This window comes from Ruegeria sp. Ofav3-42 (genome assembly GCF_022347725.1).
Classification (GTDB): domain Bacteria; phylum Pseudomonadota; class Alphaproteobacteria; order Rhodobacterales; family Rhodobacteraceae; genus Ruegeria.
This window is the reverse complement of sequence record NZ_JAKRGB010000006.1, coordinates 1-112820: the sequence shown is the minus strand read 5'-3', so window position 1 is coordinate 112820 and position 112820 is coordinate 1. Positions and strand designations below refer to the sequence as shown.

The window sequence follows — 112820 nt, the reverse complement described above, 5'->3', positions numbered from 1 at the left end:
GAACAGGGTCTGCTCATCGACGGCCACGGTATCTTCGCGAATGGAATACAGTCCTTCGTCTTCGCGAATGCGAACCACGGCGTCTGCAAAGTCCTGTGCCCCGCGAATATTCATCGCTGCGCCAACGGATCGAATAGCCCGTTCGATGGAAATCCGATAGCGTAGGTCTTCGGTATCCGACAGGATTTCATTCAAAGGCGCGCTGGTCGCAACCGCGTAGAAACTGGGGGCCAAGTCGACCAGAACACTGTCTGTATTGACCCAGATCCCAAGTTTACGCTCTTTTCGCCTGACGGTAATTGGGCTGGACGGACCAGCCACTGCCACGATCACCTCAAGAGGTGGCCCCGGCGGAATGGGCGACTCGCGTTTGACGGCGCCAAAGACCAGAATTTCAGAACCGTCGAAATTGGCCGTAATCGCCACGCGATCCTGGCTGAGGCCAAGCACGACTTCTTCATCTACGGCGAGTGCCGGGCTGGCGCAAAAGGCAAGCAGAACAAGCAAGCGTTTTAGCATGATCAGTGCCCTCCGCCGGTGCCAAGCGAGTAGAGCTCGGACGGTTCAAGCAAAAGATCCAAAGCCAGTTTGCCGCACACGGCCAGAACGAGCGCAGCCAGCAATACGCGCAACTGTTCGGCAGGCATGCGCGCACCGATCACCGTGCCGATCTGTGCGCCGATAACGCCGCCAACAAGAAGCAAAACGGCAAGAACCACGTCGACCGTGTAGTTGGTGGTCGCGTGCAGCATGGTGGTGAAGCCGGTGACAAAGATGATCTGGAACAGGGACGTGCCAACAACGACCTTGGTCGGCATACCCAGCAGGTAGATCATCGCGGGTACCATGATGAACCCGCCGCCAACACCCATTATCGCCGACAAAACGCCAACGAACAGGCCAACCAGCGCCGGTGGAATGACCGAGATATACAGGCCTGATGTCCGGAACCGCATCTTGAACGGCATTGCGTGCACCCAGCCGCGCTGACGACGTTTAGGGGGGGCGGAAACGCCTTTCTTGGATTTGCGCAGCGCATTCAGGCTTTCGATGAACATCAGGCCGCCGACAACACCAAGGAATACGACGTAGCACAGCGTCACAAGCAGGTCGACCTGCCCCAGGCTTTTGAGATAGTTGAATATCACCACCCCAAGCGCAGCCCCGGTTAAGCCCCCTATCAATAGGACCGTCCCCATTTTCAGGTCCACCGTCTTTCGTCGGAAGTGGGCCAGAACCCCTGAGAACGAAGACGCAACGATCTGGTTGGCTTCGGTTGCGACCGCGACGGCTGGTGGAATGCCGATGAAGAACAGCAGGGGGGTCATCAGGAACCCTCCGCCGACACCGAACATGCCCGAGAGAATGCCGACCATCCCCCCAAGCCCCAAAAGCAGGAAGGCGTTGACTGAGACTTCGGCGATAGGAAGGTAAATTTGCATATCGAGCTACTGTATGAGGGTCGGCCCATCACGACGTGTGGTGTGGTCCGCCTCAAGGCAAAGTGGTGTAGATGTAATGCGACACGCGGCGGCGATGCCCCGAGGCCACATGGCGAATATCGGTGCGCTGGGCGCAATGCCAGCTACTTGATAAGGCTGGAAAACCCGGATTGCCCCACTTTTGAGGCGCATATGCGTTCTTCTCAGCCCGGTTAGGGCTGGGTCCGAGTCGTGGGTTATAAAGGGAGGCACATGCATACCCCTTTAGAACGGTTGCGGCATGCAAAATCAACTCTGCATGCCGCTCTGCAGCGAACAGGACTGAACTGAGTCCGAAACTGGACTTATCAGCGTTCCTTCACATAGGGCTCGCCACCGGCGCGTGGCGGGATGGCTTTGCCAACAAACCCGGCCAGAATGACGACCGTCAGGATGTAGGGCAGGGCGTCCATGACCTGTACCGGGATGACCACGCCACCCAGATCGATGTTCTGGAACCGCAGTGCAATCGCCTGCAGCAGCCCGAACAGCAGGCAGGCACCCATGGCATGCCACGGCCGCCACTTGGCAAAGATCAGCGCGGCCAGAGCGATGAAGCCACGACCAGCGGTCATGTCCTTGACGAACCCGGCTTGCAACGCGGTAGCCAGGTAGGCACCGGCAATACCGCACAACACGCCACAGATAGCGACAGCGGCATAGCGCAGACCAACGACCGAGACACCGGCTGTGTCGACGGCGGCCGGGTTTTCACCCACGGCGCGCAAACGCAGGCCAAAGCGGGTCCGGAACAAGATCCACCAGGTCGCTGGGACCATCAGGAATGCGATATAGACCAGAATCGAATGCCCCGAGAGCAGTTCAGAGTAAATAGGTCCGAAGATCGGCACGCCGCTGAGGGATTCGGCAAAGGGAAATTCGATTGGAACGAAGCGCCCACCTCCGAACAGGGATGGCGTGCGGCCACCCTGCTGGAACCAGCTTTGAGCGACCAGGACCGTCATGCCTGCTGCGAGGAAGTTGATCGCGACCCCCGAAATCAGCTGGTTGCCCCGGAAGGTGATCGAGGCCAGCCCATGAATTCCGGAAAGGACAAGGGATGATGCGATACCTGCCAGCAGGCCCAGCCAGACCGAGCCGGTCACGGCTGCGACGGCGGCCGAGAAGAAGGCGGCCATCAACATCTTGCCCTCAAGCCCGATGTCGAAAATTCCTGCGCGTTCCGAATAGAGACCTGCCAGACAGGCCAGCAGCAGAGGCGTTGCCAGACGGACGGTCGAGTCGAGGACCTGGATAAGCGTTATGAAGAACTCCATCACTCGGCTCCCTTCCGCAGACCCAGAAACAGCTTTTCGAGCGGCATCCGGACCATGTTGTCCAGCGCTCCGGTAAACAGGATCACCAGCGCCTGAATAACAACGATCAGTTCGCGTGGGATCGACGTCCATAGCGCGAGTTCCGCGCCGCCCTGATAGAGGAACCCGAACAGGATCGCGGCCAGGAACACACCGAACGGATGCGAGCGGCCCATCAGAGCCACAGCAATCCCGATGAAACCCGCCCCTTCGGTCGAGTTGAGAACCAGTCGTTCCGCCTCACCCATAACGTTGTTGATGGCCATCAGGCCAGCCAGTGCGCCCGAGATCAGCATTGCGATGATGGTGATACGCACGGGCGAAATCCCGGCATAGACCGCGCCAGTTTCCGAATGCCCATAGGCCCGGATTTCATAACCCAGCCGGGTCCGCCAGATCAGCGCCCAAACGACGACGCACGCAAGCAGCGCCACAAAGAACGAGATATTCGCCGGTGCCCCACGGAAAACCACATTCTCGGCAGTCGAGAACATCGACTGGAATGTCGGCAGGTGCACCGTTTCCGAAAAGCGGGCGGTTGCCGGATCTTGCGAGCCTTGCGGGCGCATCACGTTGACCAGCATGTAGTTCAGGAAGGCGGCAGCGATGAAGTTGAACATGATCGTGGTGATCACGATATGGCTGCCGCGTTTGGCCTGCAGATAGGCCGGGATCGCGGCCCATGCGGCCCCGAACAGCATGGAGGCCGCACAAGCAGCCAGCAGGGCAATGCTCCAGTGCGGCCAGGGCACGTAGAGGCAAACCATGGCAACACCAAGCCCCCCCAACATCGCCTGACCTTCACCACCGATGTTGAAAAGGCGAGCGTGGAAGGCAACGGCAACGGCCAATCCAGTGAACATGAAGTTGGTGGCGTAGTAGAGCGTATAGCCCCAGCCATAGGTCGACCCCAGCGCGCCGGTGACCATCAGGTTCACGGCCTCGACCGGGTTTTCGCCAATGGCGAGGATGACCAGCGCCGAAAGAATTGCGGCCAGTATCAGACTGATCAGCGGGATCAGAACGACATCGGCCCATTTGGGCATTTTATCCATGTTACGCGGCCTCTCCCGCAACACCGGCCATCAAGAGGCCCAGTTCTTTTTCATCTGTTTCGTGGGGCAGACGCTCACCCATGATATGTCCGTCAAACATCACCGCAATCCGGTCCGACAGAGAGAAGATCTCTTCCAGCTCGACCGAGACCAAAAGGATCGCCTTGCCCTGATCACGCAAAGCGACGATCTGCTTGTGAATGAATTCGATCGCACCGATATCCACACCGCGTGTGGGCTGTCCGACCAGCAAAAGGTCCGGATTACGCTCAATCTCGCGGGCGACCACGATCTTCTGTTGGTTCCCGCCCGAAAAGTTCTTGGCGGCCAGCCAGCCATCTGGAGGGCGGACGTCGAATTTCTCGATCTTGCGTTCGGTGTCGGCGCGCAGAGCGGCGTTATCCATGAAGATACCGCGCTTGTAGGCCGGGTCCCGGTGATAACCAAAGGCCACGTTTTCCCAGGCATGGAAATCCATGATCAGACCTTCACGCTGCCGATCTTCGGGCACGTGTGCGATATGCTGAGCACGTCGCGCCTGACCGTCAGAGCCATGACCACTGAGAGCCAGTGGCTCACCGTTCAGTTTGATCGAGCCGAGACCGGGACGCATCCCACCCAGAACCTCTAGCAATTCGGACTGGCCGTTACCGGCCACGCCCGCGATGCCAACGATTTCCCCTGCGCGAACGGTCAGGTCGATGCCTTTAACACGCTCGACACCGGCTTCGTCGACGACACGCAGGTTTTCGATTTCCAGAATTGGTTTGCCAGGCTGCGCAGGGACTTTGTCCACCTGCAGCAGAACCTTACGACCGACCATCAACTCGGCCAGTTCCTGCGGGTTGGTTTCTGCCGTCTTGACGGTCGCTGTCATCTGACCGCGCCGCATCACCGAAACAGTGTCGGTGTATTCCATGATCTCGCGCAGCTTATGCGTGATCAGGATAATCGTCTTTCCTTCGCTGCGCAGACGGTCGAGAATTCGGAACAGCTGATCCGCCTCGGCCGGCGTCAGAACCCCGGTGGGTTCGTCCAGAATCAGGATCTCGGCCCGCCGATACAGCGCCTTGAGGATTTCGACACGCTGCTGCATGCCGACGCCGATTTCATCGATGCGCTTGTCCGGGTCTACGAATAACTCGTATTCTTCTTCCAGCGCCTTCAGTTCCTTGCGAGCCTTCGCCAGAGACGGGGCCAGCAGCCCGCCATCCTCGGCGCCCAGAACGATGTTTTCCAAAACAGTGAAATTCTCGACCAGTTTGAAATGCTGGAAAACCATCCCGATGCCTGCGGCGATCGCCGCCTGACTGTCCGGGATGTCGGTCTTTGTACCGTTGATCCAAATTTCACCTTTGTCGGCTTTGTAAAAGCCGTAGAGAATGCTCATCAGCGTGGACTTGCCCGCACCGTTTTCTCCGATGATCCCATGGATCGTACCGGGGGCGACGCTGATGGAAATGTCTTTGTTGGCCTGAACCGGCCCAAAGGCTTTGGAAATCCCTTTGAGCTCAATGGCGGGGACGGTCATATCTTGCCCTCAATTGCCGAAGGGCCGCCGGCGCAGTATTTGCGCCTCATGCGGCAGAGTGGAAGTGGGATGGAGGCCGCCCCCCATCCCACGCGATATCAGAACTGCAGTGCCGGGCAGCTGTCGTTCTCGTAGTAGCTGACGACAGAGATGTCCCCATCGATGATGCCACGGCGGGCAGCTTCAACAGCGTCAGCCATTTGGGGGTCAACCAGTTCGCGGTTGTTGTCGTCGACTGCAACGCCAACTCCCTCTTCTGCCAGACCCATGGCGAATACGCCGGTTTCAAGGCCTTCACCTGCTTTCATCGCATCATAAACTGCGACGTCCACACGCTTGAGCATCGAGGTCAGGACCTTACCCGGGTGCAGGTGGTTCTGGTTGCTGTCCACGCCGATCGACAGGATGCCTTCGTCAGCTGCGGTTTGCAGCACGCCAACACCGGTGCCGCCAGCGGCCGCATAGATTACGTCAGCACCCTGGCTGATCTGGGCTTTGGTCAGTTCCGAACCTTTAACCGGGTCGTTCCAGGCCGCCGGAGTAGTACCGGTCATGTTGGCAACAACATTGATGTCCGGGTTCACGGCCTTCGCGCCCTGCGCATAGCCGCAGCCAAAGTGACGGATCAGTGGGATGTCCATACCACCGATGAAACCAACAGTGCCGGACTCGGACGCCATCGCGGCCATCATGCCGACCAGATACGAGCCTTCATGCTCGGCAAAGCTGACCTGACGGATGTTTGGCGCGTCCAGCCAGTTCACGTCAACCGCGACGAACTTGGTGTCCGGATAGTCGCCTGCAACTGCAGACAGCGGATCGGCCATTGCGAAACCCATGGTGATGATCGGGTTGGCGCCAGCCTCGGCAAAGCGGCGCAGGGCCTGCTCGCGCTGTGCTTCGGACTGAAGCTCGATCTCACGGTAGGTGCCGCCGGTTTCATCGGCCCAACGTTGCGCGCCGTTATGCGCGGCTTCGTTGAACGACTTGTCGAACTTGCCACCAAGGTCAAAGATCAGGGCCGGTTCGGCCAAGGCTGCACCTGCGGTCAGTGCGACAGCGGCGGCGGCGCCCATCAAAGATTTCATCAGGGTCATTTCATACTCCCGTTTGTTATTGTCGGTCGGGGCCAAGATAGCCCCGTTCACCCACTGTGAGCGAGCATAACTGTTGTGATGGCGGGAATTAAGGCCGTTTGCAACCGCCGTGGTCAACAGAATTTTGACCAACTGGTCGAAAAAATGCGCGACGGAAGGTCACTCCAGCGGGAAATCCATCAAAATTGCATCGATTTTCTGATTGTTTTCGCGAAGATAATAGCCCTTTCGCGATCCACAGGGCCGGTATCCAAAGTGGGTGTACAAGGCGATCGCGGGCAGGTTGTCTGCCGCAACGTCCAGAAAGGCGCGGGTTGCGCCAAGGACCTTCGCTTTCGAATGCCACTCCTGCATACGCTTGCGGGCCTGTCCCTGCCGCTGAGAGTCCGGATGCGTGGCGATCGTTAGCAATTCCGCCTCATCGGCAATAACCTGAAACAGCGCGAAAGATTTAGCGTTGCCAACGACATGCGTAAATTTGTTGCTTAGAAGATCAGCGAACTCTTCTGCGGTCCATGGCCGCGATTGGGTGAACGCCGCTGCGTGGGTATCGGCGAGGTCGTGAGGTGTCATCCGTCCAGCAAAACAGGGGGGGTGTCTTTGGACGGCGCGGCATCAGCCGGACGGACATAGAGCGGCGCAGGCCGCTCGGGCGATGTTTGCCACCTCTGCGCGGCGATCCGAGCTATGGCTCGTACCTGCGCATCCGGATCATCGTTCAGGATCAGGGTGCCGAGTGATTCTGCCTCGGCTTGCGGTATCAGGGCGGGTCCTTGGTCCGGAAACGTGACGTAAACCTGTTCGCGCGGAGCGCGGATTGCAGGCATCGCATCCTCTGTATCTTGAGCCAAAGCGTCGAATCCGGACACGCCCACAGTTGGAATTCCCAGACCCAGAGCCAGACCGCGTGCTGCGGAAACAGATATACGGATGCCGGTAAAGTTGCCCGGTCCGACGCCAACACCGACTGCAGACAAGTCGCCCCAAGTACATTCTGCTTCGGCCAGTACCTCTTCCAACAACGGCATCAGGCGCTCGGCCTGACCGCGCGACATGGATTCGACATGGGACGTGATAATCTGGTCGCCGCGTAACAAAGCGGCCGCGCAATGCGCGGCCGATGTGTCAAACGCCAGAATGATCGGTTCAGACGGCAACGGGGCGAACCTCGGTCACTTCGGGAATGTAGTGACGCAGCAGATTTTCGATGCCCATCTTGAGCGTCAGGGTAGAAGACGGGCAACCCGCGCAGGCCCCCTGCATGTGCAGGTAGACGACGCCGCGATCAAATCCGTGGAATGTGATGTCACCACCATCCTGCGCGACGGCCGGGCGAACGCGGCTGTCAAGCAAGTCTTTGATTTGGTTAACAACTTCGGCATCTTCGCCCGTGTGTTCAGCATGGCCAGACGCAGCGGTCGCGTCAGCGCCGATGACAGGTTGACCTGACTGATAATGCTCCATCACGGCGCCAAGGATCGCGGGTTTGATGTGATCCCACTGTACGTCGTCCGATTTGGTAACGGTTACGAAGTCATTGCCAAGGAAAACACCGGTTACCCCGCCCACCGCAAAAATCCGTTTGGCCAGCGGTGATTTCTCACCGGCCTCAGCCGATGGGAAATCCGCAGTACCTGCTTCCAGCACGGGCTGGCCGGGCAGGAATTTCAGTGTCGCGGGGTTCGGCGTGGATTCGGTCTGGATGAACATGTCACGGCTCCGTTTCAGTTGTACCTGATATGCGGGTCCGGGCCTGATAAGTCAAGATTTGGAACGGTTCTAAATTGCTGCTGCCAGATTTATTGCATCATCCAGCCGGTCGTCACCCCAAAACAGCTCATCCTCGACCAGAAAACTGGGCGCTCCGAACAGGTCCTTGGCCTGAGCGGTTTTGGTCTGCTCAATCAGAGCGGACTTGATCTCGGGGTCTTTGATTTTGCCCATCAGGCTTTCTGGCAAACCGGCGGTGCCCAGACATTCACGCAGGACTGAGTCGTCCGAAATATCCTGACCACTCGCGAACTCGACTGAGTAGACTGCGCGAACGAAACGGCCTTTTTGCTCCTGTTCTTCAATGGCCAGCGTCAGCCGAGCAGCTTTCAGGCCGTTTTGCGGGAATCGTTCGGGTCGGCGGAATGCCAGACCGCGCTGGGCTGTCAGACGCTCCATATCGCGCCACATATAGCGACCTTTGGCAGGGTAGATGTTGAACGGGGAATTGTCCCAACCCTGCGCTGCGAAAATGGGCCCCAGAAGAAAGGGGTGCCATTCCACGGCAACGTTCCGTCGTGCAGCGGCCTCCTCAATACGCATGGCGCTGAGATAGGAGTACGTCGACGCGAATTCGAACCAGAACTGGATGCGGCGCGGCATGATCAAGCCTCAGGTGATGGCTTCCAGCTTTTCCTTGCTTAGGTCACCGGGCACGATTGTGATCGGGATAGGCAAGCTGCCCGAGTTTTTGGTCAGCTGCGTCACAAGAGGGCCAGGACCTTTCTTTTCGATACCCGCACCCAGAACAAGAACGCCGATATCCGGGTCAGACTGAACATGTTCGATGATCTGCGGAACGGGCTCACCCTCACGAATGGACAGTTCCGGATCGACGTTCTGCTTATCGCGCATCCATTTGGCGAAAACTTCGTAATGGGCATGGATGCGCTCGCGCGCCTCTTCGCGCATGGTTTCGGCGACACCGATCCAGTGATTGAATTCATCCGGGGGGATGACGGACAGGATTGTCACTCCACCACCGGTATGGGCTGCACGCATTGCCGCGAAACGCATCGCGTTCAGGCATTCGCGGCTGTCATCCAGAATGACTAGAAACTTACGCATGGGTGTCCTCGTGTATTTAGGGGGATCATGCCCGACCAGATGCGGGCTGGCAACACGGTGCGTGGCTACCGTGTGCTTGCAGCCCAGTCCCAATAGAGCTCGCGCGCACGGCGAGCAACCGGTCCGACCTGATATTGTGTGTCTTCAAGGGCAACGACCGGAGTTATTTTGTTCATGTTGCCGGTCATAAACACCTCGTCAGCCTTATGAAAATCTTCGAAGCTGAGGACAGATTCGTGAACCTTCACGCCGTCGGCACTGAGGTTGTTGATGTGGCGTGCGCGGGTGATTCCAGCCAGAAACGTGCCGTTTGGAGTGGGGGTAAAAACCTCTCCGTCGCGGACCATGAAGATGTTTGCCGTTGCGGTTTCGGCCACATGGCCAAGGGCGTCTGCCACCAGCGCATTCGAGAACCCTTTGGAGCGGGCTTCCTGCAACATGCGTGCGTTGTTGGGATAAAGACATCCGGCTTTGGCGTTCACGACGGCTGATTCCAGAACCGGGCGGCGGAATCGGGTAGTGGTCAGCGTGACCGATGCCGTTTCAGGGGCCATCGGAATTTCTTCCAAACAGATGGCAAAGCCCGTGCTGTCCTGCTGCGGAACAATGGCCGTGGCGTCCCCATCGATGCCCCAATACATGGGCCGGATATAGACAGCGGAACCTTTGGCATAGCTTTCCAGTCCTTCGCGGACGATCTCGACCATCTGCTCGGTTGTGACAGTCGGGGTCAGCATGAGCGCTTCGGCTGATCGGTTCACGCGATCGCAATGGGCCTCCAGATCAGGGGCCAACCCGTCGAAGAAGCGCGCACCGTCAAAGACCGAGGACCCCAGCCACGCGCCGTGGTCCGCCGCGCGCATGATCGGGGCGTCCCCGTTGTGCCACTGACCATCAAAATAGGTGCGGATATTTTTGCCGACTGCCATGACGCCCTCCTTTGCCCTTGGGGCAACCTAGGAAGGCGTCACGGGAAGGTCCAGCGCAATTACCTTTGTTTTGCGCCAACCATGCCCACGATTTCGTAGGTCTGTTGCAGGATCGGAGCGGCAATCGCGCGTGCTTTTTCTGCGCCCTGCGCAAGTATCCGGTCAATCTCGGCTTCTTCGCCCACTAAACGGGCCATCTCGGTCGAAATCGGTGACAGTTTGGCCACCGCCAGTTCGGCCAGCATCGGTTTGAACTCGCCGAACTGCTTGCCGCCGACTTCGGTCAGTACCTGTTCCGCTGTCTGATCGCTGAGCGCTGCATAGATGTTGACCAGATTGCGCGCCTCGGGTCGTTCGGACAGACCCTCAACCTCAGAGGGTAGGGCGTCCGGATCGGTTTTGGCCTTGCGGATCTTCTTGGCGATTGCATCGGCATCGTCGGTCATATTGATCCGGGTCATGTCGGATGGATCCGAAGACGACATTTTTCGCGATCCATCGCGCAGGTTCATCACACGCGGCGCAGGGCCGCCGATGACGGGTTCGGTCACAGGGAAGAAATCCACGCCATAGTCATGGTTGAACTTGATCGCGATGTCGCGGGTCAGTTCCAAATGCTGTTTCTGATCCTCGCCCACTGGCACATGCGTCGCGTGATAGGTGAGAATATCCGCCGCCATCAACGCCGGATAAGCAAACAGACCCAGCGAGGCGTTCTGCGCGTTCTTGCCCGCCTTGTCCTTGAACTGCGTCATCCGCTGCATCCAGCCCATGCGGGCGACGCAGTTGAAAATCCACGCCAGCTGCGTGTGCTCGGCCACCTGGCTTTGGTTGAACAGGATGGATTTTTCAGGGTCCAGACCAGCGGCGATGAAGCCGGCGCAAACCTCACGGGTTTTTTCACGCAGACGGCCTGGGTCTTGCCAGACGGTGATCGCGTGCAGGTCGACCATGCAATAAATGGTCTCGTAATCCTCGCCCTGCATATCCACAAAACGCTTGAGCGCACCAAGGTAGTTGCCAAGGTGCAGGTTTCCCGAAGGCTGGATGCCGGAAAACACGCGCGGCGTGAATTGAGTTTCGGTCATCGAAGGGAACTCCCGTCTGGAAAAATCAGCCCCCGTCGCTTACCCATGAGGTCAAGGGACGTCAACAGCCGCGAAAGGCCACCCCAATGAGCAGTGAGCATTATACACCGGCCGTGAACCCTCTGCCGCCCGTGGTGGTGGCGTTGGTGTTGTTCATCATGGGGATCGAATTGGCGTTTACGCTGGGTGCACGCGGTCTTATGGGCGGGCCATCAGCGGTTGGGTGGCGGCTGGATGCTTTGCAGCACTACGCCTTTTCCCCGGATATCTTCAACTGGATGATCGAGAACGGGCGTTGGCCGTTCGAGCACGTGATCCGTTTTGTGACCTACCCCTTCGTTTCGGGCAGCTTTACCCAGGCGGTGTTCGTCAGCGTCTTTGTTCTGGCCATGGGGAAAATGGTGGCCGAGGTTTTCGGCGGCTTTCAGATGCTGATCATTTTCGTTTTGTCCGGCGTCGGCGGGGCCTTGGTCTACGCCCTGCTTCTGAGCCCGCAATACCCGTTGGTCGGAGGGTTTCCACCAGTCTACGGGTTGATCGGTGCGTTCACATGGCTGCTATGGCGCAAACTGTCTCTGGTCGGCGAAAACCAGTCTCGCGCCTTTAGCCTGATCGCGGTTCTGATGGGTATTCAGCTGGTGTTCGGCCTGTTGTTCGGCGGCACCTCCGACTGGGTGGCAGACTTGGGCGGTTTTGCCACCGGGTTCGGCCTGTCCTTCTTTCTGGCGCCGGGCGGATGGGCGCGGATCGTCGGACGTATCCGCCGCGACTGATTAGGACCGTCGCAGCGCTTTTTTGAATTCGGACACCTGGAAAGCTCTGAGAAGGTGGCCCAGCATGAAATAGGATGCAGCAGCCACGATGATCAGGGTCAGCAGTGCAACATAGCGCCATCCGGGCAGCTGGAAGGTCCAGCCAAAGAAGTAAACGATTGCGTAGAGAACAAAGCCCATGCCAGCCGAGGCAGCTACGATACGCCATGCGCGTCGCTTGAACCGATCGTCAAATCGCGCCTCATCCCCAAAACGGCGCGCTCCGATTGCCAGCAGGACAACCATGGCCCAGCCCGCAGCCGAAGCCGCAATCGCTGGGGCGATCCATCCGACCAACGGAAAAAGGCCAAAGGCCAGTACGGCATTCACGATCATCGCAACCAAAGCGTAGCGAAACGGGGATCGCGTATCTTCGCGTGCAAAGAACAGCGGTTGTAACAGCTTCTGAAGCATGAAAGCAGGCAAGCCGACTCCGTAAACGGCGACTGCCAAAGCCGTGGCCGCCGTATCTCCGGCGGTGAATTGGCCCCGTTCAAAGAGGACCGAAACCAGCGGAATCGGAATGATCAGAAACGCCACGGTCGAAGGGAGCGTCAGCAGCAACGTGAACTCTCCGGCCCGGGAAAAAGCGTTGCGGGCACCGTCCTTGTCGCCCGCCCGCAGTCGGCGCGACAGATCGGGCAGCAGGACTATCCCTACCGCGATACCGACCACGCCTAAGGGCAGTTGATACAACCGGTCTGCCGTATAGAGCCAACTCGACGCTTTCACGGTTTGCGATGCAACCAATTGCCCAACAACAAGATTGACCTGGGTCACACCCATGGCCAGCGCAGCAGGGATCGCAATGCGCACCATGTGGCCCATTTCCGGGTTGAATTTGGGCCTGCCCGGCCGAATTCGAATCCCCGCCCGTTCGGTTGCGACCCAAACCAGCGCCAACTGGGCGACACCCGCCGCAGGGATAACGGCAATCAGCCAGTGAATGACCTCACCGCCGAAATGCGCTCCTAAAATTAGGGCGGCACATGCGAAAACGTTCAACAGAACCGGGGCGGCTGCGGCGGCGGCGAAGCGACCGGTCGCATTCAGAACGCCAGAGAACAGCGCGGCCAGCGACATGAACAGGATATAAGGGAACACCACATACCCGTAGCCCACGGCCAGGTCAAAGCGTTCATCGCCGTAAGCGCCTTTAGCGGTGAGCCAGATCAGCGCGGGCATGAAAACCATCCCCAGCCCGACAAGCGCCAAAACGGCTGCAGCCAACAAGTTGAAAGCGTCTTGCGCAAATCCTTGGGCGTTTTCACCACCCTCCAGCCGCTTTGAAAACATCGGCACAAAGGCGGCGTTGAAGGCCCCTTCGGCAAAGAAGCGGCGGAACATGTTGGGCAGGCGGAATGCAAAAATAAACGCGTCCATAACCGGCCCCGGCCCGATATATGCATTCAGCAGGATTTCCCGCAGGAATCCCAGAATCCGGCTGGCCAGCGTCCAGAATCCGACCGTAAACAGGCCTGAAATCAACCTGATCTGTTTCATGAGATCGCGCGCTCCGCCCCTTCGGTGATGGCTTTGCGCAGCTTGGCCTCAAGTCCACGTTGCTTGCTTTCAGAATGGTATTTCAGGCCGAACATGTCTTTGACATAAAAGGTATCGACCACCTGTTCGCCATAGGTCGCAATCACGGCGTTGGCGATATAGACATTGGCTGCCGCCAGCGTTCTGGTCAGGTCATACAGCAGGCCCGGACGATCGCGCGTATCGACCTCGATGATGGTGTAGATCTCTGATCCGTCATTGTCGAAGATGATATGGGTCGGCACGTTGAAGGCGCGTTCCCGCTTCTTGATCTTGTCGCGCGATTTCAGCGCATCACGCGCCACGACTTCACCTTTGAGCGTCTTGTGGATCATCTGAGTCAGGCGCGGCAGGCGGCTGGCCTCGAACGGGTGGCCTTCGGCGTCCTGTATCCAGAACGCATCGGTCACGTAACCATCCTTGGTCGTATAACTGCGCGCATCGACCACATTGGCCCCGACCAGTGCCAGCGCGCCGGCAATGCGCGCGAAAATACCCGGGTGGTCTGCCATGGCAAAACAGGCGCGCGTCGCATCACGGTCTTCGTCCGGGTGCAGGCGGATTTCCATCGCGCCGGGGTCGCCGCTGTGTTCCAGCGCCCGCAGCATTTCCGCGAACTCAATATGTGTCGACAGGTTCAGACCCTGCCAGTAGGGCGCATAGTGCCGTCCTGTCTCGGCCTTCAGATCTACCTTGGACCATTCGGCCAGTGCCGAGCGAAGAGCCTTTTTGGCTTCCGCGCCACGGTTGGCCCGGTTGAGGTCCTCCATACCGGTTTCCAGTGCGCGCTTGGTTTCGGCGTGCAGGGCGCGCAGCAGGGTGGCTTTCCAGTTGTTCCATGTGTTCGGGCCGACACCGCGAATGTCGCACACCGTCAGAACCGTCAGCAGATCCAGCCGTTTGACCGTCTTCACCGCCTTGGCAAAGTCGCGCACCGTGCGCGGGTCCGAGATGTCGCGTTTCTGCGCCATGTCCGACATCAAAAGGTGATACCGCACCAGCCATTCCACGGTTTCCGAGTCCGATTTGTTCAGACCCAGTCGCGGCGCGACCTTGCGTGCGATCTGAGCACCCAGAATGGAATGATCTTCCGGCCGGCCCTTGGCGATGTCGTGCAGCAACAACGCCACGTAGAGTACCTTGCGATTGATCCCACGTTCCAGGATCGATGAGGCCAACGGCAGGGATTCGACCAATTCACCGCGTTCGATCTGGGCCAGATTTACGATGGTCTGGATCGTGTGCTCGTCCACCGTATAGCTGTGATACATGTTGAACTGCATCATCGCCACGATATGCTCGAACTCCGGCAGAAACGCCGACAATACACCCAGTTCGTTCATTCGACGCAGGGCGCGCTCCGGGTTGCCGTGCTTCAGCATCAGGTCCAGAAAAATGCGTTGCGCCTCTTTGTCGTGGCGCATGTCATCGTCGATCAGATCCAGATTGGCGGTGACCAGCCGCATTGCATCCGGATGGATCAGCATCCCGGTCCGTAGCCCTTCATCGAATAGGCGCAACAGGTTTAACTTGTCGGCAAGGAACTTCTTCGGGTCCGCCACATCCAGACGGCCGTGAACGACCCTGTAACCTGCTTTGACGCGCGGCCTGCGCCGGAAGATACGTTCCAACAGGGCTTCGCCCTTCACATGGGCCGCCTCTAGCTTGGTCAGGAATATTCGGGTCAGTTCTCCGACCTGTGTGGCCTCGCGGAAATAGCGCTGCATAAACACTTCGACTGCGCGGCGTCCAGCCCGATCCTCATATCCCATCCGGTCGGCCACCTCGACCTGCAGGTCAAAGGTCAGTTGTTCTGTCGCGCGCCCGGTCACCAGATGAAGATGTGATCGGACGGCCCACAGGAATTCCTCGGCCTCGACAAAGGTGTTGAACTCGTCAGGTGTGAAAAGACCCAGCGGAACCAATTCGGCCACGTCCTGAACGCCGTAGATATACTTCGCGATCCAATAGAGAGACTGCAGATCGCGCAATCCGCCTTTACCTTCTTTTACATTGGGCTCGACCATATAGCGCTCGCCCTGTTTGTGGTGGCGCTCGTCACGTTCCTGCAGTTTGGCCTCAATGAACTGGCGTTCGCTGCCTTTGAACAGGTCGATCTTCAGGCGGTTATCCAGCTCTTCGGCAAGGGCGGCGTCCCCGGCCAGGTATCGCTGCTCAAGCATAGCGGTGCGGATGGTGAAATCATCGGCCCCCAAACGCAGGCAATCCTTAATGGTTCGGGACGAATGGCCGACCTTCAGGCGCAAGTCCCAAAGGATGTAGAGCATGGATTCGATGACACTCTCGGCCCAGGCGGTGATTTTGTAAGGCGTCAGAAACAGCAGATCGACGTCTGAGGCCGGGGCCATCTCACCGCGCCCATACCCGCCTACGGCCAGAACGGCGATCTTTTCGCCCTGCGTCGGTGTGGCCAGGGGATGAAGGTGCACGCTGGCCACCTGCATGGCGGTGCAAACAAGCCCATCTGTCAGATAGGTGTACGACCGGGTCAGGGGCCTTGCGTCAAAGGGGCGCTTGGCGAACGCATCCGCAATAGCCTTGCGCCCTGCCTTTTGGGCGTCACGAAGAATGCGCACGGTTTCATTTCGCCGCGCGCCATTGTCCTGTGTGTTTTCAAAGGCTTCCGACAGCTGTGCCATGACGGCGTTACTGTCGAAAATTTCATCGGCCGGGCAGATCAGCTCACCCTTGGGGGTGAGCGTCAGCACCGGCTGATCAGAAACCGGCGCCGGAGAAGCTTTGAGGGGCGGAGTCAATCACTACTACCTGTTTGTTCTGGATCGTGGCAACGGCCAGACCGCGTTCGTTCGTGCCGTCAGACCGCAGGCGGAAAATACCGCCGACGCCCTGGAACCCGGCGTTCTGTGTCAGGGCCGACGCGGTCAGTGCATCGGATTTTCCCTGGCTGACCAAAGCCGCAATCGCTGCAATGCCGTCATAGGCCAGCCCACTGATCGGGTGCGGGGCCTCGCCATAGGTGTTGTTGTATCGCTGACGATAGGCCTGCGCTTTGGCCGGGTCGGGCAGGGCGAACCAGCCGCCCTGTACACCGGGCAGTTCCAGGGTTTGCGCCGGAATGTCCCAACGTGTCAGGCCGACGAACTGGGTTGTTGCCGGCGAAACACCGGCCTCGGGCAGCAATTGGGTGTACAGTGGCAGCGCGCCAGCTGTCGTGGCCGTCAAAAACAGCGAATCCGCGCCAGAAGAATCCACGGTCGCCTTGATTGTCGGGACAGAATTGATGACGCCCTGCTGCGAACGGTCATAGCCGACCGTCCCTGCATTGTTCACGCGGCTGCTGCTAAGTGCGTTTGCGATCGCCGACTGGCCAAGCTGACCGGCGGCATCGTTACTGTGGACGATGACCATACCGGTCTTGCCCTGCGATCCGGCAAAATTGACCAGACGGTTAGCCGTGTTCTGAAAGGTCGGGCCCAACACGAAGACGTTGCCGCCCGCGATGCTGGTATTGTTCGAGAAGGAAAGAACGTTGACGTTGTTGTTGAGGACAGACAGACCGGCAGAGTTCGCCGCCTGCGCGTAGACCGGGCCAAGTATAATCTTCGCACCGTCGGCAACCGCCTGCTGTGCAACCGTCGCAGCGGTGTTCGAGCTGCCCTTCGTGTCATAAACGCGAAGGTCGATCTGTACGTTTTGCAGGTCAGCCATCGCCAGGCGGGCCGCGTTTTCAAGGCTCCGCGCCAATGCTGCGTCACCGGAATTTCCCGATCCCGTCGGCACCAACAGGGCGACCGGAACGGGTTTGGACGTGTTGATTGACGGTCCTCCACCCAGGCCACCGGGCTCACATGCGGCCAGCAATGCGGCGGTTGCCAGGATCGCGGCGGACTTCGCCAGCTTGCGAACGGGCTTGCAAACGGTAAACATCTAAATGAAAACTCCCTGTCCCGGCGACCGGGGATGCCGCCAATCTGTTAGGTCGCGATAATAAACGTCACGCTGTGAGGGTCCAGCTTTGAATTTCCAAAAAGTAAGATTGGGCGCTGGCCTGTATTTTATTGCCACTCCGATTGGAACGGCGCGCGATATCACGCTCAGGGCGCTGGATGTGCTGGCGTCAGCAGACGTGATCGCCGCCGAAGACACGCGCAGCTTGCGTCGATTGATGGAGATACATGGCGTGCCCTTGGATGGCCGCCGAATCTTGGCCTATCACGACCACAGTGGTGCGGGTGCACGAGGGAAAATCCTTGATGCGCTGCAGGATGGAAAGTCTGTGGCTTATGCGTCCGAGGCCGGAATGCCTCTGATCGCTGATCCCGGATATGATCTGGGTAAGCAAGCAGCCGAGGCGGGTCATATGGTGACTTGTGCGCCGGGGCCTTCCGCGGCGGTGATGGCGCTGACGCTGGCGGGGTTGCCGACTGACGCGTTCTTTTTTGCCGGGTTCCTGCCAAACGCCTCGGGCGCACGCAGGTCCCGGATCGAAGCGTTGCGGGATGTGCCGGGCACTCTGGTCTTTTACGAGTCGCCCAAGCGCGTCGCGGCGTGTTTGTCCGATCTGGCCGAGGTGCTGGGCGGAAACCGCCAAGCTGCGATGTGCCGCGAACTTACGAAGAAGTTCGAAGAGGTCCGGCGTGGGTCATTGGAGGAATTGGCTGCAGAGTTGCAGGGGCAGACCGTCAAGGGCGAAATCGTTTTGCTGGTGGACCGGGGGCATTCGGAAACTGTTAACGAATCCGACATAGAAGAGGCTTTGAAACGAGCCTTGGAGACCCATTCGGTTCGGGATGCGGCTGATCTGGTGTCAGAGATGTACAAACTGCCGCGCCGTCCGATTTATCAGAAGGCTCTGAAACTGGGAAAGGGATGACATGTCTGCGCGATCCGTTCGAAGCTCGGTTTCTTATCACGCCGGGCAGGCGGCGGAGCGACAGGTCGCGGCAGAGTACGAACGCCGTGGATTTTCCATAGCTCACCAACGCTGGCGCGGCGTGGGCGGAGAGATCGACCTGATTGCGCGCGACGCGGAGGGTGTCGTTTTTATTGAGGTGAAGAAAAGCAGCAGTTTTGATGCGGCAGCAAGCCGGATCAACAGGCGACAAATGGACAGGATTTGCGCCTCTGCCGCCCATTTCCTTGAGACTGAGCCAAACGGCCAGCTGACGAATGTGCGATTTGATGCGGCTTTGGTCGATACCTCAGGTGCCGTTCAAATCATCGAAAACGCGTTCGATCTGGGTTGATCCCCATTGAACCGCCAGCCCTGCTGGGCCATGTATCTGGCGTGAAACTGAGGGACACGCCATGAAAATCGCCTTTCAGATGGACCCGATCGGGGCCGTGGATATCAATGCCGACAGCTCATTCCGGCTGGCCGAAGAGGCGCAGGCGCGTGGGCACACGCTGTTTTTCTACAGCCCGGACCAGCTGGCGTATCAAGAAGGGCGGATCACTGCGCGCGGTCAGGACATGAAGGTTCGGCGGGTAGCGGGCAATCCGGCGGAACTAGGCCCCGAGCGCGAAGTGGACCTTTCTGAATTTGATGTGATCTGGCTGCGTCAGGACCCGCCTTTCGATATGCACTACATCACGTCGACCCACCTGTTGGACCGGCTCAAGGGGCAGGTTCTGGTGGTCAACGATCCATTCTGGGTACGCAACTACCCCGAAAAACTGCTGGTCCTGGATTTTCCGGACCTGACCCCGCCGACAACGATTGCGCGCGACCTGCAGACGATCAAAGCGTTCAAGGAAAAGCACGGCGACGTCATTCTCAAGCCGCTCTATGGCAATGGCGGCGCGGGAGTTTTTCGGCTGGATGCAAATGACCGCAACCTGACCTCGTTACATGAGCTGTTCACCGGGTTCTCGCGCGAGCCTCTGATCGTTCAGAAGTTCCTGCCGGATGTCAGCAACGGCGACAAACGTGTCATTCTGGTCGACGGCGAGGCCGTAGGCGCGATCAACCGCGTGCCAGCCGCTGGTGAGACCCGTTCGAACATGCATGTAGGCGGCCGTCCTGAGAAAATTGGTTTGACGGATCGCGACATGGAAATCTGTGCGGCGATTGGTCCATTGCTGAAGGAGAAAGGCCAGATCTTCGTAGGGATCGACGTGATTGGGGATTACCTGACCGAGATCAACGTGACCTCACCAACCGGTATTCAGGAGTTGGAACGGTTCAACGGCGTGAATGTCGCAGAAAAAATCTGGCAAGCGATCGAAGCCAAACTCTAAAGTGCTGCCTTGGCGCTGATGCGAAAACTCAGCGCCTCGGCCACATGGGGGCGCCGGACATCCGGCACACCGTCCAAGTCGGCTATCGTACGAGCGACCCGTAGGATGCGGTGAAAGGCCCGCGCCGACAGGCCAAAGCGCTCGGCGGCCCTCAGCAACAGTTCTTTGCCTTCGGCATCTGGGGCAGCAATTTCTTCCAGCAGTTTGCCTTCCACATCGGCGTTTTGGCGCGTCGACGGGGTTTCGCGAAAGCGCTCGGCCTGAATTGCGCGGGCTTGTTCAACGCGTGCAGCCACCGTGGCCGAACTGTCGCCCGATGGCGGTAAATCCAGATCGGTAAATCCGACCGGCGGCACCTCGATCCGCAAGTCAAACCGGTCCATTAAAGGCCCCGATATACGACCCAGATAGTCCTCTCCGCATACCGGCGCGCGGGAACAAGCGCGTCCAGGGTCGGTCAGGTACCCGCATTTGCAGGGGTTGGCGGCCGCCACCAGCATGAACCGGCAGGGGTACTTCACATGCGCATTTGCGCGCGCAACCATGACTTCTCCGGTTTCGATGGGTTGGCGCAGGGTTTCCAGAACCGTGCGGGGAAATTCGGGGAATTCGTCCATGAACAGGACGCCGTTATGGGCCAATGATATCTCGCCCGGCTTGGCGCCACGGCCACCACCAACAATAGCGGCCATGGATGCCGTGTGGTGCGGTTCGCGAAATGGGCGGCTGCGACTGATGCCACCCTCGTCCAAAAGGCCGCAAAGGGATTGGATCATCGAGGTTTCAAGCGCCTCGGTCGGTGTCAGAGGCGGAAGAATTCCGGGCAGGCGCGCAGCCAGCATGGATTTGCCCGATCCGGGCGTGCCGGTCATGATCAGGTGGTGTCGGCCCGCCGCCGCGATTTCCAAAGCTCGCTTGGCGCGCTCCTGCCCTTTTACGTCGCGCAGATCACGCGCGCTGGGCGCGAGGCTGACTTCGCCCGGTTGCGCAGCGGGCAGCGGGGACTGTCCAGAGAAATGCCGTACGACGTCGCCCAATGACCCAGCCCCGATGACTTGTGTCGCGTCGACCCATGCGGCCTCGGCGCTGGACGCGCGGGGGCAAAGTAATGCCCGGTCCTCAGCTGCAGCGGTCATGGCGGCGGGCAGAGCACCAACGACCGGTACTAACGAGCCATCCAGAGACAACTCGCCCAGCGATACCGAACCTTCAGCGGCGTCTGCAGGGATGATCTCTAATGCCGACAACAGCGCAACGGCGATGGGAAGGTCGAAATGGCTGCCTTCCTTGGGCAAGTCCGCCGGAGACAGGTTTATCGTGATCCGTTTTGACGGCAAGGCGATCGCCATCGAACTCAGCGCGCTGCGGACGCGATCCCGTGCCTCGGAAACAGCTTTGTCGGGCAGGCCAACGATGGAAAAGGCGGGCAGGCCCGGCGAGACGGCGCATTGCACCTCGACCGGGCGGGCATCGACCCCTTGAAAAGCGACTGTGTGGGAGCGGGCGACCATGAACGACCTTTTTGGTTAACAGGTCGTTGCTGCCATGGCCTCGGTTTAAGAATCGTTAACGGCGCGGATCATATCAGTGAATTTTGGCCAGGCATCCGGATCGGCAACGGTTTTGTCGCGACAGAACTGGTTGCAGAACCCCCAATGTTGACCACCCAGATCAAGAACAGCGGTAACTGCTTTGCCCGAGTATGGGCAGGCGTCATTGATTGATGCCGTGTCTTCAACAGGTGTTGCCCGAGATACCCCGCCGACTGGCCAGGGGGTCGACGGCAGGTCCAACGCGTATGGGAACGGGTCGTAGCGGACGGTCAGCCCCATCGCGCGCCACTGGCGGACCGGGGTATCCGACAGCAATTCAAGACAGTATTCGCGGTTGGCGTCGGAGACTGGCAATCCGTAGCCAATAATCCGTGCCGCGACTGGTGTATAAAACACGTCCGCCAACGAATATGTGCCGAACAGGGGACCGGATATCGCGCCCGAGACGTTCCGGGCATGGGCCCACAGGGATTCAATCCGTTGCAGATCGGCGCTTGTTTCGGGCGATGCTTCGAACCCTTGCCAGCAGTGTTTAAGCTGCATCGGGCATTGTCCCCGCAAAGCGGTGAACCCAGCCGCCATTTCGCTGCAAAGCCACCGTGCCGTCGCCCTTGCAGCAGGGTCTGAGGGCCACATGCCTGCTTCTGGATGCAATTCGGCCAAAGTTTCCGCCATCGCCAGGCTTTCACCGACGACCGTACCGTCAGGCAATCGCAACGCCGGAACCAGGCGGGCAGGGGCAAGGGGTTTCATATCCTCGGCCATGGTGCCGGAATACAAACCGATCATGTGGGACCGATAGGGCAGGCCGAATTTCTCCAGCATCAGCCACCCGCGCATTGACCAGCTGGAAAACAGGCGGTCTCCGATAAACAAATCATAAGTCATGACGGAACGATGGCGTGGCTGCGCCATTCAGTAAATCAGTGATTTGTGCGGGGTTGCATCACGGAAGGTGATTGATCCGCCCGACTGACCAGCGATTTCCGTGATGGGTAACTTCGGTGACCGAGAGATTGTCGATGCGGTGGCTTAGCGCTTCGTTTGCGTCGACGTCGAGCGCCCGTTGGACTTGCGTGAGAATCACGCCAAAATGGGCAACAACCACGAGATCACACCCGGTGTACTCTGCGATCAACTGGTCAATGGCGGCGTCTACACGTGCCCGGACATCGTTCCAGCTTTCTCCGTTCGGGGGGCGCACATCGCCGGGGTTGTCCCAGTAGGCGAAAGCAAGTTCGGGGTCTTCAGCCTCAATTTCCTTGAAACCACGCAACTCCCACGTGCCGAAGTTGATCTCGCGCAGGTCGGGCAAATGCGGAAGGCGCTGACGTGCGCCCTGAATGGCCGTGGCGGTATCGGCGGCACGGCATAGGTCAGAGGATACGACAACGGCATTGGCAGGCAAGTGATCATGCAATCGGGCAACGGCGGCGCGATCGCTCAGGTCGGCGGGCAGATCTGACCAGCCAACCATGGTTTTGGCGTGGGTCGGGCCGTGGCGTACAAGATGCAAACGTGTCAATCCAATCGCCCCTTCAAAACCAATGGAAGGCCAGCAGTCACTTGAACAACCAAATCGGCCTCAGCGGCCAAAGCGATGTTCAACCGCCCCTGCGCCTCGCGAAACTGACGGGACAAGGCGTTATCCGGGACGATGCCGTGCCCCACTTCGTTCGAGACGATGACGACCTGCGCGCGACAGAGGCGCAGTGATTGCAAAAGCGCACCTTGCGCCTGTTGCAGATCGTTTTCAGCCAGCAAGTGATTTGTCAGCCACATGGTAGCACAGTCGATCAGGCAGACGTCGTCGGGGGTCAGATTAGCCAGTGTCGGGCCAATGTCATAGGGGGCTTCGATGGTTTCCCATCCTTCGCCGCGTTGGGTTATGTGGCGCTGAACCTTCTGTTTCATCTCGTTATCAAACACTTGTGATGTTGCGAGATAAGTCTTCTTTTTACCTGACGAAACAACAAGTTGTTCGGCAAAAGCCGACTTGCCCGAGGCTGCGCCACCCAGCACAATGGTTAAATCCGGACCCACGATAATTACCTTCCAAGTGATCCACCCGGTTTTGTTCTGCGTATCGACCATATGTCGGCAAAGCAAGCCCGGCTCGCGCCTGTGAAAAGGGGAGATTTCCATGGCACTGGACAACGCAAACGATTTTTCGATGTCCCGGAAGGCAATGAAAGCCGAACTGTTGGACGCGGAAACCGAATTGCAACTGGCTTATGCATGGCGGGACGACCGCGACGAACAAGCCCTGCACCGACTGATTACAGCCTATATGCGGTTGGCGATTTCGATGGCGGCCAAGTTCAAGCGTTACGGCGCACCAATGAACGATCTCATTCAAGAGGCCGGCCTGGGTTTGATGAAAGCGGCGGACAAGTTCGATCCTGATCGCGGCGTGCGATTTTCTACGTATGCCGTCTGGTGGATCAAGGCGAGCATTCAGGACTATGTGATGCGCAACTGGTCGATGGTCCGGACCGGATCGACTTCTTCGCAGAAATCTCTGTTCTTCAACATGCGGCGTGTGCAGGCGCGGCTAGAGCGTGAGGCCGCAACAGAGGGTATGGAACTGGACCGTCATCAGCTTCATCAGATGATCGCAGCGGAAATCGGAGTTCCACTTCGTGATGTGGAAATGATGGAGGGTCGCCTCTCCGGCTCGGATTTCTCATTGAACGCGGTCCAGTCGACGGATGAGGATGGACGCGAATGGATCGATGCCCTTGAGGATGAACGCGAACAGGCAGCCGAAACTGTCGAAAACAGCCATGATACCCAGCAATTGCGCGAATGGCTGCTGACCGCAATACAGGCGCTGAACGACCGGGAGCGATTTATTGTCCGCGAACGCAAACTGCGCGAACCCGCCCGGACATTGGAGAGCCTTGGACAGGAACTTGGCCTGTCGAAGGAACGGGTGCGCCAGCTTGAGGCTGCGGCCTTTGTGAAAATGCGGAAGAACCTTGAAGCTCAATCGCGTGAGGTGCAACACTTCATCGCATGAGACAGCTTGCGATTCTGCTTTGTACACTTGTGGTTATGGCCAACCCCGGCCGTGCCGATGATTTGGTTCCCGACGAAGTGTTGGCCGCGATGACTGCGGCGGACGTTGTCATATTGGGCGAAATCCACGACAACCCCCAGCACCATGGTATCCAGGCCGAAGCGCTGAAGGCGATCGGGCCGACAGCCGTGGTGTGGGAAATGGTGACCGAAGAGGGAGCTCAGCGACTTTCGGATAAAGCCATTTCGGACCCGGAAGAACTTTCCAGAATTCTCAAATGGCTCGAATCCGGGTGGCCTCCGCTAAGCATGTATTACCCTGTGTTCCAGGCCTCGGACGCGCCCGTATACGGAGCGATGGTTCCGCGCGCAGCAGCTCGGGCGGCAATGGAACGCGGCGCTGCCACCGCCTTGGGCGCGGATGCGGCCCGGTATGGTCTGACGGTTCCGTTGCCGAAAGAGGAACAGGCCGCGCGAGAGGCCGATCAGATGGCGGCGCATTGTAATGCGTTACCAGAGAGTGCCCTGCCGCAACTGGTCGCGATTCAAAGGTTGCGGGACGCAGTGCTGACACGGGCGATATTGCGTGCCACGGAGGAAACCGGCGGCCCTGTTGCGGTGATCACAGGCAATGGCCATGCCAGAAAAGACAGGGGCATCCCGACCTTTCTGTCCCGTATGAGCCCAGGTTTGAATGTCTTTGTGCTGGGCCAGTCCGAAGACGGGATCGTTGAAGGTGAGTTCGACGCCGTGATTGACAGCCCAGGCGTGGAACGTGAAGACCCGTGTCTGGCGTTTGAGACGCAGAATTAACCGCTGGAACTGTCCGTTGGCCTTGCCTAATGTCAGGCCGACCGGGACGGGAAGGGCAAAACATGCTGGCATCGAAACGCATTCTCTTGATCATCGGCGGAGGGATCGCGGCCTACAAGTCTCTGGACCTGATCCGGCGGCTGAAAGAGCGCGGCGCGACTGTGACGCCGGTTCTGACGCGTGCGGCCGAGGAATTTGTGACACCCCTTTCGGTTTCGGCATTGGCCGGTGAAAAAGTCTATCGCGACCTGTTCGACCTGACGGATGAAGCTGAGATGGGGCATATTCAGCTGTCGCGTTCGGCCGACTTGATCGTTGTTGCCCCAGCGACGGCGGACATGATGGGCAAGATGGCCGGGGGGCTCGCCAACGATCTGGCTTCGACCCTGCTCATGGCGACGGATACACCAGTTATGTGCGCACCTGCCATGAATGTTCGTATGTGGGATCACCCCGCAACACAGCGCAATCTGAAGCAGTTGCAAGCGGATGGCATCCGCTTTGTTGGGCCAAACGAAGGTGACATGGCCTGTGGCGAGTACGGCCCCGGTCGGATGTCAGAACCGCTTGAAATCGTGGCCGCAGTCGAGGCACAGCTTGGCGACGGGCCGCTGAAGGGCAAGCGTATTTTGGTCACGTCCGGTCCGACCCATGAACCGATCGACCCCGTCCGGTACATCGCCAATCGGTCATCCGGCGCACAAGGCACAGCAGTGGCAAGGGCGTTGTCTGCGCTGGGCGCCGATGTGGTTTTTGTTACCGGGCCTGCCGAAGTTCCCCCGCCCGAGGGTGTTCAGGTGGTCCGCGTGGAAACCGCGCAACAGATGTCTGACGCAGTGGATACAGCTCTGCCCGTCGACGCCGGTGTCTTTGCCGCTGCAGTCGCAGACTGGCGCATGGCGACCGCCTCGGACAAGAAACTGAAGAAAAGCCGCGATGGCCTTCCGACGCTGGAGTTTGCCGAGAACCCGGACATTCTCAAACGGGTGGCAAGGCTGGAGGAAGGACGGCCATCGCTTGTTGTTGGCTTTGCCGCCGAAACCGACAATGTGATCGAGCATGCAACCGCGAAACGCGCCCGAAAGGGTTGTGACTGGATCGTGGCAAATGACGTCAGCCCGGCGACGGGCATCATGGGCGGGTCCGAAAACGCAGTCATCCTGATCTCGGACGATGGGGCCGAAGACTGGCCGCGGATGGGTAAAGATACCGTTGCCAAACGTCTGGCGCAGAAAATCGCCGACGCTCTGACAAGCTGAACAAGAGGAACAGTGATGGTAGCAATTCGTGTGATCCGCGAAGATGGGGCCGATCCGGCCGTGGCTTTGCCGTCTTATGAGTCCACGGGAGCGGCCGGTGCGGACGTCCGCGCGAACCTGCCGGGTGGGGATTCGATTGTCTTGGAGCCGGGGCAACGCGCTTTGGTTCCAACAGGCCTCAGAATCGAAATTCCCAACGGGTATGAGGTGCAGGTGCGCCCCCGCTCGGGTCTGGCCCTGAAACACGGGATTACCTTGCCCAACACACCCGGCACAATCGACAGCGACTATCGTGGGCCGTTGGGTGTGATCCTGTTGAATACGGGCCAGGAGGCGTTCGAGATTGCCCATGGTGAGCGCATCGCGCAGCTGGTTGTTGCGCCGGTTGTTCAGGCAACTTTCGAACCGGCTGAAGCGCTGAGTGACACGGATCGCGGTGCGGGTGGTTTCGGCTCGACCGGACGCGGCTGATGTTTCTTGTATTGATCCTCGCCGCCGCTCTGTGGGGCATCGGATATCTGGCGGGAGTTTCCCGGACGGCTCGTTCCGTTTCGGTCGGCGTTTTGCTGGTCGGCGTGTTGATTATTCAACTGACGTTGCCGGATGGGCACCCGCTGCGCGAGGCAACCGGCGGGTCTGCGGCCCTGTGGCTGATCCTGGGTGGCGTCGCGGTTCTGGTTCTGATCTATGGCAGGGTGCTCAAGGCGCTGCGTAACCGCGCCGCGCCAACGCCAGCCGAGGAACCCGCCATGCCGTCCGACAAGTTCTCTGAGACCGAACTGGAGCGCTACGCCCGTCATATCGTCCTGCGTGAGTTGGGCGGTCCGGGGCAGAAAAAGATGAAACAGGCCCGTGTTTTGGTGATTGGTGCCGGCGGGCTTGGCGCGCCTGCGCTACAGTATCTGGCGGCGGCGGGCGTCGGTACAATCGGCGTGATTGATGACGATGTAGTAGAAAACGCCAACCTGCAAAGGCAAGTGATCCACCGTGACGCCGATATCGGCATGCCCAAGGTGTTTTCGGCCCAACAAGCCATGGAGGCCCAGAATCCCAATGTGGTTGTCTTGCCGTATCACCGACGGCTGACAGATGAGATTGCGGCAGACTTATTTGCCGATTTCGATCTAATCTTAGACGGCACCGACAATTTCGATACTCGCTATTTGGCCAATCGCACCGCAGTTACACTGGGCAAACCGCTGATCTCGGGCGCGCTGTCGCAGTGGGAAGGTCAGCTCAGCGTTTTTGACCCTGCTAATGGCGCGCCCTGTTACCAGTGTATCTTCCCCGAAGCTCTGGCCCCCGGTCTGGCCCCGTCTTGTGCCGAAGCGGGGGTCGTTGGTCCTCTGCCTGGCGTGGTGGGTTCTATGATGGCCGTTGAAGCGATCAAGGTCATTACGGGGGCAGGTCAACCCCTACGGGGCGAGATGTTGATCTACGACGCCCTTTATGGCGAGAGTCGCAAAATCTCACTGTTACGGCGCGCGGATTGCCCGATATGCGGGACAGTGGGGGGATAAGCGCAACCGCCGCGCGCATTTTGCGCGCGGCTTGGCCCAACCCTCCCAAGACGCATCTTTGATGCGCGCTGCAGGGGCGGGAGCGCTTACCCTAACGCGCCATCCAGATCAGCAATCAAGTCTTCGGCATCTTCAAGCCCGACAGACAACCGGAAGATCCCATCCCCTGCATAGCGACGATAATCTTCCAATTGCGTGCCCTGCAGTTTGAACGAGGTCTCCATCAGGCCTTCTGTCCCCATCCAAAAGATCAGGCTGCGATGATGACCCAGCGACACCGCGTAGTGGATGACTTCCAGTCGCTCAATCATTTGCTGGGCTATGCGCTCACCGTCCGCTGCGCTGCCGACCTGAAAGGAGACCATCCCGGACATGTTCGACATTTGTCGTTGCGCCAGCTCGGCTTGCGGATGCGAAACGAGACCGGGGTAAATGACCCGGGACACGCGTGGGTCAGCCTCCAACCATTCCGCGACGGCCATAGCCCCGGCTTCGTGTGCTTTCATGCGCAGCGGTAGGGTCGACGCGCCGCGCGCTATCAGCCAGGCATTGAACGGTGACAGAATTCCGCCGTGATGAATGGCGGCCTCGGCGCGCATTTTGGCCACCAGTTCGGCAGACCCAGCCACAGCACCGCCAATGGCATCTCCGTGGCCACCGATATATTTGGTGATTGAGTGCATTGTCAGGTCGACGCCCAGCCCGACTGTGTCCATCCCCAAAGGCGAGGCAAAAGTTGCATCGCAACTGAGCAGCGCACCTGCTTGCCGCGCCAGTTTTGAGATCTCAGCCAAATCGGTCAGGCGGTTGATCGGATTGACTGGGGTCTCGGTGTGGATCAATCGGGTGTTGGGTCGGACTGCGGCGGCAACTGCCTCAATGTCGGACATGTTCACGGCCGACACTTCAATGCCCATCCGTGGCAGAGTTTCGCGCGCCAGTTCGGCCACGCCGGCATAGGACACGTCCGACACGACCAGATGATCCCCGGCGGACAGAAACGTGAAAAAGATCGCTGATGCGGCCGCCATGCCAGAGGCAGTGGCAAGGCAGGCTTCCGTGCCCTGCAAAGCGGCGATCTTCGCCTCCAGACCTGCGACGGTTGGGTTGGCCCAGCGAGAATAGACATAGGGGCTGTCTGGTGTCAGGTCATGGGCCGAAAATCCCGCCAGATCCTCGGTGACGTAGGTTGAACTCATATGGATCGGCGGTGCAGATGCATTGGTCGAGGCATCCGGCGGATCGCCCGCGTGGATTGCCGTGGTCATGATCCCTGCGGCTCGGTTTGGTTTGCTCATGTCCTGTTTCCTCCTCGTCGCGACCCTGCGCGCGGCAGTCGGTTTGCGCAAGAGAAAGTGGACGCATCAGGGCGCCACCTCTGGACCATTCCACCCGCCCTCCCTAGCTTGACCAGCAAAGGAGATCCGCATGACCAACCCGATCCTGTCCGATTGGACTACTCCGTTTGAAATCGCACCGTTTGCCGAGATTTCGGACGATGATTTCTCGCCCGCGCTGCAGCAGGCGATGCAAGCCCACAATGCCCAGATCGACGCGATTGCAGACAACGCCGAGCCGCCCAGTTTCGCCAACACGATCGAGGCGCTTGAGGCCGCCGGAGAGCAGATGGACAAGGTGTTGTCGGTCTTCTTCACGGTCGCAGGGGCGGACAGCAACCCGAAGCGTGAAGAATTGCAGCGTGAGTTCTCTCCCCGACTGTCGGCGCATTTCTCGGGGATTTCGTCAAACAAGGCGCTGTTCCGCCGTGTCGCGGATCTGTGGGCGCGTAAGGATGAACTGAGCCTGACCGACGAACAAGCGCGTGTTTTGATGCTGACCCATCGAGGGTTCGTCCGCGCCGGTGCCGCGTTAGAGGGGGATGAGGATTCCCGCATGCAGGAGATCAAGGCGCGGTTGGCCTCGCTGGGAACATCCTTCACCCAGAACCTGTTGGCTGATGAACGCGATTGGTTCATGGACCTGTCCGAAGATGATCTGGAGGGCCTACCGGATTTCGTAGTGAGTGCGGCTCGTGCTGCCGGGGAAGAAAAGGGCGTAGATGGTCCTGTGGTGACCTTGTCCCGTTCGCTGATCGTGCCATTCCTGCAATTCTCGCCCCGCCGCGATCTGCGCGAGACAGCGTACCGGGCCTGGACTGCGCGGGGTGCCAATGGCGGGGAAGCGGACAACCGAGAGATCGCCGCTGAAATTCTCGAGCTGCGTGAGGAACGCGCGAAGCTATTAGGGTATTCCAGTTTCGCCGACTACAAGCTGGAAACCGAAATGGCCCGAACGCCGAACCGTGTTCGTGATCTGCTGATGCAGGTCTGGGAGCCTGCAAAGACACGGGCTGACACGGATGCGGAAGTCTTGACCGCGATGATGCGGGAGGATGGCGTCAACGGTCCGCTGGAGGCTTGGGATTGGCGTTACTACGCCGAAAAGCGCCGCAAGGCCGAACATGATCTGGATGAAGCTGCGCTGAAACCCTACCTGCAACTGGACCGCATGATCGAGGCGTCATTTGCCTGCGCCAACCGGCTGTTTGGATTGGAATTCGCGCCGCTGGATGTGCCGCTTTATCATCCGGATTGCCGTGCTTGGGAAGTATCACGCAACGGGCAGCATATTGCGGTGTTCATCGGGGACTACTTCGCACGTGGTTCGAAACGGTCGGGTGCGTGGTGCAGCGCGATGCGGTCTCAGGCGAAATTCCCCAAGGTTCAGGCACCCATTGTGATCAATGTCTGCAACTTCGCCAAGGGCGATCCGGCGTTGCTGTCCTATGACGATGCGCGCACCCTGTTCCACGAGTTCGGTCACGCATTGCATCAGATGTTGTCCAACGTGACCTATGAGAGCATTTCCGGCACCAGCGTTGCGCGTGATTTTGTGGAACTGCCCAGCCAGCTTTACGAGCATTGGCTTGAAGTGCCCGAAGTGCTGGCCGAATTCGCCACGCATGCCGAGACCAGTGAGCCGATGCCGCAAGAGATGCTGGAGAAGGTTCTGAAGGCCGCCAATTTCGATCAGGGGTTCCAGACGGTGGAATATGTGGCTTCGGCTCTGGTCGATTTGGCGTTCCACGAGGGTGCAGCGCCTGCCGATCCGATGACAAAGCAAGCAGAGGTTCTGGCCGAGATCGGGATGCCCCAAGCCATCGGTATGCGTCACGCCACCCCGCATTTCGCTCATGTGTTTGCAGGCGACGGGTACAGTTCGGGCTATTACAGCTACATGTGGTCTGAGGTCATGGATGCCGACGCCTTCGCCGCCTTCGAAGAGGCTGGCGGAGCATTCGACCCCGAACGCGCCAAAGCGCTGGAAGAGAATATCCTGTCCACCGGCGGTTCGCGCGAGGCCGAAGATCTCTATCTGGCGTTCCGTGGCCGTTTGCCGGGCGTGGAGGCGCTGTTGAAAGGCCGTGGTTTGATCGCGGCCTAGCTAGTCAGTAGCCCAGATTTCGATCAACGAGGTGCAGGAAGGGTTTGCCCTCCTCACCTCGGATGATGTTCTGACAAATAACCTGCGCGGCGGTCACCGGTCGAGTTTCGGACGCGATATGCGGCGTGACAGTCACGTTGGGATGCGCCCAATACGGGTCTTCCGGTGGCAGCGGTTCCACGCGGAACACATCCAACGTAGCATGGCCAATCTGGCCCGAATCCAAGGCTGCTAGCAGCGCATCGTCGTCGATTAGCGGTCCGCGTCCGGGGTTGATGATCCGCGCCCCTCTGGGAAGCAAGGCAAGCGTGTTCGCATTCAGCGCGTTTATGGTCGCCGGAGTATCTGGCAGCAGCAGAACAACGATCTCGGCGTTGGACAAAGCGGCACGCAAGCCGTCCGCTCCGTGCAGGCAGGTCACTCCGGGGATGTCTTTTGCGGTTCGGCTCCAACCTGTGACCTGAAAGTTGAGGGCAGCAAGGGCACGCACCGCTGCTTCTCCCAACGCGCCCAGACCCAGTACACAAACATTTCGCTCGGTTGCCAAAGGCGGGGCGTCGGGGGTCCAGACGCCATCCTGAACCGTGATGTATTGATCCATACCCAGATGATACCGCAACACCTGGCCGACCACCCATTCGGTCATGCCCTGCATTAGCCCGTGATCCACCATCCGCGCCAATGGGACAGTCAGCGTTTCGTTTCCGGCAATCTTCTCGACACCGGCCCAGAGACTCAGAACTGCCTTCAGGCGCGTGTAGGGTGAGAAATCCAGCAAACCGCTGGTCGGAGCGTAAACGACATAATCGACCTGATCCGGCTCGAACTCGGTTGCCAGACGGAAATCCAGCCCTGCTTCGGACAGACCTTTAGACAGCAGGGGTTCGTACACGGGCCATTGTTCAGGGCGCGCGGAAAACAGGACGTTAACGGGCATGTTGGGCCTTTCAGTTTAACGGGGGCGGTGGATATGTGCGCTTTGAACGATACCAAAGGCAGCCATGAGAACCAGCATGGCAGACCCGCCATAACTGACCATCGGCAGCGGAACCCCCACAACCGGGGCGAGGCCCATGACCATCGACATGTTGACGGCAAAGAACAGGAAAAAGTTCAGCGCAATGCCCAATGTGACCAGAGACGAAAACCGGTCCTTGGTCGACAGGGCGGTGACCAGACAGAAAATCAGGATCAGGCCATACAGCGTCAGAAGGGTAATGCCGCCGACAAAACCGAACTCCTCAGCCAGCGTGGTAAAAATGAAGTCGGTGTGCTTCTCGGGCAGGAAGTTGAGTCGCGACTGCGTCCCCTGCATGAACCCACGCCCGTTCCAGCCGCCCGATCCCAGAGCGATCTTGGATTGTGTGATGTGATAGCCAGCCCCCAGCGGATCGGTGGATGGATCAAGGAAGGTGTCGATGCGGCGGAACTGGTAATCCTTGAGCAATTGCCATTCGGTCCCGCGACTGTTGAAAACAGTCGCAATCAAGCCGACCACGGCGGCGATGACGGCTGCGAAATAGGCCCAGTGGACACCGGCCAGAAACATCAGCCCTCCGCCCGCAGCCAGCAACAGGATCGAGGTGCCAAGGTCGGGTTGCTTCAGGACCATGGCCGTTGGGATCAGTATCAGGACAACCGGGATCAAAACCCATAGCGGGCGCGAGGTCTTGTGCGAAGGCAGCCAGTCGTAATAGGCGGCCAGAACCATGACCAATGCGACCTTCATGACTTCGGACGGCTGCAGCCTCATGAAGCCAAGGTCGATCCATCGCTGCGCGCCCATGCCGATTGTGCCAAACAGTTCCACAAACACCAGAAGAACGATCGAGCCGAGATAGGCCAGGACGGACATGTTGCGCCAAAACCAGATCGGCACCAGCGCAATGATGAACATGACGGTCAGTCCCAGCCCGAAACGCTCAATCTGCGGCTCTGCCCAGGGCATCCATGAGCCACCCGCGACCGAGTACAGCATCAGGAACCCGGCGCTGGCCACACTGATCAGCAACAGCGTCAGCGGCCAGTTCATATACAGGAACTTGCGAAATCCCGTTGGCGTGGATTTGACGGCGTATTCAAGATAGCTCATGCGCGTTCCTTTTCGGTCGGACGCGCTTTGGGGCGGCGGTCGCCCTCGAGCCGTTTCTGCTGTTCCCTGATGCGTTCGCGATCGCCAACCGGATAGGCCTCAAGCGGGGGTGTGCCGTCGTAAAGCGCCTGTAGCATGATATCCCGCGCAACCGGGGCCGCAGCCTTGGAGCCGCCGCCGCCGTGTTCTACCACCACCGCCACAGCGTATTTCGGGTTGTCATAAGGCGCGAAGCTGACGAACAGCGCATGGTCGCGGCGTTCCCACGGTAGGTCTTCGTTGCGGATCACGCCGGCGGCGCGTTCGGCCTTGGTGATGTTGCGCACCTGACTGGTGCCGGTTTTGCCCGCCATTCGCAGGTCGTCCGCGATAATGCGGCTGCGATAGGCGGTGCCGCCCCGATCATTGGAAACCGAGAACATGGCTTTACGGATGTGCTCCAGATTGGCCGGATTGACGGCCAGCGGTTCACCTGCGCCCGAAAGTTGCTCAACCCCGTTCACGGACCGCACCAAACGCGGCTTGACCGCGCGCCCCGTTGCGATCCGCGCTGTCATGACCGCAAGTTGCAAGGGCGAGGCCAGCATGAAGCCTTGGCCGATAGAGGCATTCGCCGTGTCACCGACCAGCCAGCTTTCACCGTGAACACGTTCCTTCCATTCCTGGTTCGGAGCCAAACCGGCGGCGACAGCCGACATCGGGATATCGTGTTTCACACCCAGCCCGAATGTACGGGCCATCTCGGAAATATTGTCGATTCCGGTGCGCAGAGCCACGTCGTAGTAGTAGACATCGCAGCTGCGTTTCAGCGACAGATTAAGATCCACAGTCCCGTGTCCGCCACGTTTCCAGCAGTGGAACCGGCGGCTCCCGACTTTCAGATGACCCGGGCAATACACTGTGCTACCGGGTGCGACCACACCAGCCTCAAGCGCGGCCATTGCCGTGATCATTTTGAACGTTGAACCCGGTGGGTAGGTGCCCTGTACAGTCTTGTTGGCCAGCGGGCGATAATTGTCCTGCGTTAGCGTTCGGTAATCGGCAACCGATATCCCGCGTACGAACAGGTTCGGGTCAAAGCTGGGGGCAGAGCTAATGGCCCGGATATCGCCGGTTTCGCAATCGATTACAACGGCTGCGGCACTTTCCCCGGCCAGCCGGGCCTGCGCGTATTGTTGCAGATCGGCGTCGACCGACAATTGCAGATCGGCCCCGGCCTCGCCCTCTTGTCGGTCAAGTTCACGCATTACCCGCCCTGTTGCGTTGACCTCAACCCGTTTAGCGCCCGCTTTGCCGCGCAGTGTTATTTCCTGCTTGGCCTCAAGCCCAACCTTGCCGATCTGGAAGCGAGGAATGCGCAGTACCGGCTCAGGGTCTTCGATCTGACTGAGGTCATAGTCACTGACCGGGCCGACATAGCCGACCACATGGGCGAAATCCTCGTAGCGGGGGTACAGACGGGCCGTGCCCACTTCGGGCGTGACACCCGGCAGGGCCGGGGCATTGACTGCGACTTTCGAGATATCTTCCCACGTGACCTGATCGGCCAGAGTGACCGGAAGGAACGGGGCGGACCGACGCATCTCGGCTTTGGCGCGGTCGATCTCGTCCTGCGTCAATGGGATCAGGTCCGAGAGATTGGAAATCACCTCGTCAACATCGCCCGCATCCTCGCGGACCATTACAATACGATAGGATTGCGTGTTTTGGCCGATGATCTGCCCATTGCGGTCGTAGATACGCCCCCGTGTCGGGGGGATCAGGCGGATGTTGATCCGGTTTTCCTCTGCAAGCAGGCGGTATTCGTCGGCCTGATCCACTTGCATAAAGCGCATCCGAGCTGCCAGCCCGCCGATAAAGGCTGCCTGCAGCCCGCCCAAAATCAAGGCCCTGCGGGGCAGGCGCTTATAGGCCAGACCTTGTGATTTGGGATTGCGTTGCTTCATACCCGAACCCCTCCGGTACCGGGATCAGCCACCGACAGGCGTCGAACGCCAAATACATTTTGGCTGAGAAGAACGATCAAGGGATACGCCGCAATTGTCAGAATTATTTGTATCACCACAGGACCCAATGCCGCTTGCTGTACCGATAGAATAGCAAGAATGACGCGGTTCAAAACAAAAACCCCCGTGATCACGATCGCGGCGGTTGTCCATTCTGCCACAAACCCGGCATCACGCATTCCGGCGCCAGCCGAGCGCAGATATGCGGTTCCCAGAACCACCAGCGCCGCCAGCAGGCCGGGTGGTCGTTGCAATAGCAGGTCGGCTATCATCATGACCGCTGCGACCAAAAGGATTGGAACATATTCCGGTCGTCGCAGAACCCAAGCGAAAGTCAGGGCGATCAACAAGTCCGGAAACGGCCAGCGATCTGGTTGCGTGTCCAGCGGAAGAAGATGCAGAAACATGATCAGTACTGCCAGGAACAAGTACAAACTGCGCTTGATCCAAAGATGCGAGACCTGCCTATCCATCGCCGACCTCCGATGGGGTCAAGGCGGCCGCGGGCTGTCGTGGTCCAACGATACCGCCGGGATCGTTGATTGTGGGGGCGGAGTGGTGCCGCAGCACCCGCAGGAATTCGAGGCGCTCGAAATCGGCGGAAAGGCGTACTCTTAAGCGACCGCCGGGGTCTTCGGTGATCTGGCCGATCAGCAGCCCACCGGGAAACACACCGCCGTCGCCCGAGGTCACGACACGGTCGCCCGGCCGCACAAGCTCCCGGTTCTCAAGAAACTCTACAGACGGAGAGGGAGTGTTGTCGCCTGCGATCAGGGCGGTTTGGCCGGAAGGTTGAATCGTTGCGGGAATTGCGCTCGATGCATCCGTCATCAGAATAACCCGCGCTGTATCTGGACCAACGCCCGAGATACGGCCCACGACGCCGATCCCGTCCATGGTGGCCCATCCGTCGCGGATGCCGTCGCGCTCACCCACGTTCAGTAGAACCGACTGCCGGAAGGGCGAGCCGCTATCGGCCATCACGACGCCGGTGATATAAGTCAGGCGCGGGTCCAGACGCACGTTGTTCAGATCCAGAAGCCGGGCGTTTTCCTGCTCCAATTGCAGGGCCGCCTCTTTCCAGGCACGCATGATGCGCAATTCGCTGCGCAATTCCTGGTTCTGGGCGCTCAGCCGTTGGTAACTTTGGAAGTCGCGCACCAGATTAACGGCGGCTGTGACCGGGACCATGGCCCATTCCATAGACGGCACAACGCGGTCCACGACCTGCGCGCGAAAGCGTTCAACGCGCGGACTGTCGATCCGCCAGATCAGAAAGATGCCCAACAGGCACAACACAACGATCCCCAACAGCAAGCGGCGCAGGGGGGTCGTGTATTCATCGCGCTGTGATCGGTCTTTTGCCACAGGTTACCTTCCCGTGCTGCTCGTGCCGAATTTACCCTGTATCTTAAAAGGTGCGCGCCTTAGCTTTCGTAGTCAATCGCGTGGCGCAGTTGTTTTTCGTATTCCAGCGCCTTGCCGGTACCCAAAGCCACACAATTCAGGCTTTCATCGGCAATCGACACGGCCAGACCGGTCTGTTCGCGCAACGCCAGGTCTAGATCGCCCAACAGCGCACCGCCACCAGTCAGCATCACGCCACGGTCAACGATGTCCGCAGCCAGATCGGGCGGCGTGGTTTCGAGCGCGGTCATCACCGCTTCGCAAATCTGCTGCACCGGCTCAGACAAGGCCTCGGCCACCTGAGCCTGGCTGATCTCGATTTCCTTCGGCACGCCGTTCAGCAGGTCGCGGCCGCGGATATGCATCGACTGGCCACGACCGTCATCGGGCATACGTGCGGTGCCGATGGTGGTCTTGATCCGTTCGGCGGTGGATTCACCGACCAGCAGGTTCTGTTGACGACGCAGGTACGAAATGATGGCTTCGTCCATACGGTCACCACCAACACGAACCGATCGGGCGTATACGATGTCGCCAAGCGACAAAACCGCAACCTCGGTCGTACCACCACCGATATCGACGACCATGTTACCGGTCGGATCCGTGATCGGCATGCCAGCGCCAATCGCGGCCGCAATCGGCTCGGCAATCAGGCCAGCGCGGCGCGCACCTGCGGACATAACCGATTGCCGGATTGCCCGTTTTTCGACCGGGGTCGCGCCATGGGGGACGCAGACGATGATCTTGGGTTTCGAAAAGGTCGAACGCTTGTGCACCTTGCGGATGAAGTGCTTGATCATTTCCTCGGCGGTATCAAAGTCCGCGATCACGCCTTCGCGCATCGGGCGGATGGCTTCGATCGAACCGGGCGTCCGGCCCAGCATCAGCTTGGCGTCTTCGCCAACGGCCAGAACCTTTTTCACGCCATCCTTGACGTGATAGGCCACAACCGAGGGTTCAGACAGGATCACACCGCGCCCCTTGACATAAACCAGCGTGTTTGCTGTCCCAAGGTCGATAGCCATGTCCGCTGTGAACAGGCCGCCCAGATTGCCAAAGATCCCCATGTTTCCCCTGATCCTGTATGTCGGTTTTTTCTACTGCCCGCGACTCGACGGTTCCGGGACGGATGACTTATAGGGTGCCAACACGCCCGGTAAAAGGGCTGATTCCACGGCAATCAGCACCTTTCCGCCTTAATTGCTAGGGACTTTAGAAGGCATCATGCTGTCATATCAACATATTTACCACGCTGGTAACCTTGCGGACGTCCACAAGCACGCAATTTTGGCAGAAACGCTGGCCTATCTGACCCAAAAGGACAAACCGCTGAGCTATATCGAAACCCATTCGGGGCGCGGGCTGTACCATCTGGACTCGGATCAGGCCGTTCAGACCGGTGAGGCGGCGGCGGGGATAGAGCGTGCGTTGACCGAAGACTGGTTTTCTGCGGACCATCCCCTGAGCCGCGCCATTGCCGCCGTTCAGGCGCGATACGGCCAGACCGCCTATCCTGGGTCACCGTTGATTGCGGCTAACCTGTTGCGCTCGCAGGACAAGATGCACCTGGCCGAGTTGCATCCACAGGAATATCGTGCGCTCTCCGACGCATTGGTCACGACCGATGCCCGGACCTATCGTCAGGATGGCTTTGAACTGGCGCAATCCCTGCTACCGCCGACACCGCGCCGGGGCGTTTTGCTGATTGATCCAAGCTATGAGATCAAGTCCGATTATGACCGGCTGCCCGGCATCATCGCCTCTTTGAACCGGAAGTGGAATGTGGGTGTAGTTGCGCTTTGGTACCCGATCTTGGCCAATGGGCGGCATCAGGCGATGCGCGACGCATTGGCAAAGCGAGAATTCCCCAAGGTTCTGCATCACGAAGTGCAGTTCCCGGCCGCGCGTAAGGGGCACGGGATGGTGGGATCCGGCATGTTCGTTGTGAACGCACCTTATGGTCTGAGCGATTCCGCCAGAACGCTGGACAACCTGTTTGGCAGGTTGTCCGCCTAGCCTCGCACGGGTACTGTTTCCTGTATCACAAGGATTTTCTTTGCCGAACGGTAAAGCCGTCCGGCATGAAATCTACTGTGACAGTAATGACCATGCAAAAGAATCCCTGTTTTTTATTGACAGGACCTTGAATTCTGACTGCGGTTCCGTAAGTAAACTGTCACATATGACAACAAACAGGAATCGGAACGCTTCGATGGACTTCCTAAGCCGCCATATCAGTGACTTTCATCTGAGTTACTGGGAAACCTTGATCGACGACTGGTTTTTCGTCTTCGCTATGGCCTTTTTGGCTTTCGAACTGATCCGCTATGCCGTCGTCAAAAAACTGAATTGGCAGATGGTAGGTGATACGGTCACCAACTTCATCACGCTCGTATTCTTCATCGGCATCAGCTTTGTTTTGCTGGCCGGTTTCTACATCGGTGCCTATGTCTGGGCCTCGCAATTTGCTGTGTTCGACATCCCGACCACCTGGGCGTCGTTCATCATCGTTCTGATCCTTGCGGATTTGGCCTATTACTGGGAACACCGAATTCTGCACCGGATCAACTTCCTGTGGGCAACCCACTCGGTCCACCACAGCTCGCCCTTCTTCAATATCTCGGTGGCCTATCGCCATGGCCCGCTGGACGGATTCTGGCCGCTGTTCTTCCACCTGCCGCTGGTTCTGCTGGGCTTTAACCCGTTCATGGTTTTGATCGCGGAACTGCTGGTACAGCTGTATCAAACGGCCCTGCATACAGAGGTGATCAAGAAACTGTGGCGACCGATCGAATACATCTTCAACACGCCGTCGCATCACCGTGTCCACCATGGCTCTAACCCGAAGTATTTGGACAAGAACTACGCCGGAATTCTGATCATCTGGGACCGTATGTTCGGCACGTTCGAAGAGGAAAAAGAAGAGGTGGTCTACGGGCTGGTCAAGCCGATCGACTCGATCAACCCCTTTGTCGCCTTCCTTCACGGCTTTGCCCGCCTGTTCAAGGACGTCTGGAACATGCCGGGGTTCGGCAACAAGCTGGGTGTCTTCTTTGGACCGCCGGGCTGGCAGCCAAAGAACAGCCGTAAGCAGCGTAAACCAGCAGAGTAACCCGAAGGAGCGCAAAAAGATGCCAAGCAACACTCAACGCATCGTGGCGGCCATCGTGACAGCAGGGCTGTTCGTCGGAGGGGCCTGGGTCGCTTCGGGCTTTAGTGCCAACATTGACGAAGCCGCAGCCTCGACCACCGGGACCTCGGAAAACGAGGGTCTGACCGTCAATCTGCACGGGGCACGCAGCACCAGGGGCAACGTGATCGTCATGGCCTTCGACCAGCAGACCGCGTTCGACAATATGGATTACACTAAGGCCGCAGGTTATCTGGAGGCTCCGGCTTCCGAGAAACCACTCCGGTTCGACTTTCCTGATCTCGAAAGCGGGTATTTTGCAATTATCGCGTTTCACGATGAGAACGGGGACTACGACCTGAACTATGACGCGAATTACATGCCGACCGAGGGGTACGCTGTGTCGGGGATGAACGATCTCAACGAGACGCCAGTGTTTGAATACTCGCTGATTGGGACGGACAAGCCGACGGACATGACGTTGTTTTATTGGCCGTAAAGCCTTAACACTTCGATCACACGATGGGGGCGGCCTGACGCAGGCCGCGCCCTGTTTGTCTGAATAATTCGGTTTTCAGGCAGAAAACTGGCGCTATGGACATCCTTCGCCAGGCGGGCTGAACCGCACATATCCGCGAATTTCCTTGTTAGGGCGTGCCGCCCGGCACTAGAATTGCCGCAGGGAGGGGTGCGATGGATCGCCGACTTGCCGCAGTTCTGGCAGCCGATATGGTTGGTTACAGCCGGTTGATGGAAACCGATGAACAGGGCACGCTTGCCCGTTTGCGCACCCACCGCATCGAACTCATTGATCCGTCGATTGATAAAAACGGCGGCAAGATCATCAAGACAACTGGCGACGGAATGCTGGTCGAATTTCCCAGCGCCAGCGATGCTGTTTTATGCGCGGTCGAGGTCCAAAACCGGATGTTTCGCCGAAACGCCGACGTGCCAAAGGATCAGCGCATCCAGTTTCGGATTGGCATCAACCTTGATGAAATCATCTTTGAAGACGACGATATCTTTGGCAGCGGGGTTAACGTGGCCGCCCGCCTTGAGCAATCCGCCAATGCCGGAGAGGTGCTGATTTCCGGCACCGTTCATGATCAGGTCACCAACCGGCTGGACTTGGGTTATCAGGATTTGGGGGATCTTTCGCTCAAGAACCTGACGCAGCCTGTGCGCGCCTTTCGCGTCGAATTGGACGCGCCGGCTGAGGCTGCAGACGAGAGTTTGGCGGCCGACGGTTCGACCAAAGTCGTCAAACCTTCGATTGCGGTCCTGCCGTTCGAAAACATGAGCGGCGATCCGGAGCAGGAGTTCTTTGTCGATGGCCTGACCGAAGATCTTCTGACCGAACTCAGCCGCCGGCACGAGCTGTTTGTGATCTCGCGCAATTCGAGTTTTGTCTACAAGGGGCAGGCCGTGAACCTGCGCGAGGTAGGCGAAGCCTTGGGCGCGCGGTATATCGTAGAAGGCAGTGTTCGCAAAGCTGGCAACCGGCTGCGGGTGACCGTGCAATTGATAGACAGCCAGAGCGACGGGCATATCTGGGCTGAAAAATATGACCGTGACATGGACGACATATTCTCGATTCAGGATGAAGTCACATCGGCCGTTGTAGCCACCTTGCCGGGCCGTATTGAGGCGTCGCAGCAAGAGGGGCTGACGCGAAAGCAGCCGTCTAATCTTGCTGCTTATGAGTGCGTTCTGGCTGCAAAGGTCCTGCATCATCGCAGCACGCGCGAGGATAATGCCGAGGCCACAAAGCTGATAGATCGTGCGATCGAGTTGGACCCCGAATACGCGCACGCGCATGCCTGGAGCGGGTGTATCCGCGGGCAGGCCTGGGGTTATGGCTGGTGCGATGATCTGGAAGAAATGCTTGCGGAGTGTGAGGCGGCGATCCACAAAGCCGCGTCTCTGGATGACAATGACGCGGACGTGCATCGGTTGATGGCTGCTGTTGCAATCCTGCGCAACAAATTGGCGCGCGCGCGGTATCATCAGGAACGCGCCCTGTCTTTGAACCCAAATTATGATCTGGTTGTGGTCCAGATGGGCGAGCTTCTGACATGGGTGGGCCGACCCGAGGAAGGGGCCGAGTGGATTCAGAAGGCGATGCGCCTAAACCCCCATCATCCAGCGCGATTCTGGAGCCATCTCGGTCGCGCCCGCTTCACCGCCAAAGAGTATGAGCAGGCGCTGGATGACTTTGCCCGTCTGCCTGTGTTGGACACGGCTCAGAATGCCTATGTCGCCGCGTGCCACGGATGGCTGGGAAATTCGGATAAGGCAAAAAGGTATGCTCGGGCTGTATATGCCGAAAACCCTGGCTTCAAAATCGCGGATTTGATTGCCACGCTGCACTATGACACAGAAGATGCCGTACAGCACTTGGTTCAGGGACTTGAGAAGGCAGGCCTTTCCTGAGAGCCAACTTCGTGACTAAAAAAACGGCCCGAAAACTCGGGCCGTCTGTTTTGAACACTGTGTGTTTAGGTCAGGTCTTTGTAGCTGATCTCGCGCGCGTCGGCACCCGGGCCGGCCTTTTGGCGGCGCACGATCAGGCGGTTCAGTGCATGGATATACGCCTTGGCTGAGGCCACGACCGTATCCGTATTGGCCGACTGTCCGGTTGCGATCATGCCGTCTTCTTCCAGTCGCACCGACACCGTGGCCTGTGCGTCCGTTCCGGCAGTTACCGCATGCACCTGATACAGCTGCAGATGAGCCGTATTCGGATGCACCACGCGAATGGCGCGGAACGCAGCATCGACAGGGCCATCGCCGGTTTCTGTGGCAATAACCTCTTTGCCGTCCACTTCCATTTCGAGGGTGGCCTCGGCTTTTCCGACTGTGCCGCAGGTGACTTTCATCGAGACCAATTGCAGGTGATCGTCGCCGTCGTCATCATCCAGCGTCATCAGGGCGATGATGTCGTCGTCGAACACTTCTTTCTTGCGGTCTGCCAGTTCCTTGAACCGAACGAAGATATCTTTGAGCTGGTTGTCACCAACCTCATAGCCCAGCGTGTTCAGTTTGTCGCGCAGCGCCGCACGGCCCGAGTGTTTGCCCAAAGGCAAGGACGTGCCGGACAGGCCGATATCTTCGGGGCGCATGATCTCAAAGTTTTCGCGGTTCTTCAGCATCCCGTCCTGATGGATGCCGCTTTCATGCGCGAACGCATTCTTGCCGACAATGGCCTTGTTGAACTGCACGTTGAAGCCTGACACCGTCGCGACCCGGCGCGAGATATGCATGATCTTGGTGGTGTCGATACCTGTTTTCCACGGCATGATGTCGTTGCGCGTGCGCAGCGCCATCACAACCTCTTCCAGTGCGGTGTTGCCTGCGCGTTCGCCCAAACCGTTGATGGTACATTCGATTTGCCGCGCACCACCCGCGACCGCAGCCAGCGAGTTCGCCGTCGCCATGCCAAGATCGTTGTGGCAGTGCGTGGCAAAAACCACCTCATCCGCGCCGGGGACCGTTTCGATCAGGCGCTTGATCAGATCAGCGGATTCCATCGGCGCCGTGTAGCCCACGGTGTCAGGGATGTTGATCGTGGTTGCACCGGCCTTGATCGCAATCTCGATCACACGGCACAGATAGTCCCACTCGGTCCGGGTGGCATCCATCGGCGACCACTGCACGTTTTCGCACAGGTTGCGGGCGTGGCTGACCGTTTCGTGGATTTTCTCGGCCATCTCGTCCTGTGTCAGGTTCGGAATGGCGCGGTGCAGTGGCGAGGTGCCGATGAAGGTGTGGATACGGCTTTTGCCGGCGTGTTTCACAGCCTCCCAGCAGCGATCGATATCCGCGAAATTGGCGCGGGCCAGACCGCAGATGCGGCTGTTTTTCGAACGTTGCGCGATCTCGGAAACGGCCTTGAAATCGCCTTCGGACGCGATCGGGAACCCGGCTTCGATGATGTCGACGCCCATTTCGTCCAGCAGTTCGGCAATTTCGAGCTTTTCGTCATGGGTCATGGTGGCGCCGGGGCTTTGCTCACCGTCACGCAGGGTTGTGTCAAAGATCAAGACGCGGTCTTGGTCGGTCACGTTGGTCATGGGAATCTCTTTCTTCTTCTGTCCTAAAGCCTGTGGCGCGCGGGCGTCCTCCTCTGAGCGGGCGCGCCGGATGGCACGCTCAGAGGCGGATTAGGATCAGTAGGCCACGCAGAGACGCACCGCGAAGGGCGGTGTCGGCAACAAGGATATCTGCGCGGTTGATCATGGGATTGAGGTTATACATCGCGCGACGGGAATGAAAAGAACCAATTTGCACCTTACGTTTGGCACAGTTTCATTTTCTTTTGCGCGGGCGTTGATCGCAACATCCCGGCGTCTAGTTCATCCTACATGAAAACAGCACTCATCATCGGAGCGTCGGGCGGAATAGGGGGCGCACTCTGCAAAAACCTTGAACGGCAGTCGGTTGCGGTTACCCGCTTGTCGAGATCACAGGACGGCTTTGACTTGACCAACCCCGAAGTCGTTAACCAGACGCTAACGGACACGGCTGGTCCATTTGACCTGATCCTGATTGCGTCCGGTGCTTTGGAGGTCAATGGCGCGGTGCCGGAAAAGACCATCAAATCAGTATCTGCGCAGGCGATGATGGATCAGTTCGTGTTGAACGCCGTTGGGCCTGCGTTGGTTCTGGGCCATGCCGCGCGCCTGTTGCCACGTGACCGGCGTTCGGTTGTTGCTGTTCTGTCGGCGCGAGTCGGGTCGATTGGTGACAATCGCCTCGGTGGTTGGGTGAGCTACCGGGCGTCCAAGGCGGCCGTGAACCAGATTGTCCGGACATCTGCGATCGAGCTGGCCCGAACACACAAGCAATCGATTTGCGTGGCCCTACATCCGGGCACGGTACAGACAGCTTTCACTGAGAAATACGTGGGACGGCACCCAGCTGTTGAACCGGATGAAGCAGCAATAAACCTGTTATCCGTAGTCAAGGCCCTGAGTCCGGCCGATACAGGCGGGTTTTTCGACTGGGCGGGTAAACCGGTGCCGTGGTGAAGCCGATCAGCCGTCAGAGGGCGGGGTTTCCGGCTCACTTTCGGTGTTGGTTTCCTCAGGTGCGCTCACGTTTTCCCTCGGAAGGACACCATTTTCCCAGACGCCGGTTTCTTCCTGACCGTTCGCGTACCGCATCGTGCCGTTTCCGTGCCGCTTGTTGTCCAGGAAGGTGCCCTCATAAACATCACCCGTGGCATAGGTCGCAGTGCCTTCACCGCTGATTTTCCCTTCGGCCCAAGCGCCGGTATAACTGAATCCGCGCGGCGTTCTTATGGTTCCCTGACCGTCGCGCTGGCCGTCTTTGAAGTCGCCTTCGTAGACTGTTCCATCAGGGAAGTTGGCTTTGCCTTTGCCTTGGCGCGCGCCTTCAACCCATTCGCCTTCGTACCGATAGCCATTCGCGAACGTCAGAACGCCGGTGCCGTGGCTCAGCCCGTTTTTGAACTGTCCTTGGTAAACAACACCGTTGGGGTAGGTGGCCTTGCCGTTGCCTTCAAAGATGCCGGCGGTCCATTCCCCGTCATAGACCGTCCCGTCCGGATAGGTCTGGACGCCCTTGCCATGAGGCAGGTCCGCGCTGAAATCGCCGGTATAGGTTGCGCCGTCGGGGTAGGTGACTTCACCCAGCCCTTCGATCTGCCCGTCTACCCATTCACCGGTATAGTCAAATCCGTCGGTCCCCAGAAAACGCCCTTTGCCGTGGCGGCGGTCATCCGAATACTCGCCTTCGTATGTCGCTCCATTTGCATAAGTGGCCTTGCCATTTCCCTGCCGGCGGCCATCAACCAAATCGCCCTCGTAGAGGTCACCATTGGCCTGCAGCAGACGACCTTTTCCGGTCATGCCGTCCTGGGACCAGTCTCCGGTATAAGTCATCCCATCGGGAACTGTCAGAGTGCCCTGTCCGTCGCGCATTCCGTCCTTGATGTCGCCTTCGTAAACGCTGCCCTGCGCAGAAGTGATCTTACCCTTGCCATGCTTGACGCCATCGGCCCAATCCCCATCGTAGCTGTACCCGCTGGGATCGGTCAGAACGCCTTTACCGTGATAGCGCGCGTCCTTGAAGCCGCCTTCGTAGCGGACGCCATTCGTGTACGTCGCGACGCCGGTTCCGTTGATTGAGCCGTTGGACCATTCACCTTCGTAGCTGCCGCCATCCGGGTAGATGATCTTGCCCTGACCTTCGGGTTGTCCCTGCGCGAACATCCCCTCATAGACCGAGCCATTGACGTAGCGCGCAATGCCTTTTCCCTGAATTTCGCCTTCGACCCACTCGCCGACATATTCGAACCCGTTTGGCAGGCGATAGGTGCCTTCTCCGTGGCGCAGGCCGTTCAGGAATGTACCTTCGTACACGCCACCGACATCGTCATCCGCAATGATCACCTGCCCGTCCTGCGCAAAGGCGGATGCGGCCAGAAAAGCCATCGCCGTGGCGGCAAAAGAAATGCGGATAGCGTTCATGGTTGTTCCTGCGTTGCCCGGTTGTCACCTGTTCGCGCAAAACTAGGATACCCGTGCGGACAGAGCAACGTGTTTTGCCGCATTTGCCTTTTACTCGCGGTGCGATCTGCTAAATGGCAATAGGACTGACGAGGGCAAGAGGGCAGCATGACCAACCGTTTCCGCATCACTCTGGCGCAACTCAACCCCACTGTTGGGGATATCGAAGGAAATGCGGCCAAGGCGTTGGCGACCTGGAAACAAGGGAATGAAGCCGGCGCTGATCTGGTGGCTTTCCCGGAAATGTTCATCACCGGCTACAATACGCAGGATTTGGTGATGAAGCCGGTGTTTCACCAGGCGGCGATGGCAGCGGTTCAGAACCTGGCGGCGCAATGTGCAGATGGCCCGGCGATCGCCATTGGAGGTCCCTGGGCGGAAAAAGGCAATCTTTTCAATGCTTACCTCATCCTCAAAGGTGGCCGCATCAGCAGCAAGGTTCTGAAGCACCACCTGCCAAATGAAACAGTGTTCGACGAAGTGCGCCTGTATGATGCCGGGCCATTGGGCGGGCCCTACTCGGTCGGCAATTCTCGGATCGGCAGCCCGATCTGCGAAGACAGTTGGCACCCGGATGTAGCGGAGACTTTGGAGGAGACCGGGGCTGAATTCCTGTTGATCCCGAATGGCTCGCCATACTTTCGCAATAAATACGATGTGCGTCTGAACCATATGGTTGCCCGTGTGGTCGAAACCGGATTGCCGCTGATCTACCTGAACATGGTTGGTGGGCAGGACGATCAGGTTTTTGACGGGGCAACGTTTGGCCTCAACCCCGGCGGTGAAATGGCGTTTCGGATGCCGGTTTTCGACGAGGCGGTGACACACATTGATCTGGAACGCGGTGATGATGGCTGGCGCATTGTGCCGACCGAGATCGTGCCGCAACCTGATGAATGGGAACAGGACTATCGCGCCATGGTCCAATCGCTGCGCGACTATATGGCTAAAACCGGGTTCAAAAAGGCACTGTTGGGGCTGTCAGGTGGCGTAGACTCGGCTTTGGTTGCGACAATTGCCGTGGATGCCATCGGTGCTGAAAACGTCCGCTGTGTGATGCTGCCATCGGAGTATACTAGCCAGGCCTCGTTGGATGACGCCGAAGCTGTCGCGAAGGCGCTGGGCGTGCATTACGACTACGTGCCGATCTCGGACAGTCGGGCGGCGGTTACCGACACTCTGGCCAGCTTGTTCGCCGGGCGCGATGCGGACTTGACCGAGGAAAACATCCAGTCCCGCCTGCGTGGATTGTTGTTGATGGCGATCTCGAACAAATTTGGCGAGATGCTGCTGACCACGGGCAACAAATCTGAGGTTGCAGTTGGATATGCCACGATTTATGGCGACATGAATGGCGGTTATAACCCGATCAAGGATCTGTACAAAACGCGCGTGTTTGAAACCTGCCGCTGGCGCAATGCCAATCAACGCGACTGGATGATGGGCCCGGCAGGCGAGGTGATCCGCCCTTCGGTCATCGACAAGCCGCCCAGTGCCGAGCTGCGAGAAGATCAGAAGGACAGCGACAGCCTGCCGGATTACCCCGAGCTGGACGCCATTCTGGAAATTCTGGTCGACCGCGACGGCTCGATCGCTGATTGCGAAGCGGCCGGGTTCGACGCCGATGTTGCCCGCCGCGTTGAGCACCTGATTTATATCAGCGAGTACAAACGCTTTCAGTCCGCGCCCGGAACACGTCTGACCAAGCGGGCGTTCTGGCTGGACCGCAGATACCCGATCGTAAACCGTTGGCGTGATCGATCCTGAACCGAATCCGGGCGCGACAGCGCTGTCTTCTCCTGAGTTTCTAAAATTAGCAGAATGACCCCATGCGCGCGCATTGTTTTCGATGCGCGCACAATGCTTTTGTGAATTTACCGCCTGCTGCTCAACGCGCTTGAAGGTAAGACAATTTTCTGCCACATTTTAGCTTAATTGTCGCCTCAAGTGGGGCAGATGCGGCGCATTTGAAATGGCCCGGTACCTCTGATCCGGGTCGCGTGTGTCGCATCAGTAACTGGGTGTCTGTGTTAACGATTTGGTGTGAAAATGCGTGAGCAATACGATAGGTCTCTCCACTCGCCATTGCAGTGGAAAACGATGGAGTCCGAGGGACACGAACTGGACGAAGTAAAGCTTGATTCTGCGATTGCCGATCTGATGGAGGCCGAGGCGCCGCCACGGCCGCAGCGCGAACCGGCAATCTCTTCGATCCTTCCGGAACTGCCTTCACAGGAAAGCCTGAACGAAGCATCCTCGGGCAACGACGCCGGACTTGCAGCCACGTTGCGCCAAAAATGGGCTGAACTGTGCGGCGCCGCATAACGGTCGGGCTCAGTTGACCAATCAGTGTCTGGGATCATTCTGGCACTATAGTCACAGCTTCTGAAAATTGTGAAACACACGTCATCCGACGTGTTGCCTATGGGCGGATACCGGGCATTCATTGCGGTCCGAGCAATGAAGTAAGAGCGGTAAATGCCCGGCCCAAAGCCAACCCCCATTGAACCTGATCTTAACCTGCCCAAAGCCGTGGACGTTGTTGTTATTGGCGGGGGAATCATTGGGACCGCCACCGCACTGGAATTGTCAGAGCGGGGCGCGTCCGTTCTGTTGTGCGAAAAAGGCCAGATTGCGGGCGAGCAGAGTTCCAGAAACTGGGGATGGGTCCGTTTGGGTATGCGTGACCTGCGTGAAATTCCACTGGTTCTTGAGGCCCAGAACATTTGGGAAAACTTGGATCACCGCATCGGCCGCGAAACCGGTTTTAAACGCTCTGGTATCGTGTTCGGAGCCTCGGGCGCACGAGATCAGGAAAACCTTGCGCGCTGGGCGCGTCACGTAGACGGATTGCAAACCGGTGCGAAGATGGTTTCAGGGGGTGAGTTAGAGGCTCTGATACCCGGGAACAGGACCGGATTGGACTGTGCCCTGTATATGCCTCAGGACGGCAGGGCCGAGCCGCAATGGGCGGCCCCCGCAATCGCCGAGGCCGCTCGTGACAAAGGCGCATCTTTGATGACTAACTGTGCGGTGCGCAGTGTGGACGTTCAGGCTGGTCAAATCGCGGGTGTTTTTACTGAGCGTGGCCGGGTCGCCTGTGAGCGTGTTGTTCTGGCCGGAGGCGCATGGTCTCGTTTGTTTGCCGGGAATGCCGGTATCGAACTGCCGCAGCTCAAGGTACTTAATACGGTTCTGCGTACCTCTCCGGTGGATGGGCCAGAAACCGCCCTGTGGTCCGACGATTTCGCGATACGAAAAAGGGCCGATGGCGGCTATACGATTGCGTCGGGACATGAAAACACAGTGGACATCGTGCCAGACAGTTTCCGGCTCGGTTGGCAGTTTCTTCCGGCATTCCGACAGGAGTGGCGATCCCTGCAATTCAGGTTCTCAAAACGCTGGGCGGCAGAGGCCGGACAGGACCGGTCGTGGCTGCCCACCGACGTCACGCCGTTCGAGCATTGCCGCGTTCTTGATCCGGAACCCTCTGCCAAGGCGCTGAGGCAAGCCTGGGCGCGTGCACGCAAAGGGTTTCCGTCACTGGATCAGGCCGAGATTGTCCAAAGCTGGGCAGGTTTGATCGATGTCACGCCGGACGCTATTCCGGTCATGTCCAGCGTCGATGAAATACCGGGGATGTTCATTGCCACAGGTTTTTCAGGTCACGGCTTTGGCATCGGTCCCGGTGCGGGCCGATTGATGGCCGACCTGGTCTGTGGAACCACGCCATGCGTAGATCCGGCCGCCTTTCGCCTGTCCCGTTTCACGGATGGGTCAAAAGTACGGCCGGACGCTGGTTACTGATCGGTCAGCCCATCATCTGATAGCTGACCGGTACAAATCGGAAACCGTCGCCGCGCGCCTCCACAAAGCCAGCTGCCGGGAATGGCATGTGATAACCGATCATCGGGACCTTGTCGGCCGCCAGCATGCCCAGCACATTGCGGCGCGACGCTGTGGCTGCAGCCTTGTCCATGTCAAAGCGAACCTCCCATTCGGGGTGCGCAAAGGACCAGACATAGTGATTGGCCAAGTCTGCAGTCAGAACCAGGCGCTGACCGTTGCTTTCCAGATGATAAACAGTGTGACCCGGCGTATGCCCATAAGCTGCCACAGCGGTAATCCCGGACGCCACTTCGCCACCGTTTTCCACAAAGGTCATTTTTTCGGCCAGCGGTGTCACCTTGGCTGCGACCAGATCGCCAACACGATTGCCCGCGTCCTGCGCTGCCCAGAAATCGTATTCCGGAGACGCTGTCACATAGCGCGCATTCGGGAAGGTCGGCGCGTCGTTGGTGGTCATGCCGCCAATATGGTCGGGATGCATATGTGTGATGACGACGACATTGATCTGATCCGGGGTGACGCCGGCATCCGCCAGTGCTGCCTGGATACCGCCTTGTCCCAGCCCTGTATCGAACAGAACCAGCTCGGACCCCGTGTTGACGAGAGTCGGGGTAAAGAAGAACTGCGCGACATCCGGCGAGATGAAGTTGTCCGCCGAGACTTTCGCGAAGTCTTCGTCCGAAGCGCCGCCACCGAAGATCTCCTGCGCTCCGTCGCGGGGCAGGCTGCCATCCAGCAGCGTTGTTACAGTGAAATCGCCCAACGTGAAGGACTTGGCGATGGTCGAGTTAGCCTTGGTCTCAGTTCCGGCTGCCAACACAGGCGCTGCGGCGGCAGCAAAGGGCAAAGCGGCTGCGGTTCCAAGCGCTGCGCGGCGTGTCAATTTGATGGTCATTTTGGTTCTCCCTGTCAGAACACCAGTGATTGAGTTAGATCGGCAAAGGTCTCTTGCCAGTTTATACACCCTTCAAATGGGCTGCGAAGATGAACATTACGTGTTAATTTTTGTTTATGTCGCGATCTGAGAACAAGACTGTCCCTACCGGCCAAAGTGTCGAAAGCTTTATTTCTGCCGTTCAACCCGCGAACAAGGCGGAAGATGCGCAGGTGTTAGACACGCTGTTCCGGAAAACCACGGGGTTTGAGCCCGTGATGTGGGGGACATCGATCGTAGGGTATGGCCGCTATCACTATCGATACAAAACCGGGCGCGAGGGCGACTTTCTGGCAACCGGGTTTTCCCCACGCAAAACGGCATTGTCGATCTATATCATGCCCGGATACGCGGATTTCGGGGATATCCTGTCCCAATTGGGCAAGCACAAGCTGGGCAAATCCTGTCTCTATGTGAACAAGCTGGCGGATATTGATATCGACGTTCTTTCCGAACTGATCCGAGCCGGGTTGAAAGACCTCAACCAACATTGGCCCGTCGAGCCGACCTGAAACCCCTGCTGGACAAAAACGCACCTTTGTGACAAGAGCCGCGCCAACAGGAGACACCTATGACAACCACCCGTTTTGCCCCGTCGCCCACCGGTTACATCCATGTGGGCAACCTGCGCACCGCCTTGATGAACTATTTGATCGCCCGCAAGGCTGGCGGTACGTTCATCCTGCGTATCGACGACACCGATCCTGAGCGGTCGAAAGAAGAATATGTCGATGCCATCAAGCAGGACATGGAATGGTTGGGGCTGCACTGGGACCGGGTTGAGCGTCAGTCGGACCGTCTGGACCGCTATGCCGAAGCCGCTGACAAGCTGCGCGAGATGGGTCGCTTCTATGAGGCGTTCGAGACACCAACCGAGCTGGACCTCAAGCGCAAGAAGCAACTGAACATGGGCAAGCCGCCGGTCTATGACCGTGCCGCGCTGAACTTGTCGGATGCTGAGAAAGAGGCGCTGCGGGCCGAGCGTGGCAACGGCGTCTGGCGCTTCAAGCTGGATCACGAGCGGATCGAGTGGAATGACGGCATTCTGGGCGATATCTCGATTGATGCGGCGTCGGTTTCTGACCCCGTACTGATCCGCGGCGATGGGCAGGTTCTCTATACGATTGCGTCGGTGGTCGACGATACCGAGATGGGCGTGACGGATGTGGTGCGCGGGTCCGACCACGTGACCAACACCGCGACCCAGATTCAGATCATCGAGGCGCTGGGCGGCACTTGCCCGCGTTTTGCCCACCACTCGTTGCTGACCGGTCCGCAAGGCGAAGCCCTATCCAAACGTTTGGGCACGCTGGCCTTGCGCGATCTGCGCGAGCAGGGCGTGCAGCCAATGGCGCTGCTGAGCCTGATGGCACGTCTGGGGTCGTCCGATCCGGTTGAGTTGCGGTCTGACATGGCTGAACTGATCGAAGGCTTCGATGTGAACCGCTTTGGTGCGGCGCCTACGAAGTTTGACGTTCAGGATCTGTTCCCTCTGACTGCGAAGCACCTGCAATCCCTACCGCTGGCCGATGTGGCGGACGCTGTAGCAGAGGTTGGCGTTCCAGCTGAACTGGCCGAGTCGTTCTGGGCGATGGCGCGTGAAAACATCACCACTCTGGCCGATCTCAAAGGCTGGTGGGAGCTGTGCCGTGACGGGGCCGAGCCTCTGATTGCGGATGAGGATCGTGACTTTATCGCCGAGGCAATGACCCTGCTGCCCGAGGGCCCGTTCGATGGGGAAACCTGGGGCAAATGGACCAGCGCCGTGAAAGAGGCCACCGGCCGTAAAGGCAAAGGCCTGTTCATGCCGCTGCGTAAGGCCCTTACCGGCATGGAGCGCGGGCCTGAGATGGCCACCCTGTTGCCATTGCTGCAGGTGATCCGCGCGCGCGGTTAAGCGTCCAATGATATTGAACGGAAGGGCGGGGTCATACGATCCCGCCTTTTTCTATGCCGTCTGCACGATCCGCGCAGCGATACGATTGAGGCGGTTATCCACGTATTCGACCTCGGCCGGTTTCAACTGCTGGTGGCGTGGGTATCGGGGCTCGGCGCGGTCGTTCAGGATCGGGGCTTCCCAACCATCCGTTGTGGCAAAGAAACGGTCCGCTCCGTCCTCGCCAAATGCGCGGAGATAGCCCTGTACGACCACGTCGATGTAGCTCAGCAAAAGCGGGTGGCGATTGGTCGGCGCGTTGTGGCGGTCGTGGGGGACTGCGTAAACGGCAATTTCGACCTCGTGCTTCAACGGGTGTGTGACTGATTGTGTCGCAGGGACCCGGTCATACGCCCATTCCCGTTCGTCCAGCGCGGCCCAGTCGTTTTTGGGGACGTGGGCAATCATGCCTTCAATCTCTGACCCTGCGTCCGGCACGGCCGTCAGAAAGGCAACCGGGCGCAGGTCGGTATGCCGCCAGGCGCGCCGCCACCCTTTCAAACGGGCTGGCCGAGCATCGGGAAAGTCGTGGGTCGCAAGGTTCACGAGGCTGCCGTAGCCAAAGAAATAGGGGTCTGCCATCCGCCGATCGGTCCTTTCCTGACGATTGATGTATGTCAAACCGCTTTTTTGCCAGACATGCAATAAGGTCGCATCTTGATTTTAGGGAGGCCCCTATGCGGATTACCAAACGAACGAACATTGCGGTACGCTTGCTGATGTATTGTGCAGCGCATCAGGACAGGTTGGTGACAAAATCTGAAATTGCCGAAGTGTGCAACATTTCGGAGAACCATCTGGCCCAGGTGATCAATCAGCTTAGCCAATTGGGCTATCTCAGCACCCAGCGCGGTCGCAATGGCGGCATGATGCTGGCCCGGCCGGCTGATCAGATTCGCATCGGGTCGGTGTTTCGTCACGTAGAAGGCGATCTGCCCTTGGCCGAGTGTTTTGCGGATGCAGACAACACGTGCCCGTTGACGGATGCCTGCCGCCTGCGATTGGCCCTGCAGGACGCGGCCGAAGTGTTCTATGCCTCGTTGGACGAGATTACTCTGGACGCCCTTGTGTGCGACAACGAGCATCTGCTGCAAATCCTACAACCGGTCGCCTGCGCGCGCGTCGCTTAATCGCTGGCGCGCAGGATACCTGCAGGGCGAACGGCCAAGGGGCGCAAAGCAAAGACCAGCCCTGCGCCGAGCGTCACGATGATGCCCGCCAATACGATGCCAATCGCGGATGTCCAGATGACGGAAAACCCGGTGTCGAAGATATAGGTGGCGACAGCCCAGCCCCCCAGAATGCCTGTAAGCAGGGCCACGCCACCTGCGGCAGCACCCAGCAATATGGCGCGCAGGGCAAAGCTGAGCAAAATTCTGCGCCGATCCGCGCCGAGTGTTTTGAGGATCGCGGCTTCGTACCGGCGGGCGGGCTCTCCTGCGGCGGCAGCGCCGATCAGGACAAGGAAACCGGTCAGCAGGGAAATGCCCGCGCCATAGGATGTGGCGGCGGCGATACCTGCCAGCAGGCCGGACACACGATCAATGGCATCACGGACCCGGATCGCGGTTATGTTGGGAAATTTCCCAGCCAGGTCGCGAAGAATCGCGGCTTCGGCCTGTTCCTCGGCATAGACCGTCGCGATGAAACTGTGCGGGGCACCGGCCAATGCCGACGGGTTCAATGACATGATAAAGCCCATGCCAGCGTTCGAGAAATCCACTTCGCGCAAGGATGTAAGCTCTGCGGTGATGTCTCGCCCCAAAATGTTCACCGTTAGTTGGTCGCCCAACTTCAGACCCATTTCTTCTGCTTCGTCGGCCGCGAAACTGACTTGTGGCGTGCCTGCATAGTCTTCGGCCCACCATTTGCCGGCGGTAATGCGCGCGTTTGCGGGCGGCTGGACCGAATAGGTCACTCCCCGGTCGCCATCCAAAACCCAGTGATCGCCTGCCACTTCGCGCGCGGGTTTGCCGTTGATCTGCGTAATGATCCCGCGCAACATCGGCGCGCTTTCGATCCGACTGACTGCTGGGTCCGAAGTCAGTCGCTCGGTGAAGGCCGGCATCTGGTCCTTTTGGATGTCGACGAAGAAATAGGAAGGGGCGACATCCGGTAGATTCCCGGAAATCGCGTTGCGCAAGGTGCCGTCAATCTGACCAACGGCGGACAGGACCGATAGCCCAAGCCCCAAAGACAGCACGACAGATGCAGCGCCTTCACGCGGGTCGGAGATGGCTGACAAAGCCCACCGCAGGGCCGGGCGTCCGCGCGCCGATGGAGTGCTGATCCGCGCCAGCCTGCGCACCGCGAAGGCAGCAACAGACAGCAACAACAGCGCGCCCGCCAGCCCTCCGGCGGTCCAGAGGGTCAAACGCGACGAGCCGCTGAACCAGGCGGCAGATGCAACCAGCAGCACTAAGGCAGCTCCTGTCGCTGCAATATAGACCATTCGGGGGATCACCCGGGCCGAAGTAAGCGCGTCGCGGAACAGGGTTGCTGCCCGCACGTCCTCGGTGCGGGCGAGGGGCCAGAGTGTGAACAGAAAGGCTGTAAGCAGCCCGTAAAGCGCGGCTTCGGCAAGAGGTGCGGGATACAGCGTAAAAACAGCAGGCACCGGTAGGCTGGCTTCAATCAGCGGTGCGAGCAACAGGGGCAGGGCTCCACCCAACGCCACGCCAAGTAGGATACCGATCCCCGACAAAACACCGACCTGGATCATGTAGGTCTGAAAGATCGTCGCCTTGTCTGCCCCCAATGTGCGCAGCGTCGCAATGGTTTCCGTCTTTTGAGACAGATAGGCGCGCACGGCGGCTGACACGCCAATGCCGCCGACCGCCAGACCGGACAGTCCAACCAGCACCAAAAAGGCGCTGAGCCGTCCAACAAACTCTGCGATCCCCGGCGCGCCGTTTCGTGCATCCGTCCAGCGCATACCGGTACCATCAAAGTTCTGTTCCGCCTCAACCGACAGGCGTTCAAGATTGGTGTCCGGAGGCAGGTTCAGCCGGTACTTGGTGGAAAACAGTGTACCCGGAGTCAACAAGCCCGAGGCCTCCAAGTCCTCAGTTCTGACCAGTGTGCGGGGACCCAGTCCAAAACCGTCTGCGGCCCCGTCCGGTTCATGGATCAGAGCAGCCGTCAAAACGAAATCCTGCGTCCCAAGGGCAAAGCGATCTCCGATCGAAAGGCCCAGACGATCAATCAGCGACGGGTCCATGACCGCCCCGGGAAGGCCCTGATGCGTGCCCAATGCGTCCGAGAGTGGCATCGCAGGGTCCAGCACGGTTGATCCCAGCAAGGGGTAAGTGTCATCCACCGACTTGACCTGGGTGAGCGCGCGTTGCGCTTCGGTGCCTTGTTCGAAAACAGCCATGGACCGGAAATCGACCACCTCGGACACATCTGTCCCGGTCTGGTCCATCCATGCACGTTCGTCATCTGTTGCGAACCGGTAGGTGAACTCCAATTGCGCGTCCCCGCCCAACAGGGCCGCGCCTTCTTTGGTCAACCCCGCCTGGATTGCATGACGGACGGATCCAACGGCGGCAATCGCGGCTACGCCAAGCGCGAGACAGGCCAGAAAAACGCGAAACCCGCGCAACCCTCCGCGCAGTTCCCGGCGTGCCAGCCGTCCGGCGAGGCGGAGGCTCATTCCGCGGCCTCTTGATGTGTTTCTTCCGCGATACGCCCATCTCGCAACCGCACCACCCGGTCGCATTTGCGAGCAAGGCTGTGGCTGTGCGTCACCAGAACCAGCGTGGCCCCATGTCTGTCGCGCAGGCCAAACAGCAAGTCCACGATGGCCGCGCCGTTCGCTTCGTCGAGGTTTCCTGTGGGCTCGTCCGCCAGCAAAATCTGCGGGCGCGGCGCTGCGGCGCGGGCCAGCGCAACTCGCTGTTGTTCACCACCCGACAATTGCGCAGGATAATGGTCGCGCCGATGGGAGAGCCCCACTGCATCCAGTTCGGCCTCAGCGCGCTGAAACGCATCCTTGTGACCAGCCAACTCCAGCGGTGTGGCCACGTTTTCCAGTGCAGTCATGGTTGGTATCAAGTGAAAGTTCTGAAACACGACCCCCATTGCATTGCGCCGGAATCGGGCCAGAGTGTCTTCATCCATGTCGGTCAGGTCGTGACCGAGCGCGTTGATCGTGCCGCTGGTCGCCTGTTCCAGACCACCCATCAGCATCAGCAGCGAGGATTTTCCTGATCCGGACGGCCCGACCAGCCCCAGCGTTTCGCCTTTTTCCACGGTCAGGGTAATGTCGTGCAGGATATTCACCCGACCAGCATTGCCATCCAGCGACAAAGCGGCATTTTGAAGTGAAAGAACAGGTGTCGTCATAGGTTTTTCCAAGAGGGGGCGGTCAATTGGGATATGGAGCGGTTCAAAAAATGCGCAAGGCCTTGATGTCGGTACTGTTTGTGTGTTGCGGCTTTACCGCCACAGCGGAGCCGGTGGTCATTGCGGCACTAGGAGATTCGCTGACCCAAGGTTACGGACTACCTGAACAGGATGGTTTTGTCCCTCAGTTGGATCAATGGCTGAAAGATCAGGGTACGGATGTGCAACTGATCAATGCCGGCGTTTCCGGGGATACGACCGCCGGCGGCGCTGCGCGTGTGGATTGGACGCTGACGCCCGATGTGGATGGGATGATCGTGGCGCTGGGCGGAAATGATCTGCTGCGGGGGATCGATCCAGCCGTGTCGCGGGCCAATCTGCAGACAATCGTCAAAACAGCTCGTGCGGCTGATGTTGAGGTGCTGTTGATCGGAATGCAGGCGCCTGGAAACTATGGTGCCGACTACAAACAGGCGTTTGATGCGATGTACCCGGAGTTGGCACAGGAGTTTCAGATGCTGTTTGCGGAAAGTTTCTTCGAGGGGTTACAGTCGAACGGTGATCCCAGCGCAGTAAGGCCATTCATGCAATCTGACGGTATCCACCCGAACAAGGCAGGTGTCGCGCTGATCGTCGAAGCGCTCGGCCCTTCCGTGCTGGAACTGGTCGAAGCATCCTCTGCGCAGGATTGAGAAATGCCGGGGCGTTTTTTCCTGACACGACCCATGTCCGAGATTGCCCGAACGCTGAATATCCCGAACGATATCGGCCTTCAACCTCCACGCTGGAATATACAGCCGGGGCAGGAGGCTATTGTCCTTACGGAGACGGGCCTAAAAACTATGCGCTGGGGCATGATCCCCGTTGGCCGGGTGAATGCCCGCGGGCGGCCCGTGATGGAAACCATCATCAACGCCCGGTCCGAGACCGTCTTCGACAAGACGGCCTTCGAGGGCGTTGGCCGGGCGGTGGTACCGGTGGACGGGTGGTATGAGTGGACCGGCGAAAAGCGCCGCAAAACCGCGTGGCGGATCGCAGCGGCAGATGGCTCACCCCTGTTCTTTGCGGCGATTACCGACAGATGGAACGCTCCGGGCGGCTTGCGCGTCGACCAGTTTGCCGCCGTCACATGCGCCCCGAATGCAGATCTGGAGCCCATTCATCACCGGATGGGTGTCCTGCTGGACGGCGCTGGTGTTCAGATCTGGCTTACAGGTTCCGAAGAACAGGCCAAGGCGTTGACACTGCCCTGGCCTGACGGATTGCTGCATATTGATGAGGCGACAGATGTCGACTGGTCCGGACCCTGAGGGCGTCAGACCACCGTGACAACGGTTCCGATCGGTACCCGCGCATACAGATCGATCACATGGGCGTTCAGCATCCGAATACACCCGTTCGAGGCCGCGCGTCCGATGGTTTGCGGCTGCGTCGTGCCGTGGATGCGGAAATAGGTGTCGACACCGTTCTGGAACAGATAAAGCGCCCGCGCGCCTAGCGGGTTATCATCACCGCCGGGTTGAACGTAGTCATTGTCCTTGAACTTGGCATAGGTGATCGGCTCGCGTTCGATCATCTCGTCTGTAGGGCGCCATGTCGGCCATTCTTTCTTGACGTCGATCGTGGCCGTGCCGGTGAATTCCAACCCCGCCTTTCCGACGCCACATCCATATCGGATTGCTTTGCGCGGTTCGGTAATCAGATAGAGATAGAACGACCGGGGTGCGACCAGAAGCTGCCCCGGCAAAAACTGTTTCTTGACCCGGACAAACTGTGGCGTGGGGTCGTATTCAACGGCTTTCTTCTTGGCCGACGCAAAACCGGGCGTCAGGCCGGCTGCTGCGGATGCTGCAAGGAAAGTGCGGCGTGTGAACATATCGGTTCTCTTCAGGACAACAGAAAAATCGTAAACCAGTGTCGGAATGATAACCGATCTGGTCAATCACCAGGGAAGAGTAACCGAATTGTGATGTAATCGCGGGGACACACTTCTGTTGCAGTGTTGCCCTACCTGAAAAGAAAAGGGCAGAGGAAACCTCTGCCCTTTGATGAACTTATGCCAGTTCGATATTGTCCGCGCTTTCGCGGCCGTCACGACCCGAGCGCAGCTCGTACGTGACTTTCTGGTTGTCGGCCAGACCGGTCAGGCCCGAACGCTCGACGGACGAGATGTGTACGAACACGTCCTTGCCGCCATCTTCGGGTGCGATAAAGCCGTAGCCTTTGGTGGTGTTGAACCATTTTACGGTGCCTGCGGGCATATCCGTTGTCTCCTGTTTAGTGCTGCCCACGATGTTGCGGCAGCCCGGCGTCGTTGTCTGGATCGATAGACTGAGCGCCGTAGAAGGTGACAGCAGGTCGAAATAGAAAAACGTAAGCGCCATTGATATGGCATTGGGGAGGGCGTGTGGCAAGGGTGGAGTGCATGGAATGTGCTGTACTTTCAGGGCTCAGTGGGTCGCTTGGTCGGAATTCCGCCGAGCCACATACACGTCACCGTGTGTCCGTATTCTTCAGTTCATTGCGGTATCTGCAAAGGTCGGGTTGATCCGGAATGGAGCGGTGGCGTCACCGAAGGGACGTTTGGGGAACCGAAAGATGGGTGATTTCACCCATCACTTGATGTGGTTGCGTTATGGGGAATTGAGGAGGGATGGGTGTGAGCACGCTTCCTACGCTTGCCGATTTTTCTGTTCAGGAAACGTAGATACAGCACCTCTAAGTCTTATTGCAACTATTCGCGATACTGTTTGGAAACGCTTTTGGCCGCCTTTGCCAAAGTAGCAATGTCCGACGGACCCACCTGATCGAACAATCTTACTAGTTCATCGAGTCTGTTAAGAAGGTGACTGTCATCAAAGTCCGGAATCATCTGCGAAACTGCGTCAGACATCTCGCTATAGATGTTTGTTTGAATTTCGTAAGCTAAGTTCTCAATTTTCCGGTCTAGTATCTCCAAGCGGTCGGTTATTTCAATTTTCTTGCGATTTTCAGAGATGCCAGCAAACAGTGTTTCTTTCTCAAGGGCTCGGACTACAGGTGACTTAAATGGCTTTGCATCTAGTGCTGCTTTGCATGCTGACAGAATCCGTTTTTTACCTTCGTCAACCGATGCCAAATCGTTGATGTCGAAGAATATTATTCGCTCCGCTGCCAGATCGAATGGTGGCTTTTCGCCATCTTGCGCGATATGAACTATCGGAAGATTAAAGCAGTGCCTCAATCCAACCTCGTACATAACGTTGGGGTTCTGTCCGGTTAAGTCCGCGATAACTAGAGGGTTGTTGTAAAGTCTTTGCACGATGTCCGTAGTAATTGTACCGGGTTCATCAACTTCGTCGGCCCGAACAATATTGAGAAATCCTTTCGATATCGGTCTCAGTACGTAGTTCAAAACCGAGTCGGCTCGGTTTCGCTCTTTCGATCCCGCAGCTCCAATTGGAGTGACGAAAAAACACTCAGTTGTTCGAGCCATCTCACATCACCGCGCAAACTTCTTATGCTTCAATCGCTTGGGCTCCAACGCATCCGGTCCCAGACGGCGTTTTTTGTCTTCTTCGTAATCCTCGAAGTTGCCCTCGAACCATTCCACATGGGCATCACCCTCAAACGCCAGAATATGCGTGCAGATCCGGTCGAGGAAGAAGCGGTCGTGCGAGATGACCACGGCGCAGCCGGCGAAATCGACCAGCGCGTCTTCCAGTGCACGTAGGGTTTCAACGTCTAGGTCGTTGGTCGGTTCGTCCAGCAGCAGGACGTTGCCGCCCTCTTTCAGCAGGCGAGCCATGTGGACGCGGTTGCGCTCACCGCCGGATAGTAACGAGACCTTTTTCTGCTGGTCGCCGCCCTTGAAGTTGAAGGACGAGCAATAGGCGCGGGAATTAACCTGTGCGTCACCCAGTTGGATGATCTCGGCGCCGCCGGTGATCGCCTCCCACACGGTGTCGTTGTCTTTCAGGTCGTCGCGGGATTGGTCGACATAAGACAACTCGACCGTGTCGCCCAGCGTGATGGTGCCGCTGTCGGGCTGTTCCTGACCGGTGAGCATCTTGAACAGGGTCGATTTACCGGCACCGTTGGGGCCGATGACGCCAACAATGCCGCCGGGCGGCAGGGCAAAGTCCAGACCTTCGATCAGTTGCTTGTCGCCCATGTGCTTCGACAGGCCTTCGACCTCGATCACCTTGCCGCCAAGGCGCTGGCCGTTGGGGATGACGATCTGGGCGCGGGTCAGCTTTTCGCGCTCGGACTGGTCTGCCAGCTCGTTATAGGCGTTGATCCGGGCCTTGGACTTGGCCTGACGGGCCTTTTGACCCTGACGCATCCACTCCAGCTCGCGCTGCAGGGTTTTCTGCTTGGACTTGTCCTCGCGGGCTTCCTGCTCCAGCCGTTTGGCTTTTTGCTCCAGCCATGCGGAGTAGTTGCCTTCGTAAGGAATGCCGCGACCACGGTCGAGTTCGAGGATCCATCCGGTGATGTCATCCAGGAAGTAACGGTCGTGGGTGACGATCAGGATAGTGCCCTTATAGTCGATCAGGTGCTGCTGCAGCCACGCGATGGTCTCGGCGTCCAGATGGTTGGTCGGTTCGTCCAAGAGCAGCATGTCGGGCGCTTCGAGCAGCAGCTTGCACAGCGCCACGCGGCGTTTCTCACCACCCGAGAGGTTGGCGATGTTGGCATCGTCCGGCGGGCAGCGCAGCGCCTCCATCGAGACGTCGATCTGGCTGTCGAGGTCCCACAGGTTTTCCGCGTCGATCGCGTCCTGCAGGATGGTCATCTCCTCCATCAACTCATCCGAATAGTTCTCGGCGATCTCCATGGCGATTTCGTTGAACCGGTCGACCTTGGCCTTCTTCGCGGCCACGCCCAACATGACGTTTTCGCGGACGGATAGGCTTTCATCCAGCTGCGGTTCCTGCGGCAGATAGCCGACCTTGGCGCCCTCGGCCGCCCAAGCCTCACCGGTGAAGTCGGTGTCGAGGCCCGCCATGATTTTCATCAGCGTCGATTTACCCGCGCCGTTGACGCCGACGACACCGATTTTCACGCCGGGCAGAAAGCTCAGGTGGATGTTTTCAAAGCACTTCTTGCCACCGGGATAGGTCTTGGAGACACCCTGCATGTGGTAGACATATTGATAGGCGGCCATGTCGCGTCCTCTGGGTCGGGGAGATTGGGTTGGCCGGTGTGATAGCGGAGGTATCTCGGAGGGGCAAGCAGCGGCTGACATACATCTTTACTATCAAAAAGGATTATTTATCAGTTTTCGAACACCAATTGCGGAGGCTGAATTGTACTCGTTTGACGGCTTGATTGATGAATTAAAAGGCGATCTTGAAATACTCTCTCGTTACCAAGTTTCACCCAACCATGAGCTCCCCTCTCAGCATGAGATTAGGTCGATACTGGCGCCAATCTTGAGAAAATGGATGTGCGACAACGGTATGAATCCTGTGGATAAAGAGCTTGGCGGCCAACAGTCTATGTTCAGTGTTCCAGACCATTCTGGATTTGTGAATGAAGCTAAAACTAACAAGACAATAGACAAATGGTTTGCTGCGGTTCCGGTTCCTCTTGGCCTCGCGGTTGAGGTGCAATTCATAAAAGATGCTGAGGTAACTTCACGATGCAAGAAAGGCGATACTATCTATGACTTCAATGCGTTCAGGATACAAAAAGTCGGGTACTTTTCGGGAAAATTCATAACGCGGGAGGAAATAGCACGCTTTGTGGCAGATAAGATGGGCGGCACTCATACGCAATCTCAAGCAAAACCTGTCAAAGGCGTTAGAACATTGAGCTTCTTAGATTTGGTGATGGTTGCGATCCACAACGAGAGCAAAACTGTGGAAACAGCAGACAATCCAACGGAAGACCAACGCAAGCTATGGCAGCAGTCCGGCTACAACGTTTACTCTTGTTTACATTTGAACGTCTTAGACAGCGCACACAGATTTTATAATGGCGTGAACGAGTACTTGCAGCGTAATTCTTGAGTTCTGAATTGTAGATCGCGCGAGGTTTCGAGAACGATATGCTAAGCGATTTGATATCAAGTTGGGCTCAGCCCGGTCGCGTGGAATGGATCGGCCTCAGACCGGATCGGCGGGCTGGAATGGTGGTCGTGGATGAGGCCATGATCGCGACCGACGGCCTCGATGGTGACCGTAGCCGAGCTGGCAAGCGGGCGGTGACTCTGATCCAGCAAGAGCATCTGGGGGCGATTGGCAGCTATCTGGGGCAGGGGCCTGTCGCGCCTGAAATTCTGCGGCGCAATCTGGTGGTTTCGGGAATTAATCTGGCGGCGCTCAAGGGGCGTCAGGTGCAGGTGGGTGAGGCCATTCTGCGCTTTATGGTGATCTGTGCGCCGTGCAGCCGGATGGAGGAGGCGATCGGTAAGGGTGGCTATTCCGCCGTGCGCGGGCATGGGGGCTGGTGTGCCGAGGTGGTGCGGCCCGGGCGGGTTCGGCTGGGTGATGCGGTGCGGCCTGTTGATTGACAACGCGCTTCAGTTCTGAACATCAGCGAGGGATGGAGCGACACGGCATCCCATATGCACGACCCGGTCAGGTCGTTGGGTTGTTCGGTGGATCATTTGATCCGCCGCATCAAGGGCATGTGCATGTAACTCTTGAGGCGATGAAGGCGTTTGGATTGGACCGGGTCTGGTGGCTGGTGTCACCGGGTAACCCGCTGAAGGCGCGAGGACCTGCGCCTTTGGAGCAGCGGGTGAAAGCGGCGGGGCGCATGATATCGCATCCGCGTGTCGAGGTGACCAACATTGAAGCACTGACCGGGACACGTGCGACAGCAGATACTCTGGTCGCGCTGCGGCGACTGTACCCTCGGGTGAATTTCGTGTGGTTGATGGGCGCGGACAATCTGGCCCAGTTCCATAAATGGAAAGACTGGCGAACGATCATGGACAGCGTGCCGGTGGGCGTAATTGCGCGGCCGGGCGACCGAATTTCGGCGCGGATGTCCCCGGCGGCGCGGTTATATGGCAAGTATCGGATCGACGGTCAGGCGCGACACCTTTTGGGCAGGGCAGAGGCGCCGGCGTGGTGTTTCGTGAACGTGCCAATGGTTGATGTCAGTTCCAGTCAGATCCGGGCGCGCGGAGGATGGGGCGGCAAGGTGTTGCCGGAATAGCCACAAAGCGCGCATAATCCATATCAATGGTTGTGCGCATTTGATCTGTGAGATTTTATTTGACCCATGGCTGATCGGTTTTCTCGACGTGGATTTCTAGGAGGGCTGGGGGCGGCTTTGATCCCCAGCGTGGCTTTGGCCGAGGCACCTTTGGTGTCGCTGCGACCGCAACTGCGCGGAGATCTGCCCTCAGGCGCAGAGCGGCTGGTTCAGGCGGCGGGTTTGCGGGGTGAGGTAGTGTTCGCAGTAGCCGACGCTGAGACTGGTGTGCAAGTGGAGGAGTATGGGGGCGATCAGGGATTACCTCCCGCCAGTGTCGCTAAGGCGTTGACCGCGCTGTACGCGTTGGATGTTCTTGGTGCGGATTACCGTTTCGAAACTGCGCTGATGGCGGATGGTTCTATCGAAAACGGTATCCTCAAAGGCGACCTGATCCTTGTGGGTGGCGGTGATCCGCTGCTGGACACGGACGCGTTGGCCACAATGGCGGCCAACCTGCGCGAGGCCGGGATTACTGAGGTGCAGGGCGCATTCAAAGTTTATGATGGGGCGCTGCCCTACGTGTTCAGCATCGATCCGGGTCAGCCTGATCATTTGGGCTATAGCCCGTCGATCAGTGGCTTTTCGCTGAATTTCAACCGTGTGCATTTTGAATGGAAACGCGACGGCACCCGTTATGACGTGACCATGGATGCGCGCAGCTCGCGCTACACGCCCTCGGTCGATATGGCGTCGATGCGCGTCGAGAGCCGCAAGCTACCGATCTACACATATGAACCCAGCGCACGGCAGGACCGGTGGACGGTGGCCAAAGGGGCGTTGGGCAGTGGCGGTGCGCGGTGGTTGCCCGTGCGCAAGCCTGCGCTGTACGCGGGCGATGTCTTTAAAACTCTGGCGCGCGCGAACGGGATTGTGCTGGGGCGTGTGCAAGTCACACGCGAAACGCCGCAGGGAACGGTGCTGGTGCTGCATCAGAGCGACCCACTGGATAGCATTCTGCGCGGCATGTTGAAGTACTCGACAAATTTGACGGCGGAAATGGTCGGTATGGCGGCCTCGCGCGCGCGTGGTGCAAAGTTGGAATCGTTGGCTGATTCCGCGGCTGAGATGAACCGTTGGGCACAAGAGGCTTATGGTGTGACAGGGATTGCAATGGTGGATCACTCGGGCCTGGGGGATGCATCCCGTATGGCACCCGGCGATCTGGTGACGGCTCTGGTTGCTGCGAAAAAGGCGGGCGCGTTGCGGCCGTTGCTTAAGAAATTCACCCTGGCGGACAGTCAGGGGCGCCCGGTTAAGAATCATCCGATCCAGGTGGATGCAAAGACCGGTACGCTGAATTTTGTATCCGGTCTGGGCGGGTTCATCACGACACCGGGCGGCTCGGACCTTGCATTTGCCATCTTTACAGCCGATGTCGACCACCGCGCCACGATCCCGCGCGCGCACCGCGAGCGCCCGGAAGGCGCGCGTAGCTGGAACAGTCGTTCGCGCAAGTTGCAGCGCGCTCTGATCGAGCGCTGGGGGTCAATGGCCGGTAGCTGAGATCAGGTCGTGTGCCGTGCCCGGGCGCCACGTTCGATCGCGGCGGCGTGCAAACGGTCGATGTTCAGCTCATAGCGAATTTCTTCAAGCAGCCGCAGCTCGGATTCTGCAAGGGAACCATCGGCAGCAGCGACGTCACAGGCGAGTGCATAGGCGGTCTCGTTCAGTCGTTCCGGCAAGTTGTCCCGGATCAATCCGAACAGAGCGTCCAACCCGTCGACTTGTTCGAACAGGTCGAACACGGTTTGCGAAACGCGGCGGGTCCGGTCGATATCGTATTCGGCAAAAACCGGCAGCATGTTCACTGCGCCTTCGATTTTGACCAGCTCTGCCGTGCGGATGGTTTCATCAGACGCGGATACCGCAACCATGATCGCAACAAGGCAATCCTGCGGGGACATCGGGTGTGGAACTTGTTCGGTCATGGTGTCGTCCTGATTGGGCTGTTCTGAAGGCGCACGATAGGAGGGCTGAAGGGCAGGTTCAACGGATTTTGCCTAAATCGCGGTCAGAGAATGGGCAGAGGGCCACGTGTTTTGGTCTGGCGCAGCACGAAATTGCTGCGTGTGTCGCGCACAAGGCCCGACTTTAGAAGCCTTTGCATTATGAAATGCTCAAGGTCTTCGGGGGTTTTCGCGTAGACTTTCAGAATGAAATCGTGATCCCCGGTGATCGAGGCGCACTCGACGATCTGGGGCTCGGTCTCGATCAGGCGGAGGAAGGCGTTGATGCTTTCTTCCTGATGATCGCGGAGGGCCACGTGGACATAGGCGATGGCGTTCAGGCCGACCGACTTGGCGCGCACCTGTGCTGCATATCCCGCCACTATTTCAGCGGCCTCCAGATCACGCACCCGACGCCAGCATTGTGAGGCAGACAGCCCGGTGCGGTCTGCGAGATCCTGCATGGACAACCGGCCGTCTGTCTGAAGCTCTTGCAATATGGCGATATCCGCAGGCTGAAGAGTTTGTTTCATAAAAGATGATCCGGTGATATATTTTTGCCAAAATACCGGGAATATGCTGGTAATTCAAACCAAAATTCTCGGCGCGCGCGGTTATACTTTTCCTGAGGAGGAGAAGTAATGCCCAAGTCGACCAAATACGTCGCCAAAGTCGCCGATGAGCGCGGCCATATTGCCTATACTCCGGAGGAGGACGCCGTCTGGGCGGATCTCTATGCTGCTCAAGAGGATAATGTTCAACGCTACATGGCCCGAGATTATCTGGATGGGCTGGCGCGTCTGGATTTGCCAAAAACGAGCGTGCCCTCCTGCGCGGATATCTCGGAACGGTTGTTGGACATGACCGGTTGGCGGGTTCAGCCGGTGCCGGCGTTGATCGGCTTCAAGTCTTTCTTTGGAATGTTGGCGGACCGGGTTTTTCCCGCCGCTTCCTTTATCCGATCGCGCGAAGATTTCGACTATATCGAGGAACCGGACATCTTTCATGAGATTTTCGGGCACACGCCTTTGTTGAGCGATCCTCGGTTCGCTGCTTTCAGTCACGCTATCGGGAAAGCCGGGATTCAGGCTGGTGACAAAGACTATTCCTGGCTGATCCGGCTGTATTGGTTCTCGATTGAATTCGGGTTGCGCAGCCAGGACGGTGAAATTAAAGCGCTTGGATCGGGTCTTGCATCATCACCGACCGAGCTTGTCTACGCCGTCGAAAGCGACATTCCTGATCGGGATCCGTTTGATATCATGACGATCCTGCGGACGCCGTATCGGATCGACATGCACCAGATGGGGTATTTCGTGCTAAACTCGCCCGAGGAACTGTTTGCAGCCGCCGAGCGAAACCTGCTGGCCGATGTTCGTCAGGCGCAGTCTCTTGGGTTGCTGCCGAACAAGTTCCCGGAAAAAGCAACCGCAGCGGAGTGAACAGATCATGACACTTTCAGGAGCAACCTGCAGCCTATCGGATCGAACCTGTGTGCCCTGTTCCGGTGGTGTCCCGGCTTTGACACGGGATGAGGCCAATACCCACATGGCCGAGCTTTCGTCAGACTGGACGCTGGATGCGGACGCAAAGGTGCTGAGCCGGCATTACAAGTTCAAAGGATTTGCCAAGGCCACCTATCTTGCAAATCTTTGCGCCTGGCTTGCCGATCAACAAGGGCATCACCCTGATGTCTCGTTCGGGTGGGGTTATGTGGATGTAAAGCTGACCACGCACGAAATCGGCGGGCTTAGCGAAAACGACTTTATCTGGGCGGCAAAACTGGATCAGTTGACTGCCTGAACCGACGCATTTCCCGTTTCCCGTCAGGAAAAACCGCGCGCTTTATTGACTCATGCTGCACCGGCACAATAGGAGGGGTCGGTCGGTTGCATGGGGTGATCGGCGCTGTTTTTTCCCGATGGAGCTTTAAATCAAATGTCTGAACTGCGTGAAACCGCTATGACGTCCAAGGCCTGGCCTTTTGAAGAGGCGCGCCGGTTGCTCAAACGCTATCAGAAAGCGGCTCCGGAAAAGGGATACGTGCTGTTTGAAACTGGTTATGGCCCGTCGGGCCTGCCGCATATTGGCACGTTTGGCGAAGTCGCCCGGACCACGATGGTTAAGCGCGCGTTTGAGGCGCTGTCGGATATCCCGACCAAGCTGATCTGTTTCTCGGACGATCTTGACGGTATGCGCAAAGTGCCCAGCAACGTACCGAACCCCGAGGCGCTGGAGGAGCATCTGCAGCGCCCATTGACCTCAGTGCCGGACCCATTTGGCGAATACCCCAGCTTTGGCGAGTATAACAACGCTATGTTGCGGCGGTTCCTCGATACTTTCGGGTTCGAATACGAATTCTATTCGGCGCGCGATTTCTACCGTTCGGGCCAATTCGACGAGATCCTGAAGCGGGCGGTCGACAAATATGATGATGTGATGGCCATCATGCTGAAAAGCCTGCGCGAAGAGCGTCAGCAGACCTATTCGATCTTCCTGCCGATCCACCCCGAGACCGGCCGTGTTCTTTATGTCCCGATGAAGAAGGTCTGCGCCGAGACCTACACGATCACCTTCGACGATGAGGACGGCAAGGAATGGACGCTACCTGTCACCGACGGCAACGTGAAGCTGCAGTGGAAGCCGGACTTCGGTGCGCGTTGGGCAGCACTGGGCGTCGATTTCGAGATGTATGGCAAAGAACACGCCACGAACGAAAAGATCTATGACGCGATCTGCCGCGCGCTGGGTGGCCGCGCGCCCGAGCATTTCTCGTATGAGCTGTTCCTGGATGAAAACGGTCAGAAGATTTCCAAATCGTCCGGCAATGGCGTGTCGATTGACGAATGGCTGACCTATGCGCCGACCGAGTCTCTGGCTTACTTCATGTATCAGAAGCCCAAGACGGCCAAGCGGATGCATTTTGACGTTATCCCGAAAGCCTATGATGAGTATCATCAGCAACTGCGGGCCTATCCGGGACAGGATCTGAAAGCACAACTGAACAATCCCGTCTGGCATATCCATGGCGGAAACGTTCCGGAATCGACTCTGATCGTACCATTTGCAATGCTGTTGAACTTGGCGTCCGTGTCGGGGGCCGAGGACAAAGAAGCCCTGTGGGGCTTTATCCGCCGTTATGCGCCCGAGGCCACGCCTGAAACGCATCCCGATCTGGATGAGGCTGCTGGTTTTGCCGTTCGGTACTTCAACGACTTCGTGAAGCCCACCCGCCAGCACCGCGCGCCGACCGATCAGGAACGCGAAGCGCTGGAGGCGCTGAAAGCCGCGCTTGAAGCTTTTGACGGCCCTGTCGAGGACGAGGCGCTGCAATCGGTGGTCTATTCCATTGGGCGCGAGCGGTTTGACCCGATGCGCGGATGGTTCACCGCACTTTACGAGGTGCTGTTGGGCGCGTCGCAGGGCCCGCGTTTTGGTGGTTTTATTGCGCTGTATGGCGTGCCTGAAACGATCGCCCTGATCGAGAAGGCGTTGGCCGGAGAACTGGTCTGATTTGACCCGATACCGCTTGGGGCTACCCTTTGATCAGGAGGTGGCCCCATGCGTCGTTTACTGCTTGCCATATCACTCAGCGCCGGACTGGCTTCGGGTGCGTTCGCCCAGAGTGATGAGATCGAAGCCAACATCGCGGCGCAGATACAGGCGTTCAAGGCGGATGACTTTGTCACAGCTTTTACCTTCGCCAGCCCCAACATCCAGAACCTGTTCCGGACGCCCGAGAATTTCGGAGCCATGGTCCGCAATGGCTATCCGATGGTCTGGCGACCTACTGAGGTTCGCTTTCTTGAACTGCGCGAGGTCGCGGGCGCCTTGTGGCAAAAGGTCATGATCACCGACGGCAAAGGGCAGGTTCACATTCTGGACTATCAGATGGTGCAACAGGAGAATGGCTGGAAGATCAATGGCGTGCAGCTTCTGGGTAACTCGGACCCGGCCGCGTGACGCAACACCTCCGTCACGGTGATATGAGCGGCGGTTAATCCCTTTAAAGTACTCAGGCTTTTGCGTTCGGGGCGACCCCGAACACTGGGTTTGTGCGCGCGGTAATCTGCTGCGCGATTGGGAAAGGGATTTCAATGAACAAGGCAATCACCGACGGCATCGTTTTCATGCCGCCCGCTTTTGCGAACGGTTTGAACGTCTGGTCCAGCGGCGACGGAACACCGGGGTCGCCCACCTATGGTGGCTCGGGCACAGGGGCATATGTTCCGGCTGATCCGGATTTCAGCGGTTGTCTTGAAATCCTGAAGGTGCAAGCAACGCAGAAACTGCGCTATATGGGGCAGACGCCCCTGATCCCGGGGTGCTATCTGCAGATCAAGGCGCGCGTCAAAGCGATTAGCGGACCCTTGCCCCAAGTCCGAATTGCGGCCTGGGCCGGTGGAGCTGGTGACCAGCAAGTGGCCGGCGTGGTCGATCAGGGGCCAGTCACTCAGCTTTCGGGTTACGGCCGGGTGCATGAAATCAAGGCCATTGTGGGCACCGGAAAACGCTCGGGCGTGGATATGCCTTGGAGTGTTGCGGCGCTTTATGGGCATTTCGGTCTGAACATCGAAGGCGCAAATGGTGCGGTCATTCGTGTCGATGACATCGAGATTACGGATGTCACCAGTATCTTCCTGCGCGAAATGATCAGCACCGTCGATGTGCGCGATTATGGTGCGATCGGGGATGGGGTCGTGGACGATTCCGCAGCGTTCGAAGCAGCGGATCAGGCCGCCAGCGGTCGCCGGATCTATGTTCCCAAGGGCACGTATTTGCTGGCACAGAACACCTCAATGTCGTCCGAGATGGACTTTGAGGGCACCATCACCATGCCCGACGATAAAATGCTGTTGTTGACCAAGAATTTTGACTTGCCAGCCTATATTGCCGCATTCGGAAATGAAGAGCTGGCGTTCAAGAAGGCGTTTCAGGCGCTGCTGAACAATTCGGATCATGAATCGTTGGACATGGGTGGTCGAAAGATCTCGGTCACGGCGCCGATTGACATGGCAGCTGCTGTCCCTAACCGACAGGGTGGTTTTTCGACCCGGCGGGTGATCCGCAACGGGCAGTTTGACGTCAAAAGCAGCTCGGCCTGGGATACGGAAACCTTCACATCGGTGGCGACGTATAATCCCGCGGATTCGAGGAAGCTGACCAATGTAGAAAACATCGCCAACATCCCGGTTGGCGCACTGCTGCAGGGCAACGGAGTTGGTCGTGAAATCTATGTGCGTTCCAAGGACGTCGGTGCCGGAGAGATCACATTAAACGACCCGCTCTTCGATGCGGCGGGCACACAGACCTTCACCTTCCAATCGTTCAAATACCTGCTGGATTTCAGTGGTTTCAGCACATTGCGCAAATTTGGCATGGAAGAGATCGAATTCCAGTGCAATGGGCGTTCCAGCGCGATCCGGCTTGCGCCGTCGGGCAGTACGTTCGCAGTCACGAACTGTTTTATCAGCCGGCCCAAAGATCGCGGAATCACGTCGCACGGTAGCGGGTGTCAGGGGATGCTGATCGACAATTGCCAATTTCTGTCGACCGAAGAATCCTTCAACGTTCCCGACCGCAAATCCATTGCATTGAATGCCAATGCGAATGACATCAAGCTGCGCCACAATCGTGCCGTGCGCTTCCTGCATTTTGCGGTGCTGGCGGGCTCCAACAATCTGGTTTTGGGCAACCACTTCTTTCAAGGCGACCGCATTCCGCAAGGCGTCCGCAGCGCCGGGTTGATCATGACCGCCACATACAACAGTTCGACTATTTCAGAGAACTATGTCGATAACTGCTTTGTTGAATGGGCCAACGAGCGGGATGCAAACCCCGTCTATACCTCCGGGTATTCGTTCAGTTCGATGACGATCTCTGACAATATCTTCTATGCCAGTGAAGTTGCGCCGTGGTTCAGCCAGATCGTCATCCGTCCACACGGAGCCGGGCACTATCTGAATGGTGTGATCGTCTCTGGTAACAAGTTTCGTTCCAGCAGTGGCCGCATCGACCGGGCCGAGCGGGTCGATACCACCTTTGCGGACATGAACCACTTTGCGCATCTGAACGTGATTTTTGAGAACAACGTGTTTAACGGCATTAACGCAAAGGTTGAAAACCCATTACGGATTCGAAGTGCTCAGGGATCGGCGTCTTCGGTCTGGGTGATTTCCGCTCAGGGAAGGTTGCCCTTTGGCGGCAAGGCGCGCGGGTGTGATGCGGTCACTGTGTTGGGGGCGCTCAGAAATACGGCTGGGCACACAATATACACGGCGCCATACGTTGAGTTGGAGCAAGGCTCCAATCGTGACGCCATCCAGTTGCGCTGGCCTCAACCGGTTAGTGGTTCGGTGTCGACGATCATGCGCATGGAGTACTGAGCGCAGATGTTGTGAGCGCCAGGACGCTTCAGAACGTGTTCCAGATTGCCAGTTTGATGCCCGTATTCGTGCGGGCATCATTTCGTTCAATGCCAAATACCCAGGTGGTCGGGCTGTCTTTTGCACGGATCATGACCGAAGGCCTGACCCTCCAGTGCAATGGATGGCCGTTCCGGTAGGCGGTTTCGATCTGCAGAAATGGATTCACCAACCGCGCAGATGACAGGCCTGCGGTAATATCTAGCTTGCGGTACAAAGCTTCGTGGGTTCGGTATTCGAGTGCAGCGTCAACGGCGATCCATCCGTTGCCCCACCCAGTTTGAAACCCTTTGCCATACGACAAGGTCGCTTTGTACAAGGCCCAGGCGCGCGTCTGGCGGTGATGCGCTCCGACTGCAAATTCAGCCGCAAAGCGGCCTGCGCTTTCGAAATCGGCGACGGGCAGGCGGGCAAAGACCGTGGCATGCCCGTACAGGTCGCGGTGTTCTTCGATATCCAGACCCAGGGTGATGTTTTCCCGAAACCCCCATTCGCCATACAGCGAAGTTTTGTAGTCGTACCCGTTGTCCTGTTCTTTGAATGCCGTCAGGGAAGCCGCAACAAAAGCAGTGCCCTTGTCCCGCAACCACGCGCCGGGCCAGGCCGGAGAGGCCATCAAAAGCAAGAGCAGAATGGAGAGAGCCCGACACATGGGCGCAGCATCCGTTAGCTTGGTTAACGGATCGTTAGAATTTTTCTCAATTCCCGTAGGAAACCTATGCCGCTGAAACGCAAAGGAAACGCAAGACCTTTTCAAAACCTATGTTAAGTTTGTAGCAGACAAAGGAGAATCCAGATGCCGAAGATCGCAAAGAATGCAAGCGTCCAGACAGTTATCACAACCTTTGAAATGACACCCGGCACCTGTCAGGACCTGCTTGAAGCATTGACCGACGCCTATGCTGAGTTCATCTCGAAACAACCCGGCTTTGTTTCCGCTGGTCTGCATGTGAACGACGCACAGACCCGGATCGCCAACTATTCGCAATGGCAGCGCCGCGAGGATTTTCTGGCCATGTTGCGCACCCCGGAAATGCGGGACCGAAACCGTCAGATCAACGAGTTGTGCAAAAGCTTCGAGCCTGTGATGTACGACGTGGCCGAGACGTTTGGCGGGTCGTGATCTGGATCAAAGCCTAACAGCTTGTCTTGGTGCAATTTTGTGACGTGAAAACGGAGGTGCGCGTCATGTATCACAACATTCTTGTTCCCATTTCCTTTGATGCTGAACGGGATATTTCAGGGCCGTTGAAACTGGCCGAGGTGTTGGCGACACCGGATGCACAGGTCACGTTGCTGCACGTGGTCGAGCATATTCCGAACTACGCCATATCCTACATGCCGCCCGAATATCTGACTGAAGCTCGTAAGGCGTTGCAAACCGAACTGGATAGCCTCGCCGAAAAGCTGCCAAACGCCAAGGGTGTCGTGATCGAGGGGCATTCAGGCCGTACGATCCTCGATTGGGCGGAAGAGCACAAACCGGACCTGATTATCATGGCCTCTCACCGCCCGGGAATGCAGGATTTGTTGCTGGGTTCCACAGCTAACCATGTGGTTCGCCACGCCGCCTGCGCGGTTCACGTTGTGCGCTGATCGGGCCAGATATCGGTTGAGGCAAGGCGCCACGCTTTGCCAAAGCCGCCATTCAGGACGGCTTCTGAAACGGCAAAGGTGACGAAACCGAAATCGGCAAAATCCACATACAGTTTGGCTTTGGGTCGGAGGCTCAGATAGCGTATGCGCAGCGCGTCATGTTCGTCGGTTCCCCGGATGACAAACTGCGCGTTGGCATGCAGTGTCAGTCGGGGATGGGTTAACGGATCGCCCGTGCTGCCAGGCTCACCGATCAACAGCGCACAGGTGGGATTGGCCTTAAGCGCGCGCGTGTGGTCGGCCAGGGTTGAGATCAACGTAACCGGCTGCCCATGATCGTCCGTCGCCAGGGCGATGCGTGAAACCGAAGGCAGCGCTGTATCCGGGCACAGGACGGCCATGGCTCCATATGTTGCCTCTGTTATCAAATCGCGAGCCATGTCACGGGCGGTTTCGTCTACGGGACGGTATGGGTCAGTGTTGGTCATATCTATGTTTGCCATTCGAAGTCAGACTTGGCCGGACCCTAGCCATGTGGCGGAGAATGCGCGAGCCCTCGCATTGGCAAGCGCAGAATTTTGCAGGTCTCGGTTTTGCCACAAACCTCGTGTAAGTGGCTAGCATGGCGCCCAAAGATTCTGAGACCCTTGCTGAACGGAAAAACTCCAGAACCGCAGCGCGGCATCGGCGCGCCGACGCCTTGCGCAAACGGGCACTGTCGCCCGTTCGGATAATCCTGATGGTCCTCATGCTGCCAATCACAACCGCAGGAATCGCAGTCGGCGTCTATCTGCGCACATCTGAATTCGAACGCGAAGACGCCTTGTTACACCTTGTGGCAATGGCCGGTTGCCCGGCGGCTGAATCCCTCGTGCCGGGACCGTATTGGGATGGTGAGCCGGGATATCACGCGCGCAACGACACAGATGGTGATGGTGTGGCCTGCGGCATCCCTCCTCAAGTTGCAACACCGCAGCAGGCTGAGCCTCCTCGACAACGAACAGTTGGAACAGCCAAATTCGTGCGACCCGAATAGGTTGATGTCGATCAGCGCACGTGCTGCGCTTGCCTAACTCTGCTCCGGCCGTCACAGTCACGCCCATGACACGTGATGAGTTCAACACATTCTGCGCCAGCCTCTCTGCCACGACCCATGTTGTCCAATGGGGCAATGCGGACGTGTGGAAAGTGGGTGGCAAAGTGTTTGCAATCTGCGGCTGGAACGATGGGAAGGATGCTTTCACCTTCAAGGCCACCGATCTGGCCTTTGAGGTTTTGGGTGACGAGCCGGGAATCCGCCCAGCGCCCTATCTGGCGTCCCGCGGTATGAAATGGCTGCAGGTCTATGACGAACGCGGGATGAGCGATGCCTCACTACGCGACCACATCGTGACGTCCTATGAGATGGTCGTGGCCAAGCTGACCAAGAAGGTACGAGCCGAGTTGGGCATTTAGCTTTTCATCGCCTGCAGTAACTCGAGCAGCCCTTTCCGGTCATCATCATTGGCGTAATCGCCGGTGGCCAGACGTTCGGCAATGCGCAAACGCAGCCGTTCCTGCTGAGTGCGTACCTCTTCGCCGGCAGTTTCCGCCAGCGTCTTCATGATCACTGCCACGGCCTGCTGACGTTTGGTTGTCGGATTGGCGATATAGTCGACAAGGCTCTGCTGACCGGAATCGAGGATGTTTTCGGCCAGATCACGCAACTGCTCGCCGTTGGGCAGCAGCGGGGCGGGGGCGTCTTCGGGCGGCAGGATTTCCGGCACGCTGCGCGGGGTCTCGGCCAGCGCATTCGCACCGTCGACAAAGGCTTCGGTGATCATCCGGGTGATCCTGATCGCGCGCGGGTCCTTGAACAGGGCCGAGGCTATGGCCACGCCGTAATCTGTATAAACCCACGGATTGACCCGCCGCCCACCGCGGCCTTTGGGTCTTGAGATCACATTCCGTGATTGCAAATCGGTAACCTCGGCATCGGTTAGCTGAAAGCGGTAACCCTCGAACAGTTCCTTGTTGCGTGACACGGCCTGATTGAAGGCGCTGACGGACTTCCCATAAAACTGCGCCAGATCCTCGGCCAGCACCACGCGGACACCGCGCACCCTGTGGATGGCGCTCTGGACTTCATGCGTGCTGGGCAGGTTCTTGGCGTTTGGCATTGTAACCGTTTGGAATCACAGACTGTGATTTCAAACGTGGAGCAGCGCGCGCTAGGCTGCAAGTTTGAAGTGTGATCGAAGAGGTTGGCGAGCGTCGAAAATCCCGACTAAATCTATCAACTATATGTTTTTATTGGCTTTTTTATTGACATTGGGTTGGCGGTTCTTATATCCAATCCATAACGAATTCACAGGTACCAAGCTGCAGCAAGCCATCGTAAGCCACAGCACGCAAAAGCCAGCCTCGCGCCAGCAACAGCAAGCAAAAGCCAACGACAGTCAGCCCAAAGCGAGCCATCGCCCGCCAGAGCCAGGCACCCAGCTGAATTCGTTTGATTTTCCGATTATTTGAACGTGGCGATTTCAAAGAGTCGGTTCAGGACAAATGCGCTCCGGCACACTCGCGAAAGATGCGAACATGAGGTGCGGCGCCGTCCAAGGAAAATTCGGTCAGACTATCCTGCGTAAAAGCATAAGCGGTCTGATTGTACTCCAAGCCATTCAGAACATTGCCGAAACCCGTATCTGTAACCGTAAGCGACGCGGCGTTGGCGGACAACACATGGCGCGGCGTGGCGATTTCGACGGGGTTCGGGCCGTCAAACCGCATGGCGAACCACGGGGTCTGCGTCCAAGCTTCGGTCTTGCGGGAAACGGTTAGCGTGTAAAGTGGCTGAGCGGGGTCGTAGGTCAGGAAGATCTCTGCGGTCTCAGTGTCATGCGAAAGGGTGCAGACAGAACCGACCGTTGCCTCCCAGGCAGTGGCCGATGTGGCCAGGATCAGAGATAACAGAACGCCGCGCATGATCGGTTACTTAGCTGCCAATGGGGCTTGGGCAAGCGTTGTTATCTGCCTCATCTATTCAGGCTGGTGTAGCACGAAACAGCGTCAACGAAAGCGTTGACGGATTTCCCTGAGAGCCGCGGCAATTCCTCGGCCAGCACCACGCGGGTGCCACGCACCCTGTGAGTGACGCTTTGGATTTCATGGGTTCGGAGCAAGGGGGTTGGGTTCGTCATGGCAACCGTTTGGAATCACAACTTGTGATTTCAAACGTGGAGCAGAGAGCAGCTGGGCTGCAAGAGTGGTGTGTGGGTCTTTAGGCCTCACACCGATAATTCAAACAAATGACAATAAGGTGCTACGGACCATGACAGCGCAAATCTAACGAGTTGGAATCGATGAATGGATATCCTTTGCAGTGAACGAACCAAGAAATGCAATGACTTCGTCTAGGAGTGCGGCACTCTCAATTCGCTGCCCCTCAATTTCAAAGCGTAGGCCATTCGAAATGTCATTGAATGAGTTTTCATTTTCAATTGGTCCGCCTCGCCCGCGAAGCTCTTGCTTCGCAAAAGGTATCCGAATTCTGGCCAGCCTCTTCTTCAATTCTTTAATTTCTGTTTGCTTTTCCTCTGAGAAGCAATTTGCATGCTGATCCATTGTTCTTAAAACTTCATAAGCGCCTAAAACCCATAGCCAGAACAAATCATAGTATTCGTACAAATCGACGTCTTGAATTTCTTCCGGCCAGTTTTGACTTAACTCGGAAAGCCTTTGTCTCACTCTTCGGAGAGCATTTGCTTGCGTCAACGTATTGAATGAAAATCCTATCAGCGCATTCTGCTGAGCGAGATCACTCATAGTTGTCATTCACCTCTTCCTTCTCTTCACATTCCCACCCCGCTGCCCCGGCCGTCCAGCAGTTGAACGTCCACGCGATTTCACTGCATCCTCCGAGGCTTTCTCGACCGCCCATTGGCGCGCCATGGGGTCGTCGGCGACGGCCAGATCGACCGCTTCCAGACGTTTGATCTCATCCCGGATATTAGCGGCTTCTTCGAATTCCAGGTTCTCGGCGGCTTTGCGCATCTGATCGCGCAGCCCGTCCAGATGGGCCTCGAGGTTGGCACCGTGCATCGGTTTGTCGATGGTGGCGGTGACGCGATTCATGTCGACGTCGCCTTCGTAGAGACCGGCCAGAACGTCCTCGACATTCTTCTTCACCGTCTCAGGTGTGATGCCGTGTTCCTCGTTATAGGCGATCTGTCTGGAGCGGCGGCGATTGGTTTCGTTCAGGGCGCGCTCCATCGAGCCGGTGATTTTGTCGGCATACATGATCACCCGGCCATCGGCGTTTCGCGCGGCGCGACCGATGGTCTGGATCAGCGAGGTTTCTGATCGCAGGAAGCCCTCTTTATCCGCGTCAAGAATAGCGACCAGCCCGCATTCGGGGATGTCGAGCCCTTCGCGCAGCAGGTTGATGCCGACCAGCACATCGAAGGCCCCCAGACGCAGATCGCGCAGGATTTCGATGCGTTCCAACGTGTCGATGTCCGAGTGCATGTAGCGGACCTTGATGCCCTGTTCGTGCAGGTATTCGGTCAGATCTTCGGCCATGCGTTTGGTCAGCGTCGTGACCAGCGTGCGATATCCATCGGCTGCGACCTTGCGCACCTCGTCCAGCAGGTCGTCCACCTGCATGGATACGGGGCGGATTTCGACTTCGGGGTCCAATAGGCCGGTGGGGCGGATCACCTGTTCGGTGAAGACGCCGCCGGTCTGTTCGATCTCCCACTTCGCGGGCGTGGCCGAGACAAATACCGATTGCGGGCGCATGGCGTCCCATTCCTCGAACTTCAGGGGGCGGTTGTCCATGCAGGACGGCAGGCGGAACCCGTGTTCGGCCAGCGTGAACTTGCGCCGATAGTCGCCTCGGTACATGCCGCCGATCTGTGGCACGCTGACGTGGGATTCATCGGCAAAGACGATGGCGTTGTCGGGGATGAATTCGAACAGGGTCGGGGGCGGCTCGCCCGGTGCGCGGCCGGTCAGATAGCGTGAGTAGTTCTCGATCCCGTTACAGACGCCGGTGGCCTCGAGCATTTCCAGATCGAAGTTGGTGCGCTGTTCCAGACGCTGAGCTTCCAGCAGTTTGCCTTCGCCGACCAGTTGGTCAAGCCGGATGCGCAGTTCCTTTTTTATGCCGATGATCGCCTGATGCATTGTGGGTTTCGGCGTTACGTAGTGCGAATTTGCATAGACGCGCACCTGTTCCATCGTGGCTGCGCGCTCACCGGTCAGCGGGTCAAATTCGGTGATCTGTTCCAACTCCTCACCGAAGAACGAGAATTTCCATGCCCGATCCTCAAGGTGCGCGGGCCAGATCTCCAGTGAATCGCCGCGCACCCGGAACGAGCCGCGCTGGAACGCCTGATCGTTGCGGCGGTATTGTTGGGCCACCAGATCGGCCATTACCTGCCGCTGATCGTATTCGTTGCCGACCTTCAGGTCCTGCGTCATCGCGCCATAAGTTTCGACCGACCCGATACCGTAAATGCAGGACACCGAAGCGACGATGATCACGTCATCTCGCTCCAACAGCGCACGCGTGGCCGAGTGGCGCATCCGGTCGATCTGTTCGTTGATCTGCGATTCTTTCTCAATATAGGTGTCCGACCGCGCCACATAGGCTTCGGGCTGGTAATAGTCGTAGTAGGACACGAAGTATTCGACCGAGTTTTCAGGGAAGAACCCTTTGAACTCACCATAAAGCTGCGCCGCCAGCGTCTTGTTCGGCGCGAGGATGATCGCAGGGCGCTGCGTTTCCTCGATCACCTTGGCCATGGTGAAGGTTTTCCCCGTGCCGGTCGCACCCAACAGAACCTGATCACGCTCGCCATCGTTCACACCACCGGCCAGTTCCGTGATCGCTGTTGGTTGGTCGCCTGCGGGCGCGAATTCGGTATGCATGACGAACTGCTTGCCGCCCTCAAGTTTCAGGCGGGCGCGGACGTCTTCGGCGGTCAGTTGGGTCTTGTCGGAATGGGTGTATGGCATGGGCAGGCTCCGGATCAGGCCCTTACATTTGTTCTTATTTTGTCCAGCTGCAAGGCCTGATCCGGTCTGAAAACTCAGTTTCAATAATAGGCAAACTGCATGTGGGGGATTTCATCTGCCTGTGCCTTGTCTGCAAGAGCTTTCAGGTTGCCGTCCAGAACACGGCCCATCATGGCCTTCAAAATCGTTTGCCCCATCAGCCAGCCTACGAGGCCGTACTTCATCTGGAAGTCCATGCTCCAGATCACGCGCGAGCGGCTGTTGGCCTGCGGCTTGATGGTGATTGCTGCATGCGCTTCGGTCAGTGGCATGGCCGACATCTCGGACAGGCGCACGCGATAGCCCTTGTTGACTTGCCAATCTGTAACTTCCTCGACCAGCGAGGTTCCGTTTTCAAAGTGGCAGCGCCGTTTTGATCCAACGCCGATTTCGCCGGTGGTCAATGCATCGACCGAGGTGACCTGAGGCGCGAATTCGTCGATCTGCATGAACCGGCTGAGGATGGCCCAAACGGCTTCGGGCCGCGCGTCGATTTCCAAGGTTCTTTCGTGGTGGATCATGGTGGTGTCCTCTTGATGGGGTGTCACCGTTTATAAAGGACCCTGATGACAGTTTCTGGCATTAGGTGCGTGATCTGCCGCGACAATTGCCACCTTGTCCCGGCCTGCGCTCTGACGCATAAACATACTCAGCCAAGTGAGTACGGAGAGGCGACATGCGCGCACGGATTTACCAGCCTGCAAGGAATGCGATGACTTCGGGGATGGCCAAGACCCGCAAGTGGGTTCTGGAATACGCACCCGCATCGGCGCGTGAGGTTGATCCGCTGATGGGCTGGACGTCTTCGTCGGATACGCAGACCCAGGTGCGCCTGAAGTTCGACACCAAGGAAGAGGCGCTGGATTACGCCAAGGACAACGGTATCGACGCGCAGGTCAGCGAGCCGCACAAGCGCAAACCTAATCTGCGCGCGCGCGGCTATGGCGAGAATTTTGCCACCGATCGGCGCGCGCCCTGGACCCACTGAATGATCGAAATCCGTGAGGCCGACCCGACCGCGGATGAATTATGTCCGGTGGTCGAGGCGCATTTTTCCCATAGCGAAACGGCGGGACCTGCGGAAAGCAATCACACCATGGATGCCGATGCACTGGCCGGGGACGGGATTCGGTTCTGGGCCATGTATGAAGGTGGGCAACCCATTGGGTGCGGGGCGTTGAAGGCTTTGCCCGATGGCACGGCCGAGGTGAAGTCCGTTCATATTCTGTCTGGGGCCCGAGGGCGCGGGCTGGCGCAGGTGATGATGAATCACCTGACGGATGTCGCACGCGCCGAAGGGGTTTCAGCCCTGGTTCTGGAAACGGGGGCCGCGCATCTGACCGAATACGCCGCCGCCCGCAAACTCTATGAGCGTCTGGGCTATTCCTATTGCGGTCCCATTTTCGGCTATGAATCTGATCCGAACAGCGCCTTCATGCGCTTGGCTCTTGAACCCCGGGAATAAAAACCGCAAGAAGGGCACAGCGGTCCCGTAGCTCAACTGGATAGAGCAGCTGACTTCTAATCAGCAGGTTGAGGGTTCGAGTCCTTCCGGGATCGCCATGATCTAAAAAATTCACGCATTCCTTAGCTTTTGTTTGGGCAAAGGCCCATATCAGGTGCGCAGATGCGCGTTTGAAATCCCGAGGTAGTCGGGGCGATGACTCGCTAATTTTCCATCTTGGTGAAATAATTCTTGCAACCGGTTGCAAAGCGAAACATTCTGCGCGGCAGAGAATGGATTCGGAGAAGCCGTATGCTCAAGATTGGACTACTGGGGGCCGGACGTATCGGTCGCGTGCATGCGCGGGCCATTTCAGAGCACTCCAAAAGCCAACTGGCTGCGGTTTCGGATGCCGTTTCAGAGGCTGCGGAAAGCCTGGCAGGTGAATATCAGGCCGAAACGCGCAGTTCCGAAGACATTATAGCCGATTCCTCGATTGATGCGGTTCTGATCGCCACACCCACGGACACACATTCTGACCTAATCGAGGCCGCGACTCGGGCCGGAAAGGCGGTGCTGTGCGAGAAGCCTGTCGATCTGGACCTTGAACGGGCCATCGCTTGTCAGCAGATCGCATCGGACACGGGCCAGCCGGTCATGGTCGGGTTCAATCGCCGGTTCGACCCGAACTTTGCAGCGATGAAAGCATCCTTTGATGCCAATGAGATCGGCAAGGCCGAGCTGCTCTCGATCACGTCGTTTGACCCCGCGCCGCCTTCTGTCAGCTACGTCAAGGTCTCGGGCGGGTTGTTCAGGGATATGATGATCCATGACTTTGATATGGCGAACTATCTCTTGGGGCAGTTACCCATAGCGGTTTCGGCTGTTGGGACCTCGGTTATCGACCCTGAGATTGGCCAAGCTGGAGACGTCGATACGGCCGTTGTTACAATGACTTATTCGGATGGGCGGATCGCAGTCATCAAGAACTCTCGACGGGCAGTTTATGGATATGATCAGCGCGTTGAACTGTTGGGGTCAGAGGGATTGCTTCAGGCGCAAAACATTCTGGAAAACTCGGTCGTTAAGTCCACGGCCGATGGTGTCGTTGGCGCCAAGCCGACCTACTTCTTCCTGGAGCGCTACATGAATGCCTATCGGGCGGAATGGAGCGCATTCGTTGACGCCGTCGAGGCCGGTTCAGACATGCCGGTCACTCTGGAGGACGGCGTCGCAGCGCTGGCGATGGCCGAGGCTGCGACCCGCTCAGCGCAATCCGGAAGACCGGTCCTTTTGGATGAAGTTTTGAAACCGGTTGCAAAATGATCGGATATCCGGAAACTGAAGATAGCCCCGGTCAACTTGGGGCAGAGGAGATTCGGCCAGTGCCGAATGACTGGGGCTGAAGCCCAGACAATACGATTGACAGTTCTATTGGGAGGAATGGAAATGAAAACGTTCGTAAAAGGGGTTCTGATGGCCAGCGCCGTCGCAATCGCCGGTGCCACTGGCGCTGCAGCGGAGGGCGAGAAGTATATTTTGATCAGTCATGCCCCGGACAGCGACAGTTGGTGGAACACCATCAAAAACGGCATCGCATTGGCGGGCGACCAAATGGGCGTTGAGGTCGAGTACCGCAACCCGCCCACCGGTGACCTTGCCGACATGGCCCGGATCATTGATCAGGCTGCAGCTTCAGGGCCAAACGGCATCATCACAACGTTAGCCGACCCGGACATTCTGGAAGGCCCGATCAAGGCGGCCGTGGATTCTGGTATCGACGTCATCATCATGAACACTGGCACACCCGAAAAGGCGCGTGAAGTTGGTGCGCTGATGTATGTGGGACAGCCGGAATATGACGCCGGTTTTGCCGCAGGTCAGCGCGCGAAGGATGACGGCATCGGGTCATTTTTGTGCGTGAACCACTACATCGTGCAGCCATCCAGTCAGGAGCGCTGCCAGGGCTTTGCCGATGGTCTGGGTGTTGAGCTCGGTGAACAGATGATCGACGCAGGTCAGGACCCGGCCGAGATCAAGAACCGTGTTCTGGCCTACCTGTCAGCCAACCCTGAAACAGACGCTGTTCTGACGCTTGGCCCGACCTCGGCCGACCCGACCATTCTGGCGCTGGAAGAAAACGGCATGGCCGGTGACATCTACTTTGGCACCTTCGACCTGGGTGGTGAAATCGTCAAAGGCATCAAAAGCGGCGTGATCCAGTGGGGCATCGACCAGCAGCCCTTCCTGCAGGCCTACCTGCCGGTCGTCGTGATGACCAACTACCACCGTTATGGCGTTCTGCCGGGCAACAACATCAACTCGGGCCCCGGTTTTGTGACCGCAGACGGGTTGGAAAAGATCGAAGAATTCGCGGGCGAATACCGCTGATCTTCATAACGGTGCGGACGCCGGACATGTGTCCGCACCCCCTGATTTAAGCATTCAGAATGACGCGCGAAGGAGGCAACAATGGCTGAGTCAGCGCAAACCGCAAGTGGCGGTGACGAGCGGATCAAAGAGATCTCACCCCTGCGCCGAGCCCTTATCCGCCCGGAACTGGGTGGCATGGTCGGAACGGTGGCAGTATTCACGTTTTTCCTGCTGTTTGCCTTTGACAGTGGCATGTTCACCGCTCAGGGCGTGATGAACTGGTCCGTAGTTTCTGCGCAGTTCATGATCATTGCCGTTGGTGCCTGTTTGCTGATGATCGCGGGTGAATTTGATTTGTCCGTTGGTTCGATGATCGGCTTTGCAGGCATGATGATCGCAATCTTTTCGGTCACGCTCAGTTGGCCGGTCTGGATGGCTATCATTGTGACGTTTGCGCTTTGTGTCTCGATCGGGGCGGTCAACGGCTTTATCGTCGTGCGCACTGGCCTGCCCAGCTTTATCGTAACGCTGGCCTTCCTGTTCATCCTGCGCGGCTTTACGATCTACCTGCCTCAGACCATTGAGCGGAAAACAATTATTGGCGGCATCCGTGACGTGGCCGAGGGCGACTGGCTGGCATCGGTATTCGGCGGCAAAGTCGGGCAGGGCTTTTTCGTCTGGCTCGGCGACAACGGCCTGATCGAAACCTTCGAACGCGGCACGCGCGAGGGCCAGCCAGTGGTTGACGGCATTCCCATGCTGCTGATCTGGGCTCTGGGGATCATTATCTTTGGCCACGTGTTGCTGACAAAAACCAAGTTTGGCAACTGGATTTTTGCCTCGGGCGGTGACGCTGAGGCGGCCCGAAACTCGGGTGTACCGGTGAACAGGGTCAAGATTCTGATGTTCATGTTCACTGCCTTCTGCGCAACGGTTTTCGCCACCTGTCAGGTAATGGAATTCGGCTCTGCCGGTGCGGATCGCGGTTTGCTGAAGGAATTTGAGGCCATCATCGCTGTGGTGATCGGTGGCGCGCTGTTGACCGGCGGTTACGGCTCGGTTCTGGGCGCGGCCCTTGGGGCGCTGATCTTTGGCGTGGTGCAGCAGGGGCTGTTCTTTGCGGGCGTCGAAAGCTCTCTGTTCCGGGTGTTCCTGGGTGTGATCCTGCTGGGCGCCGTAATCCTGAACACCTACATCCGTCGCATCATCACAGGAGAACGCTGAGATGACCGAAGATTCCAAGTTCCATCACGGCGATGTTCAGGATCGCGAACCCATAATCCGAATGATCGATATCCAGAAACACTTTGGCTCAGTGATCGCTTTGGCCGGGGTCAGCTTTGATCTGAAGCCTGGTGAATGTCACTGTCTGCTGGGCGACAATGGTGCGGGTAAATCGACCTTTATCAAGACTATGTCAGGGGTGCATAAGCCGACTTCGGGTGAGATCATCTTCGAAGATAAACCCATGCATTTCGAGGATCCGCGCGATGCCATCGAAGCCGGCATCGCGACGGTGCACCAGCATCTGGCGATGATCCCGCTGATGAGTGTCAGCCGGAACTTCTTTATGGGCAACGAACCCACGCGCAAAGTCGCCGGTATCAATTTCTTCGACAAGAAACTGGCCGACGAAATCACCATGGAAGAGATGCGCAAGATGGGCATCAACTTGCGTGGGCCGGATCAGGCTGTGGGTACTCTGTCCGGCGGGGAACGCCAGACAGTCGCGATTGCCCGTGCGGTGCATTTCGGCGCCAAAATCCTGATCCTGGACGAGCCGACTTCGGCGCTGGGTGTACGCCAGACATCGAACGTGCTGGCGACCATCGACAAGGTACGCAGTCAGGGTGTGGGCGTGGTTTTCATCAGCCACAACGTACGCCACGCTTTGGCTGTCGGCGATCGCTTTACCGTGTTGAACCGGGGTCAAACTCTGGGCACTGCAAAACGCGGCGAAATCTCGCCCGAGGAACTGCAGGACCTGATGGCAGGTGGTCAGGAACTGGCCGAGCTGGAAGGATCATTGGGCGGCACGGTCTGACGCGATCCCGCGCGGACCTGACATATTCGAGAAACTGGAATTCAACCGACTGGCCGGGGTGGCCGTAAGTTGAAAGGGATCACAATGGGCAAGACAATCAGACTGACCGCAGCGCAAGCTCTGGTCCGCTATCTGGGCGCGCAGATGAATGAGGCCGGAGAGCCCTTTATCGCAGGTGTCTGGGCTATTTTTGGGCACGGGAACGTGGCTGGATTGGGTGAGGCGTTGCATGCCGTCAAGGACACCCTCCCAACGTATCGCGGCCACAATGAACAGACGATGGCGCATTGTGCTATCGCCTATGCCAAGCAAATGCGACGTTCGCGTGCCATGGCTGTGACCTCGTCCATTGGGCCGGGTGCGACCAATATGGTGACGGCGGCCGCGCTGGCGCATGTGAACCGGTTGCCGGTTCTGATCATTCCCGGCGATGTTTTCGCGACGCGTGGCCCCGATCCTGTGCTGCAACAAATAGAGACCTTTGGCGATGGAACGGTCAGTGCCAATGATTGCTTCAAGCCCGTCAGTCGTTACTTCGATCGTATTTCACGGCCCGAACACCTGCTGACCGCGTTGCCGCGCGCATTCCGTACCATGACAGACCCGGCTGATTGTGGACCGGCGACTTTGGCCTTCTGTCAGGACGTACAGGCCGAGGCCTTTGATTACCCCGAAAGCTTCTTTGAGCCGCGCGTCTGGTACCAACGTCGCATCCGCCCGGATGAGGGCGAACTGGCGCGCGCTGTCGCGGCCATCAAGGCGGCAAAGCGCCCGGTTATCGTGGCCGGGGGTGGAGTGCACTACTCTGGCGCAACTGATGCATTGCAGAGTTTCGTGGAAACCCACAACATCCCCATTACCGAGACACAGGCCGGAAAGTCCGCGCTGGCGTGGGATCACCCGCTGAACCTTGGACCCGTGGGCGTGACCGGCGGTGAACCAGCAAACTCGGTCTGTGCCAAGGCGGATCTGGTGCTGGCCGTCGGCTCGCGCCTGCAGGACTTCACCACGGGATCGTGGGGACTGTTTTCCAACCCCGAACGCGAAATGATCTGCCTGAACACGGCTGCCTACGACGCAGAAAAACACGGCGCGATGCCGCTGCAATCGGACGCGCGCATCGGGTTGGAAGAGCTGGGCGCGGCCTTGCAGGGATACCGTGCCGATCCTGTGGCGGATACACTGAAGGCTGAATGGTACGGCAAGGTCGACAAGCTGACTGACGCGCCCGGTGAAGGCAATGCCCTGCCGACCGATATGCAGGTGGTCGGAGCGGTCCAGCGCGCCTCAAATGACGATACGGTCGTCATGTGCGCCGCGGGGACTATGCCGGGTGAACTGCACAAGCTGTGGAAAGCCCCGCGTCCCGGTGCCTATCACATGGAGTACGGCTTTAGCTGTATGGGATATGAGATCGCCGGTGCGATGGGCATCAAGATGGCCCAGCCGGATCGCGACGTGATCTGCTTTACCGGCGACGGCACCTATATGATGGCGAATTCGGAAATGGCGACGGCGTCGATGATGGGTGTCTCGTTCACCGTGGTCATTACCGATAACCGTGGCTTTGGCTGCATCAACCGTCTTCAGATGGGCACTGGCGGGGCAGAGTTTAACAACCTGCTGGATCATGCCGTGCATGAGAACCCCTCTGCCATCGATTTCGCGGCCCACGCGGCGGCGATGGGCGCGACCTCGGTCAAGGTCAGCTCGATTGCTGAACTGGAAGGGGCGCTTGCCAAACGTGGCGATATCAAAGGGCCTTACGTGGTGGTCATCGACACCGATCCGTACCCCTCGACTGAATACGGCGGCACGTGGTGGGAAGTGGCGGTGCCCGAGGTCAGCATCCGCCCCGAAGTGAATGAAAAACGCGCAGCCTATGAGCTGGCGATCAAGGAAAGAAACACGAAATGAGCGTGAAAATCGGGATTTCTCCGATCGCCTGGCAGAATGATGACCTGCCGGACCTGACGGCCGCGTACACCATGGAGCAGGCGCTGAAAGAGGCGCGTGAGATCGGCTATGTCGGTGTCGAACGCGGCCAGCGGATGCCCAGCTACACCGAAGGGTTGCGCGCCTATCTGGAAGGCAATGACATCGCGCTGTGCGGTGGGTGGTGCTCGGGCGCGTCGCTGGTCAACGACTTCGCGACAGAACGCGAAGCGGTGCGCGAGCAGGTCGAGCAGTTTGTGGCCCTGAATAGCCCATGCATCGTCTATGCCGAGTGCTCGAACACCGTTCAGGGGCAAGCTGGTACCCCGGTCAACAACCGACCCAATCTGTCCAAAGACGAGGTCTTGGCCTATGCCACCAAGATCACTGAGCTAGCGAAATGGATGGGCGATCAGGGTATGACGATGGCCTACCACCATCACATGGGCACGATCATAGAAACCGAAGATGACGTGAACTGGTTGATGGAAGGATCGGGTCCCGAGGTGAAATTGTGCTTTGACACCGGCCACCTGCTGTTCGGCGGCGGCGATGTCATGGCGACCCTGAACCGCTGGGGTGACCGTGTGCATCACGTGCATTTCAAGGACATCCGCCCGACGATCGTGCAGGATGTGCGCGAAAATGACCGCAGTTTCCTGGACGCTGTTGTTGCCGGCGCGTTCACTGTACCGGGTGACGGGTGCATCGACTTTCAGGCTGTGGCGAACGCTTTGAAATCCATGGATTACGACGGCTGGATCGTCGTCGAGGCTGAGCAGGACCCGGCCAAGGCGCCGCCCTACGAGTATTCCAAGAAGGGCTACAAGCACATTCTCGACGTCTGCGCGCAAGCAGGATTGGAGGTCCAAGCGTAACAATCAGCCTTGCGGGCAACACCGAAGCCATGAAAAAAGGAGACAAATCATGGTAAATCAGGAACTGGGCTTTGTCGGTTACTTCGACCGGGAATCCTGTGATCTGGATGAATTCAAGGTGTTGACCTCGCAGAGCATGGCAGCCGCGGCGGTGCCCCATGCCGCCTCGATTGAGAAGAATGTCCCGATCTACGACATGCACGCTTTGCGACCAGTTCTGGAGGATGCAGACAAGCGCAAAGCTCTGATGGCCGAGTGGGGCCATGTTCTGGGTAAATCGGCCGGAGTTATCGCTCTGAAGGGAGCTTTCGCAGATACATCCGTAATCGACCGCGCCAGCGATGTTTTTCGTCAGATCATCGTAGAGGAACGTCAAAGCTGTGCGGGCGAAGGCGATCACTTCGCCGCCTCAGGTGCGAACGACCGGATCTGGAACGCCCTGCAAAAGCAGTGCCTGCGCGACCCGGAAGGTTTTGCGCTCTATTTTGGGAACATCGCAATTGCGGCCGCGTGTGAGGCGTGGCTGGGGCCAAATTATCAGGTCACCGCTCAGATCAATCAGGTGCGTCCGGGCGGTAAAGCGCAACAGGCGCACAGGGACTATCACCTTGGGTTTCAGAGCGCGGACAGAGCAGCGCTTTATCCCGCGCATACTCATCTGGTTACAGCATCGCTGACGCTGCAAGGCGCGGTTGCCCATTGCGACATGCCGGTGGAAAGCGGACCAACCAAGTTGTTGCCCTTTTCCCAATTGTATCCGCCAGGCTACCTGGCGTTTCATGATCAGGACCATCGGACCCATTTTGAGGAAAACTATGTTCAGTTGCCGCTGGACAAGGGGGATGCCGTTTTCTTCAACCCCGCGCTGTTCCACGCAGCGGGCGAAAACCGCAGTGCCGACATCGACCGGATGGCCAACCTGTTGCAAATCTCATCCGCTTTTGGACGTGCGATGGAAGCCATCGATTGGCGATCTATGTCCGAGGCGGTCTTCCCTTCGCTTGTCGCCTTGAAACAGCGGGGCGCGTTGGTCGGCTCTGAGTTGGATGCGGCCATTGCTGCTACGGCAGAGGGATACCCCTTCCCGACAAATCTGGATACGGACCCTCCGGTCGGCGGCAATGCCCCGGAAAGCCAGGCCGATATTCTGCGTCGTGCTGTTTCTGAAGGTTGGACCGAAGCGCAATTGGCCGAGACCTTCTCGGCGCTGCAATCAAGGCAAGCTGCCTGAGGTAAAACGGGCGGGCGTACCAGCCCGCCCCAGACGGAGAAAAGAGATGGCGGATCTGCTAAAAAAGCCTTTTGGTGCGCGTGGAAAAGTGCACGACATCACTCCGGCCAGCGCCGGATGGCGGTATGTAGGGTTTGGGCTTTACCACCTCAAAGCAGGCGATACGGCATCCGAGGCTACAGGCGACCGTGAGGTCATTCTGGTCATGGTTGAGGGCAAGGCTCACATCGCCGGTGCTGAGCGCGACTGGGGTGTTTTGGGTGATCGGATGGACGTGTTCGAGAAAACACCGCCGCATTGCCTGTATCTGCCGAACGGAACGGAATGGACGGCCACAGCGGAAACGGACTGCGTAATCGCGGTGTGTTCAGCCCCAGGCAAAGGGGGGCACGCGGCTCGCCGGATCGGGCCAGAGGGCATCACCCTGACCGAACGGGGAAAGGGTGTGAACACGCGCTACATCAACAATATCGCGATGGAGGCCGAGGACTATGCCGACAGTTTGCTCGTGACCGAAGTCTTTACGCCGAACGGTCACTGGTCGTCCTACCCAAGCCACCGCCATGACGAGGACGACTATCCCCGGATCACCTATCTGGAAGAGACCTATTACCACCGTCTGAACCCGGCCAACGGTTTTGGCATTCAGCGGGTCTATACCGATGATGGTCAACTGGATGAAACCATGGCTGTCTCGGACGGGGATGTAGTGACCGTCCCGCGCGGGCATCACCCCTGCGGTGCGCCTTACGGGTTCGAAATGTACTACCTAAACGTGATGGCAGGTCCGCTGCGCAAATGGCGGTTTGTCGCGGCCCCCGAGGTCGAATGGATCATGGAGCGAGACGGGTAATCCAAACCGACCCCGCCCAAGGGCTTTATCCCTGCGGCGGGGCACCAAAAGCGCGGATTACAACGCGGGCTGCGGCCTCAACCGGGTCATGGGTTTCTTTCAGGATCGTCACGCGATCGAAACGTTCGGGGTCTCGGTTGACTGCCTCGCGAAGAGCGTTGCCGAATGCCATCCGCAACTCGGTTCCAATGTTGAACTTGCAGATCGACGTTTCGCGCGCCAACCGGCTGCGTTGTTCTACTGGCACACCCGACCCGCCGTGAATGACCAGCGGTACATCGGTCGCAGCGTCGATTTCCGCAATCCGAGCCTCGTCCAGCCCGCCTTCTTTGTTTTGCTGCAGGTGGACGTTGCCAACCGAGATCGCCATTGCGTCCACGCCGCTTTCGCGGGCGAACTTCGCGGCCTCGGCGGGATCTGTGCCGTTCGACCCTTCACCGCCGGAATAACCTACGAACCCGATCTCGCCCTCGCAGGAAATACCAGCCGCATGCGCCATCTCTGCAATGGCGGCGGTTTCGTCGATGTTCTGCTGCAGCGGCTTGCGCGAGCCGTCGAACATCAGTGACGTGAACCCGCTGTCCAACGCGATCTTGCAGTCCTCGAACGTATAGCCATGGTCCAGATGCGCCACGACCGGGACCGAGGCGTTCTCGGCCAGGTGGCGGAACATCTTACCCAGAATGGGAAGCGGAGTATGCTCACGGCAGCTTGGACCCGCCTGCAGGATCACCGGCGCGTTCTCCGCCTCCGCAGCGGCCACATAGGCGCGCATGTCTTCCCAGCCAAGGGTGACAAGGCCACCCACTGCATAACCGTGCTCATATGCAGGTGTCAGGACGTCTTTCAGTGTGACTAGGGTCATTTGAACTTGGCAATCATGTCTTTGATGCCCGGAATGGTCTCGACCTGATAGGCATGGGTGGGTTGGAAAAACTGAACCAGAGAGCGCTGTGTCAGGCCGCCGAGGATAGTGAAGTAATACATCTCGTACCCAGGCAGCACACAGCAGGGGTGGTAGCCCTTGTCGATGCAGATCGTTGAGCCGTCGACGATGTGATAGGCGTCGCCCGGCTCGTTGTCCTCGCGCTGCAACATTTGCAGGCCCGAGCCCCAGTTGGGTTTGAAACGGAAGTTATATGTCTCGTCGTGCCGCGTCTCTTCCGGCAGGCGGTTGGTGTCGTGTTTATGGCTAGGGAAACCAGACCAGCCCCCCTGACCTACGGTGAACAGCTCACTGACCAGCAGGCGGCCAACCTTGTCGTGCTGTTTCTGGCCGAGGATGTGCTTGATCTTGCGATGCGTTTTGGTGTCGTCGCTGCCGTATTGAACCAAGTCATGTTCGCGCACGTCGAAGGGGTCTAGCACCTTGTCGTACTTAGCTCCCGCGATAAAAACTTCCGTTTCGTCCGACACGCAGACCAGCCGAACTTTAGCGCCGACGGGCACATAAACGCCTTCTGGATCGCCATCCCAGACGTCTTCGCCCCGCTTGCCCAGCTTGGCAAACCGAACGCCTTCGACGTCAACGTCGACGCTGCCGGTGGCAGGAACGATGCAGGTCTCATAACCCGGCACCTGATACTCGAACGCCTCGCCGTTTTTCAGTTTGACGATGTTGAAATAGTTCAGCGGCACCGTGGAATCGTCTGCATCAACGATGGGTTTGTTCTGATTTTCATAGGGCGCGATATGCATGGGTGTTTCCTATGTCGTGGGGCCGGGGTGAGAGGCGAGAAACGCGTCCAGCTCCGGCGTTGTTGGCATTGCCGGGGCGCACCCGGGTTTTGATACGACGATTGAAGCGCAGGCCGAGCCGCGCATGACCGCCTCCTTAAGCTCGCTGCCGGCAGCGATTGACGCCAACAGGCCAGCCATAAAGCTATCGCCGGCACCATTGGGTTTGACGGCGGTAACCGGATAGATGCCGGTTTCGATTTCCTGTCCGTCCACCAACGTGACAGCGCCCTTTTCGCCCATTTTGTAGATCACGATACGACCCGGTTTTGCGGCCAGTTCCTTTGCCTTGTCCAAGCCCTTTTCGATGCCTCCGGCCATGAACCCGAACTCTTCGTCATTGCCGACGATAAGGTCGCTGGCCTCGCCTGCGCGCGATAGAACCTCAGCGGCGACCTCGGGGGATGGCCAGCTGTACGGGCGGTAGTCAATGTCGAATATGACTGGCAATCCCGTCTTGCGGGCGTTGTCGAACGCGCGAAACGTGGCGCTGCGCGAAGGTTCCGAGGCGAACACCGTTCCGGCAGAGATCACCGCCGAGAACTTGTCATAGTCAACCTTGTCCATATCATCCTCAGTCACCTGAAAGTCGACCGCACCGTTGCGGTAGATGACGTTCTGGAAATTTTCGATCCGGCTTTCGTAGACGGCCAGTGACATGCGGTATTCACCACCGACGACCCGGATATAGGAGGTGTCGACGCCGTAATGTGCCAGCTTGTTCAAGCAGAACCTGCCTACGGCATCATCTGAGATCGAAGTGATCAGCGACGCCTGGCTGCCCAGTTTGACCAGCCCGGCGCAGATATTCGCAGACGATCCGCCCAGATCGGCGTGGAACGTGTCGGCGTCTTCGCTTTTGACGCCAACGGGGTCTGCGTACAGGTCCATGCCTGCACGGCCAAAGACCGCAAACCGGTTTCCTTTGATACCATCTATCAAAGCGCTCACGTCGTTACCTCCGGCAAAAAGGGGCTGGCAAGGATCGTTGGTCCTTGCGTTGAATCGATTCACACGATACTGATTTTGCAACCGGTTGCAAATACATTGTTCGGAGCCGTGATAGATGCCTGAAATCGGAATTGGAATCGTTGGTGGCGGCTATATGGGTAAGGCTCATTCGGTCGCGATGTCTGCTGTCGGCGCGGTGTTCAACACCGCGCTTCGACCGCGTCTTGAGATGATTTGCGCGTCCAGCCCGGAAAGCGCCGAGCGGTATCGCGCGGCTTATGGTTTCCGACGCGCGACCGAGGATTGGCGCGCGCTGGTCAATGACCCGGCAGTCGAGGCCGTGGTGATCGCTTCGCCACAAACCACGCATCGCCAGATTGCTGAAGCGGCGTTTGCACTAGGCAAGCCGGTTCTGTGTGAAAAGCCGCTTGGTTCGTCGCTGGAGGACGGTCAGGCCATGGTTGCAGCAGCCGAGGCAGCCGGTGTCACGAACATGGTCGGTTTCAACTACGTCCGTACCCCGGCGACCCAGTTCGCGCGCCAGCTGATTTCGCAGGGAGAGCTGGGGGACATAACCTGGTTCCGCGGCGAGCATACCGAGGATTTCTATGCCGACCCCGAGGCTCCGGCCACATGGCGCACAACCGGAATGGCCAACGGTACGATCGGCGACCTGGCCCCGCATATGGTCAACGGCGCGATGGCGCTGATTGGGCCGATTGTCGAGGTCATGGCCGAGGTGGAAACCGTTCATCATGAGCGTCCCGGCGGCCCGGTGACCAATGATGACCACGCCCAGATCATGTGCCGTTTTGCCAACGGCGCGATGGGCAATATTTATGTCAGTCGTATATCGACGGGCCGAAAGATGGGTTATGCCTATGAAATATCAGGCGCCAAAGGTGCCATCCGGTTCGATCAGGAAGATCAGAATGCTCTGTGGCTTTATCGACGCGAAGGGCCTGAGGCGGAAAGAGGCTTTACCAAGATTCTGACGGGTCCAGCCCATCCGGATTATGAGCCGTTCTGCCAGGGGCCCGGACATGGAACCGGATATCAGGACCAGATTATCATCGAGGCCAAGGACTTCCTTGAAGCAATCCATTCGGGGCAGGCAATTTGGCCTACATTCCGCGACGGGCATGAGGTCAACTGCGTACTAGCTGCGGCTTTGAAGTCGTCAGAGCAACGCCAGTGGCAACAAGTCAGCGGGCTCTGAACACTGAAAAACGAATACACCTAAGAGAGACGAGAACCATGGCAAAGTTGAAATGGGGAATGATTGGTGGTGGCGAAGGCAGCCAGATCGGGCCAGCGCACCGTTTGGGCGCATTGGCAGACGGGATGTTCGAATTCGCTGCCGGCGCGCTGGATCATCGGCCCGATGTCGGTCGTGAATATGCCCAAAGGCTGGGTGTCTCGGCAGACCGCGCCTATGGCAACTGGCAAGAGATGCTGGCTGGCGAAAAAGACCGCGCGGATCGGATTGATCTGGTGACGATTGCCACGCCGAACTCGACCCATTTCGAGATCGCCAAGGCCTTCCTTGAGGCGGGGTTCAACGTCCTGTGCGAAAAACCCATGACCATGACAGTGGAAGAGGGCGAAGAAATCGTGCGCGTGGCCGAAACCTCGGGCAAGATTTGCGCGGTGAACTACTGCTATTCCGCTTATCCGATGGTCCGCCAAGCCCGTGCAATGGTGCGTGCAGGGGAAATCGGGAAGGTCCGCCTGATTGTGACCAATTTCAGCCACGGCCACCACGGCGACGCCACTGATGCGGACAATCCGCGCGTCCGCTGGCGCTATGATCCGGCGATGGCGGGTGTATCTGGACAGTTCGCCGATTGCGGTATTCACGCGCTGCACATGGCCAGTTTCATCAGTGATGACGAGGTGAAGTCCCTGTCCGCCGATATGGCTTCAACCATCTCAAGTCGCGAACTGGAAGACGACGCGATGATCAACTTCCGCACCGAAGGCGGCGCGGTTGGCCGGTTGTGGACCTCTTCGGTGGCCATCGGGCGACAGCATGGGTTTGACATTCAGGTTTTCGGTGAAACCGGTGGTATTCGCTGGGCTTCCGAGCAGCCCAATCAACTGATTTACACACCGGTTGGCGGACGCACTCAGATCATCGAAAAAGGCGAAAGTGGTCTTCACGACGAGGTACAGCGCTTGTCCCGTGTCGCCATCGCGCATCCCGAAGGATTCCCGCTGGCGGTTGCAAACATCTATTGCGATCTGGCCGACGCGATTCTGGGAGAGATGCGAGACGGTCTTCCCACGCCTTCCGATGGGGTCCGTTCGATTGCGGCGGTCTATGCCGCGGTCGCCTCGTCCAAGGCCGAAGGTGCCTGGACGGACGCGCGCCCACCGATGTTCCGTTGATCAGGGGCGGGGCCGCAGTGTGCCCCGCTCGATCACACGACAGGGAAAGATCCGCGCCTCGGGGTAACGCTGCGGGTCTTTCAGCATCTCTTCGACCAGATCGACCGAAGACGTGATGATCTGCTTGATCGGCTGGTGGATTGTGGTCAGGTCAATGTTTTCCCAGCGCGACATTTCCATATCGTTCAGGCCGATAATACCGATGTCCTTGCCGGGTTTCAGACCATGATCGGACAAGGCAGACAGCGCGCCGATGGACAGAATATCGTCACCGCAGAAATACCCTTCGGCCGGACTACCCTCTAAAAGGTTCAACATTTCGTCCCGCCCGGCCTCGAAGGAATAGGCTCCGGCGAATGAATGCGAGACCTCCAACCCTGGGTGTTTGTCCACCTCTTCCATGAAGCCGCGATATCGGTCCATGGCCGAGGTCGCATCCTTTGGTCCGCCCAGATACCCAATACGGCGGTATCCTCGTGACAGGAGTTCCCGAGCCGCCATGCGACCGCATTCAATGTTATCGATTCCAACGACATGCACCTCGGGCGATGTGGCCGAGCGTCCGAACGTGTGCACGACGGGAACGCCAGCGTCGTGGAACGCTTTGGCAAAACTGGGGGGCAGGGTTGACGATGCAACGATCGCCGCATCGACCGAGTATTGCCGCAGCATCCGAACCGAATTGGCCGGCTCCGTTTCATCCGTCAGGTTTACGATCAGGGGGCGCAGACCCCGCTCCTGCAAGGCGCGGGTGAACTGGTCGAACACCTCAAGAAAGATTGGGTTGTGAAAGTTGTTTGAGATCAGCCCGATCAGCTTGGTGCGCCCTGTGGTCAACGATGACGCCAGAGCGTTGGGGCTGTACCCCAGTTCTTGCGCGGCCTTTTCCACCTTGCTGCGTGTCTTGGCTGACACGGACGCACCTTCGGTGAAAGTTCTGGAAACGGCAGACCGCGATACACCGGCCAATGCGGCGACGTCCTTTAAGGTGACACTCATGATTGGCACCCACGGTTCGGGGTATGACTGATACGTGATTTCATGGTGAAAACACTATGCATTATTGCATCAGACTTGCAATCGGTTGCAAAGTGGCATCCCGCGCAATGCGAGGTCCTGCGATATCTCTGAGGAGAATGGTGGGTGATGAGAGACTCGAACTCCCGACATCTTCGGTGTAAACGAAGCGCTCTACCAACTGAGCTAATCACCCGTGACGGTGCATGTAGCCAAGCCTGCGCCTGGGCGCAAGAGGGTCTGACACAAATTCTTTGTTAGAAATTGATTTCATCGCCGAACCCAGTTTGACCGGCGGTGCGGGCTTTCAGCACTGCCGATGTTTGCAAAGTCGCTTGCGTGTCACCTGTCGCCTCAGATATCCCCAAACAAACTGAAACTTTCCAGTCGGGAGTCGAAAGATCCTGCCCCACGCGCGCCGATTATTGATCGTGGTCCTGGTCCTGGGCGTATTGACGCTGGCTCCGCTTCGCGCGGGGGCCGAGGGGATATTGGTGTTTGCTGCTGCCAGCCTGAAAAATGCATTGGACGAGGTTGCAGCCAATTTCGAACAAGAGACAGGCAACGAAGTGACCGTGTCATATGCGGCTTCGTCCGTCTTGGCGCGACAGATTCAGTTGGGCGCGCCTGCGGACCTGTTCATCTCGGCTAATGAAGACTGGATGGATGTTCTGGAAGAACAGGACCTTATTGACACGGATACCCGTGTGAACCTTCTGGGCAATGGGCTGGTTCTCATCGGCGGCGCTGATCGTTCGGATCTCGGCGAGATGAGCCCCGAGGTCGATCTGAGCTCGGCGCTGGACGGAGGGTATCTGGCCATGGCTCTGGTCGACGCTGTGCCGGCAGGGATTTACGGAAAGGCGGCGCTGGAAAGCCTGGGGCTTTGGAAAGGCGTGCAGAGTCAGATCGCGCAGACCGACAACGTTCGAGCAGCGCTGGCGCTGGTCGCGGCAGGGGCCGCGCCGTTGGGGATCGTCTACCGGTCCGATGCGCAGGTCGAGGGCAGGGTGCGTGTTGTTGCGGATTTCCCATCCGACTTGCACCCTCCCATTATCTATCCCGTGGCCGTGACGAAGGCGGGCGATCAGGACGCGCAGGTTTTTCTGACACATCTGCAGTCTGAGACCGCCCAGGCCGTTTTTGAAAAGCAGGGTTTTGCCCTGCCGAACAGGTAACTGCATGGGCTGGCTGGGACCTGCAGAGTTGGAGGCGCTGAAGCTGTCGCTGCGCGTGTCGTTTTGGGCCACCCTGGTGACATTGCCATTCGGTGTGTTTGTTGCCTATGCGCTGGCGCGCTGGCGGTTTCCGGGGCGGCAGGTGTTGAACGGTTTGGTGCATCTGCCATTAATCCTGCCGCCGGTGGTGACCGGTTATCTGCTACTTCTGACCTTCGGAATTCAGGGGCCGCTGGGCAAACTGCTGGCCGAATTCGGAATCGTCGTCGCATTCCGCTGGACCGGGGCGGCGCTAGCTGCCGGGATTATGGCTTTCCCGCTTATGGTGCGGGCTATCCGTCTGTCGATTGAGGCTGTCGACCCCAAGCTCGAGCAGGCAGGGGCGACGCTTGGTGCCTCACGTCCGCTTGTGTTCGCCACGGTCACGTTGCCCATGATCCTGCCTGGCGTCATCGCTGGTGCGATCCTTGCCTTTGCCAAGGCGATGGGAGAGTTCGGTGCCACAATCACATTTGTCTCAAACATACCTGGTCAGACCCAGACGTTGCCGTCTGCCGTCTACGCGTTCCTGCAGGTGCCGGGGGGCGAAGCAGCGGCGACTCGGTTGGTAGTGATCTCGATCGTGATCGCCATGGGGGCACTGTTGCTATCGGAATTTGTCGGGCGGCGCGTAGCGGCGCGGGTGGCCGGATCATGAGCCTGTCCGTGCACCTTCAGCATGATCTGCCCGACATCAAGCTGGACCTCAGCTTTGACGCCCCGCCAGGCGTAACGGTTCTGTTCGGGCGATCAGGATCGGGTAAAACGACCGTCGTCAACGCGGTTGCGGGTCTGCTGAGACCAAAAGCCGGGCGGGTGGCAGTAGATGGATGGGACCTGTTCGACACGGATCGGGGCCTCTGGTTGCCGCCACACAAAAGGCGGTTGGGCTATATCTTCCAGGAAGGCCGTCTGTTTCCGCATCTGACCGTTCGCCAGAACCTGTTCTATGGGCGATGGTTTGCGCCAAGGGGTGCTCGGCGTGAAAACCCGGACAAAGTGATCGAAATGCTGGGAATCGGGCACCTTCTGGATCGCCGTCCTGCGGGATTGTCTGGTGGCGAAAAACAACGCGTAGCCATTGGTCGCGCCCTTTTGGCCAGCCCGCGTCTGATCTTGGCGGATGAACCGCTGGCGGCTTTGGACGACGCGCGAAAGGCTGAGATTTTACCCTATTTCGAGCGATTGCGGGATGAAATCTCGGTCCCGATTCTGTACGTCACCCATTCGGCAGCCGAGGTCGCGCGACTAGCCACGTCGGTCGTGGCGTTGCAGGACGGCAAAGCGCTAAGGCACGGTCCGGCGTCGGAGGTTCTGGCGGACCCGTCGGTCGCACCGGCCGGTGTTCGGGCGGTCGGTGCTGTGCTTCAGGTTCGGGTCGCAAAGCATCATTCGGACGGGCTGACAGAACTGGATGCGGGTGGCGCGCAGCTGTTTCTGCCGCGCATTCCGCATGAGGTTGCTGAAGAGTTGCGCATCCGTATTCCGGCCCAGGAGGTCATCCTGTCCAGCAAACGCCCCGAGGGGCTATCCGCTCTGAACGTTTTGTCGGGCACCGTTGACACAATCCGTGCGGGTGAAGGGCCGGGGGCAATTGTGTCGGTGAAAACGCCTGCTGGCAGCGTTCTGGCGCGCGTCACCCGGCGTTCGGTCGCCTCACTGGGATTGGCCCCCGGTAAACCGTGCTTTGCGGTGATCAAAACGGTTGCGTTGGCGCCTCAGGACGTTGGTGGGCACTTGGGCGGACATTAAGTCAGCGCGCGCGCCTCGAATTCACGCAGGATCAGGCGGGCGGCCCGTCCAAAGCTCATGCCGTCTGAGGCAGGAGTATCAGGGAAGATGGCGGCAAGCTCCTGCAATGCGTCTGATGACAGGGTGTATAGGGATTCTTCGCCCAGAAACAGGCTTTCGGCCAATGCTCCATCGGCCGTCAGTATCTCGTGATTGTCCAGCAGGATGTGAAAATACTCGACCGGATCGTCTGTGGTTTCAATTGCGATACCCGGCCATGAACAAAGATGCTTTGCCGCAACCAGAGCTTCGGGCGCGCCGAACAACAGTTCGACCTTCGGCCCACTGACCAGAATGCGGTGTTGCTGTGACACCAACAGATCTCGTTCCGGCTGCCCCGCGCCCAGACTACCCGCTTTGATCCGAACCGGGCGCATGGCTGGGTTGTCGCGTAATCGGTCTGGGGGCAGGGCGCTGCTTTCGATCCAACGGATCGGTTGCGGGCCATTGTCCTCGGTAAGCACATAGTCGCCAACCGAAAGGCTCTCGATCCGTCGCGCGCCTTCCTCTGTGTCGATCAAGGTACCTGCTGTAAAGCAGACTCCTTCGATCGTGATCGTAATATTCTGCTCACGTACGAACTCTACTGGCCCAAAAAAACCACTGTATTCGCCCGTCACCTGAACTGTGAATGTATCCTCGACGGTCTCGTTAAAATCGAGACTATCGAAGAAAGTTGGGTCGACCGTATAGGTCCATTCTCCGTTAGGCAGGATGCTGGCGGTTCCGAAAGCTGGTTGCGATGAGATATCCCATTCCTGCGAAAGAATGGTAACGTTGCTATCCAAAACCAGGTCGCCTGTCTCCTGGTTTGGCGGGTCGCCGGTGACATTGCCGGTTGTGTCGCCCGTGATGGTGATCGAAACCATTTTACAGGCCCTCTCTCGCCAGAATCCGCTCGAACTCTTGCTTGCGATACAACTGCATATGTACTTCGCCCGCATCGTCGCGCGCCCATTCGACAATTCTGTTCCGCGACATATCACTGTCCATCCGGTTCGTACGGACCCGCGGATGGGGGATGCTTTTCTTCAGCATATCTACAATCTGATTGGTTTGTCCGAACGGAGCAACCAGATCTATGATCCAGAATGAGTTGCCACTGGTGAAATCTTTATCGGTCAGTGGTTTTTCCTCGACTGCATATCTGTACTCTGCCTCTGGGCTGAGCCCAGCGAATGTTACGAACCCGCGTGGGAAGCCGTTTTGCCGAAAGATGTGGTATTGCCCCAACCGGAGCGGAGTTTCGAAGGCATAAAGAACCTGAGCGAGACTGCGTTTCTGATGCGTTTTAGTCAGACCCGCCAAATAGAACATAGTTCCGAAATCCGCGTATTTTTCTGACGGGATATCAAACCAGTCTTTAGGAAACGCTTTGCTCAATACTATCCCCTGCCTAGTACTACTCTGGATTCTAGTTTCTTATCGCCCGAATGATACTTTATTGGCTACGTGGGTACAGTCTGGGGCGTTCATGGTCAAATCCAAGACCGATGTGCCACGACTTTACTCAGCCTGACGGCTCACTATGATCCTAGGAAAGTTTTGTTTCAAAAAAGGGTATTGCGACCATGCGAGTTTTGAAAATGGCAGCCGTTGTATCGGTGGCGCTTTGGCCGGGATTCGCGCAGGGAATCGGGTTTGGCGTCGGTGTTTACCCTGCTTTTCAAACTACGGTGACACCCTTGAACAACGGCGCCTACCAAGTCGCGGTCAGCGGTTCCTCGGCCCCAGTTTCTTATTGGTGCGGTATTGGTGATTTTGCAATCCGCACACTCAGAACCAAGGCAACGCAGCGCATCTATATTACCCGTGCGTATGAAAAACAGACCCGCACAGTCGAGTTCTCTTTAAACCCACCCGAAGGCGTCGACACTACTCCTGGCTATTCTATCACCGTGAAGCGTGTGGGCGAGAACATGTCTGCGGGGTCCGCACAAGGTTATTGCTGGGACAACTTCATGGACTTCGGGTTCAGGTAAGTCATCAGATCCATTTGGCCATGGGCGGCAGGCTCATAAGAACGGCATCCGGATCATGGCCGGTTTCCAGCCCGAATTTCGTACCCCGATCGTAAACGAGGTTGTATTCGGCGTAGAGACCCCGGTGCACCAGTTGCATGTCTTTCTCGGCCTCTCCAAAACTCTGTACCCGGCGTTTTTCGACCAGTGGCAGGAAGGCGGGCAGAAACGCGCGACCAATATCCTGAGTCAGCGCGAAATCCGCTGCCCAGTCTCCGGTGCAATAGTCATCCATAAAGATCCCGCCCACGCCACGGGCGCGCTTGCGGTGCGGGATATAGAAGTATTCGTCCGCCCAGTCCTTCAGGCGGGGATAGTGACCCGGGCCATGCGGGTCCAGATGCGCCTTTTGGGTCGCATGGAAATGCGACGTGTCCTCATCGTATTCGATGCAGGGGTTCAGATCCGACCCGCCGCCAAACCACCATGCGTGCGGGGTCCAGAACATGCGGGTGTTCATGTGGACGGCCGGAACATGCGGGTTACGCATGTGGGCAACAAGAGAAATGCCCGAGGCCCAGAAACGCGGGTCTTCGGTCATCCCCGGGATGCCTTTGCGCGCCGCCATTGCCTGCTGCGCGCGCTCGCCCAGGGTTCCGTATACGGTTGAGACATTCACACCGACCTTCTCGAATACCCGTCCGCCACGCATCACGGACATCAATCCACCGCCCGCATCGGATCCGTCATCCGATTGGCGTTTGGTTTCCTTGACCTCAAACCGCCCGGGTTCGGCATCTGCGAAGGGTCCGGTTTCGTGTGTGTCTTCCAGCGTCTCGAAGGCGGCGACGATTTCGTCGCGCAGTTGGCGGAACCAGGCGGCGGCGGTTGCTTTTTCTGTATCAAACATAGGGATTAGTGTGCAGGGGCTGCGACGGGGTCCAGCAGGGTGCGGCCACCGTCAATTGTCAGGATTTGTCCGGTGATGAACCCGGCCGCGTCTGAGGCCAGGTACTGCGCAGTCTCGGTCAGTTCATTCGGGGCCGCGATCCGGGCCAGAGGTGTGTGTTTCTCTATATCGTCCCGGAAATCCCGGTTCTCTTTCAAGGTGGACTGCAGCGACGCACTCATCACCGATCCCAGCGCGATGGAATTGACGCGAATACGGTTGGGGGCCAGTGCCACCGCAAGCGAACGGGTCATTTGATCCAGTGCAGCCGTGGACACGGAATAGGCCATCAGGTCCGGATGGGTGCGCCGCGCTGCAATCGAGGACAAGTTTATGATCGACCCGGCAGGACTGTCGTCATCGTCACCCGCCTGTTTGATCATGCGTTTGGCCACTGCCTGGCTGAGACGCAGCGCAGGCATCAGGTTCTGATTGAGCAATGTGCGCATGGAATCGTCTTCGGTGTCCAGCGGATCGGACGGGATCACCTGCCGCGCGCCATTAATCAGGATATCCACCTGATCAAACGCATCCAGAGTCGCCGACAGCAAGTTGGCGATGGTCAGCTTTTCCCGCAGGTCGCCAGCGAAGAACCTGATATTGCTGTCGTCCGCCTGTTCGCCCAACTCTTCGGCCAAACGCTTTTCGTCCATGTCGGCGAACATGACGTTGGCTCCGGAATCCGCGAAATGGCGCCCGATGGCCAGCCCGACGCCGTTGGCGCTGCCTGTGACGATGGCTGTCTTGCCGGCGATGGAAAAGGACATGCGGTGTCTCCTGATTTGAGGCGCAGGTTAACCGGGATCACCGCCGAGGGCGAGAGGCGTGAAACACCTTGAACCGATTGTTGCCGGACACTTCCTGAACCTGTGCAAAACTTTCGGCCAGCGTGACCTCGTAGGGCAGGTGGCGATTTGCGACCAACCACAGATTGCCGCTGCGGGTCAGGTTTCGGGCTGCGGATTTGATAAAGCCCTTACCCAATTCCGGGTCGGCAGCGCGCGAGGTATGAAACGGCGGATTCATGACCACCGCGTCCAGCGGTTCCGGCGCGTTCCAGGTAACGGCGTCGGCCCAGCGAAACTGAGCACAGGTATCAGCAAGATTGGTGCGTGCGCAGGTCAGGGCGATGTGGTCAGCTTCGACCAGGTGCAGTGTGCGCGGGTTGGCAGTCTTGAGTACTCCCGCCGACAAATACCCCCAACCTGCGCCAAGATCGGCGATCCGGGCACCCAGCTTGTCGGGCAGTGATTTTAGTAACAGTGCCGAAGCCGGGTCGATTCCATCAGCGGAAAACACACCAGGCGCGGTGCGAAATCCGTCGACCGTCTGCGCTTCGGGCGCGGCCCAGTCGGCGAACGCTTCAGGCGCGGACCGGAACCAGAAAATCTTTCCATGAGCTTTGGCGATAGGTCCTTCGACATCAACGCGTTTGCGGATGTCTTTCAGAAGGCTGTCCACCCCATCGGTTTTGGCCCCGTCGACGACGATCAACCCACTCGCCCGCTGACAGGCCTGATACACCATACTGCGCGCCAGAGCCTTGGCGCGGGGCAGGATCACGATGGCATCCTGACAAGGATCATGGGATTCCGGCGTGGCCGCAAAGCCCTGTTGGGCAAAGTGGTCGTGAAACGGCTTGAACGGCTGCACCACTTGCGTGTCGCGCGGCAATGCCGACAGATCACTGGCCAGAGTTGGCCCTAGTGCGGTTAGCGGCTGCGACAGCTCAAGGCCGCTTTGCAGAGCAAGTTCAAGGCGAGGGGACATCGGCTATTCCGGAAGAGCGGTCGATTAACCTTACTCTTCACGTTCCATTGTGCATTGCAGGGGGTGCTGGTGCCTGCGGGCGAAGTCCATGACCTGGCCCACTTTGGTCTCTGCGATCTCATGGCTGAAGACGCCAACAACCGCGACACCTTTTTTGTGAACGGTCAGCATGATCTCGAATGCTTCGGCATGGGTCATGCCAAAGAACCGCTCCAGCACATGCACCACGAATTCCATCGGGGTGTAATCGTCATTCAGCAGCAGCACTTTGTACAAAGGCGGGCGCTTGGTTTTCGGGCGCGTCTGCACCAACAGCGAAGGGTCACCTTCGTCGTCCGGTTTGTCAGACATCATCCATTGGTGTTCAGTCATTGCGCGCCTTTGTCCGATTCAGGCTTCGGTTTGTCTGGACGGTTATATAACGTGCAGAGGGTCAGAGAAAAGAGCCAGCAGGACGTAATCGAAATGGAAAAAACGCTGACTACTATTGGGTTCGATGCGGATGATACCCTATGGCATAATGAGCGGTTTTTCCAGCTAACACAGGCACATTTCGCCGAATTGCTGGCTGATCACGCCGATCGCGACCACCTGATGGACCGGCTGCTGGCGGCGGAAAAGCGCAATATTCGGCACTACGGGTACGGAATCAAAGGGTTTACCCTGTCGATGATCGAAACCGCAATCGAAGTGACCGAAGATCGTGTTCCGGCCTCGGTTGTCCGGCAATTGATTGAGGCCGGGCAGGACATGCTGGCCCATCCGATCGAGCTTTTGCCCCACGCGCGCGATGCAGTTGAAGCAGTGGCCGCCACTCATCGGGTGATTCTGATCACCAAGGGCGATCTGATCGATCAGGAAAGAAAACTGGCGCAGTCTGGCCTTGGCGATCTGTTCGACGAGGTCGAGATCGTGTCCGAGAAATCGGAACAAACCTACCGCGACATCTTTGTGCGGCATGGTGAGGGCCCGGAAACAGCAATGATGGTGGGCAATTCGATGCGGTCAGACGTTGTTGCACCGATTCAGGCCGGGTGCTGGGGCGTCTATGTTCCGCATGGGCTGGTCTGGGAAATCGAGAAGGCCGAGACTCCGGCGGATCATCCACGCTATAAAGAGCTGCGGGATTTGGGTGATTTAGCGGAGTATGTTCAGCGCCTGAGTTGATGTTGCTAATTGGCCGCAGTTTTCGAAAAACGACTTGAAGTCAGGTATTTCCGTGGATCGACCCTGTTGATTTAGTGGTTCGCTGCGCCTTGTGACCCATATGTGGTGTCATGCGCAGGGAATAACGAAACGGCGAAATTGCACGCTTTCGGTTTATTTCATTGGGTCTCTGTGATACCGTTAGGGGTAATAAAACAAAATTGGTGCTGACCGGGAAAACCCGGCGGCCAGAGGTAGACAGAGGCAAAGATCGTGCAGGTTCGGCGGACAGTTCCGGCCCGAATGGGCTTATTTCTTATAGCATTCTTGTGGCTGCTCTCCTTTGCGCCGTTGCAAGGGATGGCCGCACCGTATGCGGCGATGGTTATCGACGCACGAACCGGAGAGGTTCTGCATTCTCGTAACGCAGATACAAGGCTGCATCCGGCATCACTGACCAAGATGATGACGCTCTACATTGCGTTTGAAGCAGTGCGAAATGGCGAGATCACCTTGGACACACCGGTTCGAATCACGAAGAAGGCGTCGTCCGAACCCCCCTCGAAACTGGGCCTGCGTACCGGGCAGACGATTGCATTCCGCTACCTGATCCGCGCGGCTGCGGTGAAGTCTGCCAATGACGCGGCGACAGCCATCGGGATCGCGCTCAGCGGGTCCGAGGCCGCCTTTGCGCGCCGCATGACGCGCACTGCCAAATCCATGGGCATGAGCCGGACGACCTTCAAGAACGCGCACGGCCTGACGGAATCGGGCCATTTGTCGACAGCGCGGGATATGACCACGCTGGGGCGCCATCTGCTGTACGATTACCCGCAGTATTACAACCTGTTCTCGCGCCAGTCGACGCATGCGGGAATCAAAACCGTTCCCAACACGAACCGCCGCCTGCTGGCCGCTTACAAAGGCGCGGACGGAATCAAAACCGGCTACACGCGGGCGGCGGGCTTCAACCTGGTTGCATCGGCCAAGCGTAAGGACGAACGCATAATCGCCACTGTTTTTGGCGGTAAGTCCGGCGCGTCGCGCAACGCCAAAGTGGCTGAGCTGTTGGACATGGGATTCCGTCGTGCCCCATCGCGCGCGCCGATCCGTAAACCGGCCCGCCCGAGCTATGCCGGAAACGCAGGTTTGGGCGCAACTGTTGCTGCACTGACCATCGCGCCTAAGTCCAGCCTGCGCCCAGTTCTGCGCCCCGGACCGGGTGCTGCGGTTCAGGTTGCGGGCACCGTTGCAGAGACGGCCGCCAAGAATGGTACTCGCATCAAGGACGGAATCGCCGCGGCCATCGCGGCAGCAGACATTCAGCCATCTAATGAAGGTGACGCGCCTCGACCCGCTGCGCGCCCGGATGATCTGGTTCTGGCCTCAACCGATCCGGCAGCACAGCCCGAACCCGAACAAGAAATCGTCACTCGCTTGTCCACATCTGGCGGACGCCTGTGGGGCGTCAACGTGGGTCGCTATACCACCCGATACGAGGCTGAGAAGATCCTGTTGAAAACAGCCCTATCGGAAATGACCACTCTGGAAGGAACGCTGCGCAAGGTGAACCAAAGCTCGCGCGGCTTTGACGCGACATTTCAGGGCATGACCCGCGAACAGGCCGATCTGGCCTGTCGCAGGTTGCAAGCCCGGAATGTCACTTGTTTCATGATCGGGCCGTCATAAGGCCCGACATACTCTCCTGAACGGATCTGGGCTGCGAGGCAACTCGCAGCCTTTTTTTGTCAGTCGAAGACGTGGCCGTGTTCGTACTGTTCATCCTGACCGGCCGCAGCAGTCAGGGCCGCCACGTTGTCCTTGGTGAAGAACCCGTCATAGTGGTGACAGCGCTCGATATACTCGGTGATCAACAGGGTGTATTTTGAGTGTTTCGAGAAGATCTGCTTGAGGTTCGGGTCGTCCTTACACTCGCCTACCACATGGGCGAGGAAGGGCACGCCCTTGTCCTTCAGCGTGTTGACCACGAAATCGACGTTCTTTTCGCCCGCGTTATGGTCGCCATCCTGAATCTCGACAGCCATATGGTGCAGGCGGCGCCCAAAGTTGCGCACGAAGTCCTCAGTCGGCATGGGCAGTTGTTCAAACGAGTTCACAAAGGATGGCGTGTTGTTGGCAGTGAAGACCTTGGCGGGGGATTTCTTGTCGTCATCGACATTCGCGTTCCGGTTCACATTGGTCGACGAGTTCATGTCGAAGATGTTGTACGCGCCCCAGAAGTAGTAGGGGACCATCGTCAGAAACTCGAGGATCGCGTCCTCGCGCTCACCCGCCAGAATACGTGTTGCCAGATGGTCGATGCCCAGCATCAGGGGCGCAATCTTGGTATCCGCACCGAAAGCTGCAGCTTGATCCAGCCGCGCCTGTTCGTCATCGCTCAACAAAACCCGGTCGCCCAGGCCCAAACTATCAGGGTCGTTGAAGTCCAGCGTCGAATAACCAACTCTGTTGCAGGTGAAATCAGACGGGGTCGTAAAGCGGAACCCGTCCATCGTATAGAACGGGTTCTCGGTATCGCCCTTGTATTCGAACCGGATGTTCTGACCCTCAAGCGTTTTGCTCAGGGTGTTCAGGTCTGTGGCGCCGAACACCTCTCCGACATATCGGGTCTGAGGCGTATTGCGGGCCAGTGGGTACATGCGGTTGATACGAGGGATAAAGTCCTCAAATGCCGGGCTCAGCGGTGCCATCACAATCATCGCTGGGTAGTCGGCATGCGAATGCATCACCGAAAACCTGTGTGTCTGACCCAGATAACTGGCCGTGTGCCGGTAGGGCGTCATGACATAAAGTTCGAGCAGAGTGTCGAACACAGCGTCTGCTTCAACCTGTATCACGATTGCCCGCATAGGACCGACCTGATCGGCCACGCCCGAGCTGTTGCGGCGTTCATAGATCTTAGGCAGGTATTCGTTGAAGAAGTCCGAGTTCTTCTTGTCACCGCGCGGTTCGTAAGACTTTAGATCAAAAGACATTGGCCAACCTCCTTGCCCATGCCAATCTGGCATGGCGTTGCTTGGAATTGTGGTATTCAGAACATGCACTTGCGGGCATGCTAGGCGCTGAAGCCCGTGCAGGCAACAGTAAGAAAGTGGGCCGTTGTGCTTACGATCGCCTGTCTAACGAATGAATTTTGTCACTTCGACACCGCCGTCTATCAGGTTCTCCCTGACCGAGCGGGCAATCTGGACCGCAGTGGGACCGTCGCCATGAAGGCAAATAGTGTCGATGGATGTTTCCAAACGCTGGCCATTCTCGGTGATGATGGCACCTTCTCGAACCATGTTCAGGATGCGTGGCCCGGCGATTTCGGGATCATGGATGACTGCACCGGGCAAACTGCGGTCTACCAGAGTGCCATCGTCATTGTAGGCGCGGTCAGCGAATATCTCTCCGACCCATTTGCAGCCCAGCTCGCGCGCGGCCTCTTCCTGTTCGGTGACAGCCAGGACCATTATGATGATATCAGGATCGACATCCAAGGCGCCCTGGTAACAGGCGCGCGCCATGTCAATGTCGACCGAGCACATGTTTGCCAGCGCCCCATGTAGCTTTAGATGACGCACTTTCGTGCCTACGGCCGACGCCATACCTTGGGCAGCGCCCAGTTGGTAACGCACAAGATTACGCAGACTGTCATGAGGCACTTTCATGTTGCGCCTGCCAAATCCCTGCAAGTCGAGGAATCCGGGATGCGCCCCTATGCCGACGCCGTTCTCGGCCGCCAAGGTCATTGTCTTTGCCATGACATCCGAATCCCCCGCGTGGAAACCGCAAGCGATATTGGCAGAAGTGATGATCTTTAGCAGGCTTTCGTCATCCCCCATATTCCAGGGGCCAAAGCTCTCTCCCATATCGGCATTCAGATCGACGCTAGGCATCGGCAGTACTCCTTAGTCGTTGGCAGAGATCATTCCGCTTATCAATTGGTAGGACAACAGGTCCGGGATGTCATGCGGATCACGGACCAATGGTTCGATCCGCGCGGGCAGCCTGACCAGCTCTGCCTTGTAGGCGGCTTGCAGCGCTATGGCCTCGTCCAGCGACACGAATTGAAATCTAACCTTTGCGCCGGTTGGTGTCTGCGCGGCACGTGGAAGGTCGCAGGGCAGAACGGTCGCGATGCGGGGATAGCCACCGGTGGTCTGGCACTCGGGTAACAGGATGAATGGGTTCCCCGTGCCGGTCATCTGTATGTCGCCGGGGGTGATGACTTCGGACAATATGTTCAACTGCCCTTTGGCAGCGAACCCTTCACCATCGTTGTCCAGCTGCATGCCCATCCGGTTGGCCCTGCTGCCGCGCTGAAATTCGGTTTGGGTAAAACGGTCAAGAGTGTCCGTGTCGAACAATGGGGTCTGAAAGCTGGCGATCACACGCAGAACGCCACCTGAAAACCGGTCATCGGAGCGAAGCTTCATACCGGTTGTGCCGGACCCGCCCCGGGCAGGCAACGTATCCCCGGACTGAACGGCCTGACCGATTTTGGCCGTCAAATGCGCCGAGCGGGACCCTAGGAATTCTTCGGAGGCAATGCCCCCGCCTACATGCAGGTAGCCATAGTTACCCCGCGTTGCAGCGCCAATCGTCAGTCGCTGACCCGCTTCCATATGGTGAGAGGCGTTCCAAACCATTGGCGATCCATCGATACTGGCCTGCATAGTTGCACCGGTCACAGCGATGCTCATAGGTTGTGTCGCTTCGAATTCTCCACCCAGGCCCGCCATCTCCAGCGCCGCAAGCTCGGGGCTTTGACCCAACAACGCTGCGCCTTCGTGCAAAGCAAGCAAATCGGCGGCCCCGGATCGGGACAATCCCTGATCCAGATATCCAGCACGTCCTTGATCCTGAATCGTACAAGCCGGACCGATGCGGTGGACGATCAAGCTCATCACACGATCTCCTCACAGGTGGCGCCGCCTGATCCTTCCGCGTCATTGGCACGGATGGCTTCTAACTCGTCGCGGGACACTGATAGGAATTGCATCTCGTCGCCCGGTCTTAACGCGAAACTCTGCGCTGCTTCGGGACGGAAACAGCGAAAAGCCGTTTGACCGACGTGCCGCCATCCGGTCGGCGTGGGCCCCGAGAAAAGCACGAACTGGGAAATGGCCAGAACCAAAGCACCCTCGGGCACCATTGGTGTCAGTTCCTTCAGCCGTGAAATGTTGAACTCTGGCCCGAGCGGGCCGAGATACGGCTGACCGGGCGCAAAGCCGATGGTCAATACGCGAACCCTCGATTCACTAAGCCGCCTTACAGCCTCGGCCGGGTCCAGTCCCGCGGTTGCCGCAGCCTCCTCCAATTGTGGAGCAAGCTCTCCTCCGTAAACCGTCGGGACGCGCCATAGTCTGCGGCCGGAGGGCAGTAGTGCCTCAAACCAGTCTTGTTGTTTCAAAAGGCACTGCACGCGATCCCGGATTTCGGCGTGGGATAACGTGTCTGGGTCGAACCGGACGTAGGCAGATGCCAGAGATGCGGAGGTTTCGAGAATTCCGTCCCACGAGGCTGAATCGATTGCACCTCGAAAAGCCAGCGCTGCCCGGTTCGACGGCTCGGCCATCGTATCGGCGAAGGAAATCAGAAGGCCGTCAAAACCAACTGTGCTAATGCGAGGAAAAGTGTCTGCGTGTTCGGATATCATATTGCGGCTAGCCTGGGCATCTCTAATTGGCGACCTCACAGCATCCTGCGCGAATGCGCAAGAGTCGGGGTTAGGAGATGTCTTCTCTGTGAACCCGAAACGCTTCCCTGAGTCGGAAATTTTCCCAAATCCGATTCAGTGGGGCAATGGCGACTCGGTCGAGTCTTGTGGTCGGGTGAGGGCGTTGAACTATATATAGCGTGGGGCTTGAATGCGACGCAGTAAGGGTAAGGGCTTCTTCGGCCGAGAGCGGTCTGATTTGAGCTTCTAGGCGGCCAGCGGGTGTCATTAACCTATTGAAGTAACATTAAAAATTCAGAAAATGCAAAAAAATCGCTCAAGGCGTCATTTTTCGGTTGCGGAGGTATGCGGTTATCCTTAGAACCCCCTTCACCGGCGCTGCTGAGGCGCTCGGGACGCGGCGGAAGCGGCGGAGACGCTCGGGAGAGACCGGGGGCATCTTGAGGGACTGAGTAGGCGGGCGCGCTGAGGGATTGGCGCAACGGTCTGGT

General features: G+C 58.2%; 114 protein-coding genes and 2 tRNA genes (1 of these 116 running past the window's edge). 55 read left to right on the top strand and 61 right to left on the bottom strand.

Going from position 1 to position 112820, the window contains the following annotated elements:
* The 13 genes from MHN28_RS10860 to trpS form a co-directional block, all read right to left on the bottom strand.
* On the bottom strand, positions 1 to 519 hold the 5' portion of the coding sequence (locus MHN28_RS10860; RefSeq protein WP_239338932.1) for a TIGR02186 family protein. The gene continues 246 nt to the left of window position 1, outside the view; only the first 519 of its 765 coding nucleotides appear in the window; it begins with the start codon at positions 517 to 519; its stop codon lies beyond the left edge, outside the window.
* A gap of 2 nt (positions 520 to 521) precedes the next feature.
* Entirely contained in the window at positions 522 to 1442 is a 921-nt protein-coding gene (locus tag MHN28_RS10855; protein ID WP_239338930.1) for a sulfite exporter TauE/SafE family protein, read from the bottom strand.
* Positions 1443 to 1789: 347 nt separating this feature from the next.
* Complete coding sequence (locus MHN28_RS10850; RefSeq protein ID WP_239338928.1) at positions 1790 to 2758, bottom strand: ABC transporter permease; 969 nt, start codon at positions 2756 to 2758, stop codon at positions 1790 to 1792.
* Positions 2758 to 3852 (bottom strand): ABC transporter permease, encoded by a 1095-nt coding sequence (locus tag MHN28_RS10845; RefSeq protein ID WP_239338926.1) that lies wholly within the window; start codon positions 3850 to 3852, stop codon positions 2758 to 2760. The genes MHN28_RS10850 and MHN28_RS10845 overlap by 1 nt, the downstream gene beginning before the upstream one ends.
* Before the next feature lies 1 nt (position 3853).
* On the bottom strand, positions 3854 to 5383 hold the full coding sequence (locus MHN28_RS10840; RefSeq protein WP_239338924.1) for an ABC transporter ATP-binding protein: 1530 nt from the start codon (positions 5381 to 5383) through the stop codon (positions 3854 to 3856).
* Between the two features lie 98 nt (positions 5384 to 5481).
* On the bottom strand, positions 5482 to 6480 hold the full coding sequence (locus MHN28_RS10835) for a BMP family protein (protein ID WP_239338922.1): 999 nt from the start codon (positions 6478 to 6480) through the stop codon (positions 5482 to 5484).
* A 159-nt stretch (positions 6481 to 6639) separates the two neighbouring features.
* Positions 6640 to 7053, bottom strand: a complete 414-nt coding sequence (locus MHN28_RS10830; RefSeq protein WP_239338920.1) for a GNAT family N-acetyltransferase — start codon at positions 7051 to 7053, stop codon at positions 6640 to 6642.
* Positions 7050 to 7637 (bottom strand): tRNA (adenosine(37)-N6)-threonylcarbamoyltransferase complex dimerization subunit type 1 TsaB, encoded by a 588-nt coding sequence (gene tsaB / locus MHN28_RS10825; protein ID WP_239338918.1) that lies wholly within the window; start codon positions 7635 to 7637, stop codon positions 7050 to 7052. Before tsaB ends, MHN28_RS10830 begins: the two co-directional genes overlap by 4 nt.
* Positions 7627 to 8190 carry a NifU family protein gene (locus MHN28_RS10820; protein WP_239338915.1) on the bottom strand — a complete coding sequence of 188 codons (564 nt, stop codon included), beginning with the start codon at positions 8188 to 8190 and terminating at the stop codon, positions 7627 to 7629. The genes tsaB and MHN28_RS10820 overlap by 11 nt, the downstream gene beginning before the upstream one ends.
* 69 nt (positions 8191 to 8259) lie before the next feature.
* The gene (locus MHN28_RS10815; protein ID WP_239338913.1) at positions 8260 to 8853 is read right to left on the bottom strand and encodes a 2-hydroxychromene-2-carboxylate isomerase; all 594 of its coding nucleotides are present in this window, start codon (positions 8851 to 8853) and stop codon (positions 8260 to 8262) included.
* Positions 8854 to 8862: 9 nt separating this feature from the next.
* Positions 8863 to 9318: a universal stress protein gene (locus tag MHN28_RS10810; protein ID WP_239338911.1), complete on the bottom strand. Its 456-nt coding sequence runs from the start codon at positions 9316 to 9318 to the stop codon at positions 8863 to 8865.
* Positions 9319 to 9383: 65 nt separating this feature from the next.
* Entirely contained in the window at positions 9384 to 10247 is an 864-nt protein-coding gene (locus MHN28_RS10805; protein ID WP_239338909.1) for a branched-chain amino acid aminotransferase, read from the bottom strand.
* Positions 10248 to 10306: 59 nt separating this feature from the next.
* Positions 10307 to 11335, bottom strand: a complete 1029-nt coding sequence (trpS, locus tag MHN28_RS10800) for a tryptophan--tRNA ligase (RefSeq protein WP_239338907.1) — start codon at positions 11333 to 11335, stop codon at positions 10307 to 10309.
* Between the two features lie 86 nt (positions 11336 to 11421).
* Here trpS and MHN28_RS10795 point away from each other — a divergent pair, with 86 nt between their 5' ends.
* The gene (locus MHN28_RS10795; RefSeq protein ID WP_239338905.1) at positions 11422 to 12108 is read left to right on the top strand and encodes a rhomboid family intramembrane serine protease; all 687 of its coding nucleotides are present in this window, start codon (positions 11422 to 11424) and stop codon (positions 12106 to 12108) included.
* On the opposite strand, the gene murJ is transcribed toward MHN28_RS10795, so the two are convergent.
* From murJ to MHN28_RS10780, 3 genes are read right to left on the bottom strand one after another with little or no spacing between them, the layout of a single operon-like run.
* Positions 12109 to 13650 carry a murein biosynthesis integral membrane protein MurJ gene (murJ, locus tag MHN28_RS10790; protein WP_239338903.1) on the bottom strand — a complete coding sequence of 514 codons (1542 nt, stop codon included), beginning with the start codon at positions 13648 to 13650 and terminating at the stop codon, positions 12109 to 12111.
* The gene (locus MHN28_RS10785; protein WP_239338901.1) at positions 13647 to 16466 is read right to left on the bottom strand and encodes a [protein-PII] uridylyltransferase; all 2820 of its coding nucleotides are present in this window, start codon (positions 16464 to 16466) and stop codon (positions 13647 to 13649) included. Before MHN28_RS10785 ends, murJ begins: the two co-directional genes overlap by 4 nt.
* Complete coding sequence (locus MHN28_RS10780) at positions 16426 to 17598, bottom strand: penicillin-binding protein activator (protein WP_239338899.1); 1173 nt, start codon at positions 17596 to 17598, stop codon at positions 16426 to 16428. The genes MHN28_RS10785 and MHN28_RS10780 overlap by 41 nt, the downstream gene beginning before the upstream one ends.
* Before the next feature lie 88 nt (positions 17599 to 17686).
* On the opposite strand from MHN28_RS10780, the gene rsmI reads away from it, so the two are divergent.
* The 3 genes from rsmI (at position 17687) to gshB (ending at position 19911) form a co-directional block, all read left to right on the top strand.
* Positions 17687 to 18544, top strand: coding sequence for a 16S rRNA (cytidine(1402)-2'-O)-methyltransferase (gene rsmI / locus MHN28_RS10775; protein WP_239338897.1), 858 nt, complete (start codon positions 17687 to 17689; stop codon positions 18542 to 18544).
* 1 nt (position 18545) lies between these two features.
* Positions 18546 to 18917 carry a YraN family protein gene (locus MHN28_RS10770; RefSeq protein WP_239338895.1) on the top strand — a complete coding sequence of 124 codons (372 nt, stop codon included), beginning with the start codon at positions 18546 to 18548 and terminating at the stop codon, positions 18915 to 18917.
* Between the two features lie 61 nt (positions 18918 to 18978).
* Positions 18979 to 19911 carry a glutathione synthase gene (gene gshB / locus MHN28_RS10765; RefSeq protein ID WP_239338893.1) on the top strand — a complete coding sequence of 311 codons (933 nt, stop codon included), beginning with the start codon at positions 18979 to 18981 and terminating at the stop codon, positions 19909 to 19911.
* Here gshB and MHN28_RS10760 read toward each other — a convergent pair.
* The 4 genes from MHN28_RS10760 to cobU are packed head-to-tail and all read right to left on the bottom strand — an operon-like array spanning position 19908 to position 23558.
* Positions 19908 to 21422: a YifB family Mg chelatase-like AAA ATPase gene (locus tag MHN28_RS10760; protein ID WP_239338891.1), complete on the bottom strand. Its 1515-nt coding sequence runs from the start codon at positions 21420 to 21422 to the stop codon at positions 19908 to 19910. The genes gshB and MHN28_RS10760 overlap by 4 nt on opposite strands.
* A gap of 45 nt (positions 21423 to 21467) precedes the next feature.
* Positions 21468 to 22352, bottom strand: a complete 885-nt coding sequence (locus MHN28_RS10755) for a glutathione S-transferase (RefSeq protein WP_239339265.1) — start codon at positions 22350 to 22352, stop codon at positions 21468 to 21470.
* 58 nt (positions 22353 to 22410) lie between these two features.
* Positions 22411 to 22989, bottom strand: coding sequence for a histidine phosphatase family protein (locus tag MHN28_RS10750; protein WP_239338888.1), 579 nt, complete (start codon positions 22987 to 22989; stop codon positions 22411 to 22413).
* Positions 22986 to 23558 (bottom strand): bifunctional adenosylcobinamide kinase/adenosylcobinamide-phosphate guanylyltransferase, encoded by a 573-nt coding sequence (gene cobU, locus MHN28_RS10745; RefSeq protein ID WP_255732646.1) that lies wholly within the window; start codon positions 23556 to 23558, stop codon positions 22986 to 22988. The genes MHN28_RS10750 and cobU overlap by 4 nt, the downstream gene beginning before the upstream one ends.
* A gap of 49 nt (positions 23559 to 23607) precedes the next feature.
* Here cobU and MHN28_RS10740 point away from each other — a divergent pair, with 49 nt between their 5' ends.
* From MHN28_RS10740 to MHN28_RS10720, 5 genes are all read left to right on the top strand, one after another.
* The gene (locus MHN28_RS10740) at positions 23608 to 24486 is read left to right on the top strand and encodes an RNA polymerase factor sigma-32 (protein ID WP_239338886.1); all 879 of its coding nucleotides are present in this window, start codon (positions 23608 to 23610) and stop codon (positions 24484 to 24486) included.
* Positions 24483 to 25298, top strand: a complete 816-nt coding sequence (locus MHN28_RS10735; RefSeq protein ID WP_239338884.1) for a ChaN family lipoprotein — start codon at positions 24483 to 24485, stop codon at positions 25296 to 25298. The genes MHN28_RS10740 and MHN28_RS10735 overlap by 4 nt, the downstream gene beginning before the upstream one ends.
* Positions 25299 to 25360: 62 nt before the next feature.
* Complete coding sequence (coaBC, locus tag MHN28_RS10730; RefSeq protein WP_239338882.1) at positions 25361 to 26557, top strand: bifunctional phosphopantothenoylcysteine decarboxylase/phosphopantothenate--cysteine ligase CoaBC; 1197 nt, start codon at positions 25361 to 25363, stop codon at positions 26555 to 26557.
* Positions 26558 to 26572: 15 nt separating this feature from the next.
* Positions 26573 to 27028 carry a dUTP diphosphatase gene (gene dut / locus MHN28_RS10725; RefSeq protein WP_255732545.1) on the top strand — a complete coding sequence of 152 codons (456 nt, stop codon included), beginning with the start codon at positions 26573 to 26575 and terminating at the stop codon, positions 27026 to 27028.
* Positions 27028 to 28077, top strand: coding sequence for a molybdopterin-synthase adenylyltransferase MoeB (locus tag MHN28_RS10720; protein ID WP_239338878.1), 1050 nt, complete (start codon positions 27028 to 27030; stop codon positions 28075 to 28077). The genes dut and MHN28_RS10720 overlap by 1 nt, the downstream gene beginning before the upstream one ends.
* A gap of 86 nt (positions 28078 to 28163) precedes the next feature.
* Here the strand turns inward: MHN28_RS10720 and MHN28_RS10715 are convergent, their stop codons facing one another.
* Complete coding sequence (locus MHN28_RS10715) at positions 28164 to 29375, bottom strand: PLP-dependent aspartate aminotransferase family protein (protein WP_239338876.1); 1212 nt, start codon at positions 29373 to 29375, stop codon at positions 28164 to 28166.
* Positions 29376 to 29505: 130 nt separating this feature from the next.
* On the opposite strand from MHN28_RS10715, the gene MHN28_RS10710 reads away from it, so the two are divergent.
* Positions 29506 to 31521 carry a M3 family metallopeptidase gene (locus MHN28_RS10710; RefSeq protein WP_239338874.1) on the top strand — a complete coding sequence of 672 codons (2016 nt, stop codon included), beginning with the start codon at positions 29506 to 29508 and terminating at the stop codon, positions 31519 to 31521.
* Between the two features lie 4 nt (positions 31522 to 31525).
* Here MHN28_RS10710 and MHN28_RS10705 read toward each other — a convergent pair whose 3' ends face one another.
* Genes MHN28_RS10705 through MHN28_RS10680 form a run of 6 tightly spaced genes read right to left on the bottom strand, consistent with a single transcriptional unit; the run spans position 31526 to position 38093 of the window.
* Positions 31526 to 32458: a glyoxylate/hydroxypyruvate reductase A gene (locus MHN28_RS10705; protein WP_239338872.1), complete on the bottom strand. Its 933-nt coding sequence runs from the start codon at positions 32456 to 32458 to the stop codon at positions 31526 to 31528.
* A 15-nt stretch (positions 32459 to 32473) separates the two neighbouring features.
* Complete coding sequence (gene rodA / locus MHN28_RS10700) at positions 32474 to 33613, bottom strand: rod shape-determining protein RodA (RefSeq protein WP_239338870.1); 1140 nt, start codon at positions 33611 to 33613, stop codon at positions 32474 to 32476.
* Positions 33610 to 35559, bottom strand: coding sequence for a penicillin-binding protein 2 (gene mrdA / locus MHN28_RS10695; RefSeq protein ID WP_239338868.1), 1950 nt, complete (start codon positions 35557 to 35559; stop codon positions 33610 to 33612). The genes rodA and mrdA overlap by 4 nt, the downstream gene beginning before the upstream one ends.
* Positions 35556 to 36092, bottom strand: coding sequence for a rod shape-determining protein MreD (locus MHN28_RS10690; RefSeq protein WP_239338865.1), 537 nt, complete (start codon positions 36090 to 36092; stop codon positions 35556 to 35558). Before MHN28_RS10690 ends, mrdA begins: the two co-directional genes overlap by 4 nt.
* Positions 36085 to 36987, bottom strand: coding sequence for a rod shape-determining protein MreC (mreC, locus tag MHN28_RS10685; protein ID WP_239338863.1), 903 nt, complete (start codon positions 36985 to 36987; stop codon positions 36085 to 36087). The genes MHN28_RS10690 and mreC overlap by 8 nt, the downstream gene beginning before the upstream one ends.
* Before the next feature lie 59 nt (positions 36988 to 37046).
* Positions 37047 to 38093, bottom strand: a complete 1047-nt coding sequence (locus tag MHN28_RS10680) for a rod shape-determining protein (protein WP_170333465.1) — start codon at positions 38091 to 38093, stop codon at positions 37047 to 37049.
* Between the two features lie 157 nt (positions 38094 to 38250).
* On the opposite strand from MHN28_RS10680, the gene MHN28_RS10675 reads away from it, so the two are divergent.
* The 4 genes from MHN28_RS10675 to MHN28_RS10660 all read left to right on the top strand — a co-directional run bounded on the left by MHN28_RS10675 (position 38251) and on the right by MHN28_RS10660 (position 42589).
* Positions 38251 to 39042 carry a 23S rRNA (adenine(2030)-N(6))-methyltransferase RlmJ gene (locus tag MHN28_RS10675; RefSeq protein ID WP_239338861.1) on the top strand — a complete coding sequence of 264 codons (792 nt, stop codon included), beginning with the start codon at positions 38251 to 38253 and terminating at the stop codon, positions 39040 to 39042.
* 196 nt (positions 39043 to 39238) lie between these two features.
* Positions 39239 to 40138: a sterol desaturase family protein gene (locus MHN28_RS10670; RefSeq protein ID WP_239338859.1), complete on the top strand. Its 900-nt coding sequence runs from the start codon at positions 39239 to 39241 to the stop codon at positions 40136 to 40138.
* Positions 40139 to 40157: 19 nt separating this feature from the next.
* Positions 40158 to 40655: a DUF2141 domain-containing protein gene (locus tag MHN28_RS10665; protein WP_239338857.1), complete on the top strand. Its 498-nt coding sequence runs from the start codon at positions 40158 to 40160 to the stop codon at positions 40653 to 40655.
* 194 nt (positions 40656 to 40849) lie between these two features.
* Positions 40850 to 42589 (top strand): adenylate/guanylate cyclase domain-containing protein, encoded by a 1740-nt coding sequence (locus MHN28_RS10660; protein ID WP_239338855.1) that lies wholly within the window; start codon positions 40850 to 40852, stop codon positions 42587 to 42589.
* Positions 42590 to 42654: 65 nt separating this feature from the next.
* On the opposite strand, the gene MHN28_RS10655 is transcribed toward MHN28_RS10660, so the two are convergent.
* Positions 42655 to 44229, bottom strand: a complete 1575-nt coding sequence (locus MHN28_RS10655; protein WP_239338853.1) for a 2-isopropylmalate synthase — start codon at positions 44227 to 44229, stop codon at positions 42655 to 42657.
* 291 nt (positions 44230 to 44520) lie between these two features.
* On the opposite strand from MHN28_RS10655, the gene MHN28_RS10650 reads away from it, so the two are divergent.
* A complete protein-coding gene (locus MHN28_RS10650) occupies positions 44521 to 45186 on the top strand; it encodes an SDR family NAD(P)-dependent oxidoreductase (RefSeq protein ID WP_239338851.1) in 666 nt (221 codons plus the stop codon).
* Between the two features lie 6 nt (positions 45187 to 45192).
* On the opposite strand, the gene MHN28_RS10645 is transcribed toward MHN28_RS10650, so the two are convergent.
* Positions 45193 to 46650: a 2-isopropylmalate synthase gene (locus tag MHN28_RS10645; RefSeq protein WP_239338849.1), complete on the bottom strand. Its 1458-nt coding sequence runs from the start codon at positions 46648 to 46650 to the stop codon at positions 45193 to 45195.
* A gap of 147 nt (positions 46651 to 46797) precedes the next feature.
* On the opposite strand from MHN28_RS10645, the gene MHN28_RS10640 reads away from it, so the two are divergent.
* From MHN28_RS10640 to MHN28_RS10630, 3 genes are all read left to right on the top strand, one after another.
* A complete protein-coding gene (locus MHN28_RS10640; protein WP_239338847.1) occupies positions 46798 to 48456 on the top strand; it encodes an NAD+ synthase in 1659 nt (552 codons plus the stop codon).
* 333 nt (positions 48457 to 48789) lie between these two features.
* The gene (locus MHN28_RS10635) at positions 48790 to 49014 is read left to right on the top strand and encodes a hypothetical protein (protein ID WP_239338845.1); all 225 of its coding nucleotides are present in this window, start codon (positions 48790 to 48792) and stop codon (positions 49012 to 49014) included.
* Positions 49015 to 49167: 153 nt separating this feature from the next.
* Positions 49168 to 50496 carry an FAD-binding oxidoreductase gene (locus MHN28_RS10630; protein WP_239338843.1) on the top strand — a complete coding sequence of 443 codons (1329 nt, stop codon included), beginning with the start codon at positions 49168 to 49170 and terminating at the stop codon, positions 50494 to 50496.
* A gap of 4 nt (positions 50497 to 50500) precedes the next feature.
* Here the strand turns inward: MHN28_RS10630 and MHN28_RS10625 are convergent, their stop codons facing one another.
* Positions 50501 to 51433, bottom strand: coding sequence for an MBL fold metallo-hydrolase (locus MHN28_RS10625; RefSeq protein WP_239338841.1), 933 nt, complete (start codon positions 51431 to 51433; stop codon positions 50501 to 50503).
* Positions 51434 to 51549: 116 nt separating this feature from the next.
* Between MHN28_RS10625 and MHN28_RS10620 the strand changes: the two genes are divergently transcribed.
* Positions 51550 to 51984, top strand: coding sequence for a DUF1801 domain-containing protein (locus tag MHN28_RS10620; protein ID WP_239338839.1), 435 nt, complete (start codon positions 51550 to 51552; stop codon positions 51982 to 51984).
* Positions 51985 to 52043: 59 nt separating this feature from the next.
* Entirely contained in the window at positions 52044 to 53369 is a 1326-nt protein-coding gene (gene gltX / locus MHN28_RS10615) for a glutamate--tRNA ligase (RefSeq protein WP_239338837.1), read from the top strand.
* 51 nt (positions 53370 to 53420) lie between these two features.
* On the opposite strand, the gene MHN28_RS10610 is transcribed toward gltX, so the two are convergent.
* Positions 53421 to 53990, bottom strand: coding sequence for a gamma-glutamylcyclotransferase family protein (locus MHN28_RS10610; RefSeq protein WP_239338835.1), 570 nt, complete (start codon positions 53988 to 53990; stop codon positions 53421 to 53423).
* A gap of 95 nt (positions 53991 to 54085) precedes the next feature.
* On the opposite strand from MHN28_RS10610, the gene MHN28_RS10605 reads away from it, so the two are divergent.
* The gene (locus MHN28_RS10605) at positions 54086 to 54538 is read left to right on the top strand and encodes an Rrf2 family transcriptional regulator (protein WP_239338833.1); all 453 of its coding nucleotides are present in this window, start codon (positions 54086 to 54088) and stop codon (positions 54536 to 54538) included.
* On the opposite strand, the gene MHN28_RS10600 is transcribed toward MHN28_RS10605, so the two are convergent.
* On the bottom strand, positions 54535 to 57063 hold the full coding sequence (locus MHN28_RS10600) for an ABC transporter permease (RefSeq protein ID WP_239338831.1): 2529 nt from the start codon (positions 57061 to 57063) through the stop codon (positions 54535 to 54537). The genes MHN28_RS10605 and MHN28_RS10600 overlap by 4 nt on opposite strands.
* Positions 57060 to 57755, bottom strand: a complete 696-nt coding sequence (locus MHN28_RS10595; protein WP_239338829.1) for an ABC transporter ATP-binding protein — start codon at positions 57753 to 57755, stop codon at positions 57060 to 57062. Before MHN28_RS10595 ends, MHN28_RS10600 begins: the two co-directional genes overlap by 4 nt.
* 50 nt (positions 57756 to 57805) lie before the next feature.
* On the opposite strand from MHN28_RS10595, the gene MHN28_RS10590 reads away from it, so the two are divergent.
* Both MHN28_RS10590 and MHN28_RS10585 read left to right on the top strand, forming a co-directional pair.
* Entirely contained in the window at positions 57806 to 58447 is a 642-nt protein-coding gene (locus MHN28_RS10590) for an arylesterase (protein ID WP_239338827.1), read from the top strand.
* A 3-nt stretch (positions 58448 to 58450) separates the two neighbouring features.
* Positions 58451 to 59065 (top strand): SOS response-associated peptidase, encoded by a 615-nt coding sequence (locus MHN28_RS10585; protein WP_239338824.1) that lies wholly within the window; start codon positions 58451 to 58453, stop codon positions 59063 to 59065.
* Between the two features lie 5 nt (positions 59066 to 59070).
* Here the strand turns inward: MHN28_RS10585 and MHN28_RS10580 are convergent, their stop codons facing one another.
* The 4 genes from MHN28_RS10580 to ettA form a co-directional block, all read right to left on the bottom strand.
* Positions 59071 to 59631 (bottom strand): L,D-transpeptidase, encoded by a 561-nt coding sequence (locus tag MHN28_RS10580; protein ID WP_239338821.1) that lies wholly within the window; start codon positions 59629 to 59631, stop codon positions 59071 to 59073.
* Positions 59632 to 59809: 178 nt separating this feature from the next.
* Positions 59810 to 60016, bottom strand: coding sequence for a cold-shock protein (locus MHN28_RS10575; RefSeq protein ID WP_155149991.1), 207 nt, complete (start codon positions 60014 to 60016; stop codon positions 59810 to 59812).
* Positions 60017 to 60489: 473 nt separating this feature from the next.
* Positions 60490 to 61230, bottom strand: a complete 741-nt coding sequence (locus MHN28_RS10570) for a hypothetical protein (protein ID WP_239338818.1) — start codon at positions 61228 to 61230, stop codon at positions 60490 to 60492.
* Positions 61231 to 61236: 6 nt separating this feature from the next.
* Complete coding sequence (gene ettA, locus MHN28_RS10565) at positions 61237 to 62904, bottom strand: energy-dependent translational throttle protein EttA (RefSeq protein WP_239338815.1); 1668 nt, start codon at positions 62902 to 62904, stop codon at positions 61237 to 61239.
* On the opposite strand from ettA, the gene MHN28_RS10560 reads away from it, so the two are divergent.
* The 4 genes from MHN28_RS10560 (at position 62903) to dacB (ending at position 66452) form a co-directional block, all read left to right on the top strand.
* Entirely contained in the window at positions 62903 to 63751 is an 849-nt protein-coding gene (locus MHN28_RS10560; RefSeq protein WP_239338813.1) for a hypothetical protein, read from the top strand. The genes ettA and MHN28_RS10560 overlap by 2 nt on opposite strands.
* Positions 63752 to 63789: 38 nt before the next feature.
* A complete protein-coding gene (locus MHN28_RS10555) occupies positions 63790 to 64254 on the top strand; it encodes an MOSC domain-containing protein (protein WP_239338811.1) in 465 nt (154 codons plus the stop codon).
* Between the two features lie 32 nt (positions 64255 to 64286).
* The gene (locus MHN28_RS10550) at positions 64287 to 64907 is read left to right on the top strand and encodes a nicotinate-nucleotide adenylyltransferase (protein WP_239338809.1); all 621 of its coding nucleotides are present in this window, start codon (positions 64287 to 64289) and stop codon (positions 64905 to 64907) included.
* 66 nt (positions 64908 to 64973) lie between these two features.
* Positions 64974 to 66452, top strand: coding sequence for a D-alanyl-D-alanine carboxypeptidase/D-alanyl-D-alanine-endopeptidase (gene dacB / locus MHN28_RS10545; RefSeq protein ID WP_239338807.1), 1479 nt, complete (start codon positions 64974 to 64976; stop codon positions 66450 to 66452).
* Positions 66453 to 66454: 2 nt separating this feature from the next.
* Here dacB and MHN28_RS10540 read toward each other — a convergent pair whose 3' ends face one another.
* Positions 66455 to 66877, bottom strand: coding sequence for a tellurite resistance TerB family protein (locus MHN28_RS10540; protein ID WP_239338805.1), 423 nt, complete (start codon positions 66875 to 66877; stop codon positions 66455 to 66457).
* An 83-nt stretch (positions 66878 to 66960) separates the two neighbouring features.
* On the bottom strand, positions 66961 to 67428 hold the full coding sequence (locus MHN28_RS10535; RefSeq protein WP_239338803.1) for an Lrp/AsnC family transcriptional regulator: 468 nt from the start codon (positions 67426 to 67428) through the stop codon (positions 66961 to 66963).
* A 108-nt stretch (positions 67429 to 67536) separates the two neighbouring features.
* On the opposite strand from MHN28_RS10535, the gene MHN28_RS10530 reads away from it, so the two are divergent.
* The 5 genes from MHN28_RS10530 (at position 67537) to MHN28_RS10510 (ending at position 73281) form a co-directional block, all read left to right on the top strand.
* Positions 67537 to 68337 carry a phenylalanine 4-monooxygenase gene (locus MHN28_RS10530; protein WP_239338801.1) on the top strand — a complete coding sequence of 267 codons (801 nt, stop codon included), beginning with the start codon at positions 67537 to 67539 and terminating at the stop codon, positions 68335 to 68337.
* A gap of 7 nt (positions 68338 to 68344) precedes the next feature.
* Positions 68345 to 68698, top strand: coding sequence for a 4a-hydroxytetrahydrobiopterin dehydratase (locus MHN28_RS10525; protein WP_239338799.1), 354 nt, complete (start codon positions 68345 to 68347; stop codon positions 68696 to 68698).
* Positions 68699 to 68833: 135 nt separating this feature from the next.
* Positions 68834 to 70408 carry a lysine--tRNA ligase gene (locus tag MHN28_RS10520; protein WP_239338796.1) on the top strand — a complete coding sequence of 525 codons (1575 nt, stop codon included), beginning with the start codon at positions 68834 to 68836 and terminating at the stop codon, positions 70406 to 70408.
* A gap of 48 nt (positions 70409 to 70456) precedes the next feature.
* Positions 70457 to 70858, top strand: coding sequence for a DUF4864 domain-containing protein (locus MHN28_RS10515; protein WP_239338793.1), 402 nt, complete (start codon positions 70457 to 70459; stop codon positions 70856 to 70858).
* Between the two features lie 134 nt (positions 70859 to 70992).
* The gene (locus tag MHN28_RS10510) at positions 70993 to 73281 is read left to right on the top strand and encodes a glycoside hydrolase family 55 protein (RefSeq protein WP_239338790.1); all 2289 of its coding nucleotides are present in this window, start codon (positions 70993 to 70995) and stop codon (positions 73279 to 73281) included.
* A 28-nt stretch (positions 73282 to 73309) separates the two neighbouring features.
* Here the strand turns inward: MHN28_RS10510 and MHN28_RS10505 are convergent, their stop codons facing one another.
* A complete protein-coding gene (locus tag MHN28_RS10505; RefSeq protein WP_239338787.1) occupies positions 73310 to 73972 on the bottom strand; it encodes a hypothetical protein in 663 nt (220 codons plus the stop codon).
* Positions 73973 to 74116: 144 nt separating this feature from the next.
* On the opposite strand from MHN28_RS10505, the gene MHN28_RS10500 reads away from it, so the two are divergent.
* Both MHN28_RS10500 and MHN28_RS10495 read left to right on the top strand, forming a co-directional pair.
* Positions 74117 to 74443: an antibiotic biosynthesis monooxygenase gene (locus MHN28_RS10500; RefSeq protein ID WP_239338784.1), complete on the top strand. Its 327-nt coding sequence runs from the start codon at positions 74117 to 74119 to the stop codon at positions 74441 to 74443.
* A 65-nt stretch (positions 74444 to 74508) separates the two neighbouring features.
* Positions 74509 to 74916, top strand: a complete 408-nt coding sequence (locus MHN28_RS10495; protein WP_239338781.1) for a universal stress protein — start codon at positions 74509 to 74511, stop codon at positions 74914 to 74916.
* On the opposite strand, the gene MHN28_RS10490 is transcribed toward MHN28_RS10495, so the two are convergent.
* A complete protein-coding gene (locus tag MHN28_RS10490) occupies positions 74901 to 75419 on the bottom strand; it encodes a HugZ family protein (RefSeq protein ID WP_239338779.1) in 519 nt (172 codons plus the stop codon). The genes MHN28_RS10495 and MHN28_RS10490 overlap by 16 nt on opposite strands.
* Positions 75420 to 75538: 119 nt before the next feature.
* Between MHN28_RS10490 and MHN28_RS10485 the strand changes: the two genes are divergently transcribed.
* Together MHN28_RS10485 and MHN28_RS10480 are read left to right on the top strand one after the other, a co-directional pair.
* On the top strand, positions 75539 to 75952 hold the full coding sequence (locus MHN28_RS10485; protein ID WP_239338777.1) for an excalibur calcium-binding domain-containing protein: 414 nt from the start codon (positions 75539 to 75541) through the stop codon (positions 75950 to 75952).
* Positions 75953 to 76017: 65 nt separating this feature from the next.
* On the top strand, positions 76018 to 76371 hold the full coding sequence (locus MHN28_RS10480; RefSeq protein WP_239338775.1) for an MmcQ/YjbR family DNA-binding protein: 354 nt from the start codon (positions 76018 to 76020) through the stop codon (positions 76369 to 76371).
* Here the strand turns inward: MHN28_RS10480 and MHN28_RS10475 are convergent.
* From MHN28_RS10475 to MHN28_RS10455, 5 genes are all read right to left on the bottom strand, one after another.
* Positions 76368 to 77075, bottom strand: coding sequence for an ORF6N domain-containing protein (locus MHN28_RS10475; RefSeq protein WP_239338773.1), 708 nt, complete (start codon positions 77073 to 77075; stop codon positions 76368 to 76370). The two genes, MHN28_RS10480 and MHN28_RS10475, sit on opposite strands and share 4 nt — an antisense overlap.
* A 376-nt stretch (positions 77076 to 77451) precedes the next feature.
* Positions 77452 to 77880 (bottom strand): hypothetical protein, encoded by a 429-nt coding sequence (locus tag MHN28_RS10470; protein WP_239338771.1) that lies wholly within the window; start codon positions 77878 to 77880, stop codon positions 77452 to 77454.
* Positions 77881 to 78240: 360 nt separating this feature from the next.
* On the bottom strand, positions 78241 to 78729 hold the full coding sequence (locus tag MHN28_RS10465; protein ID WP_239338769.1) for a hypothetical protein: 489 nt from the start codon (positions 78727 to 78729) through the stop codon (positions 78241 to 78243).
* Positions 78730 to 80916 (bottom strand): excinuclease ABC subunit UvrB, encoded by a 2187-nt coding sequence (uvrB, locus tag MHN28_RS10460; protein WP_239338767.1) that lies wholly within the window; start codon positions 80914 to 80916, stop codon positions 78730 to 78732.
* A gap of 80 nt (positions 80917 to 80996) precedes the next feature.
* Positions 80997 to 81476: an SRPBCC family protein gene (locus MHN28_RS10455; protein WP_239338765.1), complete on the bottom strand. Its 480-nt coding sequence runs from the start codon at positions 81474 to 81476 to the stop codon at positions 80997 to 80999.
* Between the two features lie 155 nt (positions 81477 to 81631).
* Here MHN28_RS10455 and MHN28_RS10450 point away from each other — a divergent pair, with 155 nt between their 5' ends.
* From MHN28_RS10450 to iolB, 11 genes are all read left to right on the top strand, one after another.
* Positions 81632 to 81943 carry an ETC complex I subunit gene (locus MHN28_RS10450; protein WP_239338763.1) on the top strand — a complete coding sequence of 104 codons (312 nt, stop codon included), beginning with the start codon at positions 81632 to 81634 and terminating at the stop codon, positions 81941 to 81943.
* Entirely contained in the window at positions 81944 to 82420 is a 477-nt protein-coding gene (locus MHN28_RS10445; RefSeq protein WP_239338760.1) for a GNAT family N-acetyltransferase, read from the top strand.
* 21 nt (positions 82421 to 82441) lie between these two features.
* A tRNA-Arg gene (locus tag MHN28_RS10440) sits at positions 82442 to 82518 on the top strand.
* 193 nt (positions 82519 to 82711) lie between these two features.
* The gene (gene iolG / locus MHN28_RS10435; RefSeq protein ID WP_239338757.1) at positions 82712 to 83725 is read left to right on the top strand and encodes an inositol 2-dehydrogenase; all 1014 of its coding nucleotides are present in this window, start codon (positions 82712 to 82714) and stop codon (positions 83723 to 83725) included.
* A 123-nt stretch (positions 83726 to 83848) separates the two neighbouring features.
* Entirely contained in the window at positions 83849 to 84790 is a 942-nt protein-coding gene (locus MHN28_RS10430; protein ID WP_370645686.1) for a sugar ABC transporter substrate-binding protein, read from the top strand.
* Positions 84791 to 84871: 81 nt separating this feature from the next.
* Entirely contained in the window at positions 84872 to 85996 is a 1125-nt protein-coding gene (locus MHN28_RS10425) for an ABC transporter permease (protein WP_239338755.1), read from the top strand.
* A gap of 1 nt (position 85997) precedes the next feature.
* Positions 85998 to 86816 carry an ATP-binding cassette domain-containing protein gene (locus MHN28_RS10420; RefSeq protein ID WP_239338753.1) on the top strand — a complete coding sequence of 273 codons (819 nt, stop codon included), beginning with the start codon at positions 85998 to 86000 and terminating at the stop codon, positions 86814 to 86816.
* 84 nt (positions 86817 to 86900) lie between these two features.
* Positions 86901 to 88733 carry a 3D-(3,5/4)-trihydroxycyclohexane-1,2-dione acylhydrolase (decyclizing) gene (iolD, locus tag MHN28_RS10415; protein ID WP_239338751.1) on the top strand — a complete coding sequence of 611 codons (1833 nt, stop codon included), beginning with the start codon at positions 86901 to 86903 and terminating at the stop codon, positions 88731 to 88733.
* Positions 88730 to 89629: a myo-inosose-2 dehydratase gene (iolE, locus tag MHN28_RS10410; RefSeq protein ID WP_239338749.1), complete on the top strand. Its 900-nt coding sequence runs from the start codon at positions 88730 to 88732 to the stop codon at positions 89627 to 89629. Before iolD ends, iolE begins: the two co-directional genes overlap by 4 nt.
* Positions 89630 to 89678: 49 nt before the next feature.
* Positions 89679 to 90860 (top strand): phytanoyl-CoA dioxygenase family protein, encoded by a 1182-nt coding sequence (locus tag MHN28_RS10405; RefSeq protein WP_239338747.1) that lies wholly within the window; start codon positions 89679 to 89681, stop codon positions 90858 to 90860.
* A gap of 46 nt (positions 90861 to 90906) precedes the next feature.
* Positions 90907 to 91713 carry a 5-deoxy-glucuronate isomerase gene (iolB, locus tag MHN28_RS10400; RefSeq protein WP_239338745.1) on the top strand — a complete coding sequence of 269 codons (807 nt, stop codon included), beginning with the start codon at positions 90907 to 90909 and terminating at the stop codon, positions 91711 to 91713.
* A gap of 25 nt (positions 91714 to 91738) precedes the next feature.
* On the opposite strand, the gene MHN28_RS10395 is transcribed toward iolB, so the two are convergent.
* From MHN28_RS10395 to iolC, 3 genes are read right to left on the bottom strand one after another with little or no spacing between them, the layout of a single operon-like run.
* The gene (locus MHN28_RS10395) at positions 91739 to 92578 is read right to left on the bottom strand and encodes a class II fructose-bisphosphate aldolase (RefSeq protein ID WP_239338743.1); all 840 of its coding nucleotides are present in this window, start codon (positions 92576 to 92578) and stop codon (positions 91739 to 91741) included.
* Positions 92575 to 93411 carry a 5-deoxy-glucuronate isomerase gene (locus tag MHN28_RS10390; RefSeq protein WP_239338741.1) on the bottom strand — a complete coding sequence of 279 codons (837 nt, stop codon included), beginning with the start codon at positions 93409 to 93411 and terminating at the stop codon, positions 92575 to 92577. The genes MHN28_RS10395 and MHN28_RS10390 overlap by 4 nt, the downstream gene beginning before the upstream one ends.
* A 9-nt stretch (positions 93412 to 93420) precedes the next feature.
* Positions 93421 to 94401, bottom strand: a complete 981-nt coding sequence (gene iolC / locus MHN28_RS10385) for a 5-dehydro-2-deoxygluconokinase (protein WP_370645685.1) — start codon at positions 94399 to 94401, stop codon at positions 93421 to 93423.
* A 115-nt stretch (positions 94402 to 94516) separates the two neighbouring features.
* Here iolC and MHN28_RS10380 point away from each other — a divergent pair, with 115 nt between their 5' ends.
* Positions 94517 to 95620 carry a Gfo/Idh/MocA family protein gene (locus MHN28_RS10380; protein ID WP_239338738.1) on the top strand — a complete coding sequence of 368 codons (1104 nt, stop codon included), beginning with the start codon at positions 94517 to 94519 and terminating at the stop codon, positions 95618 to 95620.
* A 38-nt stretch (positions 95621 to 95658) separates the two neighbouring features.
* Complete coding sequence (locus MHN28_RS10375) at positions 95659 to 96792, top strand: Gfo/Idh/MocA family protein (protein ID WP_239338736.1); 1134 nt, start codon at positions 95659 to 95661, stop codon at positions 96790 to 96792.
* On the opposite strand, the gene MHN28_RS10370 is transcribed toward MHN28_RS10375, so the two are convergent.
* Together MHN28_RS10370 and MHN28_RS10365 are read right to left on the bottom strand one after the other, a co-directional pair.
* Positions 96793 to 97791: a LacI family DNA-binding transcriptional regulator gene (locus MHN28_RS10370; RefSeq protein WP_239338734.1), complete on the bottom strand. Its 999-nt coding sequence runs from the start codon at positions 97789 to 97791 to the stop codon at positions 96793 to 96795.
* Between the two features lie 138 nt (positions 97792 to 97929).
* Positions 97930 to 98005 (bottom strand) — tRNA-Val (locus tag MHN28_RS10365).
* A gap of 235 nt (positions 98006 to 98240) precedes the next feature.
* On the opposite strand from MHN28_RS10365, the gene modA reads away from it, so the two are divergent.
* From modA to modC, 3 genes are read left to right on the top strand one after another with little or no spacing between them, the layout of a single operon-like run.
* A complete protein-coding gene (gene modA / locus MHN28_RS10360) occupies positions 98241 to 98987 on the top strand; it encodes a molybdate ABC transporter substrate-binding protein (protein WP_239338732.1) in 747 nt (248 codons plus the stop codon).
* Between the two features lie 4 nt (positions 98988 to 98991).
* On the top strand, positions 98992 to 99684 hold the full coding sequence (gene modB / locus MHN28_RS10355) for a molybdate ABC transporter permease subunit (protein ID WP_239338730.1): 693 nt from the start codon (positions 98992 to 98994) through the stop codon (positions 99682 to 99684).
* A complete protein-coding gene (gene modC / locus MHN28_RS10350) occupies positions 99681 to 100778 on the top strand; it encodes a molybdenum ABC transporter ATP-binding protein (protein ID WP_239338728.1) in 1098 nt (365 codons plus the stop codon). Before modB ends, modC begins: the two co-directional genes overlap by 4 nt.
* Here the strand turns inward: modC and MHN28_RS10345 are convergent.
* Complete coding sequence (locus MHN28_RS10345; protein ID WP_239338726.1) at positions 100775 to 101686, bottom strand: Hint domain-containing protein; 912 nt, start codon at positions 101684 to 101686, stop codon at positions 100775 to 100777. The two genes, modC and MHN28_RS10345, sit on opposite strands and share 4 nt — an antisense overlap.
* A 1-nt stretch (position 101687) precedes the next feature.
* A complete protein-coding gene (locus MHN28_RS10340; protein ID WP_239338724.1) occupies positions 101688 to 102200 on the bottom strand; it encodes a toxin-activating lysine-acyltransferase in 513 nt (170 codons plus the stop codon).
* Between the two features lie 188 nt (positions 102201 to 102388).
* Here MHN28_RS10340 and MHN28_RS10335 point away from each other — a divergent pair, with 188 nt between their 5' ends.
* Positions 102389 to 102799, top strand: a complete 411-nt coding sequence (locus MHN28_RS10335; RefSeq protein ID WP_239338722.1) for a hypothetical protein — start codon at positions 102389 to 102391, stop codon at positions 102797 to 102799.
* A gap of 4 nt (positions 102800 to 102803) precedes the next feature.
* Here MHN28_RS10335 and hemF read toward each other — a convergent pair whose 3' ends face one another.
* The 4 genes from hemF to clpS are packed head-to-tail and all read right to left on the bottom strand — an operon-like array spanning position 102804 to position 105869.
* Complete coding sequence (gene hemF / locus MHN28_RS10330) at positions 102804 to 103688, bottom strand: oxygen-dependent coproporphyrinogen oxidase (RefSeq protein WP_239338720.1); 885 nt, start codon at positions 103686 to 103688, stop codon at positions 102804 to 102806.
* A 5-nt stretch (positions 103689 to 103693) separates the two neighbouring features.
* Positions 103694 to 104494 (bottom strand): SDR family NAD(P)-dependent oxidoreductase, encoded by an 801-nt coding sequence (locus tag MHN28_RS10325; protein ID WP_239338718.1) that lies wholly within the window; start codon positions 104492 to 104494, stop codon positions 103694 to 103696.
* Between the two features lie 37 nt (positions 104495 to 104531).
* The gene (locus MHN28_RS10320; RefSeq protein ID WP_239338715.1) at positions 104532 to 105497 is read right to left on the bottom strand and encodes a class I SAM-dependent methyltransferase; all 966 of its coding nucleotides are present in this window, start codon (positions 105495 to 105497) and stop codon (positions 104532 to 104534) included.
* A 30-nt stretch (positions 105498 to 105527) separates the two neighbouring features.
* The gene (gene clpS, locus MHN28_RS10315; RefSeq protein WP_239338712.1) at positions 105528 to 105869 is read right to left on the bottom strand and encodes an ATP-dependent Clp protease adapter ClpS; all 342 of its coding nucleotides are present in this window, start codon (positions 105867 to 105869) and stop codon (positions 105528 to 105530) included.
* Positions 105870 to 105962: 93 nt separating this feature from the next.
* Here clpS and MHN28_RS10310 point away from each other — a divergent pair, with 93 nt between their 5' ends.
* Together MHN28_RS10310 and MHN28_RS10305 are read left to right on the top strand one after the other, a co-directional pair.
* Positions 105963 to 106664 (top strand): HAD family hydrolase, encoded by a 702-nt coding sequence (locus MHN28_RS10310; protein WP_239338710.1) that lies wholly within the window; start codon positions 105963 to 105965, stop codon positions 106662 to 106664.
* A gap of 282 nt (positions 106665 to 106946) precedes the next feature.
* A complete protein-coding gene (locus tag MHN28_RS10305) occupies positions 106947 to 108332 on the top strand; it encodes a D-alanyl-D-alanine carboxypeptidase family protein (RefSeq protein WP_239338708.1) in 1386 nt (461 codons plus the stop codon).
* A gap of 59 nt (positions 108333 to 108391) precedes the next feature.
* Here the strand turns inward: MHN28_RS10305 and MHN28_RS10300 are convergent, their stop codons facing one another.
* From MHN28_RS10300 to MHN28_RS10285, 4 genes are all read right to left on the bottom strand, one after another.
* Positions 108392 to 109639: a hypothetical protein gene (locus tag MHN28_RS10300; protein ID WP_239338706.1), complete on the bottom strand. Its 1248-nt coding sequence runs from the start codon at positions 109637 to 109639 to the stop codon at positions 108392 to 108394.
* A 144-nt stretch (positions 109640 to 109783) separates the two neighbouring features.
* A complete protein-coding gene (locus MHN28_RS10295) occupies positions 109784 to 110545 on the bottom strand; it encodes a LamB/YcsF family protein (protein WP_239338704.1) in 762 nt (253 codons plus the stop codon).
* 12 nt (positions 110546 to 110557) lie between these two features.
* Positions 110558 to 111556 carry a biotin-dependent carboxyltransferase family protein gene (locus tag MHN28_RS10290; protein WP_239338702.1) on the bottom strand — a complete coding sequence of 333 codons (999 nt, stop codon included), beginning with the start codon at positions 111554 to 111556 and terminating at the stop codon, positions 110558 to 110560.
* Entirely contained in the window at positions 111556 to 112308 is a 753-nt protein-coding gene (locus MHN28_RS10285) for an allophanate hydrolase subunit 1 (RefSeq protein WP_239338700.1), read from the bottom strand. Before MHN28_RS10285 ends, MHN28_RS10290 begins: the two co-directional genes overlap by 1 nt.
* Positions 112309 to 112820: the final 512 nt, after the last annotated feature.

Coding starts and splice junctions, on each gene's coding strand:
- MHN28_RS10855 (WP_239338930.1), bottom strand. CDS start 1,442: ATGCAAATTTACCTTCCTATCGCCGAAGTCTCAGTCAACGCCTTCCTG.
- MHN28_RS10850 (WP_239338928.1), bottom strand. CDS start 2,758: ATGGAGTTCTTCATAACGCTTATCCAGGTCCTCGACTCGACCGTCCGT.
- MHN28_RS10845 (WP_239338926.1), bottom strand. CDS start 3,852: ATGGATAAAATGCCCAAATGGGCCGATGTCGTTCTGATCCCGCTGATC.
- MHN28_RS10840 (WP_239338924.1), bottom strand. CDS start 5,383: ATGACCGTCCCCGCCATTGAGCTCAAAGGGATTTCCAAAGCCTTTGGG.
- MHN28_RS10835 (WP_239338922.1), bottom strand. CDS start 6,480: ATGACCCTGATGAAATCTTTGATGGGCGCCGCCGCCGCTGTCGCACTG.
- MHN28_RS10830 (WP_239338920.1), bottom strand. CDS start 7,053: ATGACACCTCACGACCTCGCCGATACCCACGCAGCGGCGTTCACCCAA.
- MHN28_RS10820 (WP_239338915.1), bottom strand. CDS start 8,190: ATGTTCATCCAGACCGAATCCACGCCGAACCCCGCGACACTGAAATTC.
- MHN28_RS10815 (WP_239338913.1), bottom strand. CDS start 8,853: ATGCCGCGCCGCATCCAGTTCTGGTTCGAATTCGCGTCGACGTACTCC.
- MHN28_RS10810 (WP_239338911.1), bottom strand. CDS start 9,318: ATGCGTAAGTTTCTAGTCATTCTGGATGACAGCCGCGAATGCCTGAAC.
- MHN28_RS10805 (WP_239338909.1), bottom strand. CDS start 10,247: ATGGCAGTCGGCAAAAATATCCGCACCTATTTTGATGGTCAGTGGCAC.
- trpS (WP_239338907.1), bottom strand. CDS start 11,335: ATGACCGAAACTCAATTCACGCCGCGCGTGTTTTCCGGCATCCAGCCT.
- MHN28_RS10795 (WP_239338905.1), top strand. CDS start 11,422: ATGAGCAGTGAGCATTATACACCGGCCGTGAACCCTCTGCCGCCCGTG.
- murJ (WP_239338903.1), bottom strand. CDS start 13,650: ATGAAACAGATCAGGTTGATTTCAGGCCTGTTTACGGTCGGATTCTGG.
- MHN28_RS10780 (WP_239338899.1), bottom strand. CDS start 17,598: ATGTTTACCGTTTGCAAGCCCGTTCGCAAGCTGGCGAAGTCCGCCGCG.
- MHN28_RS10770 (WP_239338895.1), top strand. CDS start 18,546: ATGTCTGCGCGATCCGTTCGAAGCTCGGTTTCTTATCACGCCGGGCAG.
- gshB (WP_239338893.1), top strand. CDS start 18,979: ATGAAAATCGCCTTTCAGATGGACCCGATCGGGGCCGTGGATATCAAT.
- MHN28_RS10760 (WP_239338891.1), bottom strand. CDS start 21,422: ATGGTCGCCCGCTCCCACACAGTCGCTTTTCAAGGGGTCGATGCCCGC.
- MHN28_RS10755 (WP_239339265.1), bottom strand. CDS start 22,352: ATGACTTATGATTTGTTTATCGGAGACCGCCTGTTTTCCAGCTGGTCA.
- cobU (WP_255732646.1), bottom strand. CDS start 23,558: ATGGTCGATACGCAGAACAAAACCGGGTGGATCACTTGGAAGGTAATT.
- MHN28_RS10740 (WP_239338886.1), top strand. CDS start 23,608: ATGGCACTGGACAACGCAAACGATTTTTCGATGTCCCGGAAGGCAATG.
- MHN28_RS10735 (WP_239338884.1), top strand. CDS start 24,483: ATGAGACAGCTTGCGATTCTGCTTTGTACACTTGTGGTTATGGCCAAC.
- coaBC (WP_239338882.1), top strand. CDS start 25,361: ATGCTGGCATCGAAACGCATTCTCTTGATCATCGGCGGAGGGATCGCG.
- dut (WP_255732545.1), top strand. CDS start 26,573: ATGGTAGCAATTCGTGTGATCCGCGAAGATGGGGCCGATCCGGCCGTG.
- MHN28_RS10720 (WP_239338878.1), top strand. CDS start 27,028: ATGTTTCTTGTATTGATCCTCGCCGCCGCTCTGTGGGGCATCGGATAT.
- MHN28_RS10715 (WP_239338876.1), bottom strand. CDS start 29,375: ATGAGCAAACCAAACCGAGCCGCAGGGATCATGACCACGGCAATCCAC.
- MHN28_RS10710 (WP_239338874.1), top strand. CDS start 29,506: ATGACCAACCCGATCCTGTCCGATTGGACTACTCCGTTTGAAATCGCA.
- MHN28_RS10705 (WP_239338872.1), bottom strand. CDS start 32,458: ATGCCCGTTAACGTCCTGTTTTCCGCGCGCCCTGAACAATGGCCCGTG.
- rodA (WP_239338870.1), bottom strand. CDS start 33,613: ATGAGCTATCTTGAATACGCCGTCAAATCCACGCCAACGGGATTTCGC.
- mrdA (WP_239338868.1), bottom strand. CDS start 35,559: ATGAAGCAACGCAATCCCAAATCACAAGGTCTGGCCTATAAGCGCCTG.
- MHN28_RS10690 (WP_239338865.1), bottom strand. CDS start 36,092: ATGGATAGGCAGGTCTCGCATCTTTGGATCAAGCGCAGTTTGTACTTG.
- MHN28_RS10680 (WP_170333465.1), bottom strand. CDS start 38,093: ATGGGGATCTTTGGCAATCTGGGCGGCCTGTTCACAGCGGACATGGCT.
- MHN28_RS10675 (WP_239338861.1), top strand. CDS start 38,251: ATGCTGTCATATCAACATATTTACCACGCTGGTAACCTTGCGGACGTC.
- MHN28_RS10670 (WP_239338859.1), top strand. CDS start 39,239: ATGGACTTCCTAAGCCGCCATATCAGTGACTTTCATCTGAGTTACTGG.
- MHN28_RS10665 (WP_239338857.1), top strand. CDS start 40,158: ATGCCAAGCAACACTCAACGCATCGTGGCGGCCATCGTGACAGCAGGG.
- MHN28_RS10660 (WP_239338855.1), top strand. CDS start 40,850: ATGGATCGCCGACTTGCCGCAGTTCTGGCAGCCGATATGGTTGGTTAC.
- MHN28_RS10655 (WP_239338853.1), bottom strand. CDS start 44,229: ATGACCAACGTGACCGACCAAGACCGCGTCTTGATCTTTGACACAACC.
- MHN28_RS10650 (WP_239338851.1), top strand. CDS start 44,521: ATGAAAACAGCACTCATCATCGGAGCGTCGGGCGGAATAGGGGGCGCA.
- MHN28_RS10645 (WP_239338849.1), bottom strand. CDS start 46,650: ATGAACGCTATCCGCATTTCTTTTGCCGCCACGGCGATGGCTTTTCTG.
- MHN28_RS10640 (WP_239338847.1), top strand. CDS start 46,798: ATGACCAACCGTTTCCGCATCACTCTGGCGCAACTCAACCCCACTGTT.
- MHN28_RS10635 (WP_239338845.1), top strand. CDS start 48,790: ATGGAGTCCGAGGGACACGAACTGGACGAAGTAAAGCTTGATTCTGCG.
- MHN28_RS10630 (WP_239338843.1), top strand. CDS start 49,168: ATGCCCGGCCCAAAGCCAACCCCCATTGAACCTGATCTTAACCTGCCC.
- MHN28_RS10625 (WP_239338841.1), bottom strand. CDS start 51,433: ATGACCATCAAATTGACACGCCGCGCAGCGCTTGGAACCGCAGCCGCT.
- MHN28_RS10620 (WP_239338839.1), top strand. CDS start 51,550: ATGTCGCGATCTGAGAACAAGACTGTCCCTACCGGCCAAAGTGTCGAA.
- gltX (WP_239338837.1), top strand. CDS start 52,044: ATGACAACCACCCGTTTTGCCCCGTCGCCCACCGGTTACATCCATGTG.
- MHN28_RS10610 (WP_239338835.1), bottom strand. CDS start 53,990: ATGGCAGACCCCTATTTCTTTGGCTACGGCAGCCTCGTGAACCTTGCG.
- MHN28_RS10605 (WP_239338833.1), top strand. CDS start 54,086: ATGCGGATTACCAAACGAACGAACATTGCGGTACGCTTGCTGATGTAT.
- MHN28_RS10600 (WP_239338831.1), bottom strand. CDS start 57,063: ATGAGCCTCCGCCTCGCCGGACGGCTGGCACGCCGGGAACTGCGCGGA.
- MHN28_RS10595 (WP_239338829.1), bottom strand. CDS start 57,755: ATGACGACACCTGTTCTTTCACTTCAAAATGCCGCTTTGTCGCTGGAT.
- MHN28_RS10590 (WP_239338827.1), top strand. CDS start 57,806: ATGCGCAAGGCCTTGATGTCGGTACTGTTTGTGTGTTGCGGCTTTACC.
- MHN28_RS10585 (WP_239338824.1), top strand. CDS start 58,451: ATGCCGGGGCGTTTTTTCCTGACACGACCCATGTCCGAGATTGCCCGA.
- MHN28_RS10580 (WP_239338821.1), bottom strand. CDS start 59,631: ATGTTCACACGCCGCACTTTCCTTGCAGCATCCGCAGCAGCCGGCCTG.
- MHN28_RS10575 (WP_155149991.1), bottom strand. CDS start 60,016: ATGCCCGCAGGCACCGTAAAATGGTTCAACACCACCAAAGGCTACGGC.
- MHN28_RS10570 (WP_239338818.1), bottom strand. CDS start 61,230: ATGGCTCGAACAACTGAGTGTTTTTTCGTCACTCCAATTGGAGCTGCG.
- MHN28_RS10560 (WP_239338813.1), top strand. CDS start 62,903: ATGTCGCGTCCTCTGGGTCGGGGAGATTGGGTTGGCCGGTGTGATAGC.
- ettA (WP_239338815.1), bottom strand. CDS start 62,904: ATGGCCGCCTATCAATATGTCTACCACATGCAGGGTGTCTCCAAGACC.
- MHN28_RS10555 (WP_239338811.1), top strand. CDS start 63,790: ATGCTAAGCGATTTGATATCAAGTTGGGCTCAGCCCGGTCGCGTGGAA.
- MHN28_RS10550 (WP_239338809.1), top strand. CDS start 64,287: ATGGAGCGACACGGCATCCCATATGCACGACCCGGTCAGGTCGTTGGG.
- dacB (WP_239338807.1), top strand. CDS start 64,974: ATGGCTGATCGGTTTTCTCGACGTGGATTTCTAGGAGGGCTGGGGGCG.
- MHN28_RS10540 (WP_239338805.1), bottom strand. CDS start 66,877: ATGACCGAACAAGTTCCACACCCGATGTCCCCGCAGGATTGCCTTGTT.
- MHN28_RS10535 (WP_239338803.1), bottom strand. CDS start 67,428: ATGAAACAAACTCTTCAGCCTGCGGATATCGCCATATTGCAAGAGCTT.
- MHN28_RS10530 (WP_239338801.1), top strand. CDS start 67,537: ATGCCCAAGTCGACCAAATACGTCGCCAAAGTCGCCGATGAGCGCGGC.
- MHN28_RS10525 (WP_239338799.1), top strand. CDS start 68,345: ATGACACTTTCAGGAGCAACCTGCAGCCTATCGGATCGAACCTGTGTG.
- MHN28_RS10520 (WP_239338796.1), top strand. CDS start 68,834: ATGTCTGAACTGCGTGAAACCGCTATGACGTCCAAGGCCTGGCCTTTT.
- MHN28_RS10515 (WP_239338793.1), top strand. CDS start 70,457: ATGCGTCGTTTACTGCTTGCCATATCACTCAGCGCCGGACTGGCTTCG.
- MHN28_RS10510 (WP_239338790.1), top strand. CDS start 70,993: ATGAACAAGGCAATCACCGACGGCATCGTTTTCATGCCGCCCGCTTTT.
- MHN28_RS10505 (WP_239338787.1), bottom strand. CDS start 73,972: ATGTGTCGGGCTCTCTCCATTCTGCTCTTGCTTTTGATGGCCTCTCCG.
- MHN28_RS10500 (WP_239338784.1), top strand. CDS start 74,117: ATGCCGAAGATCGCAAAGAATGCAAGCGTCCAGACAGTTATCACAACC.
- MHN28_RS10495 (WP_239338781.1), top strand. CDS start 74,509: ATGTATCACAACATTCTTGTTCCCATTTCCTTTGATGCTGAACGGGAT.
- MHN28_RS10490 (WP_239338779.1), bottom strand. CDS start 75,419: ATGGCAAACATAGATATGACCAACACTGACCCATACCGTCCCGTAGAC.
- MHN28_RS10485 (WP_239338777.1), top strand. CDS start 75,539: ATGGCGCCCAAAGATTCTGAGACCCTTGCTGAACGGAAAAACTCCAGA.
- MHN28_RS10480 (WP_239338775.1), top strand. CDS start 76,018: ATGACACGTGATGAGTTCAACACATTCTGCGCCAGCCTCTCTGCCACG.
- MHN28_RS10475 (WP_239338773.1), bottom strand. CDS start 77,075: ATGCCAAACGCCAAGAACCTGCCCAGCACGCATGAAGTCCAGAGCGCC.
- MHN28_RS10470 (WP_239338771.1), bottom strand. CDS start 77,880: ATGCGCGGCGTTCTGTTATCTCTGATCCTGGCCACATCGGCCACTGCC.
- MHN28_RS10465 (WP_239338769.1), bottom strand. CDS start 78,729: ATGACAACTATGAGTGATCTCGCTCAGCAGAATGCGCTGATAGGATTT.
- uvrB (WP_239338767.1), bottom strand. CDS start 80,916: ATGCCATACACCCATTCCGACAAGACCCAACTGACCGCCGAAGACGTC.
- MHN28_RS10455 (WP_239338765.1), bottom strand. CDS start 81,476: ATGATCCACCACGAAAGAACCTTGGAAATCGACGCGCGGCCCGAAGCC.
- MHN28_RS10450 (WP_239338763.1), top strand. CDS start 81,632: ATGCGCGCACGGATTTACCAGCCTGCAAGGAATGCGATGACTTCGGGG.
- MHN28_RS10445 (WP_239338760.1), top strand. CDS start 81,944: ATGATCGAAATCCGTGAGGCCGACCCGACCGCGGATGAATTATGTCCG.
- iolG (WP_239338757.1), top strand. CDS start 82,712: ATGCTCAAGATTGGACTACTGGGGGCCGGACGTATCGGTCGCGTGCAT.
- MHN28_RS10430 (WP_370645686.1), top strand. CDS start 83,849: ATGAAAACGTTCGTAAAAGGGGTTCTGATGGCCAGCGCCGTCGCAATC.
- MHN28_RS10425 (WP_239338755.1), top strand. CDS start 84,872: ATGGCTGAGTCAGCGCAAACCGCAAGTGGCGGTGACGAGCGGATCAAA.
- MHN28_RS10420 (WP_239338753.1), top strand. CDS start 85,998: ATGACCGAAGATTCCAAGTTCCATCACGGCGATGTTCAGGATCGCGAA.
- iolD (WP_239338751.1), top strand. CDS start 86,901: ATGGGCAAGACAATCAGACTGACCGCAGCGCAAGCTCTGGTCCGCTAT.
- iolE (WP_239338749.1), top strand. CDS start 88,730: ATGAGCGTGAAAATCGGGATTTCTCCGATCGCCTGGCAGAATGATGAC.
- MHN28_RS10405 (WP_239338747.1), top strand. CDS start 89,679: ATGGTAAATCAGGAACTGGGCTTTGTCGGTTACTTCGACCGGGAATCC.
- iolB (WP_239338745.1), top strand. CDS start 90,907: ATGGCGGATCTGCTAAAAAAGCCTTTTGGTGCGCGTGGAAAAGTGCAC.
- MHN28_RS10395 (WP_239338743.1), bottom strand. CDS start 92,578: ATGACCCTAGTCACACTGAAAGACGTCCTGACACCTGCATATGAGCAC.
- MHN28_RS10390 (WP_239338741.1), bottom strand. CDS start 93,411: ATGCATATCGCGCCCTATGAAAATCAGAACAAACCCATCGTTGATGCA.
- MHN28_RS10380 (WP_239338738.1), top strand. CDS start 94,517: ATGCCTGAAATCGGAATTGGAATCGTTGGTGGCGGCTATATGGGTAAG.
- MHN28_RS10375 (WP_239338736.1), top strand. CDS start 95,659: ATGGCAAAGTTGAAATGGGGAATGATTGGTGGTGGCGAAGGCAGCCAG.
- MHN28_RS10370 (WP_239338734.1), bottom strand. CDS start 97,791: ATGAGTGTCACCTTAAAGGACGTCGCCGCATTGGCCGGTGTATCGCGG.
- modB (WP_239338730.1), top strand. CDS start 98,992: ATGGGCTGGCTGGGACCTGCAGAGTTGGAGGCGCTGAAGCTGTCGCTG.
- modC (WP_239338728.1), top strand. CDS start 99,681: ATGAGCCTGTCCGTGCACCTTCAGCATGATCTGCCCGACATCAAGCTG.
- MHN28_RS10345 (WP_239338726.1), bottom strand. CDS start 101,686: ATGGTTTCGATCACCATCACGGGCGACACAACCGGCAATGTCACCGGC.
- MHN28_RS10335 (WP_239338722.1), top strand. CDS start 102,389: ATGCGAGTTTTGAAAATGGCAGCCGTTGTATCGGTGGCGCTTTGGCCG.
- hemF (WP_239338720.1), bottom strand. CDS start 103,688: ATGTTTGATACAGAAAAAGCAACCGCCGCCGCCTGGTTCCGCCAACTG.
- MHN28_RS10325 (WP_239338718.1), bottom strand. CDS start 104,494: ATGTCCTTTTCCATCGCCGGCAAGACAGCCATCGTCACAGGCAGCGCC.
- MHN28_RS10320 (WP_239338715.1), bottom strand. CDS start 105,497: ATGTCCCCTCGCCTTGAACTTGCTCTGCAAAGCGGCCTTGAGCTGTCG.
- clpS (WP_239338712.1), bottom strand. CDS start 105,869: ATGACTGAACACCAATGGATGATGTCTGACAAACCGGACGACGAAGGT.
- MHN28_RS10310 (WP_239338710.1), top strand. CDS start 105,963: ATGGAAAAAACGCTGACTACTATTGGGTTCGATGCGGATGATACCCTA.
- MHN28_RS10305 (WP_239338708.1), top strand. CDS start 106,947: ATGGGCTTATTTCTTATAGCATTCTTGTGGCTGCTCTCCTTTGCGCCG.
- MHN28_RS10300 (WP_239338706.1), bottom strand. CDS start 109,639: ATGTCTTTTGATCTAAAGTCTTACGAACCGCGCGGTGACAAGAAGAAC.
- MHN28_RS10295 (WP_239338704.1), bottom strand. CDS start 110,545: ATGCCTAGCGTCGATCTGAATGCCGATATGGGAGAGAGCTTTGGCCCC.
- MHN28_RS10290 (WP_239338702.1), bottom strand. CDS start 111,556: ATGAGCTTGATCGTCCACCGCATCGGTCCGGCTTGTACGATTCAGGAT.
- MHN28_RS10285 (WP_239338700.1), bottom strand. CDS start 112,308: ATGATATCCGAACACGCAGACACTTTTCCTCGCATTAGCACAGTTGGT.